Source organism: Ralstonia sp. R-29 (assembly GCF_049913345.1).
GTDB lineage: Bacteria > Pseudomonadota > Gammaproteobacteria > Burkholderiales > Burkholderiaceae > Ralstonia.
Genome location: NZ_CP184377.1, coordinates 3,408,043 through 3,520,098, shown reverse-complemented (window position 1 = coordinate 3,520,098; position 112,056 = coordinate 3,408,043). Strand labels below are relative to the sequence as shown.

Annotated in this window: 106 protein-coding genes and 2 riboswitches (2 of these 108 cut by a window edge); of the genes, 40 read left to right on the top strand and 66 right to left on the bottom strand. The window is 64.4% G+C overall.

Annotated features, from left to right (window positions below; translation table 11 throughout):
- From metF to ACN9M1_RS16565, 5 genes are all read right to left on the bottom strand, one after another.
- Positions 1-645: the 5' portion of a methylenetetrahydrofolate reductase [NAD(P)H] gene (metF, locus tag ACN9M1_RS16585; RefSeq protein ID WP_426396093.1), read on the bottom strand. 186 nt of this gene lie to the left of the window's left edge; 645 of the gene's 831 nt are visible here — the first part of the coding sequence; its start codon is at positions 643-645; its stop codon lies off the left edge, out of view.
- Positions 646-655: 10 nt separating this feature from the next.
- Positions 656-1,000 (bottom strand): phage holin family protein, encoded by a 345-nt coding sequence (locus ACN9M1_RS16580; protein ID WP_426396092.1) that lies wholly within the window; start codon positions 998-1,000, stop codon positions 656-658.
- Positions 1,001-1,054: 54 nt separating this feature from the next.
- Positions 1,055-2,479, bottom strand: a complete 1,425-nt coding sequence (gene ahcY / locus ACN9M1_RS16575) for an adenosylhomocysteinase (RefSeq protein WP_426396091.1) — start codon at positions 2,477-2,479, stop codon at positions 1,055-1,057.
- Positions 2,480-2,580: 101 nt separating this feature from the next.
- Positions 2,581-2,655, bottom strand: a riboswitch (S-adenosyl-L-homocysteine riboswitch).
- A 176-nt stretch (positions 2,656-2,831) separates the two neighbouring features.
- Positions 2,832-3,623: a hypothetical protein gene (locus ACN9M1_RS16570; RefSeq protein WP_426396089.1), complete on the bottom strand. Its 792-nt coding sequence runs from the start codon at positions 3,621-3,623 to the stop codon at positions 2,832-2,834.
- Between the two features lie 107 nt (positions 3,624-3,730).
- Positions 3,731-4,480, bottom strand: coding sequence for an AAA family ATPase (locus tag ACN9M1_RS16565; protein WP_426396087.1), 750 nt, complete (start codon positions 4,478-4,480; stop codon positions 3,731-3,733).
- Positions 4,481-4,657: 177 nt separating this feature from the next.
- Between ACN9M1_RS16565 and ACN9M1_RS16560 the strand changes: the two genes are divergently transcribed.
- The 5 genes from ACN9M1_RS16560 (at position 4,658) to ACN9M1_RS16540 (ending at position 10,082) form a co-directional block, all read left to right on the top strand.
- On the top strand, positions 4,658-6,115 hold the full coding sequence (locus ACN9M1_RS16560) for an alkaline phosphatase (RefSeq protein ID WP_426396085.1): 1,458 nt from the start codon (positions 4,658-4,660) through the stop codon (positions 6,113-6,115).
- A gap of 16 nt (positions 6,116-6,131) precedes the next feature.
- A complete protein-coding gene (locus ACN9M1_RS16555) occupies positions 6,132-7,526 on the top strand; it encodes an alkaline phosphatase (RefSeq protein ID WP_426396083.1) in 1,395 nt (464 codons plus the stop codon).
- Positions 7,527-7,607: 81 nt separating this feature from the next.
- Positions 7,608-8,315: a hypothetical protein gene (locus tag ACN9M1_RS16550; RefSeq protein WP_426396081.1), complete on the top strand. Its 708-nt coding sequence runs from the start codon at positions 7,608-7,610 to the stop codon at positions 8,313-8,315.
- Between the two features lie 480 nt (positions 8,316-8,795).
- Positions 8,796-9,707 (top strand): bifunctional hydroxymethylpyrimidine kinase/phosphomethylpyrimidine kinase, encoded by a 912-nt coding sequence (thiD, locus tag ACN9M1_RS16545; protein WP_426396079.1) that lies wholly within the window; start codon positions 8,796-8,798, stop codon positions 9,705-9,707.
- A 15-nt stretch (positions 9,708-9,722) separates the two neighbouring features.
- Positions 9,723-10,082, top strand: coding sequence for a hypothetical protein (locus tag ACN9M1_RS16540; RefSeq protein WP_426396077.1), 360 nt, complete (start codon positions 9,723-9,725; stop codon positions 10,080-10,082).
- Positions 10,083-10,148: 66 nt separating this feature from the next.
- Here the strand turns inward: ACN9M1_RS16540 and ACN9M1_RS16535 are convergent, their stop codons facing one another.
- The 6 genes from ACN9M1_RS16535 to thiC all read right to left on the bottom strand — a co-directional run bounded on the left by ACN9M1_RS16535 (position 10,149) and on the right by thiC (position 16,034).
- Positions 10,149-10,628, bottom strand: coding sequence for a VOC family protein (locus tag ACN9M1_RS16535; protein ID WP_426396075.1), 480 nt, complete (start codon positions 10,626-10,628; stop codon positions 10,149-10,151).
- A gap of 136 nt (positions 10,629-10,764) precedes the next feature.
- Positions 10,765-11,919, bottom strand: coding sequence for a thiamine phosphate synthase (locus ACN9M1_RS16530; RefSeq protein ID WP_426396073.1), 1,155 nt, complete (start codon positions 11,917-11,919; stop codon positions 10,765-10,767).
- A complete protein-coding gene (locus tag ACN9M1_RS16525; RefSeq protein WP_426396071.1) occupies positions 11,916-12,752 on the bottom strand; it encodes a thiazole synthase in 837 nt (278 codons plus the stop codon). Before ACN9M1_RS16525 ends, ACN9M1_RS16530 begins: the two co-directional genes overlap by 4 nt.
- Before the next feature lie 9 nt (positions 12,753-12,761).
- Positions 12,762-12,977, bottom strand: coding sequence for a sulfur carrier protein ThiS (gene thiS / locus ACN9M1_RS16520; RefSeq protein ID WP_426396069.1), 216 nt, complete (start codon positions 12,975-12,977; stop codon positions 12,762-12,764).
- Positions 12,974-14,125 (bottom strand): FAD-dependent oxidoreductase, encoded by a 1,152-nt coding sequence (locus ACN9M1_RS16515; protein WP_426396067.1) that lies wholly within the window; start codon positions 14,123-14,125, stop codon positions 12,974-12,976. The genes thiS and ACN9M1_RS16515 overlap by 4 nt, the downstream gene beginning before the upstream one ends.
- 13 nt (positions 14,126-14,138) lie before the next feature.
- Complete coding sequence (gene thiC, locus ACN9M1_RS16510; RefSeq protein WP_426396065.1) at positions 14,139-16,034, bottom strand: phosphomethylpyrimidine synthase ThiC; 1,896 nt, start codon at positions 16,032-16,034, stop codon at positions 14,139-14,141.
- 98 nt (positions 16,035-16,132) lie between these two features.
- Positions 16,133-16,234: riboswitch (TPP riboswitch) on the bottom strand.
- A gap of 218 nt (positions 16,235-16,452) precedes the next feature.
- Here thiC and ACN9M1_RS16505 point away from each other — a divergent pair.
- From ACN9M1_RS16505 to ACN9M1_RS16495, 3 genes are all read left to right on the top strand, one after another.
- Positions 16,453-17,637 (top strand): NAD(P)H-dependent flavin oxidoreductase, encoded by a 1,185-nt coding sequence (locus ACN9M1_RS16505; protein WP_426396063.1) that lies wholly within the window; start codon positions 16,453-16,455, stop codon positions 17,635-17,637.
- Between the two features lie 78 nt (positions 17,638-17,715).
- On the top strand, positions 17,716-19,377 hold the full coding sequence (locus ACN9M1_RS16500) for an acyl-CoA dehydrogenase family protein (RefSeq protein WP_426396062.1): 1,662 nt from the start codon (positions 17,716-17,718) through the stop codon (positions 19,375-19,377).
- Between the two features lie 331 nt (positions 19,378-19,708).
- A complete protein-coding gene (locus ACN9M1_RS16495; protein ID WP_426396061.1) occupies positions 19,709-20,605 on the top strand; it encodes an amino acid ABC transporter substrate-binding protein in 897 nt (298 codons plus the stop codon).
- Between the two features lie 289 nt (positions 20,606-20,894).
- Here ACN9M1_RS16495 and ACN9M1_RS16490 read toward each other — a convergent pair whose 3' ends face one another.
- Together ACN9M1_RS16490 and ACN9M1_RS16485 are read right to left on the bottom strand one after the other, a co-directional pair.
- Positions 20,895-22,646, bottom strand: a complete 1,752-nt coding sequence (locus ACN9M1_RS16490; protein WP_426396059.1) for a GMC family oxidoreductase — start codon at positions 22,644-22,646, stop codon at positions 20,895-20,897.
- Positions 22,647-22,837: 191 nt separating this feature from the next.
- On the bottom strand, positions 22,838-23,446 hold the full coding sequence (locus ACN9M1_RS16485; protein WP_426396057.1) for a LysE family translocator: 609 nt from the start codon (positions 23,444-23,446) through the stop codon (positions 22,838-22,840).
- A gap of 104 nt (positions 23,447-23,550) precedes the next feature.
- Here ACN9M1_RS16485 and ACN9M1_RS16480 point away from each other — a divergent pair, with 104 nt between their 5' ends.
- On the top strand, positions 23,551-24,435 hold the full coding sequence (locus ACN9M1_RS16480) for a LysR family transcriptional regulator (protein ID WP_426396055.1): 885 nt from the start codon (positions 23,551-23,553) through the stop codon (positions 24,433-24,435).
- A 10-nt stretch (positions 24,436-24,445) separates the two neighbouring features.
- Here ACN9M1_RS16480 and ACN9M1_RS16475 read toward each other — a convergent pair whose 3' ends face one another.
- The 4 genes from ACN9M1_RS16475 to ACN9M1_RS16460 all read right to left on the bottom strand — a co-directional run bounded on the left by ACN9M1_RS16475 (position 24,446) and on the right by ACN9M1_RS16460 (position 26,922).
- Positions 24,446-25,105 (bottom strand): VOC family protein, encoded by a 660-nt coding sequence (locus ACN9M1_RS16475; protein ID WP_426396053.1) that lies wholly within the window; start codon positions 25,103-25,105, stop codon positions 24,446-24,448.
- A 170-nt stretch (positions 25,106-25,275) separates the two neighbouring features.
- Complete coding sequence (locus ACN9M1_RS16470; RefSeq protein ID WP_027678733.1) at positions 25,276-25,497, bottom strand: hypothetical protein; 222 nt, start codon at positions 25,495-25,497, stop codon at positions 25,276-25,278.
- A gap of 110 nt (positions 25,498-25,607) precedes the next feature.
- A complete protein-coding gene (locus tag ACN9M1_RS16465; protein WP_426396051.1) occupies positions 25,608-26,048 on the bottom strand; it encodes an acyl-CoA thioesterase in 441 nt (146 codons plus the stop codon).
- Between the two features lie 67 nt (positions 26,049-26,115).
- Positions 26,116-26,922: an IclR family transcriptional regulator gene (locus ACN9M1_RS16460; protein WP_426396049.1), complete on the bottom strand. Its 807-nt coding sequence runs from the start codon at positions 26,920-26,922 to the stop codon at positions 26,116-26,118.
- Between the two features lie 195 nt (positions 26,923-27,117).
- Between ACN9M1_RS16460 and ACN9M1_RS16455 the strand changes: the two genes are divergently transcribed.
- Genes ACN9M1_RS16455 through ACN9M1_RS16440 form a run of 4 tightly spaced genes read left to right on the top strand, consistent with a single transcriptional unit; the run spans position 27,118 to position 30,633 of the window.
- The gene (locus tag ACN9M1_RS16455; protein WP_426396047.1) at positions 27,118-27,882 is read left to right on the top strand and encodes an ABC transporter substrate-binding protein; all 765 of its coding nucleotides are present in this window, start codon (positions 27,118-27,120) and stop codon (positions 27,880-27,882) included.
- A gap of 14 nt (positions 27,883-27,896) precedes the next feature.
- Positions 27,897-28,568 carry an ectoine/hydroxyectoine ABC transporter permease subunit EhuD gene (gene ehuD / locus ACN9M1_RS16450; RefSeq protein ID WP_426396045.1) on the top strand — a complete coding sequence of 224 codons (672 nt, stop codon included), beginning with the start codon at positions 27,897-27,899 and terminating at the stop codon, positions 28,566-28,568.
- A complete protein-coding gene (locus tag ACN9M1_RS16445; protein ID WP_426396043.1) occupies positions 28,565-29,326 on the top strand; it encodes an amino acid ABC transporter ATP-binding protein in 762 nt (253 codons plus the stop codon). Before ehuD ends, ACN9M1_RS16445 begins: the two co-directional genes overlap by 4 nt.
- Positions 29,323-30,633 carry an NAD(P)/FAD-dependent oxidoreductase gene (locus ACN9M1_RS16440; protein ID WP_426396041.1) on the top strand — a complete coding sequence of 437 codons (1,311 nt, stop codon included), beginning with the start codon at positions 29,323-29,325 and terminating at the stop codon, positions 30,631-30,633. The genes ACN9M1_RS16445 and ACN9M1_RS16440 overlap by 4 nt, the downstream gene beginning before the upstream one ends.
- A 69-nt stretch (positions 30,634-30,702) precedes the next feature.
- Here the strand turns inward: ACN9M1_RS16440 and ACN9M1_RS16435 are convergent, their stop codons facing one another.
- A complete protein-coding gene (locus ACN9M1_RS16435) occupies positions 30,703-30,975 on the bottom strand; it encodes a metal/formaldehyde-sensitive transcriptional repressor (RefSeq protein WP_426396040.1) in 273 nt (90 codons plus the stop codon).
- A gap of 105 nt (positions 30,976-31,080) precedes the next feature.
- Between ACN9M1_RS16435 and ACN9M1_RS16430 the strand changes: the two genes are divergently transcribed.
- Positions 31,081-32,199, top strand: coding sequence for a nickel/cobalt efflux protein RcnA (locus tag ACN9M1_RS16430; protein ID WP_426396038.1), 1,119 nt, complete (start codon positions 31,081-31,083; stop codon positions 32,197-32,199).
- A gap of 234 nt (positions 32,200-32,433) precedes the next feature.
- Positions 32,434-32,742, top strand: coding sequence for a hypothetical protein (locus ACN9M1_RS16425; RefSeq protein ID WP_426396036.1), 309 nt, complete (start codon positions 32,434-32,436; stop codon positions 32,740-32,742).
- A gap of 62 nt (positions 32,743-32,804) precedes the next feature.
- Here the strand turns inward: ACN9M1_RS16425 and ACN9M1_RS16420 are convergent, their stop codons facing one another.
- Positions 32,805-33,701: a LysR family transcriptional regulator gene (locus tag ACN9M1_RS16420; RefSeq protein WP_426396034.1), complete on the bottom strand. Its 897-nt coding sequence runs from the start codon at positions 33,699-33,701 to the stop codon at positions 32,805-32,807.
- 97 nt (positions 33,702-33,798) lie between these two features.
- On the opposite strand from ACN9M1_RS16420, the gene tam reads away from it, so the two are divergent.
- Positions 33,799-34,581 carry a trans-aconitate 2-methyltransferase gene (tam, locus tag ACN9M1_RS16415; protein WP_426396033.1) on the top strand — a complete coding sequence of 261 codons (783 nt, stop codon included), beginning with the start codon at positions 33,799-33,801 and terminating at the stop codon, positions 34,579-34,581.
- Between the two features lie 11 nt (positions 34,582-34,592).
- Here tam and argC read toward each other — a convergent pair whose 3' ends face one another.
- On the bottom strand, positions 34,593-35,528 hold the full coding sequence (argC, locus tag ACN9M1_RS16410; RefSeq protein ID WP_426396031.1) for an N-acetyl-gamma-glutamyl-phosphate reductase: 936 nt from the start codon (positions 35,526-35,528) through the stop codon (positions 34,593-34,595).
- Between the two features lie 105 nt (positions 35,529-35,633).
- On the opposite strand from argC, the gene ACN9M1_RS16405 reads away from it, so the two are divergent.
- Entirely contained in the window at positions 35,634-36,518 is an 885-nt protein-coding gene (locus ACN9M1_RS16405; RefSeq protein WP_426396029.1) for a LysR family transcriptional regulator, read from the top strand.
- A 15-nt stretch (positions 36,519-36,533) separates the two neighbouring features.
- Here the strand turns inward: ACN9M1_RS16405 and ACN9M1_RS16400 are convergent, their stop codons facing one another.
- Both ACN9M1_RS16400 and ACN9M1_RS16395 read right to left on the bottom strand, forming a co-directional pair.
- Positions 36,534-37,049 carry an RNA polymerase sigma factor gene (locus tag ACN9M1_RS16400; RefSeq protein WP_426396028.1) on the bottom strand — a complete coding sequence of 172 codons (516 nt, stop codon included), beginning with the start codon at positions 37,047-37,049 and terminating at the stop codon, positions 36,534-36,536.
- Positions 37,050-37,052: 3 nt separating this feature from the next.
- Entirely contained in the window at positions 37,053-37,283 is a 231-nt protein-coding gene (locus ACN9M1_RS16395) for a YgaP family membrane protein (protein WP_426396026.1), read from the bottom strand.
- 275 nt (positions 37,284-37,558) lie between these two features.
- On the opposite strand from ACN9M1_RS16395, the gene ACN9M1_RS16390 reads away from it, so the two are divergent.
- The gene (locus tag ACN9M1_RS16390; RefSeq protein ID WP_426396025.1) at positions 37,559-38,851 is read left to right on the top strand and encodes an MFS transporter; all 1,293 of its coding nucleotides are present in this window, start codon (positions 37,559-37,561) and stop codon (positions 38,849-38,851) included.
- A gap of 25 nt (positions 38,852-38,876) precedes the next feature.
- Here the strand turns inward: ACN9M1_RS16390 and ACN9M1_RS16385 are convergent, their stop codons facing one another.
- The 4 genes from ACN9M1_RS16385 to ACN9M1_RS16370 form a co-directional block, all read right to left on the bottom strand.
- Positions 38,877-39,305 (bottom strand): SRPBCC family protein, encoded by a 429-nt coding sequence (locus ACN9M1_RS16385; RefSeq protein ID WP_426396023.1) that lies wholly within the window; start codon positions 39,303-39,305, stop codon positions 38,877-38,879.
- A 49-nt stretch (positions 39,306-39,354) separates the two neighbouring features.
- Positions 39,355-39,792 carry a carboxymuconolactone decarboxylase family protein gene (locus tag ACN9M1_RS16380; RefSeq protein ID WP_426396021.1) on the bottom strand — a complete coding sequence of 146 codons (438 nt, stop codon included), beginning with the start codon at positions 39,790-39,792 and terminating at the stop codon, positions 39,355-39,357.
- 84 nt (positions 39,793-39,876) lie between these two features.
- A complete protein-coding gene (locus ACN9M1_RS16375) occupies positions 39,877-41,334 on the bottom strand; it encodes a PLP-dependent aminotransferase family protein (protein ID WP_426396019.1) in 1,458 nt (485 codons plus the stop codon).
- Positions 41,335-41,416: 82 nt separating this feature from the next.
- On the bottom strand, positions 41,417-42,622 hold the full coding sequence (locus ACN9M1_RS16370) for a globin domain-containing protein (RefSeq protein ID WP_426396018.1): 1,206 nt from the start codon (positions 42,620-42,622) through the stop codon (positions 41,417-41,419).
- A 229-nt stretch (positions 42,623-42,851) separates the two neighbouring features.
- Here ACN9M1_RS16370 and ACN9M1_RS16365 point away from each other — a divergent pair, with 229 nt between their 5' ends.
- The 4 genes from ACN9M1_RS16365 to ACN9M1_RS16350 all read left to right on the top strand — a co-directional run bounded on the left by ACN9M1_RS16365 (position 42,852) and on the right by ACN9M1_RS16350 (position 46,359).
- Positions 42,852-43,334 carry an RrF2 family transcriptional regulator gene (locus tag ACN9M1_RS16365; RefSeq protein WP_426396016.1) on the top strand — a complete coding sequence of 161 codons (483 nt, stop codon included), beginning with the start codon at positions 42,852-42,854 and terminating at the stop codon, positions 43,332-43,334.
- A gap of 122 nt (positions 43,335-43,456) precedes the next feature.
- On the top strand, positions 43,457-43,864 hold the full coding sequence (locus tag ACN9M1_RS16360) for a DUF2795 domain-containing protein (protein WP_426396014.1): 408 nt from the start codon (positions 43,457-43,459) through the stop codon (positions 43,862-43,864).
- Between the two features lie 29 nt (positions 43,865-43,893).
- Positions 43,894-44,436, top strand: a complete 543-nt coding sequence (locus tag ACN9M1_RS16355) for a DUF4142 domain-containing protein (RefSeq protein ID WP_426396012.1) — start codon at positions 43,894-43,896, stop codon at positions 44,434-44,436.
- A gap of 246 nt (positions 44,437-44,682) precedes the next feature.
- Positions 44,683-46,359, top strand: a complete 1,677-nt coding sequence (locus ACN9M1_RS16350) for an S-layer protein (RefSeq protein ID WP_426396010.1) — start codon at positions 44,683-44,685, stop codon at positions 46,357-46,359.
- A gap of 15 nt (positions 46,360-46,374) precedes the next feature.
- Here the strand turns inward: ACN9M1_RS16350 and ACN9M1_RS16345 are convergent, their stop codons facing one another.
- Together ACN9M1_RS16345 and ACN9M1_RS16340 are read right to left on the bottom strand one after the other, a co-directional pair.
- On the bottom strand, positions 46,375-47,832 hold the full coding sequence (locus ACN9M1_RS16345; RefSeq protein ID WP_426396008.1) for a sensor histidine kinase: 1,458 nt from the start codon (positions 47,830-47,832) through the stop codon (positions 46,375-46,377).
- Positions 47,810-48,490: a response regulator gene (locus ACN9M1_RS16340; RefSeq protein ID WP_426396006.1), complete on the bottom strand. Its 681-nt coding sequence runs from the start codon at positions 48,488-48,490 to the stop codon at positions 47,810-47,812. Before ACN9M1_RS16340 ends, ACN9M1_RS16345 begins: the two co-directional genes overlap by 23 nt.
- Positions 48,491-48,647: 157 nt before the next feature.
- Here ACN9M1_RS16340 and ACN9M1_RS16335 point away from each other — a divergent pair, with 157 nt between their 5' ends.
- Positions 48,648-49,709, top strand: a complete 1,062-nt coding sequence (locus ACN9M1_RS16335) for an ABC transporter substrate-binding protein (protein ID WP_426396004.1) — start codon at positions 48,648-48,650, stop codon at positions 49,707-49,709.
- Position 49,710: 1 nt separating this feature from the next.
- On the opposite strand, the gene ACN9M1_RS16330 is transcribed toward ACN9M1_RS16335, so the two are convergent.
- Positions 49,711-50,838 (bottom strand): porin, encoded by a 1,128-nt coding sequence (locus ACN9M1_RS16330; RefSeq protein ID WP_426396002.1) that lies wholly within the window; start codon positions 50,836-50,838, stop codon positions 49,711-49,713.
- A 294-nt stretch (positions 50,839-51,132) separates the two neighbouring features.
- Here ACN9M1_RS16330 and ACN9M1_RS16325 point away from each other — a divergent pair, with 294 nt between their 5' ends.
- Together ACN9M1_RS16325 and ACN9M1_RS16320 are read left to right on the top strand one after the other, a co-directional pair.
- On the top strand, positions 51,133-51,567 hold the full coding sequence (locus tag ACN9M1_RS16325) for a PaaI family thioesterase (RefSeq protein ID WP_426396000.1): 435 nt from the start codon (positions 51,133-51,135) through the stop codon (positions 51,565-51,567).
- A gap of 26 nt (positions 51,568-51,593) precedes the next feature.
- On the top strand, positions 51,594-52,184 hold the full coding sequence (locus ACN9M1_RS16320) for a hydrolase (RefSeq protein ID WP_426395998.1): 591 nt from the start codon (positions 51,594-51,596) through the stop codon (positions 52,182-52,184).
- Positions 52,185-52,195: 11 nt separating this feature from the next.
- On the opposite strand, the gene ACN9M1_RS16315 is transcribed toward ACN9M1_RS16320, so the two are convergent.
- Complete coding sequence (locus tag ACN9M1_RS16315; RefSeq protein ID WP_426395997.1) at positions 52,196-53,026, bottom strand: helix-turn-helix transcriptional regulator; 831 nt, start codon at positions 53,024-53,026, stop codon at positions 52,196-52,198.
- A 125-nt stretch (positions 53,027-53,151) separates the two neighbouring features.
- On the opposite strand from ACN9M1_RS16315, the gene ACN9M1_RS16310 reads away from it, so the two are divergent.
- Both ACN9M1_RS16310 and ACN9M1_RS16305 read left to right on the top strand, forming a co-directional pair.
- Entirely contained in the window at positions 53,152-54,630 is a 1,479-nt protein-coding gene (locus tag ACN9M1_RS16310) for an MFS transporter (protein ID WP_426395995.1), read from the top strand.
- Positions 54,631-54,771: 141 nt separating this feature from the next.
- A complete protein-coding gene (locus ACN9M1_RS16305; protein WP_426395993.1) occupies positions 54,772-55,566 on the top strand; it encodes an aquaporin in 795 nt (264 codons plus the stop codon).
- Between the two features lie 13 nt (positions 55,567-55,579).
- Here the strand turns inward: ACN9M1_RS16305 and ACN9M1_RS16300 are convergent, their stop codons facing one another.
- From ACN9M1_RS16300 to ACN9M1_RS16250, 11 genes are all read right to left on the bottom strand, one after another.
- Positions 55,580-56,227: a response regulator gene (locus ACN9M1_RS16300; RefSeq protein WP_426395991.1), complete on the bottom strand. Its 648-nt coding sequence runs from the start codon at positions 56,225-56,227 to the stop codon at positions 55,580-55,582.
- A gap of 11 nt (positions 56,228-56,238) precedes the next feature.
- Positions 56,239-56,415, bottom strand: coding sequence for a hypothetical protein (locus ACN9M1_RS16295; RefSeq protein WP_426395990.1), 177 nt, complete (start codon positions 56,413-56,415; stop codon positions 56,239-56,241).
- Positions 56,416-56,575: 160 nt separating this feature from the next.
- Complete coding sequence (locus ACN9M1_RS16290; RefSeq protein WP_426395988.1) at positions 56,576-57,790, bottom strand: EAL domain-containing response regulator; 1,215 nt, start codon at positions 57,788-57,790, stop codon at positions 56,576-56,578.
- A 939-nt stretch (positions 57,791-58,729) separates the two neighbouring features.
- Entirely contained in the window at positions 58,730-59,536 is an 807-nt protein-coding gene (locus ACN9M1_RS16285; RefSeq protein WP_426395986.1) for a MetQ/NlpA family ABC transporter substrate-binding protein, read from the bottom strand.
- A gap of 144 nt (positions 59,537-59,680) precedes the next feature.
- Positions 59,681-62,506, bottom strand: a complete 2,826-nt coding sequence (locus tag ACN9M1_RS16280) for a DUF4118 domain-containing protein (protein WP_426395985.1) — start codon at positions 62,504-62,506, stop codon at positions 59,681-59,683.
- 603 nt (positions 62,507-63,109) lie between these two features.
- Positions 63,110-63,727 (bottom strand): potassium-transporting ATPase subunit KdpC, encoded by a 618-nt coding sequence (gene kdpC, locus ACN9M1_RS16275; protein ID WP_426395983.1) that lies wholly within the window; start codon positions 63,725-63,727, stop codon positions 63,110-63,112.
- A gap of 15 nt (positions 63,728-63,742) precedes the next feature.
- Complete coding sequence (kdpB, locus tag ACN9M1_RS16270; RefSeq protein WP_426395981.1) at positions 63,743-65,947, bottom strand: potassium-transporting ATPase subunit KdpB; 2,205 nt, start codon at positions 65,945-65,947, stop codon at positions 63,743-63,745.
- Between the two features lie 34 nt (positions 65,948-65,981).
- On the bottom strand, positions 65,982-67,766 hold the full coding sequence (kdpA, locus tag ACN9M1_RS16265; protein WP_426395979.1) for a potassium-transporting ATPase subunit KdpA: 1,785 nt from the start codon (positions 67,764-67,766) through the stop codon (positions 65,982-65,984).
- Between the two features lie 19 nt (positions 67,767-67,785).
- Positions 67,786-67,875, bottom strand: coding sequence for a K(+)-transporting ATPase subunit F (gene kdpF, locus ACN9M1_RS16260; protein WP_004628487.1), 90 nt, complete (start codon positions 67,873-67,875; stop codon positions 67,786-67,788).
- On the bottom strand, positions 67,872-67,997 hold the full coding sequence (locus ACN9M1_RS16255; protein WP_004628489.1) for a hypothetical protein: 126 nt from the start codon (positions 67,995-67,997) through the stop codon (positions 67,872-67,874). Before ACN9M1_RS16255 ends, kdpF begins: the two co-directional genes overlap by 4 nt.
- 26 nt (positions 67,998-68,023) lie before the next feature.
- Positions 68,024-68,821, bottom strand: a complete 798-nt coding sequence (locus ACN9M1_RS16250; RefSeq protein ID WP_426395975.1) for a TorF family putative porin — start codon at positions 68,819-68,821, stop codon at positions 68,024-68,026.
- A gap of 357 nt (positions 68,822-69,178) precedes the next feature.
- On the opposite strand from ACN9M1_RS16250, the gene ACN9M1_RS16245 reads away from it, so the two are divergent.
- A complete protein-coding gene (locus ACN9M1_RS16245) occupies positions 69,179-70,189 on the top strand; it encodes a DUF3800 domain-containing protein (RefSeq protein WP_426395973.1) in 1,011 nt (336 codons plus the stop codon).
- A gap of 221 nt (positions 70,190-70,410) precedes the next feature.
- Here the strand turns inward: ACN9M1_RS16245 and ACN9M1_RS16240 are convergent, their stop codons facing one another.
- The 12 genes from ACN9M1_RS16240 to ACN9M1_RS16185 form a co-directional block, all read right to left on the bottom strand.
- Positions 70,411-70,716, bottom strand: a complete 306-nt coding sequence (locus tag ACN9M1_RS16240) for a DUF6966 domain-containing protein (RefSeq protein ID WP_426395971.1) — start codon at positions 70,714-70,716, stop codon at positions 70,411-70,413.
- 64 nt (positions 70,717-70,780) lie between these two features.
- Positions 70,781-71,227 carry a pyridoxamine 5'-phosphate oxidase family protein gene (locus ACN9M1_RS16235; protein WP_426395970.1) on the bottom strand — a complete coding sequence of 149 codons (447 nt, stop codon included), beginning with the start codon at positions 71,225-71,227 and terminating at the stop codon, positions 70,781-70,783.
- A 338-nt stretch (positions 71,228-71,565) separates the two neighbouring features.
- The gene (locus tag ACN9M1_RS16230; RefSeq protein WP_426395969.1) at positions 71,566-72,039 is read right to left on the bottom strand and encodes a hypothetical protein; all 474 of its coding nucleotides are present in this window, start codon (positions 72,037-72,039) and stop codon (positions 71,566-71,568) included.
- A gap of 404 nt (positions 72,040-72,443) precedes the next feature.
- The gene (locus ACN9M1_RS16225; RefSeq protein WP_426395967.1) at positions 72,444-73,271 is read right to left on the bottom strand and encodes a hypothetical protein; all 828 of its coding nucleotides are present in this window, start codon (positions 73,269-73,271) and stop codon (positions 72,444-72,446) included.
- 56 nt (positions 73,272-73,327) lie between these two features.
- On the bottom strand, positions 73,328-73,729 hold the full coding sequence (locus ACN9M1_RS16220; protein ID WP_426395966.1) for a hypothetical protein: 402 nt from the start codon (positions 73,727-73,729) through the stop codon (positions 73,328-73,330).
- A gap of 287 nt (positions 73,730-74,016) precedes the next feature.
- Positions 74,017-78,225: a hypothetical protein gene (locus ACN9M1_RS16215; protein ID WP_426395964.1), complete on the bottom strand. Its 4,209-nt coding sequence runs from the start codon at positions 78,223-78,225 to the stop codon at positions 74,017-74,019.
- Positions 78,226-79,147: 922 nt separating this feature from the next.
- Positions 79,148-79,930 carry a hypothetical protein gene (locus tag ACN9M1_RS16210; protein ID WP_426395962.1) on the bottom strand — a complete coding sequence of 261 codons (783 nt, stop codon included), beginning with the start codon at positions 79,928-79,930 and terminating at the stop codon, positions 79,148-79,150.
- Between the two features lie 355 nt (positions 79,931-80,285).
- Positions 80,286-80,549, bottom strand: a complete 264-nt coding sequence (locus ACN9M1_RS16205; protein WP_426395960.1) for a hypothetical protein — start codon at positions 80,547-80,549, stop codon at positions 80,286-80,288.
- Between the two features lie 160 nt (positions 80,550-80,709).
- Positions 80,710-81,447, bottom strand: a complete 738-nt coding sequence (locus ACN9M1_RS16200) for a hypothetical protein (protein WP_426395958.1) — start codon at positions 81,445-81,447, stop codon at positions 80,710-80,712.
- A complete protein-coding gene (locus tag ACN9M1_RS16195; RefSeq protein WP_426395956.1) occupies positions 81,444-81,968 on the bottom strand; it encodes a GNAT family N-acetyltransferase in 525 nt (174 codons plus the stop codon). The genes ACN9M1_RS16200 and ACN9M1_RS16195 overlap by 4 nt, the downstream gene beginning before the upstream one ends.
- Before the next feature lie 32 nt (positions 81,969-82,000).
- Complete coding sequence (locus ACN9M1_RS16190) at positions 82,001-82,909, bottom strand: alpha/beta fold hydrolase (RefSeq protein WP_426395954.1); 909 nt, start codon at positions 82,907-82,909, stop codon at positions 82,001-82,003.
- A 461-nt stretch (positions 82,910-83,370) separates the two neighbouring features.
- Entirely contained in the window at positions 83,371-83,835 is a 465-nt protein-coding gene (locus ACN9M1_RS16185) for a lysozyme inhibitor LprI family protein (protein ID WP_426395952.1), read from the bottom strand.
- Between the two features lie 199 nt (positions 83,836-84,034).
- Here ACN9M1_RS16185 and ACN9M1_RS16180 point away from each other — a divergent pair, with 199 nt between their 5' ends.
- Positions 84,035-84,853, top strand: coding sequence for a hypothetical protein (locus ACN9M1_RS16180; RefSeq protein WP_426395951.1), 819 nt, complete (start codon positions 84,035-84,037; stop codon positions 84,851-84,853).
- Between the two features lie 18 nt (positions 84,854-84,871).
- Here the strand turns inward: ACN9M1_RS16180 and ACN9M1_RS16175 are convergent, their stop codons facing one another.
- A complete protein-coding gene (locus ACN9M1_RS16175; protein ID WP_426395950.1) occupies positions 84,872-85,270 on the bottom strand; it encodes a nuclear transport factor 2 family protein in 399 nt (132 codons plus the stop codon).
- A 45-nt stretch (positions 85,271-85,315) separates the two neighbouring features.
- Between ACN9M1_RS16175 and ACN9M1_RS16170 the strand changes: the two genes are divergently transcribed.
- Positions 85,316-86,272 (top strand): LysR substrate-binding domain-containing protein, encoded by a 957-nt coding sequence (locus ACN9M1_RS16170; RefSeq protein ID WP_426395948.1) that lies wholly within the window; start codon positions 85,316-85,318, stop codon positions 86,270-86,272.
- Between the two features lie 159 nt (positions 86,273-86,431).
- Entirely contained in the window at positions 86,432-86,737 is a 306-nt protein-coding gene (locus ACN9M1_RS16165) for a panthothenate synthetase (protein WP_426395946.1), read from the top strand.
- A gap of 16 nt (positions 86,738-86,753) precedes the next feature.
- On the opposite strand, the gene ACN9M1_RS16160 is transcribed toward ACN9M1_RS16165, so the two are convergent.
- Positions 86,754-87,761 carry a dienelactone hydrolase family protein gene (locus ACN9M1_RS16160; protein WP_426398884.1) on the bottom strand — a complete coding sequence of 336 codons (1,008 nt, stop codon included), beginning with the start codon at positions 87,759-87,761 and terminating at the stop codon, positions 86,754-86,756.
- Positions 87,762-87,919: 158 nt separating this feature from the next.
- The gene (locus ACN9M1_RS16155; RefSeq protein WP_426395944.1) at positions 87,920-88,882 is read right to left on the bottom strand and encodes a mannuronate-specific alginate lyase; all 963 of its coding nucleotides are present in this window, start codon (positions 88,880-88,882) and stop codon (positions 87,920-87,922) included.
- A 502-nt stretch (positions 88,883-89,384) separates the two neighbouring features.
- Between ACN9M1_RS16155 and ACN9M1_RS16150 the strand changes: the two genes are divergently transcribed.
- Positions 89,385-92,672, top strand: coding sequence for an autotransporter outer membrane beta-barrel domain-containing protein (locus ACN9M1_RS16150; protein WP_426395942.1), 3,288 nt, complete (start codon positions 89,385-89,387; stop codon positions 92,670-92,672).
- Positions 92,673-92,825: 153 nt separating this feature from the next.
- Positions 92,826-93,797: a hypothetical protein gene (locus tag ACN9M1_RS16145; protein WP_426395941.1), complete on the top strand. Its 972-nt coding sequence runs from the start codon at positions 92,826-92,828 to the stop codon at positions 93,795-93,797.
- 18 nt (positions 93,798-93,815) lie between these two features.
- Here the strand turns inward: ACN9M1_RS16145 and ACN9M1_RS16140 are convergent, their stop codons facing one another.
- A complete protein-coding gene (locus ACN9M1_RS16140; protein ID WP_426395939.1) occupies positions 93,816-95,159 on the bottom strand; it encodes a nitrate/sulfonate/bicarbonate ABC transporter ATP-binding protein in 1,344 nt (447 codons plus the stop codon).
- 153 nt (positions 95,160-95,312) lie between these two features.
- Positions 95,313-97,088, bottom strand: a complete 1,776-nt coding sequence (locus ACN9M1_RS16135) for an ABC transporter permease (protein ID WP_426395938.1) — start codon at positions 97,086-97,088, stop codon at positions 95,313-95,315.
- A gap of 298 nt (positions 97,089-97,386) precedes the next feature.
- Between ACN9M1_RS16135 and ACN9M1_RS16130 the strand changes: the two genes are divergently transcribed.
- Positions 97,387-97,674 (top strand): acylphosphatase, encoded by a 288-nt coding sequence (locus ACN9M1_RS16130; protein WP_426395936.1) that lies wholly within the window; start codon positions 97,387-97,389, stop codon positions 97,672-97,674.
- A gap of 176 nt (positions 97,675-97,850) precedes the next feature.
- A complete protein-coding gene (locus tag ACN9M1_RS16125; protein WP_426398883.1) occupies positions 97,851-98,669 on the top strand; it encodes an AvrPphF family type III effector in 819 nt (272 codons plus the stop codon).
- 227 nt (positions 98,670-98,896) lie between these two features.
- Here ACN9M1_RS16125 and ppk2 read toward each other — a convergent pair whose 3' ends face one another.
- Positions 98,897-99,799 carry a polyphosphate kinase 2 gene (ppk2, locus tag ACN9M1_RS16120; protein ID WP_426395935.1) on the bottom strand — a complete coding sequence of 301 codons (903 nt, stop codon included), beginning with the start codon at positions 99,797-99,799 and terminating at the stop codon, positions 98,897-98,899.
- 217 nt (positions 99,800-100,016) lie between these two features.
- Between ppk2 and ACN9M1_RS16115 the strand changes: the two genes are divergently transcribed.
- On the top strand, positions 100,017-101,225 hold the full coding sequence (locus tag ACN9M1_RS16115; protein ID WP_426395933.1) for an AVRPPHE avirulence protein: 1,209 nt from the start codon (positions 100,017-100,019) through the stop codon (positions 101,223-101,225).
- Positions 101,226-101,252: 27 nt separating this feature from the next.
- Here the strand turns inward: ACN9M1_RS16115 and ACN9M1_RS16110 are convergent, their stop codons facing one another.
- The 5 genes from ACN9M1_RS16110 to minC form a co-directional block, all read right to left on the bottom strand.
- Positions 101,253-102,110, bottom strand: coding sequence for a 23S rRNA (adenine(2030)-N(6))-methyltransferase RlmJ (locus tag ACN9M1_RS16110; RefSeq protein WP_426395932.1), 858 nt, complete (start codon positions 102,108-102,110; stop codon positions 101,253-101,255).
- A 72-nt stretch (positions 102,111-102,182) separates the two neighbouring features.
- A complete protein-coding gene (locus tag ACN9M1_RS16105; protein WP_426395930.1) occupies positions 102,183-103,580 on the bottom strand; it encodes a CoA transferase in 1,398 nt (465 codons plus the stop codon).
- A 5-nt stretch (positions 103,581-103,585) separates the two neighbouring features.
- On the bottom strand, positions 103,586-103,840 hold the full coding sequence (gene minE, locus ACN9M1_RS16100) for a cell division topological specificity factor MinE (protein ID WP_039598220.1): 255 nt from the start codon (positions 103,838-103,840) through the stop codon (positions 103,586-103,588).
- Between the two features lie 14 nt (positions 103,841-103,854).
- Positions 103,855-104,673 carry a septum site-determining protein MinD gene (gene minD / locus ACN9M1_RS16095; protein WP_039598221.1) on the bottom strand — a complete coding sequence of 273 codons (819 nt, stop codon included), beginning with the start codon at positions 104,671-104,673 and terminating at the stop codon, positions 103,855-103,857.
- Between the two features lie 44 nt (positions 104,674-104,717).
- Complete coding sequence (gene minC, locus ACN9M1_RS16090; RefSeq protein ID WP_426395927.1) at positions 104,718-105,491, bottom strand: septum site-determining protein MinC; 774 nt, start codon at positions 105,489-105,491, stop codon at positions 104,718-104,720.
- A gap of 233 nt (positions 105,492-105,724) precedes the next feature.
- Here minC and plcR point away from each other — a divergent pair, with 233 nt between their 5' ends.
- The 4 genes from plcR to ACN9M1_RS16070 all read left to right on the top strand — a co-directional run bounded on the left by plcR (position 105,725) and on the right by ACN9M1_RS16070 (position 110,896).
- Entirely contained in the window at positions 105,725-106,360 is a 636-nt protein-coding gene (gene plcR / locus ACN9M1_RS16085; RefSeq protein ID WP_426395925.1) for a phospholipase C accessory protein PlcR, read from the top strand.
- A gap of 52 nt (positions 106,361-106,412) precedes the next feature.
- On the top strand, positions 106,413-107,765 hold the full coding sequence (locus ACN9M1_RS16080; RefSeq protein WP_426395923.1) for a pectin acetylesterase-family hydrolase: 1,353 nt from the start codon (positions 106,413-106,415) through the stop codon (positions 107,763-107,765).
- A gap of 232 nt (positions 107,766-107,997) precedes the next feature.
- Complete coding sequence (locus ACN9M1_RS16075; protein ID WP_426395921.1) at positions 107,998-110,079, top strand: bifunctional 2',3'-cyclic-nucleotide 2'-phosphodiesterase/3'-nucleotidase; 2,082 nt, start codon at positions 107,998-108,000, stop codon at positions 110,077-110,079.
- A gap of 13 nt (positions 110,080-110,092) precedes the next feature.
- A complete protein-coding gene (locus ACN9M1_RS16070; RefSeq protein ID WP_426395920.1) occupies positions 110,093-110,896 on the top strand; it encodes a tetratricopeptide repeat protein in 804 nt (267 codons plus the stop codon).
- A gap of 14 nt (positions 110,897-110,910) precedes the next feature.
- On the opposite strand, the gene ACN9M1_RS16065 is transcribed toward ACN9M1_RS16070, so the two are convergent.
- Positions 110,911-111,888 (bottom strand): 2-dehydropantoate 2-reductase, encoded by a 978-nt coding sequence (locus ACN9M1_RS16065; RefSeq protein ID WP_426395918.1) that lies wholly within the window; start codon positions 111,886-111,888, stop codon positions 110,911-110,913.
- 4 nt (positions 111,889-111,892) lie between these two features.
- A protein-coding gene (locus tag ACN9M1_RS16060) for a DUF2272 domain-containing protein (RefSeq protein WP_426395916.1) crosses the window boundary here: on the bottom strand, positions 111,893-112,056 show its 3' end. The gene runs 775 nt beyond the window's last position; 164 of the gene's 939 nt are visible here — the last part of the coding sequence; its start codon lies off the right edge, out of view; it ends in the stop codon at positions 111,893-111,895.

Genomic DNA, 112,056 nt, shown 5'->3' with positions numbered 1-112,056 from the left:
GATCTCGGCACCACACATCTCGGAAAAACGCATCAGTTGCGACGAATTCGTGATCGGCATGATGCCCGGCACGATGGGCACCTCCACGCCGAGCTTGCGCACGTCGTTCACGTACTGGAAGTACGCGTCGGCATTGAAGAAGTACTGCGTGATGGCGGAATCCGCACCGGCCTTCACCTTGCGGGCGAAGTTCTCCAGATCGTGCTTGGGCGAGCGCGACTGTGGGTGGTATTCCGGGTACGCGGCCACCTCGATGTGGAACGTGTCGCCGGTTTCCTGGCGGATGAACTCAACGAGTTCGTTGGCGAAGCGAAACTCACCGATCTCGCCCATGCCCGAGGGCATGTCGCCGCGCAGCGCCACGATGCGGCGGATGCCGTGCTCGCGATACGTGTTGAGGATGCCGCGGATGCTCTCGCGCGACGAGCCCACGCACGACAGGTGCGGCGCGGCCTCGATGCCTTCGCGCTGGATCTCCACCACGGCGTCGAGCGTGCCCTGTTGCGTGGTGCCGCCCGCGCCAAACGTCACGGAAATAAAGCGCGGCTTGAGCGGCGAGAGTTGCGCACGCGTGTTGCGCAGCTTCTCGGCGCCTTCCGCCGTCTTGGGCGGGAAGAATTCGAAACTGAATTGACGGTCTTGCATGACAGAAACCTTAAGCCTCGCGCAGCAGCAGGCTCGACAGCAGCCACGAGATCACGCTGTACAGGATGGAACCCAGCAGCGCCGCGCCAAAGCTGGCCACTTGAAAGCCCGACAGCAGGTTGCCGACGAACAGGAACAGCAGCGCGTTGATGATGAAGATGAACAGCCCGAGCGTGAGCAGCGTCACCGGCAGGGTGAGGATGACCAGGATCGGACGGATCAGCGTGTTGACGAGGCCCAGCACCAGCGCCGCGATCAGCGCGGAGCCAAAGCCGTTCACGTGGATGCCTTGGAGCAGATAGGCAACAAGGAGCAACGCCAGCGCGTTGATGACCCAGACAGCGAGCAGTCTCATGGGGAGTCCTCGAGTTGAGTGCCGGCGGCGGGGAATGCCGCCGGCAGTTACGGCTTAGTAACGGTAGTGATCAGCCTTGTACGGGCCGGTCTTGGCAACGCCGATGTACGCAGCCTGCTGATCGGTCAGCTCGGTCAATTGCGCATTCAGCTTCTTGAGTTGCAAGCGCGCGACCTTCTCGTCCAAGTGCTTGGGCAGCGTGTACACGCCCACCGGGTACTTGTTCGAGCCCTTCTGCGCTTCCGTCCACAGCTCGATCTGCGCGATGGTCTGGTTGGCGAACGAGCTGCTCATCACGTACGACGGGTGGCCCGTGGCGCAGCCCAGGTTCACCAGGCGGCCCTTGGCCAGGATGATGATCTTCTTGCCGTCGGGGAAGATCACGTGATCGACCTGCGGTTTGATCTCTTCCCACTGGTACTTCTCGACCGAGGCGATATCGATCTCGTTGTCGAAGTGGCCGATGTTGCAGACGATGGCCTGGTCCTTCATCTTGGCCATGTGGTCGTGCGTGATGACGTGGTAGTTGCCCGTGCAGGTGACGAAGATGTCGCCGTGCTCGGCGGCGTAGTCCATGGTGACCACGCGGTAGCCTTCCATCGCGGCTTGCAGCGCGCAGATCGGGTCGATTTCGGTCACCCACACTTGTGCCGACAGGGCACGCAGCGCTTGTGCCGAGCCCTTGCCCACGTCGCCGTAGCCGGCCACGATCGCCACCTTGCCGGCGATCATCACGTCGGTCGCACGCTTGATGCCGTCGACCAGCGATTCACGGCAGCCATACAGGTTGTCGAACTTGCTCTTGGTGACCGAGTCGTTCACGTTGATGGCCGGGAACCGCAGTTCGCCGCGCTGGGCCATCTGGTACAGGCGGTGCACGCCCGTGGTGGTTTCTTCCGTCACGCCCTTGATGGCGTCGAGATTGCGGCTATAGAAGGTTGCATCCTTCGCCAGCTTTTCCTTGATGGCCGCAAACAGGAAGGTTTCCTCTTCGCTGGTCGGCTTGGAAATGACGGAGGCATCTTTCTCAGCCTTGGCGCCCAGGTGCAGCAGGATCGTCGCGTCGCCGCCGTCGTCCAGGATCATGTTGGGCGTGCCGCCATCGGCCCATTCGAAGATGCGGTGGGTGAAGTCCCAGTATTCCTTGAGCGACTCGCCCTTGTACGCAAACACCGGCGTGCCCGACACGGCGATCGCGGCAGCAGCGTGATCCTGCGTCGAGAAGATGTTGCACGAGGCCCAGCGCACGTCCGCGCCGAGCGCCTTGAGCGTCTCGATCAGCACGGCGGTCTGGATGGTCATGTGCAGCGAGCCGGCAATGCGCGCGCCCTTGAGCGGCTGGCTGGCGGCAAACTCTTCGCGGATCGCCATCAGACCCGGCATTTCGGTCTCGGCGATGGCGATTTCCTTGCGGCCCCAGTCGGCCAGCTTGATGTCGGCGACGAGGTAGTCGTTCTTGAGATCGGTCACAGCGTTCATTGGATCACTCCGAAAAGATTGGGTGACCGCACGCGGGGAGAGGACTACGGGGCCGAGGCCTTGCCTCGTGTAGATGCGTTCTCGCCATCGTGTCAGCCACGATACTGCGAGCGCCGTTTGAACTTCCGAGCCTGGCGGCCAGACTGTGCTGGACCGTTGCAACGCTCCTCGGAATGGGCTGGATTGTAGCGGATTCATTCCCGCTGCGGCAGGTCAACGCGCGCTTGCCGTGTGATGCATGAGACCACCGATCAACGAAAACGAGGCCGGTCAAGGCTTTCACCCCAACCGGCCTCGTTTTCAGCGTCGCGATTTCGCCACCTCGGCCGTCAACGACGGCCCCGTGAGGCGATCAGCCTTTCCTGTACTCGGGTGGGCTGGCAAAGCGATGATCGTCGCCCGACTTGTCGTCGCCCGGGAATGCACTCGGGCCTTCTGCTGGCGACGGTTTGCGCTTCTTGTTCGGGTCGGTCAGCTCAAACACGGCGGTACCGATGACGCCAACATTGCTGGCCGCCCCGTTCTTGCTGTTGGCCGCGTAAGCGTCGTCCACCTCAGCAAAACGGAACGCGGCCACTTCCTTCCGGCTCTTGCGGAATCCTTCCACCTGCAGGGTTTCACCCGGCTTCAGAACATAGCCGTTGTTTCGGATGCTGCCTGCCCGGCCGTTCATGACATCCAGGCCATCGACCGTGGTGACGATTTCGTAGATGGTCTGCTTGGAGTAGTTCTGATACTGCAGCACATAGCGTTCACCCTTCTTCCCTTGAAGGTGGCCATTCGCGCCATCCAGGTAAATCGACCACGGCTCGTTTCCGTCACGAAGCACGGTCAATCCGATCCGGCCTTTGGCGAGCATGATTTCGCGGACGGCTCGGCCGTCTCCCCTTGCTTCGGAATAAGACAGCGTGTGCTGAATCACCGGCTCGCTGCTCACACGCCGGAGATCCACCGTTTGCAGCCGCGATTCAATCCCTTCGCCCCACTGCGTGCCGAGTTGCGCGGAATCCGCGTGCTTGTCCAGCGCCACGGGTTGTTGCGCGCATCCGGCCACAACCATCACGCCCAAGGCCGCCATGAGGCTGGCCCACATCCATCGCATTTTTGTGAGTTTCATTGCTTCGCGTTTAATTGCGGTGCTCAATAGCCGCCGGCACATTGGGTCGCCGGGCCTCGGCGGCATTATCCACGGCCAAAATCGGCACCACGTTACTGAATCAACACAAACGCCAATCACGGAACATTCGGGCCTCAGGGATCCAGCAGCATGTTCAACATCCGCTGCGGATTCGCCAAAAAATCCCGCGTCACCTGAAAGTGCTCGGTCTCCTCATAGGCGATACGCCGGAGGCCGTCCCCATCGCACTGATAAATCCACGCATCGGGATACGCCATCAGAATGGGCGAGTGCGTGGCGATGACGAACTGGCTCTCCGCCTTCACCAGATCGTGCAGACGCGTGAGCACCGCCAGTTGCCGCTGCGGCGAGAGCGCCGCCTCCGGTTCGTCGAGCAGGTACAGGCCATTGGGCCCAAACCGGTTCATCAGCAGCGCGAGGAACGATTCGCCATGCGATTGCGCATGAAGCGACTTGCCGCCGTACGAATCGATCACACGGCCGCCCATGCCAGGCTCGTCGTCCATCTGCTGGATGTTGGTGGCCACGTTGAAGAAGCTCTCCGCGCGCAGGAAGAACTCGGTGCGCGGTTTGCGAAAGCCCCGGGCGATGCGCAGATGGGCGTGCAGCTCCGAATGCGAGGCGTGCGTGCTGAAGCGGAAGTTGCGCGAGCCGCCCTCGGCGTTGAAGCCCATCGCCACGGCAATCGCCTCCATGAGCGTGGATTTGCCCGAACCGTTCTCACCTACGAGGAACGTGACCTTCGGATGCAGCTCCAGCGTATCGAGCGCGCGCACGGCGGGCAGGCTGAACGGATACGCGTCGAAGGTGGTGATGGTGTCGCGCCGCAGCGTGACGTGGCTGACGAACTGGCGGGTGAGCATGGTCGGCAGGGGTCAATGAGAGATGCCGCATCGTATCGCGCGTAGCCTGCAGCACACCGCACTGTCAATGCGCGGTCACACGCCAACCTTGCGATCGGGTTAGGAAGCGGCCCTCTCGCATCACAGACATGCAACACGCCGACACCACAGTGCCGGGCATCGTTCAGGGAGCCAACGATGCACAACCATAACCTTACGAAGTACGCCGCCGCCGCGGTAGCCGCGCTGGCCATGGCCGCCTGCGGCAGCGATGGCACATCCGCCACCGGCAACGCCACACCCGATGCCGGCACACCCAGCACCACCCCCACCAAGAACGTCGTGTTCTTTCTGGGTGATGGCATGGGCCTGACCACCATGACCGCCGCGCGCATCTACAAGGTGGGCGAAGACGGCGAGCTGACCATGGACACGCTGCCGGAAACCGGCTTCGTGCGCACCTATTCGAACAACGCGCAGGTGACCGATTCCGCGCCATCGATGTCGGCCTACATGACCGGCGTGAAGATGAACAACGAGGTCATCTCCATGTCGGCGGACACGATGGCCTATGACGCGGGCGGCAAGGATTACCTGTCGGGCGCCGACAGCACCTGCCCGAGCGGCAACGGCAAGCCCGCCACCACGCTGCTCGAACTGATGAAGGCCGCAGGCTACGGCACGGGCGTGGTCACCACCACGCGCATCACGCACGCCACGCCGGCCGCCACGTATTCGCACATCTGCCACCGCGACGGCGAGAACACCATCGCCGCGCAACTCACGCCGGCCGGCAAGGGCTTCAACGCCGCGCTGGGTGATGGCGTGGACGTGGTCTTCGGCGGCGGCCGCAAGCACTTCCAGCCGACCACCGCAGGCGGCGCGCGCACCGACGGCCGCGACCTGATTGCAGAACTGAAGGCCGGCGGCTACCGCTACGCCAGCAACAAGGCCGAGTTCGACACGCTGGCCGCCACCGACAGCAAGGTCGTGGGCCTGTTCACCAGCAGCCACATGTCGTACGACCTGGACCGCGACGCCACCAAGGAACCGAGCCTGGGCGAGATGACCAACAAGGCCATCGACGTGCTCGCCGCCAAGAAGAAGGGCTTCTTCCTCATGGTGGAAGGCGGCCGCATCGACCACGCGCTGCACGAGACCACCGCCCGCAAGGCGCTGCAGGACACGGTGGCATTCGACTCGGCCATCCGCGGCGCCATCGACAAGCTCAACACGATCGACCCGGGCCTGAAGAACACGCTGATCGTCGTGACCGCTGACCATGACCACACGCTGGTGCTCAACGGCTACGCCAAGCGCACCGGCCCGACCAGCGACGTCAACCCCGGCGTGCTGGGTCTGCTCAAGAGCTACGTGAATGGCAACAACGCCACCGACACGGCCGGCAACCCGTTCACCATCATCGGCTTCGGCACGGGTGAGAACCGCCCGGCCACGCGCGGTGCGCTGACGGATGCCGCCGTGTACGACAAGACCTATCACCAGGAAGCCGTAATCCCGGTCGCCCCGGGCGGCGAGACGCACGGCGGCACCGATGTCTTCATCGGCGCGCGCGGCCTGGGCGCCGAGCGCTTCACCGGCACGATGGACAACACCGAGGTCTTCGGCCTCATCAAGCAGGCCGTGGGTCTGTAAGAGGGAGAAGGCAACCATGACTATGCAATCGAATCGCATCCTCCGCGCCACGCTGCTGGCGCTGGCAGCCGGTGCCTGTGCCCAAGCACACGCCGCTGGTGAAGCCAAGAACGTGATCTTCTTCCTGGGCGACGGCATGGGCCCGACCACCGTCACCGCCACGCGCATCTACAAGGTGGGCGAGGCCGGCAAGCTGACGATGGAAACGCTCAAGCGCACGGCGCGCATCAAGACGTATTCCAACGATGCGCAGACCACCGACAGCGCCCCGTCGATGTCGGCCTACATGACCGGCGTGAAGATGAACAACGAAGTCATCTCCATGTCGCAGGACACCAAGGCGTTTGACGCGGCCAACAAGGGCTACGTGACCGGCTCGGACAGCACGTGCCCCGCCAACAACGGTACGCCGGCGACCACGCTGCTGGAGCTGGCCAAGGCTGCCGGCAAGTCGGTGGGCGCCGTCACCACCACGCGCCTGACGCACGCCACGCCGGCCGCCACGTACTCGCACATCTGCCACCGTGATGGCGAAAACCAGATCGCCGCACAAGGCACGCCGGGCAACGCGCTGTACAACGCCGCACTGAAGGATGGCGTGGACGTGTTGCTCGGCGGCGGCCGCCGTCACTACCTGCCGCAGGGCACCGCCGGCAGCAAGCGCACCGACACCACCGACCTGACCGCGCAGTTCCAGACCGCCGGCTACACCTACGTAACCACCGGCACGCAGTTGACGGCCATCAACCCGGCCACGACCAACAAGCTGCTCGGCCTGTTCAACCTCGACCACATGAACTACGAGCTGGACCGCAAGAAGAACAGCGTAGACGAGCCGAGCCTGGCCGACATGACCGAGAAGGCCATCCGCGTGTTGCAGAAGAACGGCAAGGGCTACTTCCTGATGGTCGAAGGCGGGCGTATCGACCACGCGCTGCACGGCACCAACGCCAAGCGCGCACTGGAAGACGCCGGTGCGTTTGACGAAGCCATCAAGCGCGCGCTGGGCACGGCCGACTTGTCGAACACGCTGATCGTCGTGACGGCCGACCACGACCACACCATGACGATCAACGGTTACCCGCGCAAGGGCAACCCGATTCTGGGCGTATCGAACGACATCAAGACCGGTCAGCCGCAACTGGCCGCCGACGGCCTGCCGTACACCACGCTGGTCTTCGGCAACGGCGGCACGCCGCGCAAGGCGACGCGTGACAACGTCGCCGCCGTCGACACCACGGCAGACGACTACCTGCAGGAAGTGGGCGTGCAGCTCGGCACGCCCGGCTCGGAAACGCACGGCGGCGGGGATGTGATGCTGTTCTCCTCTGGTCCGGGCAGCGCACCGCTGAAGGGCACGCTGGACAACACGAAAGTGTTCGGCGTGGTCAAGACGGCCATGGGCCTCTGATTCCGGCGTTTCCTTTCGCGCGCATGCCGAGGCAATCGGCATGCGCTTTTTTCGTTTTGGCTTTCCCGACTTCGACTTCGTATGACCCGATCTGCCCGCATCCTGTTTTCGCTCGCTTTCGCCGCGCTCGCTGTCACGACACAGGCCGCCGGCCCTGCTGCATCGAACACGCTGACCGCACTGCGCGTCGAACACCAAATGTCGTCGCTCGGCACCGACGGCATCCAGCGCGACGTCCGCTTTGCCGAGCGCGTCTATCGCCAGGGTGACCGCGTGTGGATTGCGCGCGAACTGCCACCTGAGTCCGCCCACGCCAAGGATGAGCACACGAGCGACGCCACCAACGCCCACGCCGGCCACAAACACGCGGATACCGACACCGCCCCGCGCTGGATCGAACGCGACGCCAAGGGCGCGCTGACCGTGCGCGTCGTCAGCGAATCGCAGCAGAAGAACTACGCCGTGGAGCCGGCCGAGTATTCCAACATCGGCTTCGACGGTTCGTGGGCGACGGCCTACCATCTGCTCGACCCGGCCGCGCTCAAGGGCATGCGCGCCGACGGCCCCGTGCGTAACGGCGTGCAGACCTACACCGCCAAGCAGGGCGAACGCACCGTCACGGTGGAGTGGGATGTCGCCGGCCAATACCCGCGCCGCGTGGAATCGCGCAACGCCAGCGGCAGCCAGCGCAAGCTGACGCGCGTGACGCCGCTGCCCGCACCGGCCGCCGCACCGTGGGCGCGTGCCCAGCGCTACGCTGCGGCGGATTACACCGACCTGATGGACTGAGACCGCCGAACGACAGAGACGGGATGCGGCGCACAGAACGTCGCGTCCCAGGTGCAAACCCGCAAGGGCGGCCCTCAGATGCTCACGGGTGACGGGTTACCCCTCACACTTGAGCCTCGGGCTGTCATCGATGACGGTTTACCCCTCACGGTTGCGCCTCAGACTGTCATCGATGGCGGTTTACCCCTCACGGTTGCGCCTCAGACTGTCATCGATGACGGTTTACCCCTCACGGTTGAGCCTCAGACTGTCATCGATGACGGTCTACCTCTCACGGTTGGGCCTCAGACCGCCATCGATGACGGTTTACCCCTCATCGTTGAGGCTCAGATTGTCATGCGTGACGGTTTACGCCTCACGGTTGCACCTTTGGCCAGCATCTGCGCAGCGTAAAGCTCAGAGGCTGACAGCCACCCCGCCGACATCCGTCCGGCCGCGATAGCGCTATAGTGCGAACACCCCCCACCGCTCGCACTCGCCATGACGATCACCGACCCGACCCTCGCTGCGTTTGCTGCCCCCGCCTCGCACGTACCGCGCGTGCTCACCATTGCCGGTTCGGACAGCGGCGGCGGGGCGGGCATCCAGGCCGACCTGAAGACATTTGCCGCGCTCGGCTGCTACGGCATGTCGGCTATCACGGCCATCACCGCGCAGAACACGCTGGGCGTGACGGCGGTGGAATCGCTCACGCCGGACATCGTGGCCGCGCAGATCGATGCCGTGACAGGCGACATCGGCGTGGATGCCGCCAAGACCGGCATGCTAGGCACGCCGCAGGTGGTGGAAGCCATCCTCTCGGCGCTAGACCGCCACCCGATCGCCAACCTCGTCGTCGATCCGGTCATGGTCAGCACCAGCGGCGCGGCGCTGGGCAGCGACGCCACCATGCAGGCGATGGCGAAATGGCTGTTCCCGCGCGCGTTGCTGGTCACGCCCAACCTGCCGGAGGCCAGCGCGCTGCTCGGCCGCGACATCCGCACGACGGACGACATGCTGCCCGCCGCGCGCGACTTGCTGGCACTCGGCCCGCGCGCGGTGCTCATCAAGGGTGGGCACCTGACGGACGCGGCTACCGCCAGTGAAGACGGCGTGCTGCAAGACGTGCTCGTCACCGCCGACGGCATCGAACGGGTCTACACCCACACGTACATCGACACGCCGCATACGCACGGCACTGGCTGCACGCTGTCAGCCGCCATCGCGGCGCACCTGGCACGCGGCGACGCGCTGGAAGCCGCCATCGAAGCATCGCTCGACTACCTGCTGCACGCCATCGGCGCCGGTCGCCACCTCGCACTCGGGCGCGGCGCCGGTCCGCTGAACCACGGCTTTGCACCGCGCCCGCTGGCCGCACCCCGTGCGCTGGAAGTGGACGTCGACGAGGATTAACGCCCAGGAGCCACCATGAAGCGCTTGCCGACCCTGCTGGTTCGCCGCCTTGCGGTGGCTGTGCTGTGCGCGCTGCTCGGCGCCTGCAATGGCTACGTCAGCATCGGCTCGCCCATCGGCAGCGTCTTTTCGATTGGGGGCACGTTGACAGGGCTGCCGGGCGGTCAGTCGATCGTGTTGCTCAACAACGGCCGCGACTCGCTCACGCTGGCGTCCAATGGCGCGTTTGTGTTTGGTGGGCTGGTGCCGTTCGACGGCAGCTATGTGGTGACGATCAGCACGCAGCCGGCGTCGGCCAACTGCGTGGTGGCCAATGGCAGCGGCACTGTCAACGGCGATGTGAACAACGTGCAGGTGACGTGCCAGCCGCGTTAGGCAGCCCACGCCCACAACAAAAAAGCGCGGACGTTGATCCGCGCTTTTTCGTTTCCGCTCACCAGCTCACGCCGATGCGCCGGCCTGCTCCTTGGTCCACTTCTCCATGCGCTTGGCCATCTCACCGGGCGCGACGTCTTCCACATGTGTGGACACGGTCCACACGTGGCCGAACGGGTCTTTGAGCGTGCCGGAGCGATCGCCGTAAAACTGGTCCACCACCGGGCGGACCTCCGTGCCGCCGGCCTTGAGCGCGTTGGCAAACACGGTATCGACGTTGGGCACGTAAATCATCAGCCCGACCGACGTACTCTGCAGCGTGTCGGGGCTGGCGCAAGCCATGTTCGGCACTTCGTCGGCCATCATGATGGGGGAATTGCCGATGCGGATTTCCGCGTGCGCGATGGTGCCGTTGGGGCCCGGCATGCGCATGATCTCGGTGGCGCCGAAGGCCTGCTTGTAGAAATCGATCGCCTTTGCGGCGCCTTTGATGCTCAGGTACGGGGTGACGCTGTGGTAACCCTCGGGAATGGGCTGGACCGCCATGTCTTGTCTCCTGCAGCGTGAATGGATTCGCCACCATGGCAGCAGCCACAGCGGCGCACGAACAGGATAGGTCAGCCGGAAGGCGCGCGCGTGTCGAAACCCGTAGGAGGTGCGGCGCGCCGCGCTCAGAACATCGTCAGGCGCGCACGTGCGTCGCAAACGTCGCTTGCAGCGCGTCGACGGCGGCGGGCACATCGTCCGCCTGGGTGATGGCGCGCACCACAGCCACGCAGCCCACGCCGGATTCCAGCACACGCGGCATTGCAGCGAGGTCGATCCCGCCGATGGCCACCAGCGGGGGGGCCGGCACGCGTGTGCGCATGGCCGCCGCATAGGCGAACAAGCGGCCGAGGCCTTGCGGCACCGTCGGCATGGTCTTGGTGGGCGTGGCAAACACGGCGCCCAGCGCGAGGTAGCTTGGGTTCAACGGGGCAACGCGCAGCATCTCGGCAAAGCCGTGCGTGCTGATGCCCAGGCGTAGACCTGCAGAACGGATCGCCACGAGGTCCGCATCGTCGATGTCTTCCTGGCCGAGGTGGATGCCGTAGATGCCGCTGTTGGGCACGCTCGCATGCACGTCCAGCGCAACTTGCCAGTGGTCGTTGATGAACAGGCGCGTCTCGCTGCCGCGCGCGGCAGCTTCTGCGCGACGGACCTGATCGACCACGGCTTGCGCGTCGTCCGACTTGAAGCGCAACTGCACGGTCGGCACCTTGAGCGCGACGAGGCGCTCAATCCATTCCGCATCCGGCACCACGGCGTAGATGCCGAGCTGCGTCGGGCACGGTGCGAAGGCGAGGTTTGCTCCGGCCGGGCAGGGCAACGCAGGTTCGAGTACACGGGGCAGGGCGTCGAAGCGCGTGGGCCACGCCAGCGCATCGGCGTTGCCTTCGGCGATCCACGCACGGGCCACGCACAGTGCATCGCGTGGTTCGAAGGCCAACGCGAGTGCTGCGCCGAAGATGGCGACGAAGCGTGCGTCGAGCGCATCGCCCCTCGCCGTAGAGGTGAAGCGGTACGTGCCAAGGCGGTCGTGCACGGTGTCGATGCGTTGATCGCCGTGCGTCTCGCTGAGTACGACAGCGGCACCCGCTGCGCGAGCGCGTTCGGCTTGTGCGGCGTCGGTGGTTAGCAGAACCGTTGCGGTGGTCGTCGCGTCTTCAGCGCGGTCGGTCACGCTCCAAGCGTGCGGGGCGCTGCCGAAGGCTTCGAGGTGGCGATCAACGATCTGTGCGGCAAGCGCAGCCGCTTCCGGCCACGCAGCGGAAAAACGCAGGGACGACAGGCTCATGCGCTTTTCTCGTCCGCGTGCCAGAACGGAAGCCCGACAACCGGCGTGCTGGCTTGCGCCACATCACGCTCAGGCATCGGGCCCGACAGACGTGCCAAGCGACCGGCCTGCGTGGCCATCGCAAACGCCTGCGCCATCGCCACCGGGTCGCCGGCTTGCGCGACGGCGGTGTTGAGGAGCACGGCGTCGTAGCCCCATTCCATCACTTGCGTGGCGTGCGAGGGCACACCCAGGCCCGCATCGACGATGAGCGGCACGTTCGGCAGGCGCTCGCGCAGCAGGCGCAGGCCGTATGGGTTGGTGGGGCCGCGACCGGTGCCGATGGGTGCGGCCCACGGCATCAGCGCCTGGCAGCCGACGTCGAGCAGGCGGCGGCACAGCACGAGGTCTTCGGTGCAGTAGGGCAGCACCTTGAAGCCGTCGCGGATCAGGCGTTCAGCGGCGGCAGGCAGCGCGAGCGTATCGGGCTGCAGCGTGTAATCGTCGCCGATGACTTCGAGCTTGATCCAGTCCGTCTCGAACACTTCGCGCGACATCTGCGCGAGGGTGTAGGCCTCGTCGGCGGAATAGCAGCCAGCGGTGTTCGGTAGCACGGGCACGCCGAGTTCGCGCAGCATCTTCCAGAAGCCGGCGCCGCCTTCGGGCGAGCCCGCACTCTGGCGGCGCAGCGCCACGGTCAGCATGGCCGGGTTGGACACGCGCACCGCGTCTTCCAGCGATTGCGGCGACGGATAGCGTGCGGTGCCGAGCAGCAGACGCGAGGCGAAGGTCTCGTCGTACAGGCGCAGTGGATCGGCTTGACCGGCGAGCGCGGAAAGATTCGTAGTGGTCATCAAGAACTCCTAGCCGCCCACGACAGGCTGCACGAGTGCAATGCGATCGCCTGCGTTGAGCGCGTGCTGAGCGTGGCGCGCCTTGGGCACGAAATCGCCGTTCACGGAGGCCGCAAACGGCGGCGTGATCTGCAGTTGCGGCGCGGCCGCACCAATGGCGTCGGCCAGCGTGCTGCCCGCAGGCAGCGCGAGCGACAGGTCGTTGAGGGTGACGTTCAGCGTCATGACAAAACAGGTTCGGGCGATGCGCTTGCAGCGAACAGCGCGGGCCATTCGCTGTCTTGCGCATCAATGGCACGGCCATCCAACAGATCACGTGCCACCGCCACCGCAGCTTGGGTGACGGCGGGCGCGATCATGTAGCCATGCCGGTACAGGCCATTCACCGACAGCGTGCCCAGTCCTGTTCCACCCTTGTCCCAGCGCAACGCCGGGCGATGGTCAGGCAGGGTCGGGCGGCACTGCGTGTTCAGTTCCAGCACGCGCGCCTCACCAAAGGCGGGGTGCACGGCGTAGGCGGCAGAGAGCAACTCCAGCGTGGAGCGCACGCTGGCGGGCGACATATCGTCGGATTCGATTTCCGTCGCGCCAATCACATAGACATTGCCCGGCTTGGGCGCGATATACAGCGGATAGCGCGGATGCAGCATGCGCACCGGCCGCGTGAGCGACACATCGGGCGCATGGATGCGCGCCACCTCGCCACGCAGACCGCGCAAGCGCGGCCATTGCGGCTGGGCACCGAGGCCACGGCAATCGAGCACGAGACGTGCGCCGAGGCCATAGGCCGCGAGTGCATCAGGGCTCGGATCAGTCACTTCCGTGTTCCAGCGCAGTTGCACGCCGAGTGCTTCCAGTTCCGTCGCCAGCGCATCGAGCAAGGTACGCGGATCGAGTTGACCTTCGCCCGCCAGATACAGCCCCTGCGTGAAGCGCTGCGCAAGCAGCGGCTCCAACGCAGCGATGCCTGCCGCGTCGACCGCGCGCAAATCTGCGGCGACACGCTCGGCCGGCGCGGCAGCACGCACGTGGTTGGCAAACAGCGATGCCTCACCACGGTCTGCCGCGTGCCACACGACCAGCGTGCCGGCTTCCTGGAAGAACACCGGCGTACGCAGCTTGGGCAGCCACGAGCGCCACAGCGCCAGGCTGGCCAACCCCAGATCGACGACAAAACGATCCGCCACGGCGGCCTCGGCCAGCGGCGCCAGCATGGCCGCAGCCACGTACGCAGCAGCACTGCTGCCATCGCGCGCGCCGCGCTCCACCACGGCAATGCGCGCAGCCGGCACACCCGCCTGCACGAGTTGCCAGGCGCACAGGCGGCCCGCGAGGCCGCCGCCGAGGATCGTTACGTCAAAAGGAGTTGGCATGTCGCCCAGTACATTAGCTGTAGATCTTGCTGCCCGTCTTGCGGAACTCGATCGACTTCTCTTCCATGCCCTGTGTTGCGGCGGTGGCGTTGGCGTCGAGCGTGGCCGCGTAGTCGCGCACTTCCTGCGTGATCTTCATCGAGCAGAACTTCGGGCCGCACATCGAGCAGAAGTGCGCGATCTTGGCGCCTTCGGCCGGCAGCGTTTCATCGTGGAAGGCACGTGCCTTTTCCGGATCGAGGCCGAGGTTGAACTGGTCTTCCCAGCGGAACTCGAAGCGTGCCTTGGACAGCGCGTTGTCACGCAGCTGCGCGCCCGGCCAGCCCTTGGCAAGGTCAGCCGCGTGGGCAGCAATCTTGTAGGTGATGATGCCTTCGCGCACGTCTTCCTTGTCCGGCAGACCCAGGTGTTCCTTGGGCGTGACGTAGCAGAGCATGGCCGTGCCGTACCAGCCGATGTTGGCCGCGCCGATGCCGCTGGTGATGTGGTCGTAGCCCGGAGCGATGTCCGTCACCAGCGGGCCCAGCGTGTAGAACGGGGCTTCGAAGCAGTGCTTGAGCTCTTCGTCCATGTTGGCCTGCACGCGCTGCAGCGGCACGTGACCCGGGCCTTCGATCATCACCTGCACGTCGTGCTCCCACGCCTTCTTGGTGAGCTCGCCCAGCGTGTGCAGCTCGCCGAACTGCGCGGCGTCGTTCGAGTCGGCAATGCAACCCGGGCGCAGACCATCACCCAGGCTGAACGACACGTCGTACGCCTTCATGATTTCGCAGATCTCGTCGAAGTGCGTGTACAGGAAGTTTTCCTTGTGATGCGCCAGGCACCACTTGGCCATGATCGAGCCACCGCGCGAGACGATGCCCGTGATGCGGTCGGCCGTGAGCGGCACGTAGCGCAGCAGCACGCCGGCGTGGATGGTGAAGTAGTCGACGCCTTGCTCGGCTTGTTCGATCAGCGTGTCGCGGAACATCTCCCACGTCAGGTCTTCGGCCACGCCGCCGGTCTTGTCCAGCGCCTGGTAGATCGGCACCGTGCCGATGGGCACCGGCGAGTTGCGCAGAATCCATTCGCGCGTTTCGTGGATGTGCTTGCCGGTGGACAAGTCCATGATCGTGTCGGCGCCCCAGCGGATCGCCCACACCATCTTTTCCACTTCTTCAGCCAGCGACGACGTCACCGCCGAGTTGCCGAGGTTGCCGTTGATCTTCACGCGGAAGTTGCGGCCGATGGCCATCGGCTCCAGTTCCGTGTGGTTGATGTTGGCGGGGATGATCGCGCGGCCGGCGGCGATTTCTGCGCGCACGAATTCAGGCGTGATGTCTTCGGGACGCTGCGGCAGGTTCGCGCCGTACGAGAAGCCCGGATGCTGCTTGAGCAGTTGACGGTACTCGGGCTTGTCTTGCAGTGCTTGCAGGTTCAGCGATTCACGCAGCGCGACGTATTCCATTTCCGGCGTGATGATGCCGCGGCGCGCGTAGTGCATCTGGCTCACGTTGGCGCCGGCCTTGGCGCGGCGCGGCTTGGAGATGTGCGAGAAGCGCAGGTGTGCGGTGGCCGGGTCGTTGGCACGCGTCTGGCCGTATTCGGACGACAGGCCGGAGAGGATTTCCGTATCGCCGCGTTCATCGATCCACTTGGCGCGCAGCGGGGCCAGGCCGGCCTTCAGGTCGATGTGCACGTCCGGGTCGGAGTACGGGCCCGAGGTGTCGTACACCGGCACCGGCGGGTTCAGCATCTCGCCCTTGTCGGTACGCGTGGCGGTCTGCTTGATGGTGCGCATCGGCACGCGGATGTCCGGGCGGCTGCCGGTGATGTAGGTCTTGCTGGAGGCCGGATAGGCGAACTTCTGGTCGAGCTCGGACTGCAGCGAGTCGAACGATGCGGCGGGGGCGTTTTTGGCTTGGGGCATGGTCTCGTCCTGGATTCTGTGGCCTGGTGGAGCAGGCAGTGGACGAAACCGGGAGAGGTGGCGGAACCCAAAGAACTGAGGGCGGGCTGCCAGAGACTACGCGGTGTTCTGAAACTTCCCACGCCGGTACGAACCGGATCGGGTGCGAAGGGACTCTCTCAGCCGCACGGCCCATCCGTACGGCACCCCTGTTTCATCCAACGAGGCTGAATTTAAGCACAGGGCTGCCAGCGTTGCCAGCAGGAATTCCCGCTAGGTGACGGTTGCCCCGTCATTTCAGTCCAAACCCCTGCGCAATGTGCATCGGGGCGCACGGACCCCGCTTGCCTTGATCTGGCGCAATCCGGCCCCGTTTCACCTATGCGACGCTCGAACCCATTTTCGATTGCATTGCGGCACAGCCGCTAGGGGAGTTGTCATGCTGGAGCGTCGTTTCACACTCGCGGGGCGCAGCCTCGTACCCATCGTGCAGGGCGGGATGGGCGTGGGTATTTCGGCGCACCGGCTGGCCGGCGCCGTGGCGCGCGAAGGTGGCGTGGGCACCATCGCCAGCATCGACTTGCGGCATCACCACGAAGACCTCGTGGCCGCCACGGAAAAATCGCGCGACAAAGACGCCATCAACGCCGCCAACCTCGTCGCGCTGGACCGGGAAATTCGCGCCGCGCGTGAAGGTAGCCAGGGCAACGGCCTGATCGCCGTGAACGTGATGAAGGCGGTGGAATCGCACCCCGCGCTGGTGCGGCAAGCATGCGAGAGCGGCGCCGATGCGATCGTCATGGGTGCCGGGTTGCCGCTCGATCTGCCCGAGATGACGGCGGCGTATCCGAAGGTGGCACTCATTCCAATTCTTTCCGACTCGCGCGGCGTGGGCGTGGTGCTCAAGCGGTGGATGAAGAAGGCGCGGCTGCCGGATGCGGTGGTGATCGAGCATCCGGCGCACGCGGGCGGGCACCTGGGCGCGGCGCGTATCGAAGACCTGCGCGACGAGCGGTTTTCGTTTGCACGCGTGCTGGATGAATGCCGTGAGCTGATCGAGAAGCTCGGACTGGCGGCAGAGCAGATTCCCATCATCCTGGCCGGCGGCATCGATTCACATGCCAAGGTGAAGCACTGGCTCGACAAGGGCGCTGCGGCTGTGCAGCTCGGCACCGCGTTTGCCGTGACCGAAGAGGGCGATGCACACGAGCGTTTCAAGCGCGTGCTGACCGGTGCGGAGCAGGGCGATATCGGCGAGTTCGTCAGCGTGGCGGGGTTGCCGGCACGGGCGGTGATGACGCCCTGGCTGTCGCGTTACCTATCGCGTGAGAGCGCACTGCAGGCCAAGGCCAAGGTGCGGGATTGCCTGCAAGGGTTCGATTGCCTGCAGACGTGCGGCCTGCGGGATGGCATCGGCAAAGTGGGGCAGTTCTGCATCGACCTGAAGCTCGCGCAGGCCCTGCGGGGGGATGTGGAGCGCGGGCTGTTCTTCCGTGGCGCCGGCAAGCTGCCGTTTGGGGAGGCGATCCGGCCGGTGCGGGAGTTGATGCACTACCTGCTGACGGGGGAGAGGCCGGCATTCACGGCGTCTGAAACGCACGCAGAAGCCACTGCCGCCGTATAGAAACCCGCCTCCAGCCGCGCAAACCCTCGGTGGTCTACCATGGGTTCACAACAAACGTGACACCCCAGGAGACCTCCAATGCCCACCGAGGCCACGCACCGCGTCTTCAACCAGGTTCCGGATCTGACCGGTTTCAACCCGTTCACGTCCGACACCACGCTGCAAGGCGCCCTCGAACGCCTGGGTGGCGGCTGGAACGCCAGCGCGCTGCAAGCCTTCGGTGACCAACTCGGCGCCCCCGAAACCCTGCGGTGGGCCGCTGAGGCCAACACGTACCACCCCGAACTCCACACCCACAGCCGCACCGGCGAGCGCATCGACGCCATCCGCTTCGACCCCGCCTGGCACGCACTGCTCGGGCTGATGCGCAGCCAGGGCCTGCAGGCGCTGCCGTTTGCCGAACCGCGCCCAGGCGCTTGGGCCGCCCGCACCGCCGGCTACTTCATGCAGGCGCAGATCGAATCCGGCTCGCTGTGCCCGGCGACGATGACCTTCGCCAGCGTCCCCGTGCTGCAGAAAGAGACCGCGTTGTTTGCCGACCTGGGGCCGCGGCTCTACGCTCGCGAACACGATGCACGCGATCTGCCGTGGCGGCAGAAGACTGCCATCCTCATCGGCATGGGTATGACGGAGAAGCAAGGCGGCTCGGACGTGCGCAGCAACACCACGGTGGCGATGCCCCTGCGTGGCGAGGGACGCGGTGCCACGTACGCCATCACCGGGCACAAGTGGTTCTTCTCGGCGCCGATGTGCGATGCGCACTTGGTCGTCGCGCGCATGGGCGCAGAAGACGGGCCACTGTCGTGCTTCTTCGTGCCGCGCTTTCGCGACGATGGCAGCAAGAACCCCATCCAGATCCAACGCCTGAAAGACAAGCTCGGCAACCGCTCCAACGCCAGCAGCGAGGTGGAGTTCCGCGGCGCGGAGGGCATCCTGATCGGCGAGGAGGGGCGCGGCATTCCGACCATCATCGAGATGGCGACGCACACGCGGCTCGATTGCGTGATCGGCAGCGCGGGCATCCTGCGCCACGCGCTGATGCAGGCGCTGCACCATGCGCGCCACCGCATGGCATTCGGGCGGCTGCTGGCCGATCAGCCACTCATGCGCAACGTGCTGGCCGATCTCGCGCTCGAATCGCAAGCCGCGACCTTGCTGATGATGGAACTCGGCGACGCCTTCGAGCGGGCCGACACGGATCCGCTAGCGGCCGCGTGGAAGCGCATCGTCACGCCGGCCGCCAAGTTCTGGGTCTGCAAGCGCGCCATCGAAGCCACCGGCGAGGCGATGGAAGTCTGGGGCGGCAACGGCTACGTGGAAGAAGGGCCGATGGCGCGCCTGTACCGCGAGGCGCCCGTCAATTCCATTTGGGAGGGCTCGGGCAACGTGATGTGCCTGGACGTGCTGCGCGCGATCGGCCGCACGCCGGACGATGCGCTGCGCCTGCTGCACGACATTGGCGAGCGTGCGCAGGGCCACCGGGCCGTGCGCGCGGAACTGGCTGCACTGCAGGCGATGCTGCATCAGCCAGGTGACATCCAGGAGACGTCCGCACGCCGCATCGCGCAAGGGTTAGCGCTCACTGCGCAGGCGGCGCTCATGCTCGCCCATGCCCACCCGGACGACGCCGAGCGCTTCATCGCCAGCCGTTTTCACCATCAGCATGGCCGCGTGTTCGGCACGCTGGATGGCAATGCGCAGGCGTTGGGCGCCATGCTGCAGCGCGCGTGGCCGGTGTAGGGCAGGGGCAACCGCCACGCCAAACCCCGCGGACGGCCCAGCGGCGGGCCCCGGCCCGATACGGTGGCGGACGGATTCCGCACGGTTTGTAGGCCTTCTCTGAATACGTTTGAGGGTATACCCGTAAATCGCGGATAATGCGCGCCCATGGCGGCGCGTGACATTGCTACAGGTCGGGCATCCCGGGGGGGATGACGGCGCGCCCAGCCAGCGCTGCGCAGCCGCGGACACTGTTCCGCAATCGGCTGCGCAGAGGGCCGCGTCGAGAGGGCACCCGACGCGGTCCGGTACCTACCAATAGAAGCCCAGTTCTCTTCTAGGATCGTCAACCATGCTGTTCCCTGCGCGCACGTGGCTGCTGGCCGCGCTTGCCGTTCCCGCCGCTGTTTCCGCTTCCCTTGCAACCGCCGCCTCGCCCACGCTCGATCGCATCCGCGACACCGGCACGGTGCGCCTGGCCTACCGGGAAGATTCAATTCCGTTCTCGTACCTGGACGGCAGCAAGCCGGTCGGCTACTCCATCGACATCTGCTCGCGGCTGGTCGATTCGATCAAGACTTCGCTCAAGCGGTCCGACCTGAAGGTGCAGTACGTACCGGTCACGGCCGTCACCCGTATGGACGTGGTCGCCTCGGGCAAGGCCGACCTGGAATGCGGCTCGACCAACAACTCGCCTGAGCGCCGCCAGAAGGTGGCTTTCACGGTGCCGCACTACATCACCAAGGGTCGCATGCTGGTGAGGGCCAGCTCGTCCATCCAGCAGTGGGAAGACCTGAACGGCAAGACCGTGGTGGCCACACGCGGCTCGACCAATGCGGACGTGGCTCGCAAGCTGAACGACACCGGCATGACCGTGAATGTGGTCGATGCCAACGACCTGCGCAGCGCCTTCGCCATGCTGGCGGATGGCCGCGCGAATGCGTTTGCCGGCGACGACATCCTGCTCGCCGGCATGCGCGCCACGAGCAAGAACCCGGCGGACTACCGCGTGGCGGGCAAGACGCAGCTGGTGTCGTCGTACGCGATCATGCTGAGTAAGCAGGACCCCGAGTTCAAGAAGCTGATCGATCAGTCGATAACGCGGCTGATTGTGGATGGCGAGGTGCCGAAGCTCTACAAGAAGTGGTTCCAGCAGCCGATTCCGCCCAATGGCGTGAATTTGGAAGTGCCGATGAGCTATTTGTTGCGGGATTCGTTTAATACGCCGACGGATAGTGCTGGCAACTAATGCTGCTGGGTCGGGATGGATGCTGGTGGTCCATCCCTGGTTTCATCCCCTGCCGGGGCTGACTCACTTTCTTTGTCTTGCCAAAGAAAGTAAGCAAAGAAAGGCGCGCCCGAGATGGCGACTGATCCCTTGAATTTATGTCGCAGGGAGGGAGAGGAGGCAAACTCGCTTCGCTCAGACAAGCCTCCTCTCTTCTTCCTCCCTGCAACAGAAATTCAAGGCGCCATCTAGGGCATCAACGGCCGAACCATTGGTGTGCGGGTGTTGGCGCCAAGGCGTCTCTTGTTGCTTAGTGCACCTCGGCCGGCGTCGGCTGCGCTGGGGCGCTTGTCACCTCATTCAGCGTCGTGCGCGCGCCTTGTCGAATCAGGTCTGCTGCGCGCTCGGCAATCATGATGATTGGGGCGTTGGTGTTGCCGCCGATCAGCGTCGGCATGACGGAGCCGTCGATCACGCGCAAGCCTGTGACGCCGCGCACGCGTAGTTCTGGGTCCACTACCGCCATTGCATCGTCCGCGCTGCCCATCTTGCAGGTGCCGACGGGGTGGTAGATGGTGTCTGCATGCTGGCGGATCAGCGCGCGCACGGCTTCGTCGTCGGAGCCGTCTCCACGGATGTTTCCTGAATACAGTTCACGCCCGCCCAGGTCGGCCAGCGGCCGCTGCGCGAAGATGCGCTTCACCGCGCGGAAGCCGGCGAGCATGCCGGTCATGTCGTCCGGGTCGGAGAGGAAACGCGGGTCGATCAGCGGTGCCTCGCGTGTGTCGGCGGAGGCGAGTCGCACTTCACCGCGGCTCTTCGGGCGTAGCACGCACACGTGGCACGAATAGCCGTGGCCGTAGTTGAACGTGCGGTTGTGGTTGTCTGCCATGGCGACTACGAAGTGCAGTTGCAGGTCGGGGTCGGCCAAGTCGGGGCGGCTCTTGATGAAGCCGCCGGCCTCGGCAAAGTTGGTGGCCAGCATGCCGCGCCGCTCACGCCGATAGCGGAGGATTTCGCCGAGCATGTGCACGCTGCCGCGCAGCGAATAGCCGATCAAATCCAGATTGAAGACTTTCTTGTGCAGGATGATGTCGAGGTGGTCCTGCAGGTTCTGGCCGACGCCGGGCAGGTCGTGCACAACGGGAATGCCGAGCGAGCGCAGATGCTGCGCCGGGCCCACACCCGAGGCCATCAGCAGTTGCGGTGAGCCGAACGCGCCGGATGACACGATGACCTCGCGGCGTACCTGCAGCGTCTCGGTGCGGCCGCCGCGATCAACCACCACGCCCGTCGCGCGCTTGCCCTCAAAGACGATGCGCAGCGCCTGCGTGTCGGGCAGCACGGTGAGCTGACGGCGGTTGCGGCAGAACGTGGCATCGGCCTTATCACCACCGTGCAGATACGCGCGTGCGGCGTTCCAGCGTTCGCCGTTGTATTGCGTGACTTGGTAGGGGCCGACGCCCTCCTGGTCGGGGCCGTTGAAATCGTTGTTGCGGCGGTAGCCTGCGGCCACGCCGGCATCGACAAAACGTTGTGCAATGGGGTTGCCCGGGGTACCGGCATGCAGGTCGCTCACGTGCAGGGGGCCGGTGCCGCCGTGCAGCGCGTCGTCATCGCGGCCCGCAAAACGCGTGTTGCCTTCGGAGCGTTTGAAGTAGGGCAGTACGTCGTTCCAGCCCCAGCCGGTGCAGCCGAGCGACGCCCAGTGGTTGTAGTCAGAGGGCGTGCCCCGGATATAGATCATCGCGTTGAGCGACGAGCTGCCGCCCAGCCCACGCCCGCGCGGTTGATAACCCTGGCGCCCGCCCAGCCCCGGCTGCGGCGCGGTCAGAAAGCCGTAGTTGCGCTTGTTCTTGAACGGCAGCGACGCCGCACACCCCGCCGGCACCCATACCGAGAGGTGATGGTCATGCGGCCCCGCTTCCAGCAGCGCGACGGTCACGTCCGGGTCTTCCGTCAGGCGTGCGGCCAGCGCACAACCGGCCGAGCCAGCGCCGACGATGACGTAGTCGAAGGTGAGCGCGGGGGTGCTCGCTGGGGTGCTCAATTCCGTGGCCATGGGTGTCTCCGGAGCGGTCTTGTATTGGGCGTGACCTTGCATCCTAGGCGCCATGGCCTGTTTCAAACGATGGGGGTAACCCGGCATTAGAGGCATCGTTCGATGTCATGCAGCAAAGTCGGCCAGCACCGGGCGGAGACCGTTACCCCAAGGCGCGATACGGATTGCCGCACCGCAACAGGCGAGCCGCTTCAGGCGCCCCACATGGGCACAATCGAGGCCGCCAGCAGCACCCCCAGCACGGCGTTCAGCACACGCCACTGGCGCGGCGTCTTCAGCAACTGCGCCAGCACGATGCCGGCCGCGCACCACAGCGACAGCGACGCCAGCGCCGCCAGCCCAAAGGTGGCGCCCAGCAGCGCCGCCAGTTGCAGCGGGCCGCTCGCCAGCATCGCAAAGGAGGCTGCCGCACCCAGCGCCATCGCCCAGCCTTTCGGGTTCAGCCAGAGAAGGCAAGCGCCGCCCAGCAGGGTGGTCGGCACCGCGGCGGTTGCGCTGAGGTTGGGCGGGCCGCTGCGCGCCACCTTCCACGCCAGCCACAGCAGATAGGCGGAGCCCACCGCTTTCATCACGAGCATCAGCCCCGGCGCGGCCATCAGCAGACCCGCCAGGCCAGCCGCAGCACCCGCCGCCAGCGACGCCAGCCCCACGGCAATTCCCACCATCAGCGGAATCGAGCGCCGAAAGCCGAACTGCGAACCCGAAGCCGTCGCCAGCGTGGTCGCCCCACCGGGTGACACCGTGGACACCACGGCAAACAACACCAACGGCGCAATGGAAGACAACGGCTCGACAGCCATGGCGGCACCCCGGGATCACATAAAGGAAAACCACTGTAGAGCGCCCGAAACCATTAGCAAATCGAAGGTTTTTGATGCCATGCATTAGCTTCTAGAATGCAGCGATGGCCAAAAACCTCGACATCACCCTCGTCCGTACCTTCGTTGCCGTGGCGGAAAACGCCAGCATGACGGTCGCGGCCAACGCGCTGCACCTCACGCAAGGCGCCATCAGCCAGCAGATCAAGCGGCTGGAAGACGCCTTCGAATGCCGCCTGTTCGAACGCGACGGCCGCCGGCTCGAACTCACCCACGCCGGCGAGCGCTTCCTCGGCCGCGCCAAACGCCTGCTCGCCCTCAACGACGAAATCTGGGCCGATATGGCTGCGCGCCCGCTGCAGGGCCCGGTGCGCCTGGGTGTGCCGTATGACCTGGTCGGCACCGTTTTCCCGCCTATCTTCAAAGCCTTTACCGAAGCGTGGCCATCGGTGGAGCTGACCATCGTCTGCGGCACGTCGCCCGAACTGGCGGAAGGTATTGCTCGCGGCGAACTCGACGTCGCCGTGGTCGAAGCCCCGGTGGATGAAGCCACGGGCGAATGCCTGTGCGTGGAGCGGCTGGTGTGGGTGGGGGCGCGCGGCGGCAACGTGCATGCGAAGCGCCCGCTGCCGCTGTCGATGGTGGACGAGAGCTGCGCCTTCCGCGCCCGCGTGCTCAAGGCGCTGGGCGAATATGGCATCGAATGGCGCACCGTGTTTGAGAGCGGCAACATCGAGGCGACCACCGCCACGGTGCGCACTGGCCTGACCGTCACCGCGTGGCTCACGCCGACAGTGCCAGCGGATCTGGACATTCTGGGGCCGGAAGCCGGGCTGCCGGAATTGCCGATGTTTGCGATTAGTCTGCTGTTGCCCGCGCAAGGGGCGAGTGCGGCGGCGCAGGCGTTGGGGCAGTGCGTGCGGGACGGGTTTTCTACGCGACAGCGTGTGGGAGAACGGCGCGCCGCCTGACCTGTTGCCGTTACAGGCCGCCGCCCTCGATCTGCACCGACCCATTCGGGGTATCGAGCACGAGCGTCAATGCCGGCCGCGCCGCATCGGCAAATTCCACATGGCGGTTCTCGGGGGCGGAAGCATCCCACCCCAGCCCATCAAACTTTGCTCGGATGGCAGCCATCTCCGGATGCGCGAGTTGGAACCGGTTCAGGCGGAGGCCGACATCCTGCATCTTGTCGGCGGGGCTCTGGCCTCCGGCCCAATCGATCATGGCGGGCCAGCACCCGCCTGCCTCCGCTGCACCGTCTTTGCGGTGGAAGAAATGCCATCGCAAGTCACCACGGGACACTTCAAGCAGTTCGTGTTGCGCCGACTGGATTGCAGTGTTGCGCGCCAGATCGGGAAGGCTGGCTACCCAGCCGAACAACCTCGGCGCATCTTCCAGCTTGCCTTCCTGCATCAGACGGTCCAGTGCAAACCAGCGGGTCCTGTTTGGCGGCGGGACATCGGGATCAATCGCGATGAACTCAAGGAAGACGCCCTGCGCGATCCGCGTCACCAGGTTGTGCGTCCCCATCAGAGGATGCTTGCCTCCTGCAGGCAACTCCACACCAAACAATTGCGAGGCATACGCCTTGGCCTGGTCGAGGGATTGCGCGGCGAAGGCGATGTGATCGATCTTCAAGAGGGCTCCCGTTGGTGTGCGTCTGAAACCTAGGAGCGGAGGATGCCACAGGGCACGTCAAGTGCTGTCTCGCAGATTGAATACGTGGCGTCGTTCTTTCTCCAGTCCCAAAAAACAAAAACCCCGCCAACCGGCGGGGTCCCCCAAATCCTTTCGAGCCTGCAAGCGCATCAAGCCTGCGGCGCGGCCCCATCTTCCGGAGCGGCCTCGGCGCCTTCGGCCTTGGCTTCGTCTTTCTTTTCCAGCATCTCTTCCAGTGCGCCCGCGCCCTTGAAACCGGCAACGGCGGCGACAGCCTTGGTCAGCAGGCCGGCATCCGGATCGACCTTCTCGGCGGCTTCAACGGCGGCGACGGCGCCGGCGATCTTGCCCACTTCATCCAACAGTCCCATGGTCACCTCCGCGTGATTGAACGGGAGAGCCATCTTCCCACCGGCAAGTGGTGGAAGTGCAAGCAAAGTTAAAAAAATTTCCGAGGGCGTTCGTTTGCGTACGCCGTGCATCACTCCGCTTCGGCGCCGGCCGGGGCGATGGTGAGGGCGGCGAGACGTTGGCGCGCGCTATCCGTAATGGGCACCGATTGGCGCGTGCTGACGTCGATCTGCACGATCACCGATTGCGAGGTGGCGGCGCAGCGGCCGTTCTGGAAGATGGCCTGTTCGAGCTTGACGGAGCTGCGCCCCACGTTCGCCACGCGCGTGCCGATCTGCACCGAGCCGGGCCACAGGATTTCGTTGCGGAAATCGAGCACGAGCTGCGCGATCACGAACTCGCAGCCGGGCGCGGCGAGTGGGTTGTCCGGCGTGAACAGCATCTCGACGCGGCCCGTTTCCAGGTACGTGGCGAAGACAGCGTTGTTGATATGGCCCTGGCGATCGGTGTCGCCGTAGCGGAGCTTGTCGGTGGACAGCAGCGGAAAGTCGTTGAGCGACGAGAGCGTCATGGCGATGTGGGGTGAGGCGAGGGTGTGGGCATTGTGCCGGGCTTTGCCGGCTGGCGCAGATGGCGCCTCACCCCAACGCCCGCACCGATGTGCTGATCGCCCGCGCACATTGCAGCAGCGCGGGGCCGAGCTTGGTTTCCATGTCTTCCGGCGTCCATCGCCCGGTGGGGGCGACCAAGTGAATCGCGCCCAACGCGCGCCCGTTACTGCTAACGATGGGCGCGGCGATGGTCATGTCGCCGAGGAACAGTTCTTCGCAGTTGACGGCGTAACCACGCTGGCGCGCCTGGCGCAGCGTTTCCATGATGTCGGCCACGTCGGTGCGCGTATGCATGGTGTGCGCCACACGCTGCGAGGCCTCTACGATGGCCTGTGCTTCGGGCATCGGCAGCGCGCTCAGGTAGGCACGGCCCGATGCCGTGCAGTACATCGGGATGCGGCTGCCGATGGGCATGTGCACCGGCACGAAATGCGCGCTCACAAAGCGGGCGACGTACACCATCTCGTTCTGGTCGGGTTCGGTCAGGCACGAGGTTTCGGTGGTCAGCTTGGTCAGCTCGGCCAGGAACGGGTTGGCCACGTCGATGAGCGTGTCGGCGGCCAGGTAGTTGAAGCCGATCTTCATCACCGCCGGGGTGAGTTGGTAGCGCCGCGTTTGCGGGTGCTTGCGCAGGTAGCCGAGCTGCTCGAGCGTGTAGACCATGCGTTGCGCCGAGCTTTTGTTGATGCCGGTGGCGGCGGCCACTTCGGCAATCGTCATCGTGCGGCGCTGCGCGTTAAAGGCGCCCAGCACGGCCAGCCCTTTCTCCAGCGACTGGTTGAAGAGCAGATCGGGCGCGTCTGCGGGTTCGGCGGTATCGGGGGCGACGGTCATGACGAGTGGCGTCCTGATGGCAAATCAACGCCCAAAGAATCGCATATCGATTCACACGCGTCGATTAGTGGTTTTCCATAGTTATCTATCGATGTGACACGTTCGAATATTGGCATACGCATTGCATAGGCGTGTCCGGACCTCGGGGAATTCACATTCGGGGTGCGTCTTCTTTTCGTTCCTTGGAGGCTTGCCATGTCTGTCGTCACCACTTTCCGTCGCGCCGCACTCGTCTTGTGCATGCTCGGCACCGCATCGTTCGCGTGGGCACAAGGTGGGGCGCCCACCTACAACGTAGGCGCTACCGCCACGGGCGTGCCGTTCACCTTTCTAGATGTGAAGACCAATTCCATCCAGGGGATGATGGTCGACACCGTTACCGCCGTCGGCAAGGCGGGCGGCTTCAACGTGAACGTGCAGCAGACGGTGTTCTCGGCGCTCATCCCGTCGCTCACGTCCAACAAGATCGACATCATCTCGGCGGCGATGCTCAAGACGCCGGCGCGCGCGCAGGTGGTGGACTTTTCCGACCCGGTGTACTCGTACGGCGAGGGCCTGATCGTCAAGGCCGACGACGCCAAAAACTACGCCACGCTCGATGACCTGAAAGGCGAGGTGGTGGGCGCGCAGGTGGGCACGGTGTTCCTCGACATGCTCAACAAGAAGGGCATCTTCAAGGAAGTGCGCAGCTACGACTCGGTGGCCGACATGACGCGCGATCTGGCGCTGGGCCGCATCAAGGCCGGCCTGGGCGATCAGCCGATCATCGCGTACCAGATCCGTCAGAAAACCTTTGAAGGCGTAAAGCTCGCGCCGAATTACAAACCCGCCAACGTGGGCGACGTGTGCCTGGTGGTGCGCAAGGGCGATACCGAAACGCTTACCCGCATCAACAAGGCCATCGCCAAGATCAAGGCCGACGGCACGCTGGATGCCATCGTGAAGAAGTGGGGCATCTGAGCGGGTGATGTGTCATGAGTGTTGCAACGTTCATTGAACACGCGCAGGACTTCCTGCCGATTCTGCTGAAAGGGGCGGTGGTCACGGTGGAAGTGACCGTGCTGTCGTTCCTGCTCAGCAGCGTGATCGGCCTGGGGCTGGCGCTGATGCGGTTGTCGCCCATCAAGGCCGTGTCGACGGCTGGGGCGACCATCGTCAACATCATTCGCGGGCTGCCGATCATCGTGCAGCTCTTCTACATCTACTTCGTGCTGCCGGACATCGGCATTCAGCTCACGGCGTTCCAGGCGGGCGTGATCGGGCTGGGCATTGCGTATTCCGCGTATCAGGCCGAGAACTTTCGCGCCGGTATCGAGGCCGTGGACCCCGGCCAGCGTGAAGCCGCCCAGGCCATGGGCATGCGCGGCGCGCTCATCATGCGGCGCGTGATCCTGCCGCAGGCGTTTCGCATTGCGCTGCCGCCGTACGGCAACACGTTGGTGATGATGCTCAAGGATTCATCGCTGGTGTCCACCATCACGGTGGCGGAGATGACGCGCGCGGGGCAACTCATTGCCTCGTCCACGTTCCAGAACATGACGGTCTACACGCTGGTGGCGCTGCTGTATCTGGTGATGAGCCTGCCGCTGGTGTACGGCCTGCGCCGGTTGGAACGCCGCATGGGCGCGGGGAGAGCAAAGCCATGATCGAGATCCGTGATCTGCAGAAGCACTTTGGTGACCACCACGTACTGCGCGGCGTAAGCCTGCACGTGGACAAGGGCGAAGTCGTCTGTCTGATCGGCCCGTCGGGCTCGGGCAAGTCGACCGTCCTGCGCTGCATCAACGGGCTGGAGTCATATGACGGCGGGGAGATCCGCGCCTTTGGCGAACGCGTCGACCAACACAGCAAGGCCATCCACACCCTGCGCAGCCGCATGGGCATGGTGTTCCAGCGCTTCAACCTGTTCCCGCACCGCAGCGTGCTGGAAAACGTGATGGAAGGCCCGGTCTACGTGAAGGGCGAACGCCCCGAAGCCGCGCGGGCCAAGGCGATGGCACTGCTGGAAAAAGTGGGGCTCGCTGCCAAGGCACAGGCTTACCCGGCGCAACTCTCAGGCGGCCAGCAGCAGCGCGTGGCGATTGCCCGCGCGCTGGCAATGGAGCCCGAGGCGATGCTGTTTGATGAGCCGACTTCCGCGCTCGACCCCGAACTCGTGGGCGATGTGCTGGAGGTGATGCGCGCACTCGCCCGCGAAGGCATGACGATGATCGTCGTCACACACGAGATGGGCTTTGCGCGTGAGGTGGCCGACCGCGTGTGCTTTCTGCACAGCGGCACCATCGTCGAAGAGGGGCCGGCTGCCCAGGTCTTGGGCGCACCGCGCCAGCCGCGCACGCAAGATTTTTTGCGCCGCGTGCTGCACAAGCCGGCAGATGCACCGGCCGGAGACTTGGTGCCATGACGCAACCGCAACTCGACATGGCCTTCGGCGCCGAGCTACTGCCGCCGTCGCTGTGGGCCGCCACCGCACCCGCCGCGCCGCCCACGCCGCCGTTAACGGAATCGATCACGACGGACGTGCTCGTCATCGGTGGCGGCTACACGGGGTTGTCGACCGCGCTGCATTTGGCCGAGCGCGGCACCAACGTCACCGTGCTCGAAGCGAACGATCCGGGCTGGGGTGCCTCGGGCCGCAACGGTGGGCAGGTCAACCCGACGCTCAAGCATGACCCGGATGAACTCGTCAGCCTGTTTGGCGCCGCGCGTGCCGAACCGTTGATCGATGCCGTCTCACGCTCGGCCGACCTGGTGTTCGATTTGATCGAGCGCCACCGCATCGATTGCCAGCCGGTGCGGGCGGGCTGGCTGCAGCTTTCGTATTCCGACAAGGCCGTGCCTGCATTGCATGCACGCGCACGCCAGTGGGAGAAGCGCGGCGTGCCGGTGGAAGTGCTGGATCGCGCGGCGGTCGCCAAGCGCGTCGGCACCGAGTCATTTGCAGGTGCATGGCTCGACGGCCGTGCCGGCGCCATCCAGCCGATGGCGTATGCACGCGGGTTGGTGCGTGCCGCACAACAAGCGGGCGCGGCTGTGCATGGCCACACCGCCGTCACCGCGTTGGAACGGCAGGGCGCGCAGTGGATTGCCACCACCAGCACCGGCGCCAGCGTGCGCGCACAACGCGTGGTGATCGGCACCAATGGGTACACGGGTGCGCTGTGGCCGGGGCTGGCACAGACCGTGCTCTCTGCCAACAGCTTCATCGTCGCCACCAAGCCGCTCAAGACGGCGGATGCGCAAGCAATCCTGGCACGCGGCGAGACGGCTTCCACCTCGCAACGGCTGCTGCTGTATTTCCGCAAAGACGCAGCCGGGCGCCTGCTCATGGGTGGGCGCGGCTTCTTTACCGAGCCGCGCAGTGCGCAGGATTTTGCACACCTCGAACGCTCACTGGAGTTGCTGTTTCCGCAGTTGGGGCCCTTGGAATATGAATACCGCTGGAGCGGCCGCATCGCCATCACGCGGGATTTCATGCCGCACATTCACGAGCCCGCGCCGGGCCTGACGATGGCGCTTGGCTGCAATGGGCGCGGCATCGCGCTGTGCACCAGCCTGGGCCAGCATATTGCTGCACGGCTTGCAGATACTGGCGAGGCGTTTCCGTATCCCGTGTCGCCCATCACGCCGATCCCGCTGCACAGCCTTCAGCGCTTCTACATTGCAGCGGGCGTGGCGTGGTACAGCCTGCTCGACAAGCTGGGCGGCTAACGAGCCACTATGGGCAGACTGATGTGGAATTTCCTGAAGGTATGACGGGAGATTCCGCCGACACCCGCCTTACTTCAAATACGACTTGATCACCTGCATCACGGCATCCAGGTCTTCCTGGCGCTGCGCTTCGGCCGATTCCTTGACCACGTGATCGGTCAGGTGGCCTTCGATCACGGCGGCCATCAGGCCGTTCACCGCACCGCGAATCGCAGCGATCTGCTGCAGCACAGCCGTGCAATCCCCCTCATCGGCGAGTTGTTTTTCCAGGGCGACCGTCTGCCCCTGAATGCGCCGTACACGCGCCAGGAGCTTGGCTTTGTCGCGGATGGTGTGGGCCATGGGTTCAGGTGGTTTGAGGATTGCAGAGTCGGCGGAGGGTAGCACGCCGATACTAGGGGGGAGTATACTGCGCCAACCCGGAAATCGCCACGGACAGGCCCACCCATGACCGCGTTCACCACCCTGTTGCAGCAAGGCAATGCCTGGCTGTTCGTCCCCAGCGCCATCCTGCTGGGCGCCCTGCACGGCCTCGAGCCCGGTCACTCCAAGACGATGATGGCGGCGTTCATTGTCGCCATCAGGGGCACGCTCGGGCAGGCCGTGCTGCTGGGGCTGTCGGCCACGGTGTCGCATACGGCGGTGGTGTGGGCGGTGGCCATGGCGGGGCTGTACTTCGGCCGCAACTGGAATGCGGAGACCACCGAGCCGTACTTCCAGGTGGCATCGGCCGTACTCATCGTGGCCGTGGCAGCCTGGATGATGTGGCGCACGTGGCGCAGCACGCGCGGGCATGACCACGATCACGATCACGCGCACGACCATGACGAAGCCAAGCACATCGACACCGGCCACGGCACGGTCCGGCTTGAGGTGTTTGAAGACGGCATGCCACCACGCTTCCGGCTCACGCGCGAAGGCACACGCGGCCACGCATGGACCGCCGACCAGGTGCAGGTGGTGATCGAGCGCCCCGACGGCAGCCGGCAGACGTTTGCGTTCGTGCAGCGCGATGGCTTTCTGGAATCTGAACAGACCATTCCCGAGCCGCATGCCTTCGTGGCGCGCCTGTCGCTTGGGCATGAACACCATCGGCATGACTACGATGTGGAATTCGCCGAGCACGATCACACGCATGCCGACCACGACCACAGTGGGCTGGACGTGTCGTCCGATGGTTATCAAGACGCCCATGAACGCGCGCACGCCAACGACATCCGCCGCCGCTTCGCCAACCGCGAGGTGACCACCGGGCAGATCATTGTGTTCGGGCTGACGGGTGGGTTGATTCCGTGCCCCGCATCGATCACCGTGCTGCTGCTGTGCCTGCAACTCAAGCAGGTGACATTGGGTGCCGCGCTGGTGCTGTGCTTCAGCATCGGCCTGGCGTTGACGCTGGTCGCGTCCGGCGCGTTGGCTGCGCTGAGCGTGAAGCATGTGTCTAAGCGCTGGAGCGGCTTTGGCGAATTCGCCAGCAAGGCGCCGTATCTGTCGGGCGCGTTGATTTCGCTGGTGGGGCTCTACGTAGGGTGGCAAGGCGTGCACGGGTTGATGCAACTGGTGTAACGGCGCAGCCGGCGCGGGCATCGCCACGCGCACATTTTCCTCGTGTTGCATCCACTGCCGCATGCGCTGCGTATCTGTGGGTACAGGCCGGCGCGGAATGGTTTTTCACCGATGCAGTGTCAGGTTTGCATGATCACCGCGACCAACCTGTGAGGTTGAGACGGCCAAGCGCCGTCAACGACCTGATGGCGTGCCATGTTGGATGGCACCCGTTCACCGCACCAGGAGTTCATCATGCACACCCGCCGTCTCTCGCTGGCATGGCTTGCCACGCTTTCCGCTTCTGCCGCGCTGTTCGCAGCGCTTCCAGCCTCGGCCACACAACCCAAGTTCGACACCTATACGCAAGGCGCCGTCGACAAGACGGATCCGTTCACGCAAGGCGCGGATCGCCCGGCCGACACCCGTGGCACGCTGTCGTGGAAGTACGATCGTTTTGACCCGTACGGGCAAGGGGCAGATCGCCAAACCAGCGCACATGACCTGCTTGCATGGCGTGGAGACACGCGCTATCCGAGCAGTGCGGAGGGGGCTCGCGGCTGACGGGTCATGCGCGAGGGGAGAGGGCCGGCACGTAGGCACGGACCGGCTTCCTCGCCACGGCATCAGTTCGCGAGCGTGGCGCCCTCGGCAATGCGGTCATACAAGGCGCGCGCCGCTGGCGACAACTGCGCCGCCTTGCGCGTCACCAACACCAGCGTGCGCGAGACCACCGGCTCCACCAGTTCAATCGTGCGGATCATCGGGTACGCATTCTTCTGGATGGCCAGCTTCGGCACCACGGCCGCCCCCAGCCCTTCGGCGACCAGCCCCAACGCGGTGGAACTGCGCTGCACTTCGTAGAACGAATGCAGCGTCACGCCGCTGTTTTTTAGCGCGCCGTCCAGCAGGCTGCGGTTGCCGCTCACCTCGCCGGCAAAGATGAGCGGATGCGGTTGCAATGCTGCCCATCGAATGCGCCGCCGCTTGGCGAGCGGGTGATCGTCGCGGCAGACCAGCACATATGGGTCGGTCGTCAACGGCACGCTCACGAGTTCCGGGTGCTGATCGCCCGCAATGCTGATACCGAATTCCGCCTCGCGCCGCAGCACTGCTTGCAGTACCGACGCGGATGCATGATCGAGAATCTTCACGCGATCATGCGGCCGATGTTCGGAGAATGCACGCAAGATACGCGGCAGGTATTGCACGCCCACCGTCGGCACACACGCAATGGTGATGTCGCCACGCTGGCTCAGGCCCGTCTCGCGGATCTCCGTCAACGCATCGGACAACTCGCCCAACAACCGCCGCGCCTGCGGCAGAAAACGCTGGCCGATTTCCGTCAGTTCCGTGCGGCGCGTGGTGCGCTCCACCAGCGCCACGCCCAGAAAGGCTTCCAGCTTGCGCAAGCGCTGCGTGATGGCGGTCTGTGTGACATGCAGCGCATCGGCGGCTTGTGTAAAGCTGCCGCACTCCGCAATCGCCACAAAAGCCTGCACGCCCAGCGTGTCGATTTTCATCAGTGTTTTGAATCAATCCGGAAATTGAATTCATTTTACTGATCGGTTGTCGCCCGACACAATCCAGCGTCAGGCAAACAACGACAAGGAGCACATCGTGACGACCCCACACGATTGGTACGCCAAGCAATACGTGCAATTTGAAGACGAACGCACACGGCCCATCCGCGATTTGCTGGCCGCCGTGCCGCCCACGCCCATCCACGTGGCCATCGACATTGGGTGCGGCCCCGGCAATTCCACCGAAGCCCTGATCGCACGCGCGCCTGCGGCAGCCGTGCGCGGCATCGACGCTTCCGCCGACATGATCCAGGCCGCACGCAAGCGCTTGCCGGAGGTGCGGTTCGACATCGTCGACATTGCAACGTGGGACGAGCCCGGCGCGTATGACCTGATCCTCGCCAATGCGGTGCTGCAATGGCTGCCGGCGCACGACACGCTGTTTCCGAAGCTCATCAGCAAGCTCACGCCCGGCGGCCACTTGGCAGTGCAGATGCCGGACAACCTGGACGAGCCCGCACACCGCCTGATGCGCGAAGTGGGCGCTTCAGGGCCGTGGGCAGACAAGCTCAAGGGTGTGGAACGGACCGAGCGGTTTAATGCGCATTACTACTACGGGCTGCTGGCCCCGCTGTGCGCGCGTGTGGATGTCTGGCGCACCACGTACCACCATCCGCTGCGCGGCGGCGCCGATGCGGTGGTCGAGTGGTTCAAGGGCAGTGCGCTGCGGCCCTTCCTCGCTGGGTTGGATGACGACGCCGAACGCAACGCCTTCCTCACGCGCTACCGCGATGCCGTGGCGCAGGGCTACCCCGCGCAGGATGACGGCACGGTGCTGCTGCCGTTCCCGCGCTTGTTCATCGTGGCCACGCGCAAGTGAAGAGAGCCGCGTCAGCGCGCCGCAAGCATCAGCCCGAGGTTCTGCACTGCGGCGCCCGACGCCCCTTTGCCGAGGTTGTCGAACACGGCACTCAGTAGGACTTGCCCGTGGTCATTGGCGAAGACGCTCAGGCGCATGTCGTTGGTGCCGTTGAGCGCTTGGGGGTCCAGATGCGACAGCGCCGATGCGGCAGCTAGCGGCATCACTTCGACGTGCTCGGCGTCCGCGTAATGGCGGGCCAGGCACGCGTGCAGCGTTACCGCATCGGCGCCGGGCGCCAACAGGCGTTGCTCCAGCGGCACCGTCAACACAATGCCCTGGCGATACGCGCCGTACGCGGGCACGAACATCGGGCGCTGCGTGAGGCCGGCGTGCTGCTGAATCTCCGGCGTGTGCTTGTGCGCCAAACCCAACCCATACACCTGAAACGGCAGCGCGTTGCTGGCATCGGGCCCCTCGTAGGCCTCCACCGACGCGCGGCCGCCGCCGGAATAGCCCGACACCGCATGAATGCTCACGGGGTAGTCCGTCGGCAGCAAACCGGCCTGCACCAGCGGACCCAACAAGCCGATCGCCCCAGTCGGGTAGCAGCCCGGATTGGTCACGCGCGATGCGGTGGCAACGCGCTGCGCCTGTTCGGCCGCCATCTCCGGAAACCCATACGTCCAACCCGGCGTGGTGCGATGCGCGGAGCTGGCATCGATCACGCGCACGCTCGGGTTGACGATGGAGGCCACCGCCTCGCGCGCCGCTGCATCGGGCAGGCACAAGATAGCGATATCGCAAGCGTTGATGGCCTCGGCACGGCGGTGCGGGTCTTTGCGGGCGTCTGCAGGCAGCGTCAGCAGTTGCAGCTCCTGCCGATCCACATGGCCGCGCAGGCGTTCGTGAATCTGCAAGCCGGTGGTGCCTTGGTCACCGTCGATAAAGATGAGGGGCTTGGACATGGCAGCGTCCTTGATGAATTCGAATGGGTAAGCCACCATCTTCGGCTCCCGCCTAGAATATGAAAAGTTGAATTTCCCAACGTTCACATTCAGCATTTCTGAACCATGCGACACATCAGCCTCGACCGTCTGCGCACCCTGGTGGAAGTGGCCGACCGCAGCTCCTTTGCCGAAGCGGCCCGCGCGCTGCATCTGGCGCCACCCACCGTCAGCCTGCACATTGCCGAGCTGGAAGACCGTGTGGGCGCGCCGCTGCTCTCGCGCAAGCGCGGGCAGGTGCAGCCCACCGCCATCGGGCAGGTGATGGTGGAACGCGCCCGCAAGCTGCTGGCCGATGCCGAACAGGCCCTGGACGACATCCAGCGCCAAGTGCAAGGCCTGGGTGGGCGCGTGCGGCTGGGGGCCTCCACCGGCGCGATCGCCCACTTGCTGCCGCAGGCACTGGAGGCGTTGCGACAAAACCATCCCGGCATCGACGTGCAGGTGGCTGTGCTGACCTCGCAAGAGACACTGGCTAAGCTGGCGGAGGGTGCGCTGGATGTCGGCCTGGTGGCATTGCCGCAATCGCAGGTGGCGGGGCTCAACATCAAGCCGTGGCGCCGCGATCCCGTCATGGCCTTTCTGCCCGCGCATTGGACAAGCCCCGCCCGCATCACACCTGCGTGGCTCGCAGCGCAGCCGTTGATCCTGAACGACACCACCACGCGGCTCTCGCGCCAGACCATGGAGTGGTTTGCCGCCGATGGCCAACACCCCGTGCCGCGCATCCAGCTCAACTACAACGACGCCATCAAGAGCCTGGTGGCCGCTGGTTACGGCGCCACGCTGTTGCCGCACGAAGCCTCCGCCGCACCGGCAGACACGCGCATCACCATGCGGCCGCTGCGGCCGGCCTTGTGGCGCGAACTCGGCGTCGCGCACCGTGCCGGGCACGTCGAGCGATCGACGCAGCACGTGTTGGACGCGCTGTGGGCACTGCGGGCGAAGTAACCCGGCCCACCACCTTCAGCCGAGCAGGTACTCACGCGTGAGCTGCCGTGCCCGGTGCAGGCGGCTCTTCACCGCCGCGCGGGTCTCGCGCAGTTGGTCAGCAATCTCGCCGATCGTCATCTCGTTCAGGTCGCGCAGCACGATGATCTCTCGATAGTGCGCGGGCAAGGATTCCAGCGCGGCGGCGATGTCGTGACGCAGGTCGTCGACGGGTTGGCGTGCAAGCCAGGCCTCCACCTTGTCGTCATCCCAGGGGTCGGTGGAAAGCGCCTTGCGCGCCATGCGGTGGCACTCGCGGCGCACTACGGCAAATAGCCAGCTGGAGAACGCCGCCGCCGCGCGCAGCGAGCCCACCTTGCGTGACAGCACCAGCAGGCTTTCCTGCACAGCGTCATCCACGTCGGAGATCAGGCAGTTGCGCTGCGCATAGCGGCGAATATCGGGCTGGCAGACGGCCAGCAGGCGCTCGATGGCCGATACGTCACCCGCGCGGGCGGCATCGAGCAGGGGCTGGTGACGGACCAGATCCATAGCTCAGTTCCGCGGGGGTTGTTGCAGCTTGCGGCCGACCAGCGCACATGCCGGGCAGAAGCCGACCACACCCGTCAGGCCAAACCCGGCACCGGCCGCGGCCAGCAGCCAGTTCCACGGCGCGGTGGCCAAGGCCAGCCCGCCGGCAATCACGGCCAAGGCCAGCACGATGCGCACGGCGCGCTCCCAGTTCGGCACGTTTTTCACATACAGCGCAGTTTTCAGAAACGACATGATGTTCTCCAAAAGAGGGCAGACGAAGGTGAGGGATGTCCTCGCCCCCTAAGAGGCGCCGGCACGCCAAACGGATTCGCATCCGCGAAAAAATTTCGATGCCCGGCGCAAACAAGCGCACGATGACCTGCCTTGCAGGCTGGTTATGCGTATTCGAGTTTGACTTCTTGTGCCGCGGCAACTATCGTAAGATATGTTTTCAGACACAACACGGTGTGCCGCGCAGCCGCCCCGGCAGTCTGCGCACGCCTTCTCCCCGGTCTCTTCGCACCCTCATGCCCCTACTTGAACCCACCCGCGAGCGCCGCCTGCTCTGGCTGCTGGCGCTCACGCAGTTCACCGTCATCATGGATTTCATGGTGATGATGCCGCTTGGCCCCCAGATCATGCACACGTTTGGCATTGGTCCGGCGGCCTTTGCCACGGCGGTGTCGGTGTATTCGCTGTGCTCCGGCGCCTCGGGCCTACTGGCCGCCACCTACACCGACCGCTTCGACCGGCGCCGCTTGCTGCTGGCCGTCTATGGCCTCTTCACGCTGGCCAACCTAGCCTGCGCGCTGTCCAACAGCTACGCCATGCTGCTATTTGCGCGGGCGTTTGCGGGCGTCACGGGCGGCGTGCTCGGCTCGATCATCATGGCGGTGCTGTCGGATGTGATTCCGCCCGCGCGGCGCGGTGCGGCGACCGGTGTGGTGATGTCGTCGTTTGCGCTGGCGGCCATGGCCGGCGTGCCAGTGGGCGTGGCGCTGGGTGCGCACCTCGGCTGGACGGCGCCGTTCTTCCTGCTGACGGCATTGACCGTGCTGATCTGGCTGGGCGCACGCCAGACGGTGCCGCCGTTGACCGCCCACCTGACCGGTACCCGCCAGACGCCGCGCGAGATTCTCACGGGCCTGTGGCAGTTGCTGACCCACCCGCGCCATCTGCGCGCCTTCCTGCTGACCTTCGTGATGATGGGTTCGCACATGCTGGTGATTCCGTTCATCTCGCCGGTGCTGGTGGCCAACCACGGCGTGGCGCCGCAAGACTTGGCGTGGCTGTATGTGGCGGGCGGGGCGGCCTCCTTCTTCAGCTCGCGTGCGGTGGGCAAGCTGGCGGATCGCTACGGCCGCCGCCGCGTGTTCGTGGTGGCCGCGCTGCTGGCGTTCATCCCCGTGCTGGTGATGACGCATCTGCCCGACTGGCCGTTCATCGGCATGCTGCTGTTCTTCCCGTGCTTCATGGTGGTGCTGTCCAGCCGCATGGTGCCGATGCAAGCGCTGATGACCACTGTGCCCAACCCACAGGTGCGCGGCGCGTTTCTGTCGGCCAACAGTGCCGTCATGTCAGTGGGAACGGGCGTGGGCGCGTGGGTGGGCGGTTTGCTCCTCAGCAACGGCGCCGGCGGCCACATTGAAGGCTACGGGGTCAACGGCTGGCTGGCCGTGGCGGCGGGGCTGTTCTCCGTGTTCTGGGTGAGCCAGGTGAAGGGGTCTGACGAACGCGGTGATCCGTCGCTCGCCACGCCCGACGCTCCGCAGTCGGTGCCGCACGCCGTGCCGCAAGCGGCGCAGCGCGATCAGGCATAACGCGCGGTCTAACGCGCACGCACGCCTATTCCGCTTCAAGCACCGTCTTGAGTTTCACCAGGTCACGCTGTACCCACTCGGCGTCGGCGTCGAATTGCGCGTCGTCCATGTTGGGCTGCTGAAACAGCGTGAGCGAGACGGTAGTGCCCGCGCCGTTGCGCACCACGCGCAGCGGCACGTAGACCACACTGCCATCGGGCAGGCGCACCCAGTGGTCGGCAATGCCAAAGGTGTTGGGTGGGCTGAAGCGGATGAACACGGCGCCTTCGTCGCTGCCGGGTGCGCTGGCAATCCACTCATCGGGCGCGGAGCCCGAACCCTGCGTGCCCGGCGTCAGCCCGTCCGACAACCCCGTCGCCCAGATCGGAAAGTTCAGCGGCTCCGCCAGGAAGGCGGCCACGTCGTCAAAGTGACGTTCCACATTGATACTGAGAGTGCGGACGTTGTGCAGCATGAGGCCTCCGTGTGTGGCACGCGCCGGTGCTGCGGAGTATAGGTGGCCGTTATCCCGGCAGCTTGCGGAAGCTGATCGCCAGCCGGTTCCACGTGTTGATGGTGCACACCAGCAGGGTCAGGTCGACCAGCTCTGCATCAGAGAACTGCGCGCGCACCGCGTGCCATACGTTATCCGGCACGCGGGTTTCGCCGACCAGCGTGACGGCTTCCGTCCACGCCAGCGCGGCGCGTTCGCGGTCGGTAAAGAACGGCGTTTCGTGCCAGACGGAGACGGTGGCCAGGCGCCGGTTGTCTTCGCCGGCCTTGCGCGCATCGGCGGTGTGCAGGTCGATGCAGTAGGCGCAGCCGTTGATTTGCGACGCGCGCAGGCGCGCGAGTTCGGTCAGCGGTTTTTCGAGCGTGCTTTTGCTCAGCGCCTTTTCAAGGCCGAGGACGGCCTGCATGGCAGCGGGATTGCTCTTGTTGTAATCGAGACGGGGTTCCACGGGCGGCTCCAACGGTTTGGGGTGACGGATGCCCCCAGCGTAGGCCCTCTAGTGGCTCCGGAACAGCGCCAATCCCCGCAACTTTTAGGTAGCCACATTGCCGAGTGCTTCGGCCAGCCGCGTGAGGCCGGCGTCGATCTCTGCCGCATTCACGTGGCCGTAGCCGAGCAGCAGGCCCGGCTGCGGCGGCCGCGCCACATACATGCGGCCCGTGCCGTAGAGGCCCACGCCAACGCGCTGCGCCGCCTGCACGACCGTCGCCTCCGACAACGGCGCACGCAACTGCGCTGCCATGTGGATCCCCGCCGCCGACGGCAGTGGCGCCATCCACGCGCCAAGCGGCCCACGCAGATGCTGCAGCAGTGCATTGCGGCGCGCGGCGTATTCCTTGTGCATGCGACGCAGGTACTTGGCGAAATCGCCATCGAGCATGAACTTGGCCAGCGCCGCTTGCATGAGCGATTCGCTATGCCAATCCGCCACCTGTTTGGCGCGCCGCAACGGCAACGCCAGCGAGGCCGGCGGCACCACGTAACCGATGCGCAGCTCTGGGAAGATCGTCTTGGAGAACGTGCCCACGTAGGCGACATAGCCGGCGGTGTCCAGGCTCTTGAGCGATTCCATCGGGCGGCCATCGAAGCGGAATTCGCTGTCGTAATCGTCTTCGACGATCAGCGCATCGTGGCGCCGGGCCCAGTCGAGCAGTTGCGCGCGGCGCGCGAGGCTCATCGGCATGCCCAGCGGAAACTGGTGCGAAGGCGTTACGTAGACCAGCTTGGCATGCGGCGGCAGCGCATCGACGATCAGGCCTTCGGCATCCACCGGCACCGGCACCACATTGGCGCCGAGTGCCTGCAGAGCGATGCGCACGGGCGGGTAGCCCGGGTCTTCCACAGCCACCGTCTCACCCGGACGCACGACCACGCGCGCGAGCAGGTCGATGGCCTGCTGCGCCCCCTGCGTGACCACGATATCGGCCCACCCACACACCACCGCACGGCTGAACGCCAGATAACGCGCGATGGCCAGCCGCAACGACTGATCGCCCGCCGGGTCGTGATAACCGCCGCGCCCGCGTGCCTGCTGCCGCAGCGCATGGGCCACGCAGCGGCGCCAGGCATCGAACGGGAACAGGCGCTTCTCCGTCACGCCACCGACAAAGTCGTAGTCCACATGCGCTCGCGGCTGCGGCAACACGTCGGGCAGGTCGTTCCACGGGGTGGGGAATGCGTGCGCAGGCGGTGTGGGCGCAGTGAGTTGCTCTGCGGGTGAGATTGCAGGCGTCCGCCCACACAGCCCTTCAGCAGCCTGCGCCACGAAGGTGCCCGAGCCAGCGCGCGACTGCAGATAACCCTCGGCGATCAGGCGTTCAAACACATCAAGCGTGGTCTTGCGCGACACGCCAATCTGCAGGGCCAGATCGCGCGTGGAAGGCAGCCGCTCTCCCGGCACGAGGCGGCCTTCGAGGATGGCAGTGCGGAGTTGTCGGTAGAGCTGGCCGGCAAGATCGTGCCGGCCGTGGATCGTCAGGTGGACATCCATCGTGGGCGCAGGAAGCGGTGGGGCTGCGCCATTCTACGGAAGCCGTGGATGCGGCGGGGCAGGGCAGTCTCCGGTGTACGGTTTAGAGGATGTCGTCCAGCAGATCGGGGCCGAACACCTCGCGGTGGATACGTTCGGCCGGCACGCCGTTGGCAAGCAGCGCCGCACGCTGCGCCTGCATGAACGGCAGCGGGCCGCAGAGGTAGAAGTCCGCATCGGCGGTGTCATCGGCCACAAACGCGTCGACCGACATGCGGCCCGGCTGTGCAGGGCGGGCCGCAAACTCCGCGTCCTCACCTGACTCCAGGAACACATGCGCCTCGAAATCCGGCAGCACTTGTGCGGCGCGTGCCAGGTCATCGGCATGGGCGACGTGCGCGGCGGCGCGATCCGCATGGCTGAACACGATCCTGCGCGCGCTGCTCTCCTGCGCCAGGGCATTGAGCGTCGCGATCATCGGCGTGATGCCGACGCCGGCCGACATCAGCACGATCGGGTTGTCGGTGGCCAGTTGCGGCACGAAGTCGCCATACGGCTGGCTGACCAGCAGCACCGCGCCTTCGCGTGCGTTGGCATGCAGCCAGTTCGACACGGTGCCGGCAGGGCGGTCCGCGTCTCCGCCGTCGCGCTTGACGGAGATGCGCCACGTGCGGCCGTTGGGGGCATCCGATAGGCTGTATTGACGTTGCTGCAACACCCCCGGCGACAGCTCCACCTGCACCGAGATGTACTGCCCCGGCAGGAAGTCAGCCAGCGGTGCCTCCCCCACGGCTTCGAGCGTGAACGAGACCACGTCTTCGGCTTGCTGACGGCGCTCCACAATGCGCACCGGCTGGCGGTGGTCGGGGCCGCTGCCCGCGTTTTGGTACAGGCGCGCTTCAGCGGCAATCAGTTCAGCCGCGAGCAGCCAATAGGCTTCGTCCCACGCGGCAATCAGCTCAGGTGTGGCGGCATCGCCCAGCACGTCGCCAATCGCGCCGAGCAGGTGGCGCGCGACGATCGGGTAGTGACTCGGCTTGATGCCCACGGCCGCATGCTTGTGCACGATGCGGTTGACCACCGGCCCCAGCGCGGCGTTGTTGCCGTAGTTGGCGGCATACGCAAACACGGCCGAGGCGAGCGACTGCTGCTGCGATCCATTGGCCTGGTTGCCCATGTTGAACACGTTGGTCAGCTCAGGGTGGGCGGCGAACATGTTGCGGTAGAAGGTCTGCGTGATCGTCAGACCGTGCTCGCGCAGCACCGGAACGCTGGCATCAATGAAAGGCTTGGACCGCTCGGACAGCATGGTGAACTCCAAATATGCGTGATGAATGCAACAAATAAGACGGGGGCGCCGTCACGCTTTGTTGTGTTGCATTGCCCGGCAATGAGGCAATCGCTTGCAACGGAGTCTATTAAACATGCATTTGCGAAGCAACAAATTGACCTGCGGCAAACCAGCGCATCTCCCCCGCAACTTCCCGATAAGATGTAGATCTCTTGAATGTTTTTCTTGCGGCACCACCGTTCTCGCCATGCGACTGACCGACTACACCGACTACGCCCTGCGCACGCTCATCTACGTGGCCGTGCACCCGGACGAACTGGTCACCATCCAGCGCATTGCGGACGCGTTCGACATCCCGAAGAACCACCTCATCAAGATCGTGCAGCAGCTCGGGCAGGACGGCTTTTTGCACACGGTGCGCGGGCGGGCAGGGGGCATCACGCTCGGCCGCCCCGCCATCGAGATCAACCTGGGCGACGTAGTGCGCGCCACCGAGCCCGACTTCCGCCTGGTCGAGTGCTTCCACGGTGAAGACAACCACTGCGTCATCACCCGTGTGTGCGGATTGCGCGGCGTGCTGCGCGCCGCGCTGCAGGCGTACTTCGAGGTGCTAGACGCCTACACGCTGCAGGATCTGGTGGACAAGCCCAACGCCGTCAACCGCGCACTGGGCGAGACCACTGCGCTGCCCATGCCGCGCGTGCGTGCCAAGCCGGCGTCGCGCGCGTAGCGTCACCGTCTCTCGCATCTCTGCCCTTTCATTGCACTTCGCAGGCATGTTCGCTGCTGCGAACACGTTGTGGGCCGTGCCAATTCCGGGCGCGGTCCGTTCAACCGACCTGCGGAGGTGTCATGAAATCGACTCACGACAAGCGCGCCAGCAGTGCGCACAAACACGCCCCATCCCAATCGACGTCGCATAGCCACGCCACGGGTGGCGGCAAGCCCGATAGTCCATCCAAGACGAAGCAACACAGCGGACGCACCGAGCATGGCGGGCACGGTTCGACCGAACGCTCAGGTGCCAAGTCGCATGAGCGCGGCACGCACAGCGGCGGGCAAGAGCATGCGACGCATTCGCCCATCGGCATCCAGAAGGCCTTGAAGGGCGCGTCGTATCCGGCCAAGAAGCAGGACCTGCTCGATACCGCGCAAGCCAATGGTGCCGACGACAGCACCCTGCAGACCCTGCGCGATCTGCCGGACAACGAGTACGACACGCCGGCCGCGGTGTCCAAGGCCGTCGGCAAGGAAATGTGATGGCCGCCCAGCACTGGAGGACGATTCCCATGCAACACCAACGATCCAATCATCGTTTCGGCATGCGCCGCGTCGCCGCACTGTGCCTGGCTGGCGGACTGGGCTTTTTTGGCGCGTTGAGTGCCGCCACCGCCGCTGCGGACAAAGCCGACACCACGTACGTCACCAAGGCCGCCGCCGCGGGCATGATGGAAGTCGAGGCCAGCCAGGTGGCCATCACGCGTGCGAGCAACCCCGACGTGCGCGCCTTCGCACAGCGCATGGTGAAGGACCACACGGCCGTCGGCGACGAACTGAAAACGCTCGCGGGCCAGAAGGGCATCACCGTGCCCGACAGCCTGCCCGCCGATGAGCGCGCCAAGGTCGACAAGCTCAATACACTGGAAGGCGCGAAGTTCGACAAGACCTACGCCGATGAGGTGGGCGTGAAGGCGCACAAGGAGGCCGTCTCGCTGTTCGACCAGGCCTCGAAGCACGCCAAGGACCCCGACATCAAGGCGTTCTTTACACACAACCTGCCAGCGCTGCGCGAGCATCTGCAGATGGCGCAACAGCTCAAGTCGGCCAAGTAACTCAGCACCTTCCATGATTCGGCCCCGATATGGGGCCGTTTCACTGCGCGCGGTCGGGCAACCCGAACGGTTCGGCGCGCGCGCCATCGTTTCGCCTCTTGTTTCGCCTTCCCTGTCGCAGATTCACTAGATCGTCATCGTCGGGCGCCAAGATGCGGGCGCAAACGTTTATCTACGCAAGAACCGTCCACACGCATGGGCGGTCGGCGAGCGTTTGCTCGACCCACCATCTGATAGGAAACCACCATGCTTTCAACCAAGAAGACGCTGCTCGCGATGGCAGTGCCGGCCTGCTTGACACTCGGCCTGTACGCCTGCGGTGGCGGCAGCGACGCGCCCGCCACCACCACGACGAGCACCGACACCACGCCGGCCCCCACCACACCGAATACGCCCACCCCGCCCACCAAGCCGCAAGGCATGTGGACCACCGGCGACCTCCACGTGCACACGGCGGAATCCGCCGATGCCGTCACGCCACTGGCGACGGTGCTCGACCACGCTTTCAACCTCAACAGCCTGGACTGGATGGCGGTGTCGAACCACCTGCGTCCCTCGCCGCGCGATGCGACCGGCGCCACGCTCCCGGGCGGCTCGATTGCGGCATCGGCCGGCATCATGCAATACGAGATGCCCGCCATCGCCAGCGCACAGGCCGCCGGCAAATACACGGGCAAGCTGATCTTCTCGGCCGCCGAGTGGGACATGCCCACGCACGACCACCTGAACGTCGGCATCTTCGATGGCACCGACACGCTGCAGACCTCGGGCAAGGGCCTGAACAAGTTCGAGTACTTCTTCACGCAGCAGTCCGCCTCGCTGTTCGACCCGAACGACGTGACCGCCTGGCAGCAGGAAGGCCCGCGCGCTGGCACCACGCATGCGGATGTGGTCAACGCGTTCAAGTGGCTCAAGACGAACTACCCGAGCACCAGCTACGGGCTGATCAACCACCCGTCGCGTAACCCGGGCAAGTACACGGTGGCGGATTTCCGCGAGTTCAACGACACCGCGCCCGACATCATGTTCGGCATCGAAGGCATGGTCGGCAACCAGATGGAGCCCGACCGCGGCGGCTACACCAGCGCCTACATCGACGCCAACCTCAAGAACCGCACCTACGGCGGCGTCGACTATGTGGTCGCGCAAGTGGGCGGGGTGTGGGATGCGCTGCTGGGTGAAGGCCGCCGCATCTGGAACTTTGCCGATTCCGATCACCATTTCGAAGTCGACGCCACGCAGCAGTTCAGCAGCGGCTACTACCCCGGCGAATACGCCAAGACCTACATCTGGCTGCCGGGCACCCCGGGTGCCACCTCCAACCTGAAAACGCTGCTGGGCGCCATGCGCTCGGGCAAATCGTTCGCCGTGTTTGGGGACCTGATCAACGCGCTGGACTTCCACGCCGACACCGCCGCCGCCACGGCCGACATGGGCGGCACGCTCACCGCAAAGGCGGGCGACAAGGTGACGATCACCATCCGCTTCAAGAGCCCCGATCACAACAACTACGAGTTCCCGCTGGGCAGCGGCCTGAAGGCCAACATGCGCCCGGTGGTCGATCACGTGGATCTGATTGCGGGCGATGTGACGGCCAAGGCCGCGCCGGGCACGCCGGAATACGCGAAGGCCACCAACGACTCCACCAAGGTCGTCGCCACCTTCACCAAGACCGACTGGAAAGTCGATGCGGATGGCTACAACAGCATCACGTTCACCACCACGGCCAGCAAGAACCAGTACTTCCGACTGCGCGGCACCAACCTCGGCATGAACGTGTCGGGCGAGACCAGCAACGGCAACCCGCTGCCCGATCAGAAAACGGTGGTGACGGAAAACGTGGCGCGCTTCAACGCCATCAATGACCGCAACTACAACGACCTGTGGTTCTACTCGAACCCGGTGTTTGTGTCGGTGCAGTAACGCAACAGCGCTGGCTCATGCGGCGGCCGGCGCGTCCGTCCGCCGCAACCACACCGTCACGGCGAGGCCCTCGCCGCCGGGCCCCGGCGCCAGCGCAATCTGCCCGCCCATGCGATCGACGATCTGCCGCACGATCGCCAGGCCCAGGCCGCTGCCCTGCGTGTGGGCCGCCAGGCGTGTGAACCGCTCAAACACGCGCGCATAGGCCTCGGGCGGAATGCCGGGGCCGTTGTCAGTCACCGTCAGCATGGCCCAGCCGTAGTCGGCCGACACCTGCACCGTCACGCGGCCGCCTTCGTGCGTGTAGCGCACGGCGTTGTCGACCAGGTTGAACAGCAGCGCAGCAACCAGCGTGCGGTTGCCCGATGTCCACACCGCCCGTTCGGCCGGCTCCATGCCCAGATCAATCTGGCGGCCATCGGCCAGCAGCGCGAGGTCTTCGAGCACGGTGCGGGCCACTTGCACAAGGTCCACCGCCTCGCTCGTGGCAGGTGACGCCTCCGCCTGCGAGAGCAGCAGCAGATCGTTGATCAGGTCGGCCAGATTGCGCGTGCTGGTGCGCGCCGCTTGCAGGACTTCATGCAGCGCGGCGTCCGCGTTGGTTTGCGCGGCCACCTGCATCTGCGTGTTGAGGATCGCCAACGGCGTGCGCATCTGGTGCGCAGCATCGGCAATGAAGCGCTTCTGCGTGAGCGCGTTGTCGGCAATGCGCTGCAGGTACTGGTTGAACGCACCGGCAATCGGCTGCAGCTCGCGCTGCAGGCCGGTGGGGTCCAGTGGCGCGAGGTCCGTCGGCTCGCGTGCCGACACGTTGCCGGCCAGCCGCAAGATCGGCCGCAACTCCAGCGTCAGGCCGATGAGGATCATCGCCAGCGCCAGCCCCACCAGTGAGAGCTGCCGCACGGTGGCGGGCCACCACAGCTGGCGGATCATCGCGTCGCGGCCGTTCATGGTTTGCGCGACGCGGGTGACGACGCGTTCGGTGCGGCCGGCGTCGTACATCGTGCGCACTACGGCGGCCACGTGCACGGGCTGGCCTTCCATGGTGTCGGTGTAGGTACCGGCGTCGGGCTTGCCGGTGGCGTCAAACGCGGGGCGCGTACCAAAGTCGAGCCGCCCGGCCAGCAGGCGGCCATGCTCGGTGCTCACCTGGTACGCCACCTGATCGCGCACGGGTGTCTCCGGCGCGGCAAACACGGCCAGCGCGGCGGGCGGCACGGACACCCGCAGGCGACCTTCGTCCCACTCCACCTGGCCGTTGATCATCTGTGCGGCGGTATCCAGCGCGTGAAAGTGCACGAGATCGGCGTTGTGGCGCGCGGCCGCCAGATCAAGCCAGCCATCTGCCGCCACGTAGACGACCAGCGGCAGCGCCAGCCACAGCACCAGCCGCGCACGCAAGCTGCGCGCACGCGTGGGCGCTAGCGCCCGTACGGCCTGCCCCGGCGGGTCAGGATTGGGCAGCGGAGGCATCGCGCAGCAAGTAACCGAGGCCGCGCAGCGTGACGATGGTGGCCGAAGAATGCTCCAGCTTCTTGCGCAGGCGGTGGATGTAGATTTCGATCGCCTCGGGGCTGGCTTCATCATCCAGCCCGAACACGCCATTGACGAGCGCCGGCTTGGACACCGTCCGCCCCAGCTTCTGCATGAGGATTTCCAGCACGGCGTGCTCGCGCGCCGGCAATACCAACGGTTGGCCGGCCAACGTGAAGGTACGGCCGCCGGTGTGATAGGTCAGGTCCCCACACTGCAGCTCGACAGACTGATCAGGCGTGCTGCGCCGCATCAACACCTGGATGCGCGCAATCAGCTCACGGATCTCGAACGGCTTGACGAGATAGTCGTCGGCACCCGCACCTAGGCAGGCGACCTTGTCGTCGATCCCGCCGCTGGCCGTGAGAATAAGCACCGGCACCGGATTGCGCCGCGCGCGCAAACGTTGCAGTACACCTTGCCCTGACAGCGTCGGCAATTGCAGGTCCAGCAGCACTACGTCGTAGTGTTGCGTGAGCAACAACGTATCTGCGGATTCCCCATCGGTGGCATGATCCACCGTGAAGTGCGCGCGGCGCAGTGCTTCCGACAGCCAGTGCGCGAGGGGGGCGTTGTCTTCGATCAGGAGCAGCTTCATACGAGGGCCACGCCGGGCGGGCCAGTCACCCAATGAAAGCGATTTGCGGGTTGCCGCCTCCTAGAATGGGGGCGGCTGCCTACGCGCGCCGGATGCATCACTGCGTGCATCCGGACGACGCGATACCGATATCTACAAAAGAGCCGGAGACAACTCAATGGGTGTTTTTACCTGCAGGGGCGCGCGCGCACGCGGCCCCCGGGGCTGGATCACAGCGTTGCCGAAGTGGGTTGCCGCGGCCTGCCTAGCAGTGGCAACCTCGCACGCCCTCGCACAAGACCCGACGCGCTTGACCCTCATGGTCAGCGGCACGGCCAAGATGATCTACCTGCCAGCCACGCTGGCACAGCGCCTGGGGTATTTCCGCGACGAGGGGCTCGACGTGGAGCTGCTCTCGCAACCCGCCGGCGTGGATGCCGAGAGCGAACTGCTCACCGGCTTCGCACAGGGTGTGGTCGGCTTTTACGACCACACGATCGACCTGCAGGCCAAGGGCAAGGAGGTGCGCGCCATCGTGGTGTTCAGCCAGGTACCCGGCGAGGCGGAGGTGGTTTCCACGCGCGTGGCCGCCACGGTGCAGAGCCTGCCGGATCTGCGCGGGCGCACGCTGGGCGTGACGGGGCTGGGGTCGTCCACCAGTTTTCTGACGCGTTACCTGATGGCGCAGCAGGGTCTGTCGGCGGCGGACTACACCATGCTGCCGGTCGGCGCGGAACAGAGCTTTGTCAGTGCACTGCGCAGCGGCCGCATCGACGCCGGCATGACCACCGACCCGACAGCCTCGCGCCTGGTGCGCAATGGTGAGGCCCGCATCCTGCTCGATCTGCGCACCCTGGAGAGCACGCGCGCCGCGCTCGGTGGCCCGTACCCGGCGGCGTGCCTGTACCTGCAGACCGAATGGCTGGAGGCCCATCCGGATGTGGCCGCCAAACTGGCCCGCGCCTTCGTGCGGACCTTGCGCTACCTGCACACACACTCGGCGGACGCGATCGCTGCACACATGCCGGCGGAATTCCGGCGCGATCATCCCGAGCTGTACGTCAAAACGCTTGCCGCCGCGTTGCCCACCTTCAGCACCGACGGACGCATGCCGGACGACGGCCCACCCACCGTCCTGCGCGTCCTCGCCGCCAGCAATGCCAACGCGCGCGACAAGCACATCGACCTCTCGCGCACCTATACCAACGAGTTTGTCGATCAGGCGCGCGAGCAACGCTAGCTTAGAAACGCGTGCGCATGCCGAGGCCGAACTCCGTCTGGCTGTTGTGGCCGTTGGTGCTGCCCACGATGTACTGATCCTTCAGCTTCATGTAGTCGGCGGCCACGTAAAACTCGGTGCGCTTGGACACGTGGTAGAACACCGAGCCGTACAGCGTGTTCTTGCGGCCGCTGCCGGATGCCGTGGCGTTCGCCACGTTGGAGTAGGCGTTGAGCGTGCTGCCGTCGGCACCAAAGGCTGCGTTGCCGGCCTTCATGATCTGGTAGCCGATTTCGTAGTCGAAGGCGCCTTGCGGAGCGATCTTCAGCGACACGGTGTAGGCATCGTCCTTGCGGTTGCCCAGCGCGGCCGGTTGTTCGCCGGTGTAGTGGAAGTAGCCAGCATTCACGCGGAACATGCCGAAGATCACGTTGCCGCCCACCGAGTACGAGCGGTCCATGAAGCCGTTGACCTTGGCTTGTTGCGCGAAGCCTGCCAGGTGGAAGTTGTCGCCGTTGTAGCCCAGCGCGAGCGACTCGGTGGTGCCTTGCGTGAACTGGCCCGGCACTTCGCCAAACTGATAGGCCAGGCCGGTGAAGAAGCGGCCATCCCACAGCTTCTTCCACACCACGCCGTTGTTCAGGCGCGTGCCCGTGGCGCTGCCTGCGTAGAAAATCAGTTGCTTGAAGTTGTTGACGTTGGTGTAGCCGCCTTCGTCCAGCGTCACCTTCTCGCTGGTGTACGGGTCGCCGTAGATGCCCGACACATCGCGCGCAATCGCGTTCTGGCGGCCGAAGGTCAGCTTACCGAGCGATTCGCTCGACAGACCCACCCACGCATCGCGGTTGAACAACACCCCCGGGGTGTCCATGTTGCCGGTGGGCGTCTCAAATTCCGATTCCAGCTTGAAGATGGCCGACGTGCCGCCGCCCAGGTCTTCCTTGCCGGTCAGGCCCCAGCGGCTGCCCGAGAACCAGGGCACCTGGAAGCCGGTCAGGCGCGAGCCCGCAGCATTGGCGTTGCTGACGGTGCTGATGGTGGTGTCGATCAGGCCGTAGAGCGTCACGTTCGACGACTGGGCGTGGGCGCCGGTGGCCAGGGTGGCCGCGGCAGCTGCAGTTGCCGCGAGGGCAAACTTGATGCGGGACATTGAAGTCTCCTTCCTTGTGGGTAATGGTGTCCGGTCGTGATGCCGGCTTGGGTAACGCGCCAGAGCGGTGGGTCAGACCGCTCGATGCAATCGCTGGGCGAGCGTAGAAGGGGGCACCTTTCTGGAGCCTTTCGCGTCGGCGTACGCGCAACGAGGGTTGACCCGCATTGGCGGCGCTATTGGGGGCGTTATTGAGGGGCGTTATTGCGCGGCCCGTTGCAACGCATTGCAGTCGCAGAAACCCGGCGCGCGGTAGAGTGTCGCGTCGTCCAACCCCACACCATCCGCCCCACCATGCACCCATCCCAAATGACCGGTCTGCAATTGCTGCAGGCCATGTCGCGCGGTGAGCTGCCACGCGCGTCCATCAGCGAAACCATCCCGATGACGATGGAAGCCATCGACACGGGCGCTGTGCGCTTTATCGCCACGGCAGACAAGCGCCACCTCAATCCGCTGGGCGGCGTGCACGGCGGCTTTGCGGCCACCGTGCTCGATTCCGTCACGGGCTGCGCGGTGCATTCCACGCTCGAAGCGGGCGCGGGCTATGGCACGGTCGACCTGAACGTGAAGATGGTGAAACCGGTGCCAGTGGATATACCGCTGGTGGCCGAAGGCCGCGTGCTGCACGTCTCGCGCACGATCGGCGTGTCGGAGGGGACGCTCAAAACGCAGGACGGCACCTTGCTGGCCCATGCCACGGCAACGTGTGTCATCCGTCGTCCGTAAGCTCGTCGCGTTTATAGGAGTCTTTGATGTCTGAACCGCTGCAAACCCTGTCCGCCAAAACCACTGCCTTGGTACTGATTGACCTGCAACGCGGCATCCTGCCGTTTGCGCAGGGGCCGTATTCGGCGGAGCAGGTCTTGGGCACATCGGCCAAGCTGGCGAAACGTTTTCGTGCATTGGGCGCACCCGTGGTGCTGGTGCGCGTGGGCTGGGCACAGGACTACGCCGACGCACCGCGCCAGCCGGTCGATCGTCCCGCACCGATGCCGGCCGGCGGCCTGCCGCCGCAATGGTGGGAGCAGCCCGCCGAGCTGGAAGTCGCACCCGCCGACATCCAGATCACCAAGCGCCAATGGGGCGCGTTCTACGGCACGGAACTGGACTTGCAATTGCGCCGACGCGGCATCACCACCATCGTGCTGGGCGGTATCTCGACGCACGTGGGTGTGGAATCCACCGCGCGCGCCGCATGGGAACACGGCTACGCGCTGGTGCTGGCCGAGGATGCGATGAGCTCGAACGATGCAGCGCTGCACCGCTCATCGGTCGAGAACGTCTTCCCGCGCCTGGGCCGCGTGCGCGACACGGAGACGATCCTCGCCGCGCTGACGGCCTAAGCCCTGACCACTTACGTGCCGTCCATCGGCACGTACATCACCAAGCGCAGCCGCGGGTCTTCCATCACCGGCAGACCGATGTAGTCGTAGCGGACGATCTTGCCGCCGGGCGTGCGGATCAGCTTGTGCTCGGCGCGCGCGGCGCGCACCTCGTGTTGGCGCCACCAGGTGTCGAACTCGCGGCTCTCGGTGCGCAGCCGGTCGACCAGCGCGACGAGGACGCGGTCGTCCGCATGGGGGTCGTACACCGCGCGAAACTTCGCCAGCATGCGGCGCGCCTCGCTCTCCCACTCGACAAAGCGCTCGCGCGCGTTGGCATACAGGAACATGTAGACCAGCGCGTTGCGGTCTTCCGGCGGCATCGTGCCGAAATCCATGAAGAGCTGCGAAGCGGCATCGTTCCAGCACAGCAGGTCGGTGCGGTAGCTGCGCACGTGCGCAGGCAGGGCCATGCCGGCGACGGCGCGGCGCAACACGTCGGGCACCGCGTCAGCGGCGGACTGCCCCGGCACCGCCGGGAAAACCGCTTCTGCACGCGCCAGACCCCGCATATGGGCACGCTCATCCGATGACAGCTTCAACGCCCGGCCGATCGCCTCGATGGTCGCCACCGAAGGCCGCACGTCGCGCCCCTGCTCGATGCGCACATACCAGTCGATGCTGATGTTGGCGAGCTGCGCGACTTCCTCCCGGCGCAGGCCGGCCGTGCGGCGGCGCCCGCTGCCCTCGGGCAGGCCGACATCCTGCGGGCGCAACTGGCCGCGGCGGCTGCGCAGGAATTCGCCCAGCTCGTTACGGGGCGCGGCGGGGAGGGGGGCCAGGTCTGCAGTGAAATCGTCCATGGGTGCATTACACACAACGGCGCGCAAGGGTGGGAGGGACAACTCAATCCTAGGTTAATCCTAGCTCTGCATCGAATCGGCTCGGGTACCTACGCTGCGTTCACCTCTCTCTTCCGGAGCCGATCGTGACCCACGTTTCCTCGACCTCAACCCCATCTGAACCGCGCCGCTGGCTCGCCTTTGGTGTGATGGTGACGGCGCAATTCATGTTCATCGTGGATGCGTTCATCGCCAATGTGGCGATCCCGAGCATCCGCGCGACTCTGCACGCAACGCCCGCGCAACTAGAGGCCGTGCTGGCGGTGTACCAGCTCGGCTATGCCATTTTGCTGATCACCGGTGGCCGCCTGGGCGATCTGTTCGGGCGGCGGCGCGTGTTCCTGCTCGGGCTGGTGGCCTTTACCGCCACATCGGCCGGCTGCGGGCTGGCGGGCAGTGCGGCGGCGCTCATCGCCTGGCGATTTGCGCAAGGGCTGTCCGCCGCGATGCTGGTGCCGCAGGTGCTGGCGAGCGTGCAGGCGCTCTTCGCCGGCACCGAGCGCGACCGCGCGCTGTCAATCTTCGGGCTAGTAATGGGCACCGGCGGCGCGGCCGGGCTGCTGGTGGGCGGCGCACTCACCAGCGCAGACATTGCCGGGCTGGGCTGGCGCTCGGCCTTCCTGATCAACGTGCCGGTGGGGCTAACGGCAGCGCTGCTCGGCTGGCGCTGGATTCCACGCCCGACGCCCAACGCTGCGAAAGTCCACCTCGACACGGTCGGCGTGACCTGGATGGCCATCAGCGTGGCGGCCGTGCTCGTGCCGTTGCTGTTCGGTCGAGAGCTGCATTGGCCGGTGTGGAGTCTCGCGCTGCTGACCGTGGGCCTGCTCGGCATGGCGACGTTCCAGCAGCTTGAAGCGCGCGTTGACCGCGCAGGCGGTACGCCATTGCTGCCGCCCGCCTTGCTGCAGCATCGTGCCTTCATGACGGGCCTGACCGCGTCGGCGCTGCATTACATCGGGATGATGGCGTTCTTCCTGGTACTGACGCTGTATCTGCAGAACGGACGGCATCTCTCGGCGCTGCACATGGGGGTAGTGATCCTGCCGCTGGCGGTTGCGTTCCTTGTCACCTCGCGCCTCGCCAATGCGCTGGTGCGGCGGTTTGGCGTACGTGCGCTGCTGGGCGGTCTTGGGCTGATGGCGCTCGGGCTGATGGCGCTGCTGTCGGGCTTCGGCGCACCTTTCGGCACAAGCTGGGTGCACCCCGCCACCCCCGACATGACGCGCATCGGCATTGCCGTCACGCTGTACGGCGCGGGGCAGGGGCTGGTCGTCGTTCCGTTGATTGGCCTGGTGCTGACCGGCGTGGCGCGCACGCAGGCTGGAGCCGCTGCGGGGCTGCTGATCACGGCGCAGCAATTGGCGGGCGCGCTGGGCGTGGCATGCATCGGCGGGCTGTATTTCATGTTCGCCGGGGACGGCAGCGCCGCTGGCATGGCGCACGGCACGATGGCCGGGTGCCTGGCCATGCTGGCCGCGCTGGGTGCCGCAGCTGTGGGATTTGCGCGGCTGGGCGCGCAGCAGCGGCACATGGTGGCAACCGGCGCCGTGAGTGCCGCCTGAACGCCGGGCCCGTCATTCCATACCGCGGCGCTCGACACAAGCGCGCCGCAGTGCATTGATCGGCCAGCACAGAGATTCCACACTCGCCCGCGTGATGCGCTTGGCATCGATCTCTGTCTGCTGTCTGCTCTCTGCTTGCGCATGGCCCCTGTCTCCCCGCTTCGCCCCTCAACGTCACTAGCCGCCGATGCACCGTCCACCGTCCCGCTTGCACGCCGCCTCGTCGCGGAAGGGCTGGGGACAGCATTGCTGATTGCGGTGGTGATCGGCACCGGTGTCCACGCCAGCCGTCTCTCCGGCAGCGATGCCACGTGGACACTGCTGGCGCAATCGCTCGCGGGCAGCGCGGGGTTGTTTGCGCTACTGACGATGTTCGGCCCGGTGTCCGGCGCGCATCTGAACCCGGCGGTCACGCTGTCGGCGGTACTGCGAGGCAGCCTGTGCGGGCGCGAAGCGTTGGCCTATCTGATGGCACAAGCCGTGGGGGCCGCGCTCGGTGTGGCTGCTGCCCATGCCATGTACGGCATGCCGGTGTGGGCGGCAGGTACGCATGCCGCCACGGGGTCCGCGCTATGGTGGAGCGAAGCGCTGGCCACGTTCGGGCTGATCGGTGTGGGGATGGCGTGCGGGCGGCATGCACCCAAGCAACTGCCGCTGGCCGTGGCCGCCTACATCGCGGCGGGGTATTGGTTCACCGCTTCGTCGTCGGTGGCCAATCCGGCGTTGGCCCTGGCCTGTGCATTGACCGATGGCCCCTCGGGCATTCACCCGGCGGATGTGCCGGGCTATGTGCTCGCGCAATTGGCGGGCACCTTGCTGGCAACGCCGCTGTTTCATTGGCTGATAGGCACGGAGGCGTCGCAACCGTCGAACACCTCGCATGCCGCCTCGACCGGACCCACATTGCGCATGCCCATTAGCCGCCGCGCCGGCTAAGGCAAATGCCCGATCAGCGGAGAAAGGTCAGCCCGCTGGTACGCGCGTAGTGGAACAGCTCTGTCTCGCGGACGAGACCGAGCTTGCGCAGCGCCGTCGTCTTCTGCGTGCTGACGGTCTTGATGCTGGAGCCGAGCTGCTGCGCGATGTCCGACACCGCCATGCCGCTCGCGTAGAGGCGCACCACCTCACGCTCGCGCGCGCTCAGGGCCTGGATAGCCTCACGCTCGTTGATATGAAAGCCAGCCTCTTCAAGAATGCGCGGGCTGAAGTACTGCACCCCGCGCGAGGCCGCTGAGATGGCGTGGCCAACATGGGCCAGGTCATCGCCCTTGCTCACGATGCCCAGCACGCCGATCTGCCGCATGGTGCGCAGCAGCGCCGGATTGTTGACCATGGTGCAGACCACGATCGGGCGTTTCGGATACCGCTTACGCAAGCGCACCAGCAATTGCATGCTGTCGTAGGCAGGCTCGCCGTTCAGGTTGTAGTCGGTGACGATGACATCGCAGTCGACATGCTTGAGCACCTGCATCAATTCGCGGCCATCCTGCGCCTGCGCGACGATGCGCTGCTGCGGAAACTGCGCAATGGCGGACGTCAATCCCATCAGGATCACCGGATGGTCGTCAGCCACCACGATCGACAAGACAGCTGGCATGCCGCGCGCCCTCACGTGAGCGCAGCCTGTGGGTGGCCTTGTGCAAGGCGCCGCCCGTCGTTGACGCGTGCGCGACGCTCGTTCGGGGAGGCGAAGACGAAATGATCGATCTGCGAAAGCAACGTCGCCTGGGACGCCGCATCCAGCTTGGCGAGCATCAACAGAATGGGATAGATCGGGGCCGACATGGGAGGGGGAAGGACCAACAGAAAGTTGGCCCGTACCATACGCACCCAACGTCACCTCGGGCATCAGACGTTTCTTAGTTTCGACGTCTCGTAACCTTTCGGGGCAGAAGCTATTTCAATCAGTGCTGCGGGAAACTAAACGGGTCCGCAGCATTGCTTGCTAGGCGGCGGCCTGCACGTGCGCCAAGAACGCCGTTGTGGACAGCGGCGCCGCCCACAGGTAGCCCTGTCCCGTCGCACAGCCGAGTGTGCGCAGGGTCTGGCGCTGCGCGTCGGTCTCCACGCCTTCGGCAATGCACTCGAGATGCAGCGTGCGCGCCAGTTCGATCATGGTGCGGCAGATCACGCCGCGCTGGCTGGTCTGATCTACCGCCGCCGTAAACGAGCGGTCGATCTTGAGGATGTTGAAGGGCAGGTCCGCCAGCAGCTTGAGCGTGGCGATGCCCACGCCGAAGTCGTCGATGGCCAGCGGATGGCCCAGCAGACGCAGGCGGTTGAGCACGATGGCGAGCTGCGTGGCATCGGGCACCGGTGAATCTTCCGTCAGCTCGATGGCGATGGCGGTGGGCGAGATGCGCGCCTCGCGCACGGTGGCTTCGATGCGCTCAATGGTGCCGGCCCGGCTGAGCGTCGCGGCCGAAGCATTCACGCCAATCGCCACCGGATGCGCATGCGCAGCCAAGGCATGCTGCACGCGCACGCAATGTTCCAGCACATGGAAGAACAGACCATCGGCCAGCCCCAGGGCCTCGAGGCGCGGCACGAACGCCCCCGGCGATACGCGCCCGTGCACCGGATGCATCCACCGGCACAGCGCCTCGGCGCCAACGATCTGGTTGCTGGCGAGATCATGCTGCGGCTGCAAGACGACCTCGATCTGCTCCGGCGTATCGCGGATCAACGCAGCGAGTTCGTCATCGGAAAAATGCGGCAGGCTGGCTTGGCCGGCGGGCACCGATTCGCGCGCATGCGCGGCGGCTTCCTCCAGCAGCGGCAGCACGTGCGCGGGGCGCAGCGGCTTGTGAATGCCATGGACGCGCGCCAGGCCGATCGCGTCAGCCAGGCTCACGTGCGATTCGACAATCGGCGCATCCATCGCGCTGACCCACGCCCACACGGGTGCCTGTCTCGGAAAGACCTGGCCAGCGCGCAGCCGCATCTGCTCCATCAGTTCGGGGCCGTTCATGCCGGGCATGTCGATGTCGCACAGCACGAGGTCGACATGGCAGAGCTGGAGCAGGTAGAGCGCCTCGCGGCCATCGCAGGCGGTCAGGATCTGCTGGACACCCAGCGTGTGGAGCAGTTGCCGGGCAGCGGCCCGTTGCACGGGGTGGTCGTCCACCACCAGCACGGCGAGTTGCGCGAAGCCTTCCATCGGCCAGTCCTTATTCTTGTTGGTATGGGGCGGAGCGCATCCCGTTTGCGTTTCGTGACATCCGCCATGAGCCGACATTGAAACACCGTGCGCGGGCGTTGTCAGGGTGTCTGGCAGCGCGCCGAACGCAACGCCAGAAAAAACAAAGCCCGCGCAGCTTTTCAACTGCGCGGGCCTTGAGATTTCCCCCAACCTTTTGAGCTTTCCGGCGCCGGTGTCGACGGCGTCGGGATGTCAGAAATCGTGCCCGAAAAAAATGAAGCCCGCAACAGGGGCGGGCTCAAAAGGGGGGGAGTGCTCTCTAAAGAGAGAGCAAGGTGAAGTTTAGTGAAGGTTCGTTTGTCGGACTGTCCGGGCTTCGCCGAATCGCTTGTAGGACAAAGGCTGACGCAGATCCGCGATGTTAGCGGCATAAAGCATGGGGTTGCGCACACATCCGCCACCTAGGCGTGATCCAAACGACGCTTTGAATGTTGTCCATCACCCAGCGCGGGTGTGATGGAAAAACCACCCTAAACGCATGCTTGAAAAAAATGCACGTTGCGATCCGGCAACGTGGCGATCTGTCAGAGCAGAGGAAATCAGCGTAGCCGGAATCGGCTAGAAGGCAAGGCTGCGCAATCGAGATGCAATCGGGCGCGCCAAAGAAAAAAGCCCGAGCACCAGGTGCTCGGGCCACAATCCACCAAGGAGGGTGGAGGAGACAGTTCCCACTATAGCGAATCGTTTGCTGCGATGCAATAAGGTAGAACTACTTAATGTAACGAGAGGCTACAAGCGTTGCCAGGGCGCCACGCTCGCGAAAACGATTGCAAGGGCAACGGGATGACGCAACGCAACAAAACAACGCGGCGCGCCCGGAAGCTCATCACTCCCTTGGCGCGCCGCGCGCAGTTTCCGAAGATCTGACGAAAGTATCCGCTTACTTTTTAGGCAGCATTAAAACGCCGGCAGGATCGCGCCCTTGAACTGCGTGTCGATGAACTTGCGCACCTCTTCCGACTGGTAGGCGTGCACCAGCGTCTTCACCCACGGCTGGTTCTTGTCTTTCTCGCGGACGGCAATCAGGTTCGCGTACGGGCCCTGGCGGTCTTCCAGCGCAATCGCGTCCTTGGTGGGCGACAGGTTGTTCTTGACCGCGTAGTCCGTATTGATGGAAGCGGCGTCCAGATCATCCAGCGAGCGCGGCAACTGGGCCGAATCCAGCTCGATCAGCTTGATCTTCTTGGGGTTCTCGACCACGTCGCGCGGGGTGGCGTTGTTGCCGTTGGTGCCGGCGCCCGCCTTGAGCTTGATCACGCCGGCCTTCTGCAACAGGAGCAGCGCGCGGTTGCCGTTGGACGGGTCATTCTGGATGCCGACCTTGGCGCCTTCCTTGAGCTGCGCCAGCGACTTGATCTTCTTCGAGTAGAAGCCCATCGGCGCCACGTAGGTCAGGCCCACATTGACGATCTTGTAGTGGCGTGCCTGGATCTGGCTGTCGAGGAAGGGCTGGTGCTGGAAGCCGTTGGCGTCCAGATCACCCGAATCGAGCGCGGGGTTGGGCTGGGCGTAGTCGTTGAACTCGATGACCTCGAGGTCCAGGCCGTCCTTCTTGGCGACCTTCTGCACGACTTCCCAGATTTGCGCGTCGGGGCCGCTCATGGTGCCGAGCTTGATCTGTTTGGTGTCGGCGTTGGCTGCGGTCGCAACGGCAAGGGCGATGGCCGGTACGGCAAGGCGGGCCAGGCGGGAGAACAAAGACATGGAGAAACCTCGTGGATTTGTCGTGGATGCGTGAACGAATTCCGCCCGCGGGTAGCGGGCGGTGTGACGCAATCCTGTCATACGAGGTACTCGTAACAGAACGACTTTTTCGGCATGTCCATATGCCCCGCAACGGTGCGGGGGTTAAGCCGCGAGCGCGCCATCTTCCACACGCGGCGGCTCTGCGGCGGGCAGGGCGACGACGAAGCACGCCCCACCATCAATGGGCGCCTCCACCCAAATGCGGCCCCGATGCGCGTCGACGATGGCCTCGCACACGGCCAGGCCCAGGCCGACGCCTGTGGTCGCCGATTCCTGCTCGCCCCGCGTGAACTTCTCGAAGATCGTCCGCACCGCGCCGGGCGGCACGCCGGGGCCATGGTCGCGGACCCGTAGGTGCAGTTCGTTGCCTCCAGTTTCATCCGGGACGATCTCGCCGGAGATGCGGACCTCGGTGCCAGCCGGCGCGAACTTGCCGGCGTTCTCCAGCAGGTTCGACAGCACACGCTCCATGAGTGGCCCATCGCAGCGGATGAGCGGCAGGGCGGCGAGATCATCCACCACCACGCGGTGCTCAGGCAGCGGAATGGCCTGCAGCGCCGCGCCGACGAGTTCCTCCATCGACTGCCACTCCAGCCGAAGTTTGACGTCCTGGTTCTGCAGGCGCGCCATGTCGAGCAGGTTGGTGACCATCGTGCGCATGCGCTGCGCCTGCTGGCCGATGGCAGCGGCGGCTTCGGCTTGCAGCGCGGGCAATGGCGGTTGCGTGCGCAGCAGCGTCTCGGCCATCCCCACGAGCCCGGTGAGCGGCGTGCGCAAATCGTGCGACACGGCGGCCAGCAACGAATTGCGCAGCCGCTCCGATTCAATGCGCACCAGCGCGTCGCGGGCGACTTCCACGTAATGCACGCGCTCGATGGCGATGGCGATGAGCGTGGCGCAGGCGTCGATCTGGCGGCGATTGTCGGGCTGGGTGAGCACGTGGAAGGTTTCGGGCTCCACGGCCAGCACGCCGCGAATGGCCATCGGCGCCTTCAGCGGCAGGTACAGCACCGAGCCCGAGGGCAGCGTGTGCGTGCCGGTGCCGGCGGGCTGGCCGTGCTGATAGGTCCAATCGGCCAGCACGCGGTCGAGGTTCGGCATCCCCGAGGGTGCGGAATTGGACACACTCGCGGCGCCTTCAGGCTTGGCGATCTGCGGCGCGCCGAGCCGGCCATCGAGCCCCACAAAGAAGAACGCGCAGCGCCCGCCAAACGTGGCGTTGACGAAGCGCCCGCCAATGCTGACGATCTGGTCCAGCGTGAGCGCGGCCGACAACTCGCGCGCCGCCTCGTACAGTGCCCGCGCGGCGGCCTCGCGCTGCACGGCCACTTCGGCCTGTTCACGCAGGCCCGCGGTGAGCTGCCCGACCAGCATGCCCACCGCCAGCATCACCGCGAAGGTCAGCAGGTACTGCACGTCGCTCACGGCAAAGGAGAACCGCGGCGGCACGAAGAAGAAATCGAACAGCGCCACCGACAGCACCGATGCCAGCGCCGCCGGCCCGCGCCCGTGGCGCATCGCCACCGCCACCACCGCCGCCAAGAACACCATGACGATGTTGGCGAGATCAAAGACCGGGCGCACCAAGCTGGACAGGGCAGTCGCAATGCCAGCGTACGCGCATGCGGCCACGTAGCCGGGCTTGAGCCAGTTGGTGTCGTCTGCGGCACGTTGCGCGTCGCTGCGCATGTCGGCGCGGCCAATCTCAACAGCCTTCGGCGTGAGCTGGATATGCGCCGGGTCCGCCGCCGCACGAATCACGTCGACTTCCGGGCACTGTCGCGCCAGCGCTTCCGCAAAATCGCCGCTCGGCAAACGGCGCTCCAGCCCGATCGCCAAACGCAGCGCCACCACAATCGCCCGCGCTGAACGCCAGCGCCTTTCCGGCGGCCGCCCGATCACCGCCTTGGTGATGTTGTGGCGACGGATGTAGCCGGTGATGGCCTCGACCGCGTTAGTGCCGGCCAGCGTTTCCACCCGCGCGCCGGCGTCTTCGGCCAGCTTGAGTAGCGCATGCAAGCGCTCGGTGCGCGCATCGGCAGCGCGCAGATGCGGCATCACCACGGCCACGGCGTGCCAGTCGCACTCAAGCTGCGCAGACAAACGCGCGGCACTGCGGATCACCTGTTCGCTATCGCCCTGCGGGTCCAGGCACGCGACGATGGTCTCGCGCGTGCGCCAGACGTTTTCGATGCGGCGTGCGCGGCGGTAGGCCTGCACGTCGTCATCCACGCGATCTGCCGTGCGGCGCAGGGCGAGTTCGCGCAGGGCGATGAGGTTGCCCTTGCGGAAGAAATTGCGCGCCGCGTGCTGGGCCTGCTCGGGCATATAGACCTTGCCCTCGGCCAGGCGGCGCAGCAGTTCGTCGGCGGGCAGGTCGACGAGGATGACTTCATTCGCGCTGTCGAACACGGCGTCGGGCACGGTTTCCCATACGCGGATGCCGGTGATGCTGCCCACCGCCTCGTTCAGGCTGTCGAGGTGCTGGACGTTGACGGTGGTCCAGACGTCGATGCCGGCGGCGAGGAGGTCTTCGATGTCTTGCCAGCGCTTGGGGTGGCGTGAGCCTGCAACGTTGGAGTGTGCAAGCTCGTCGACGAGGATCAGGGCTGGCCTGCGCGCCAGCGCGGCATCGAGGTCGAATTCGGGGAGGCTGCGGCCTTTGTATTCGATCTGGCGGGTGGGGAGGTGTTCCAGGTCTGCGACCAGGGCGGCGGTTTCGGCGCGGCCGTGGGTTTCGACCAGGCCGATGACGGCGTCAATGCCGGCTGCGCGGGCCGCCTTTGCTGCGGAGAGCATGGCGAACGTCTTCCCCACACCTGCGGATGCGCCGAAGTAGATGCGGAGCTTGCCGCGTGAGGCGTGCTCTTCACCGGATTGGAGTTCGGCTAGGAGCGTGTCTGGGTCGGGGCGCTGGTCGGCTGGCATGGGTTGTATTTTGGTTGTTTTTGTTCTTGTGGTGCATCTCCTTTTCACCCCCTGCCGGGGGCGACTCACTTTCTTTGTCTTGCCAAAGAAAGTAAGCAAAGAAAGGCGCGCCCGAGATGGCGAAAGACTCCTTGAATTTATGTCGCAGGGAGGGAAAGGGGAAAACTCGCTGCGCTCAGACAGTTCCCCTTTCTTTTTCCTCCCTGCAACAGAAATTCAAGGCGCCATCTAGGGCAAGGGTAAAGCACCCAATCTCTTGCCAGCGTGCCACTTCGTCTTACTCCCGTTCCCCAGGCTTTGCGGTCTACAACCACTCGCCTCGGCGCTCACACCAGCGCGCCGTCGGTTTGGCCTTTGACTTTCCTGCCCTTGATGGCGCCTTGGATTTTTGTTGCGAGGAGGATAAAGAGGGGAGGCTGTTTGAGCGTAGCGAGTTTGCCTCCTCTCCCTCCTCGCGACAAAAATCCAAGGAGGGGGTCGCCATCTCGGGCGCGCCTTTCTTTTGCTTACTTTTCTTTGGCAAGACAAAGAAAAGTGAGTCGGTCCCGGCAGGGAACGATAGGGGGATGGACCACCAGCAAAAAGAACCGGTGGTCCACACAGTCACTTCAAGTCATCCAGTGCCAAATTCAGCTCCAGCACATTCACCGTAGCCTCCCCAAACAGCCCCAGAATGGGCCCCTTGGTGTTCTCAGCCACGAGCTTCTTCACCAAGTCAGGCGACATGTGCCGAGCCCGCGCCACGCGCTCCACCTGATACGCCGCAGCCGCCGGACTGATCTGCGGGTCCAACCCACTCGCAGATGCCGTCACCAGATCCGCCGGAATCGACGCCGTATTCGTCGGGTCCGCTTCCTTGAGCGCCGCAATCCGCGCCTTGGCCGCCTCCGTCAACGCCGGGTTACTCGGTCCCAAGTTCGAGCCACCAGACGCCGCGGCGTTATATGGATTCGGCGCAGTCGCAGAAATCCGCCCCCAGAAATACTGCGGCGTATCAAAGTTCTGCCCGATCAGCGACGAGCCAACCGGCTTACCATTGCGCTCAATGACCGAGCCCCCGGCCTGCGCCGGAAACAGCGTCTTACCGATGCCCGTCACCACCACCGGATACAGCACCCCGGTAATCAGCGACAGGCCAACGAAGACCACCAGCGCTGCGCGCAGCAGACCACCTTGTTGCGGCACATCAGCCTGCACGGATTGAGTTGTTGTGGTTGCCATGAATGCACTCCTTCCTTACACCCAGCCCATTGCGGCCAGGAACATGTCGATGATCTTGATGCCCGGGAAGGGCAGCAGCAGGCCGCCCAGGCCGTAGATCAAGAGATTGCGGCGCAGCAGCGTGGCAGCACCCAGCGCGCGGTACTTCACGCCCTTGAGCGCCAGCGGAATCAGAAACACGATGATCAGCGCGTTGAAGATCACCGCGCTCATCACGGCCGATGCGGGCGTTGCCAGATGCATGACGTTCAGCGCTGCGAGTTGCGGATACGTCGTCGCAAACGCGGCCGGGATGATGGCGAAGTACTTCGCCACGTCATTGGCGATCGAGAACGTGGTCAGCGAGCCGCGCGTCATCAGCATCTGCTTGCCGATCTCGACAATCTGGATCAGCTTGGTCGGGCTGGAATCCAGGTCGACCATGTTGCCGGCCTCTTTGGCGGCCTGTGTGCCGCTGTTCATGGCGACGGCCACATCAGCCTGCGCGAGGGCAGGGGCATCGTTGGTGCCGTCACCGGTCATGGCGACGAGGCGGCCCTGTGCCTGCTGCTCACGGATCAGCGCGAGCTTGGTCTCGGGCGTGGCCTCGGCGATGAAGTCGTCGACACCCGCTTCTGCTGCGATGGACGCGGCGGTCAGGCGGTTGTCGCCGGTGATCATCACCGTCTTGATGCCCATCTGGCGCAGCTCGGCAAAGCGCTCGCGGATGCCGGCCTTGACGATGTCCTTCAGCTCTACGACGCCAAGCACGCGGTCGTTGTCGGACACCACGAGCGGCGTACCGCCCTGGCGCGCAACGTCATCCACCGCCGTCGATACGGCTTCCGGAAACTTGCCGGCCAGCAGCGTGACGTGCGTGCGGATGGCGTCTGCTGCGCCCTTGCGGATCTGGCGAGCCTCGCCGTTTTGTCCGACGTTGATGCCGCTCATGCGCGTTTGCGCAGAGAAGGCGACGTACACGGGTTGCGTCTTCGCCAGCGCGGCTTCATCGATGGACGCTTCGCCCAGGTTGCGTGCGAGCGTGACGATGCTGCGGCCTTCCGGCGTTTCATCGGCCAGCGAGGAGAGCCATGCCGCTTCGGCCAACGCCTTGGCTGTCACGCCCGGCGCGGGGATGAAGCGCGACGCCTGACGGTTGCCGTGCGTGATCGTGCCGGTCTTGTCGAGCAGCAGCACATCCACGTCACCGGCGGCTTCCACCGCGCGGCCGGACGTGGCGATCACGTTGGCTTGCATCATACGGCTCATGCCCGCCACGCCAATCGCCGAGAGCAGGCCACCGATGGTGGTCGGGATCAAGCACACCAGCAGCGCGACGAGCACGGTAATCGTGATCGGCGAACCAGCCTTCATGGCTTCCACCGAGAACAACGAGTACGGCAGCAGCGTGACGGTGGCCAGCATCAGGATGATGGTCAGGCTCACCAGCAGAATCGTCAGCGCGAGTTCGTTGGGGGTCTTCTGGCGCTTGGCGCCTTCCACCATCGAGATCATCCGATCGAGAAAGCTCTCGCCCGGGTTGGCGGTGATGCGCACGACGATCCAGTCCGACAGCACGCGCGTGCCGCCCGTGACGGACGAGAAATCGCCACCCGATTCGCGGATGACCGGCGCGGATTCGCCCGTGATGGCGCTTTCGTCCACCGAGGCGACGCCTTCGATGACTTCGCCGTCGCCGGGGACCATGTCGCCGGCTTCGATGAGGACGATGTCGCCACGGCGCAGTGCGGTGGCGGCGCGGGGCTCCACGCGATCACGGCGACGCGCATCGGCCAGCACCTTCGCTTGCACCGTCGTCTTGATGCCGCGCAGCGATGCGGCCTGCTGCTTGCTGCGGCCTTCGGCCAGTGCTTCCGCAAAGTTGGCGAACAGCACGGTGAACCACAGCCACACCGACACGGCGAGGATGAAGCCCGCCGGGGCTTCGGCCTGGCCGCGCAGCGCCATGATCCACAGGATGGTGGTGAGGATGCTGCCGACATACACGACAAACATCACCGGGTTCTTGGCCTGCGCAGCAGGCGAGAGTTTGCGGAAGCTATCGACAATGGCCGGCTTGACCAGCGCCGACGAGAACATCGACAGCTTGCGCACCTCCTTGGCGGAGAGCGTGTGTGACGTGCTGCGGGCCTGCGGTTGTTCAACCGCACCGCCGCTCGACTCAAGCTTGTGTTTGACCGTGCGCACAGCCGGTTCGGATTCTGGGTAACGGATCGCCATAAGGCACCTGTTGAGATGGAGTTGGCAGCGCGCGTTAGCGTGCGAGGTGTTCTGCGAGGTGTTCTGCAATCGGGCCGAGCGCCAGCGCCGGGATGTAGGTGAGCGCACCCACCAGCAGCACCGAGCCGATCAGCAGCACGACAAACAGCGGACCATGCGTGGGCAGCGTGCCGACCGTCACAGGCAAGCGCTTCTTGGCAGCAAAGGTGCCCGCCATGGCCAGCACCGGCACGATGATCCAGAAGCGACCCAGCCACATGGCGATGCCCAGCGCGACGTTGTAGAACGGCGTGTTGACAGACAGCCCCGCAAACGCGCTGCCGTTGTTGTTGGCGGCCGAAGAGAACGCGTACAGCACTTCAGAGAAGCCGTGCGTGCCAGGGTTGAAGATGCCCGCCTTGCCCTGCGTCACCACCACGGCGATGGCCGTGCCGACCAGCACCAGCAACGGCGTGACGAGGATCGCGATGGACGTCATCTTCATCTCGAACACCTCGATCTTCTTGCCGAGGTATTCCGGCGTGCGGCCGATCATCAAGCCCGCGATGAACACGGCCAGGATGGCGTACACCAGCATGCCGTACAGGCCCGAGCCCACACCGCCAAACACGACTTCGCCCAGTTGCATCAGGAACATCGGCACGAAGCCGCCCAGCGCGGTGAGCGAGTCATGCATGGCGTTGACCGCCCCGCACGATGCCGCCGTGGTGATGGTGGCAAACAGCGACGACGCCACGATGCCGAAGCGCGTTTCCTTGCCTTCCATGTTGCCGATGGTTTGATCGACGCCGAGGTTGGCAAGCATCGGGTTGGCATGCAGCTCGGCCCACGCCAGGAACGTCGCCAGCGCCACAAACAACACCGTCATGGCCGCCAGCACCGCCCAGCCTTGGCGCCCATCCCCCACCATGCCGCCAAACGTGAAGCACAGCGCCGCCGGGATGATGAAGATCGCCAGCATCTGCACGAAGTTGGTCAGCGCGTTGGGGTTCTCGTACGGGTGCGCCGAGTTGGCATTGAAGAAGCCGCCGCCGTTGGTGCCGATCATCTTGATCGCCTCTTGCGACGCGACCGGGCCCATCGGCAGGGTCTGCGTTTGCGTGGTGGCTTTCTCGGTGACGGGGTTGCCTTGGGCATCCTTGATCGGCTGGCCGCTGGCGTCCATCTTCGGGTTGTCGTACGTGGTGGCGGTGACGGTGGTCACCTCCTTGTACGCATCGAAGTTCTGGATCACGCCCTGGCTCACGAAGAACACCGACACGACGATCGACAGCGGCAGCAGCACGTACACCGTGGCACGCGTGAAGTCGACCCAAAAGTTGCCGATGGTCTTGGCCGAGTGGCGCGCGAAACCGCGGATGAGCGCAATCACCACCGCAATGCCCGTCGCGGCAGACAGGAAGTTCTGCACTGCCAGGCCGAGCATCTGTGTGAGATAGCTCATCGTGCTTTCGCCCGAGTAGCCCTGCCAGTTGGTGTTGGTCACAAAGCTGACCGCCGTGTTGAACGACGAATCCGGCGTGACCGCACCAAAGCTCTGCGGGTTGAGCGGCAGCCACTGCTGCGCGCGTTGCAGTGCATACACCGCCAGCGCGCCCAGCACGTTGACGACGATGACGGCAGCGGCATAGCGCTTCCAGCCCATCTCTGCCTGCGGGTTGACGCCTGCCACGCGATAGAACAGCCGCTCGATGGGGCCGAGCCAGTGTGCGCGCGAAGGTTTGTCACCAAACACGCCGGTCATATACGCGCCCAGCGGTTTGGCCAGAACCAGCAGCACGACCAGATAGATCGCCAGCTGGAGGAGGAACGCATTCATGGTGTGCCTCGCGTTGTTGTTAGAAGCGTTCGGGCCACAGCAGGGCCACGAACAAATAGACGAGCAGGACCACCGTGATGGCCCCGGACAGCACGTAGAGCCAGGTCATTGCTGTTTCTCCATCGCATGCGTGGTGGGTTGGTCTTTCGTGGCGAGCCTGCCGGAGAGGGCGAGTAGCCCGCCCACTGCCAGAGCCAGCACCGCGAGGCCGGCGAGATAAACGAGGTCCATGAACGCTCCCCTTGTCGGTCAGATGGTTAAAACGTTTTGGTGACCGCGAGCAGGGCCGTGGCCTTGCCCATGTAGTTGCCGCGCGTGTTGGTATAGAACGCGCGCGATGCATTCGTATCGATGTAGGCCAGCGATGCGGCCCAGCCGTTGCCGAAGTCCTTCGTCACGCCGACCTTCCAGTCGGCATACGAGGCGCGCACGGCCTGGTGCGGCACTTGTTGGTAGCCGGCATGCAGGTTCAGCGTCAGGCCCCAGAAGCCGGTGTCGAAGTTGCCCGACAGATCAAAGTACTGGCTGTGGTGCGAATCGGGCGTGCCGAACAGGTTCGAGAATGCGTGCGAATACTTGAACGTGACCGGGCCATAGCCGATCTGTGCATAACCTTCGGTGGTATGCGGACGGGTGTAGTCGCTCGGGTAGCTGCCGGGGTACCAGTACTGCAGCACGCCCACATCGATGGGCACGTCCTTCATCAACTCGGTCTTGTAGCCGCCGTAGAAATCCATCTCGATGGGGGCCGACACGTTGGGGTTGGAATCCCCCAGCCAACTGATCGACGAGTTCCAGTTGCCGATGTAGAAGCCGTTCGGCAATGCGTAGTCAACGCCGCCTTGAATGGCGGGCTTGTTGTTGGTCTGCATGAGACCGCGATAGCGGTACTGGCTGGCGAGCGTGACGTTGGCCGTCAGCGGGCTCGCGGGGGCAGCGGCGGGCGCCGGAGCGGCGTCAGTGGATTGCGCAAATGCGGCCGCGCTGGACAGTGCTGCGGCACAGAAGACAACGCCACCGATGACGGTGGCGTGCAAAGAAACCTTGGCTTGCATGGACCTTTCCCTTGTTGTTTTGGGTGCCGTCCGGCTCGGCGCGTGTGCGCGCAACAGGGCCGGAAGCGGCTTGCAGGCGGGCTCCCGTCACAGGGCCTGCGTGCAGTGCAACATTAGGGAAAGGGGGGTAAAAACGGGGTAAAGGTTGGGGGGAGGGGTGTAAACGGGGTGTAAAAATGAAGGCCATCGGTGTGATGAATGCCTATTCACTGGGGCCCCACCAGGTTGCCAGCGTGACAGCCTATTTCGACGTTGGATCCGATGAGGCAAGGGCCACGACAAGTTGCCGTAGCGTGCAAGAATGCAATCGAGTCGTGCCCAAACCCAATACTTATCTCTTCCTAGGCTACGTGACACATGTACATCTTCGTTGACGAATCAGGAACGTTCGCGCTTACCGAGAAAGAGAATGCCTGGTGTGCGATCGCGGCCTTTGTTCTGCCTGAGTCGAAGCGGCGTCCGTTGGATGCGCTCGTTTCAGACTTACGCTTCAAGTACGGAGCGGGCCGTGAGGTCAAGCTTGGTGGTATTCCAGAAGATAGCTTCGTTAAGTTTCTAGTCGCCTTGGAAAAACTTGGTGGCATAGCTTTCGCGCTAGCTGTCGATGTTAGCTTGCATCGTCGTGATGAAATGCTTTGCCATCAGCAGATTCAAGTCGACAAGATCAGGCAGAACATCGAAAAAATGAAGTATGAGGAAGGTCGGAGAATGATCTCGGACCTTGCAGACGAAGTCAGCTCGCTACCGCCGCAGCTCTACACGCAACTCGCTCTGCAAATTGAACTTGTACACACAGTTCTGAAGAACGCACCGCTCTACTATGTGCAACGGCAACCAGCTGCGTTGGCGCACTTTCGGTGGCGCGTAGATCAGAAAGATCAAATACCCAACCGATATGAAAAGGCATTTAAAAAAATCCTGCCCGCACTTTTACAGACGAAGTCTTTACAAGACCCAATGATATTTCTTGAAGGCGAGGACTACCGTTACTTCAAGCGATTCGAATACGAACCCGGTACCGCGCCGAACTATCTCAAGGAAACTTACGGGTTGGACGTTGACCCAAGCAAGGGTAGCGTGAACGTTGGCCGGGTAATCAACGAAGACTTCAGCTATGTGGACTCACAGAAATTCTCCGGCGTCCAGGTTGCAGACATGATCGCCTCGGGTATTCGCCGCGTGCTTCGATCAAATTTCGACTCGCCAGAGAAAGTTGCTTTGGCACTGGGCATGAATATGCTTCAAGCCCCCAAGGGAGAAACAACTGTTCGATTGCTCTCGCTAGATCAAGCCGGGCTAGTTGATGAGAGGGCAGCCACGTTTATTCGACTCATGGGAAGACAAGCTCGACGAATGTTGGTGAGGTAGCTGGGCCCTACACACTCCATCGGTCGTTTGTAGACCGAATCGGCAGGAAGGTGCTGCGCGATATGATCAGCGAGAGCCTTCTTCTTCCGCATCAATCCCATCCCAAACCGTCAACGCCCTATACGCCCCCTCCGCATATTCCAAACACGTCCCCAGATACTCCGCCTGCCGCACCTCATCCATCGCGCGGAAATGCTCGAAGCCACCCGCGTGCAGCCCGATCAAAACGCCGCCGATCGGCACATCTTTGCGAGGTCGTAGATTTCGCTTCGGAGCCTGTCGAAGCGCTGGTTATCGTTGGAACCCATCTTCACGCCAGCGCCATTGGTCCATGGCAGAACAACGTCGTTCAGGCTGCCCATACCGCCATACGCATAGAGCAGGTGTTCGATGCCGTAGCAGTCAAGGGAGCGAATTCGCTCCGCGTCCTTAGCCAACCAATCCGCCCAATGAATCTGCTCGTAAGAGCGAAGTAGCGCTTCCGCTTCATCGAGCAAATTGGCGAGGGTTTCTATATTCGAAGACATTCACACCCCTGTACTTGAGCACTCCCACGGAGAATCGTCGGTCTCGCTGCCGCGATGCCGGTTATCAGAGCGGCGCGGGTTCGCCGTCGGTGGGAAACGTTTGATGTGCTTGCCAGCCGTCGTCCTTTCGAGTCAGTCGAACTGAATTGAGGCCCAGAGGTGCTGGGGCGACCCCTCGCTTGAGCGACCACAGTTCAATCCAGACAGGTGCGCAGGTCACAGTGACCGCATGGGGGTCGTCCGGCCCATCGGGGAACCACCTGCGCAGTGATTCTTTCCAGATGCGTTGCTTCAGTGCGGTCTCCCCAGAGACTGTCGGGGCAGTTCCGATGGTGACGTATCCCGCGTCGGCCATGCTGAGGAAGGACAGGCTGATCGTCTTCCCTTGGCGAATCTCCGACGCTTTGCGCGTTCTCGAATCGGTCATGAACCGAATAGAGAGGTCTTGCTCGATCTCCAAGATCTCGACGACTCTGGAGTTGATCTGACCGGAAGCGTCGATCGAAGACACAAAACAGAAGCTGCAATTGCTAACGATTTCGTGTGCGTGCTGAAGGAGCTGACTAGCATTCATGATTGAATCGCCCCGGCGTTCGAGGAGGCTGGTTGGTTTGAGTTGAGACCGTTGCGGTGGTCTCGCTGGCAAGTTGCCGCCAGCAGTTTGCCCCCGCTTCTGCCGGCGGGATATACCCGATGGGCCAACCCGTCGGATGTGATTAAACCAATGCGCCCATTGCAGGGTGCCCTGAAATCGGGATGGATCGGAGGCGGTAGCGCGACAACGAAGCGCGAACATTCATCGCCTCTCCATACGGTGATGCCGATGTTGGCGATCTCCGCGATCCCGCGTCACACCGGCTCAGCCTCATCCTCCTTCCGCTTCGCGCCCCGACTAAACCGCACCGCCAGCGCTTTCCTGGCCGCATCCAACCCTTCCCCCTGGCCGGCGACTTTGAGAAAGGCGTACCCCTCCATCGCGCCGCTCATCACATCGCTGCCCAGGGCGAGCTGTGAGTCCGACATACGCTCGAAGATGCGCGCCACACGCACGAGGCGGCTGCGGAGCTGATCGAAGCCAGCCAGATCGCGGCGCAGTTCGGCCAGATCAAAGTTGCCGGGCAACACGTTGGGGTTGTTGACCAGCACCTCCACGGCCTTGCGGGCGAACGCTTCGGACTTGTCGCCCATCTTCACCAGTGCCCGGCGTTGCTCGGGCGATAGGTCGATCAGGCTGGCAAGTCGGTCTTCGAGGGTTTTAAGCGCGCCATCCACGGCGGCCAGATCGGCGGGGGTGAGCTGAAACGAGATCAAGTTCTGTGGCATCGGATGTCTCACGGATCGGTTGGCAAGGCCCTGCACGGAGGGCACGACGGCGGGAGATTCGCCGCTGCCACGCAGGCGCGCAATAGCAGAAGGCCGTTCTGGGCGAAGAATCCGAAAAGTCCTATGCCGAGTTCTGAGCTCGGCGTGTGGAGCTTTTTTCTCGGCGGCCCGAGTTCCCAGCTCGGCGCGCGGAGTTATTTTCTCGGCGGTCCGAGTTCTGAGCTCGGCGTGTGGAGAAATTTTCTCGGCAGTCCGAGTTCCGAGCTCGACGCGTGAAGCTTTTTTCTCGGCGGTCCGAGTTCTGAGCTCGGCGCGTGGAGTTATTTTCTCGGCAGCCCAAGTTCCGAGCTCGGCACGCGGAGCTTTTTTCTCGACGGCTCGAGCTCTGCGCTCGACGCGCGGAGTTATTTTCTCGGCGGCTCGAGTTCGGAGCTCGGCACGCGGAGCCCTTTTCTCAGCAATCCGTGGCAGAGGCCTAGGTTGTCGAGCTGGCCAATCATGTCATCAAGCAGCCTGCGGTCTTCTGCGTCGTTGAGTTTCGCGCGATCCGCTTCGAGCCTCTGTCGAAGCTCTTCTTTGTAGAACGGTTGGAATGCCCGTTTGAGGGTCGGCAGCGTGTCGGCCATGGCCTTGAGCACCAGCGATCTGCCTGCTGCAGAAAAGCCGTGTTCCGCGGTGAGCATGACTTCGGCATCCCCCAATGTTGATGAGTAAGCGGTTTGCATGGTCTTCATGTTGGCGACTCGGGTTGCGTACTTCTCATCTTTCGGGACGGTGGATATCAATTCGTCCACCAGGTCCAGGCCCGCGACGGCGACGCGAAGCCGGTAGGCCACGATCGCGGCGGTTTCAAGCTGCGTCTTCCCAGCGCTGTCGCGAGGCGAATCCAGGTACAGCGTCATCAGCGTATTGATGCCGATGGAAAGGGCGAGGTAGTCCCCATAACGCGTCTCCAGCGGCACCGAGGGATTGCGGTAGAAGTCCAAGTTTTCCACGGCCGTCATACGGTTGAGCACCGCGGCCCCATTGCTATCCGAGAAACGGGGTAGGGGCGAAGCACCCGACTCCAAGACATTCACGGCTTGGGTGTAGTCGGCACCTGTCCAGGCGCGCGATGGCGCGGGGATTCCGGCTTTGACGTACGGCGAGGGGGTGTCAGTCTTGCCGGTCTGGGCGATTGCCGGCTGGGCGACGCTGAGCGCGAGGGCTGCGAGGAGGGTGGTGAGGCGCATTGGGTGAGGGGTGTTGATGCGGGGTCAGTTGTGCTGGTTATCGCACAACATTTCCCTTAAGTGGAGAGCAGGCTCGCGACGACCTGCTCCGCTGCTTGGCGTGCAGCGTCCGCAACCTCCTTCGGTAACGGCCATTCGGTGCACGGCACGGTTTGTTCATCAGCGTATGTCTGCGTCGCCAGCATCACCGAAGACGTCGCTTGCACGACATCAATGCAGTGCCCCGACGCAATATCAAGGCTCGCTTTTGCCCGTGCCATTTCGTTCAACACGTGGATCGCATCTTCAAAGCCGGTGGTTGGCCTCACCGCCAACGAAGCGGCCAGCGCGAGCCCGTAGGCCCCAATCTGTCTTCGGGTTTCAGGGCGCGGATAGCGTGGGATGAGGTCTTGAATATCGGCCAGCGAAGCACATGCGATGGTCTCGCCAGGCACTTGAATATGGACTGTGTGTGTCATGTAAAGGGTGTCGTGACTGACCGGATGCACTCACGGCAGGATACACATGCAATCCCATTTTTCTCGGCAGCCCGAGCTCAGAGTTCAGAGCTCGGCGCCCGGCGCGCTCACGGCCGATTGAACAAAAGCCGCTGCGGCCAACGACAGGTGGCGGTTGCGCCAATCGCTGGCTAGCGGCTCGCCGTCTACATCGGGGATGAAGCTGCTGGATCGCGCCTCACCGTAGACGCGCGAGTCGAGGAGGTTGTGCGCCGTGCCCCCAATCTCCCCGCTTCACGTCTTCGAGATCATCCGCCGCGGCGCGCAGTCGGTTTCCGCTCTGGCTTGGGGGCGGGGGACGTGTTCCGGCCCGGATCGGCCTGCAGAGGGGGCGTGCTCGGTTGTGGCTTGCGCTTACGTTGCCCGAACAGCTTGCTGGAGAGGCCGCCGGACTTTTTCGGCGCAGGCGCAATGCCGGCCTTCACATCCATTTGCTGCTTCAAGCGCTCCAGATGCGCGCGCGTGTCGGCGGGCTGCGAATCGGGCCGCGATTCGGGCTGTGACTCGGGCTGTGATTCTGACCGCGAGCGCGGCGGCGACATGGCCAACATGTCGGCAAGCGACGGAGACCGCTGCGCGTCGCGCGATGGTGCCGACGCCTGTTCGTGGCCTGACGCCTCGGGCTCCGATTCGATTTCGGGTCGTGCGCCTTGCACGCTCTGGTACAGCGGGATGTCCGATGAACCCTCGCGCCGCAGCGGACGAGGCGATGGCGGCACGGTGGCAGGACCCTCGCCCTGGGTCGGTTGCTGCGGCGCGTTCTGTTCCGCTGTCAGCTCGGCTTCGTACGCCTTGAGCAGCTTGGCGTCGATGGTGTCGAACACGATCTGGCGTTCGACCTTCAACCCGGTGTTCTGCGTCAGGCGCAGCCCCGCGTTGACGTTGAAACCATCGGCCTCGCTGTATTTTTCATAAGCACGCAAGCCGATCGGCATCCAGGAGTGGGGGGCATTGATGGTCTTGGTGTAAGACGCCGCCAGCTGCTCGTGCAGCTTGGTCTCGCTTTGCGGCGTCACCTGCGAAAGCTGCTGCAGATGGTTGAGCGTTTTCGCAGCGTCGGTTGTGAGGGCCCGCCGCACAAAAAAGGCGTTGTACGGCGTGTCGAGGAGGCGGGCCGTATCCAGATTGTCGTTGACGGCCTTGAGCCCCTTCGCCAGCCCGCCATCGGGATCGTTCCTGTGCGGATAGGCGAAGAATCTCGCCCACTCCTGCTTGGTGGCCTCCACATACCGGGCGTAGTCGTGGAAGCTGTCGAATTCGAAATCGGCCACCGACTTTGTCGGCAGCACGTTGTCCCGATCGATTGCGAGGCGCAGCTTCACGTTCGTGCCGCGCTCTTTGACCACCGCCCCCCCACCGAACAGATCGGCCGACGTGTTGCCGATCGTGCCGGTCACAGCCGAGGTGGTGAGCCCAAGGTTGAGCTTGTGCCGGCTCAGCTTTTGCTCGCGCAGGTTGGCAATCCGGTAAGTGCCGGTGGCGTCGAGCTGCTTGAAGGTCGACAGCCATTGCTTCTCGAACGAGTAGCCCAGGCTCGTGCCGAGGGCACCGGTTTCTTGCTGGCTTTTGCGGTGCTGGCTGGGGTTGAGCAGCTTGGTGACGGAAGCACCGATCCCCACCGACATCTCGCTGCGGTGGGCGCGTGTCTTCTGGTTGATCCAGCTGATCGACAGATCGTGCTCGGCGTAGAACTCGCTGGCGAAGGCGCGGAACAGCGCATCGGCGTCGGGCATGCCCTCGGGCGAGCGGCGCCGGGCATCCGCCGCCGAAAACATGAAGTCGGTCACGCGCGAGAACAACGCGCGGACTTCCGCATCTTTTGCCGCCGTCCGGCGCGGGATTCGGACCATGAGGCCCGTGGCGTCCGTGCGCTCGTGCTCGTACGGATTCACATCCACGTTGGCGCCGGTGCGGCAGCATTTGAATAGTTTCGCGCCAAAGAAGCAGCCCGCGCCGATGCGCCCACGGTGCCGCTTTTCCGTGCCGATGAACAGCTCGGCGGCATGCACGGGGTACGACATAGAGACGGCCGCTTCACGCCCCTTCTCATAACGCAGATCGACACGGGCATTGCCGGCCACCGGCACGCCCATCAGCCGTTTCTTGGCGTTGACGAGTGCCTTGGTGATGCCCTTGGTGCTGAACCCGCCGGTGGTGCCGCGGCTGAAACGGACCGTGTTGCCACCCGGAATTGTCTTCAGGTAATCCACCACCATGGCGCGCACGCTCTCCTGCGATCGGTCGGCCGGGGCCAGCGGCGGCGCCGTGGCAATTTTCCGGGCGGCTTCCATGGCTTGTTGGAACGGCTCGGGCTGCTCGACATTGAGGAAGTTGGCAAGCGCATGCACGTCTTCAAAGCCAAGGCGGACATTGCCAAGATGCTGCCGGACGTTGGCAACCGCCTGTTCCAGTGCCTCGGGGGTGCCCGATGTCACCTTGTTTGCCGCGGCTTCCGTGAACTTGCGAATGCGCTGTTCGACCGCTTCCGGCAATGCGGCAGGCGAGAATTCGCGGCCTAGCACCAGTTGATGCCCCTGGCGCGCGGCGCTGTGTTCGGGCATCCAGTCGTCAAGCGCGACCCGCAGGGCGATCCACTGGCAATGGGTGTCGGTCAACGCATCCGGTCGATGAGGTGCCCCGTCTTCGGAGGCAGCCTCTGTCGGCGGGGGGCTACCGTAAAGGCGCTCCATTTCGGCGGCGACGGCCTGCACCACGTCGCTGACCGCCGGTTTCGCGAGCTCGGCCATCAGCGCCTTCTGCTCGTTCGCCAAGACGGCGCGATCGCCCTGCGCCATCCCCATGCGCGCAGCGGAGAGCGGCGATTTGTGGTGGCTTGGCAATGTCGCGGGCCGGTCATCTTCCATCCGATCGACCCAGGCAAGCGACTTGAACATGCGCGCCTTGAACTGGCTCAGGTCGGAACCCGGTGCGTCGTCGGTGAAGCCGTTGCGCCATGCGACCAGATCACTCTTGTCGGCGGCGCTCAGGGTTGCCGGTCCTGCGCCGTGGATGAGCTTGGCGCTTGCGTCGGACACGCGCTGGGCGAAGTTCACCGCGCTCGACACGGCTTCGTGCGGGGCGAGCCGCGCGGCAATCAGCGCCTCGGGCGTCGGCTTGGCCTTCAGCGCCGTGGCAATGGCGGCGCCGGCCTGCAGATGCATGCGCAGGGTGCCCTGATCGGCGGCGCCCAGGCTGTGGTTGCCGGTGGCGGCGAGCATTGCCTCGAAATTGCCGGTTGCTGCGGCGTGCTGCAACGCGCCCCACGCAACGGCCCGCCCCGATTCGGCATGCTTGAGCTGCTGGTCGTGTGTGTGCAGGTGCGTCGGCGTGGACACAACCGCAATCATTGCCTCCTGCGCGTCGCGGATCGTCTCAGCGATCTGCGCAGAAACCACCACCGGCCCCTTTTGCCCGTGCGCAGGCTGTTGCGGGCCGATTTCATCGGCCACCGCTTCGAGCGCGGCCAGGCACGTTGCGGCGGCCTCGGCGTTGTGCGCATCGAACTGCCCGAGGCTGTCGCGCACCCCCGGCCAATTGGCGAGCGCCTGCGGCGCATGTTGTGCGGCCCCACGCATGGTGATGGGGAAATCTCGCACCGTCTGGATGAATGCCTGCAGGGCCTTGACGTCGATGACATGGGACGGCGCCGACGAAGACGCACCCGCCGCATCGGCCGCACTCGAATCGGCAGCAGTGGTGCACCGGTTTGCCATCAAGGCCTTGCGCGTCTGCTCCAGCGCGCCGCGCAGGGCAAGGATATGGGTGTCGCGCGATGTCTCGGAATGCGTTTTCGCGTTACCGATTTCGGCACCCAGGTCCGCATGCTTCAGATACGAAAAGATGTCGCCATTGAGCGTTGTGGCGTTGCCTGGGTCGAGACGTTCCTTGGCAGACACGAGCGCCAGCGAGACCGCCATGGCGACGGCAGGCGAATGCGCGGCAGCCATCTCCTGGACCCCCGCCACGAACGCCTCGGGTTCGCTGCTGACCTTCGCGGCCAGCGCTTGCCCTTGCGGCGACGCCCAGTAGGCAATGACGTCATCAACGTGTTGCAGCGCCTGCGCCGGTTGCGAGCTGCCGCCGTGGAGACCGGCGCTGGCATTGGCGATCGCCGAAATCTGCGTGCGCAGCCCTGTCATTGCATGATTGAGCGCCTGCGCCGTTCTACGTGCCGAACTCGAAGGACTGCCGGTCTGGGGCGCGTCGCCGCGCGCGGCCGCAATCCGCTGCGCAACTTGCGTGACCTGGGCGAAATCACGCAACGTGGTCGGTTTGCCGGCCCGCGAATGTGCGCTGAATGGGGTGTTCCAGTCGAGTCGGCTGGCGCCGTCCTTGGTCAGGCCACTGAAGGTGCTCTTGACCTGGGCACGCAACGCCTTGCCGACCCGCTTCGCTATGCCGACGTGGGGTTGAGGTGCGTTTGGCAGTGCAGGGGGTGCCGGGGGGGCTTTCTTCAAACCGTCAAGTTCGCCGCGCTGGCGGGACGCCTGTCTGGCAGGCGTGGACGGCGTAGCGGTCTCACCTGTACTCGCCTGTGGCGACGAAGGATGCGTGACGGAAGCACCGGGCGAGATGCAGGGCAGTTTGAGCGGCATGGGGTGGCAGGACACATTGAACCAAGTTGACACCCATCGCAGTCTGGTTGCCCCGGCGGGGGATTGCTCTTTGCCAAACGAAGATGCGATTGCAAAGGCGAAGACGCCCAAGAGCGGGGACGTATGTCATCACGGATGCCAGCGGCATCTGTCCGATCTCTTCTGAATGATCGCTGGCGACCTTCCTAGTCGGTATCCGCACCATAAACGAGGCGGCCATCCGCTCTTGCAGAAAAAACACGACTGGAGGCCCTTTCGAATAGGTGCCACTGCTCATCTGACGAATCGTCACCGTACGGCCACGTTTTAAGCGCTCCGCCCAGGTCGAACGAGAACACCCAGGATCCAGGCGCCGTGCCCGGCACGACAGACAGCAACTTCTGGCCATCGAGGCTTTGCGTTGAAAACGCAATCTGGTCGTCTGGTGATTCGCTGTGGGCGAGATCTCTGCCACTTTGAGCAATCGACCAATGGCAGCAGTAGATCCACAAGCGCCACTCTCCGGTCACCATCACCAGCCTCTGGCTCAGCCGCTCACGGACGCGTTCAGAGACATTGCCCAGAGGGGGCCGTGGCTCTCTGATCCGAAGCGAAGGCTCCCCAAACTCGAAGGTAAGAAAGCTCCCATGCCCCTTCTTCACCAACCACGCGGGTCGCCCATAGACCGCGGACCAAATTTGCTCAAACTGTGTGGAATCCATTTGTTAGTCTTAAATCTGCGTCTGCAGGCGGTACTTGTTTTACGCATGACGCCGCCACAGTGCACTCGTCTTTGCGCCGCCACTTAACGCCCTTGCGCCGAGTACTGGAACGGTTGCAGCTCATAAATAGCCTGATCAGGTCGCACGCTAGATTCAAGCTCGGCTAGGTAGCGCCGAACCCTGCTCAAAGGATGGTCAGGAAACTGGGCATCGAACCTCTGATCATCCGCCTGGTTGCGCATGAATTCAGCACGGTAGACTGGGTCGTACGGGTCCTGCGCCCAACCGATCAATTCGCCTGTTGCTTTATCAATGTTCGGCGGCCCCATCAGAATCATGGCGGCGGCTTCCCGTATGCCTGTAGTACCTCGCTCCATACTCTCCACCTTGATGACGTATGAGCGATCCGCAAAGGGCAGGGTATAGGAACCGATAAAGGCAAAACCGCGTATTTGCTCTATCCGCGCCTTGAGCAGGGTACGCACTGCGCTCAATGAGGCCAGTTGTGCCACGTCTGCCTCGATCAAGGCGAGACCGTGTACCTCAGCCATACGGCGATAGAACACCCGCAGCGCGTCAGCGTCATCAATAGGCGCTTGAATGTCAGGCACGGCCATGAAGTAATTGACCGTGAGCGTGTCCCCCGCCTCGTTGCGGAAAATCGCGATGCGCTCATCTTCCTGCTGCAATATCCATTGCACCGGAAGTTCGAACTGCTGGCTCAGCTGGGGAGCGACGGCGATTTTTTGGACCGGTGCCGCTGAAGGCTCCCGCGGTTTCAGGCCTAGCATCACGCTTATCAGCGCTCGGAATGTCATGCGCTCACTCTTCTTGTTCTGGTTTAAAAAAGCGGACCTCGAATACATCCCTGGTTTCCCTCACCACGATCTTGCGCCCACAGTTTCCGCATGTAAGAAGTAGGTCGGACTGACGAACAAGATCAGAGATGAAATCATCGACACTCTTGCTTTCATGAGCTTCATCGAGGAATTCTTCTGTCGCGAGCAAAGATATGCCCGTTCCGCAGAATAGGTTCTTATGAACAAGCTGGTCGCACTTGCATCGAATCCAAGACCCCATGTTCCGCTTCTCCTGACGTGTACGTGTCGATTTCAAAATGGAGCGCATACGTAGCGCTCCCCCGTAGCCAGCCATTTTCGTAGATGGCCAGGGCTGCCATATCAACAGGTCAACGTGCTCTGGGAAAAACCCAACAAAGCCTTACGCCTTCGACACGGGTTTCAACTCCCACATCGGCAGGTAATTCATGATCGGCCGCTCAAACGTGCCGCCCTTGTCGATAAACGGCTTGCCCGAATCCAGCATCGGCTGGAACGTGTTCAGTTGCTTGGCCGCGTCCAGGTCGGTCCACAGGCTCACGTTCGATAGCGACGAGGTGGACTCGTCTTCGCCCACATAGAAGGCGATCAATCCGCGCATCGCCTCGATGCCGGGCCGAAGCACCGGTTCGAGGTCGTTCATCATCTGCCGCATCTCGGCAAACTTGTCCGGCGGGCACCGGAGAATCGAGACTCTGACGACTGGCTGCATTGGAAGGTCCTCTTGTTGACGTGCGTTGAAAGACAAATCAAAGCGGCTGTGCTTGGAACGTTGGCGTGCCCTGCTTGGAAAGCAGAGGGAGAACCTATGAGCACCACGCTCGAAGTCCCAACGCATCGAGAATATTTCGCTCGTACGTTGGCCAAGCTTGCGCTGAATTTTCGATAGCGAGTTTGGCACCAGGCAGTTGCCAAAAAAGCTGGTCGGTCAGTGCACGGTAGTCGCGATACAGGGCAATGAGCCCGTCCAATCCACGCAAGTTTCTGCTCACACAGTAGGGCGCGGCGAGCTTCCAGTTCACCTGATATTCGACCCATTCCTGGCCACGCTCTGCGCAAACGGTGCGAATGGCACGATCAACATCTTCCTGCCAGAGATACAGAACAAAGGGGTTGAGCGGCGTAATGACCTTCGCCAATGCCTGCACATAGCTGGCGATCAGCTCGCTCTCTGCCTCCATCAACAGCAGGTGTGTGAGGTCGCCATGAAACAGTTGGCCGTCCATCACCGGAATGCAGCGCTTGGCCTGCACGTCCTGCACAAAGGTGCTCCATTTCGCCAAGGCACGCCCTGCAAGATGCTCTGGCGTCGCATCGCGCCACGGTTCGAACCAGTGTTCAAGTTCATCCGTCGCCCGGACCGGATGCGGCTCTGTTCGCTCGTGGATTGCGAGCGCCTGCTGCCCTGCGTCGTGCAAGCGCTGTGCGATCAGCCGCATCGTTGTCGACTTACCCGAGCCCATGATGCCCTCGACAATGACGAGCCCATAGGGGCACTCAGCCTTCCTGGAGTCGGTCGACATAGAGACGATGTGGTGGGTCAAAGCAAGGTCTCCGCCTGCCGAACAAACCGCGCCATGGAGACATCGGCGATATACGACCCGTCCGGCAACCGTATGCGGCGCTCAAACCGGCCTTCTTCTACGAATCCAAAGCGTTGGTACAAGGCAATCGCGCGAGTGTTGGTGGCCCGGACGCGAAGCTCCACCTTTTCGACATGCGGCTGGCTTTCCGCCCAGTCCATGAGTGCGGTCATGAGCGTCGTGCCGATGCCGCGCCCCAGGTGCCCGGGATGCACGACGATCGTGAGGCTGACGACATGAGCGAGCGCCATGAGTGTCATCGGCTCCAGAAGCGCGTGCCCTACCGGCACGCCGCCGCTTTCTGCAATGAGATAGACCCCGTCTTGCTCGAGCAGCTCGATCTTTCGTTCGAAGGCATCGACTTGCAGCTCGTCGGGCCGTGATATCAGTCGCCCCGGAATGCGTGCGGTGGCTTGTTCGGCGGCGCAGAGCGTTGCGGCGTCACCTTTCACTGCTCTGCGGATGGTGGCTGGTTTTGTCATGTCGGCGTGGAGGGATGGACTGATACCCAGCGCTACTGCGCAAGAAATTTAACAACAGCGCCCACCGTAGCCTGCGTCTGCTCCTCCATCAACCAATGCCCCGCATCGGGAATCACCAGTTCCTGCACGTTGCTGGCCGCATTTCGCATGACGATGGCTTCGTTCTCGCCGAAGGACTTGGCGCCGCCGATGGCCAGCACCGGCATGGGCAGCTTGGTCGCGATGGATTTCTGGTTGTCCTCCGCGTCTTGCGGAATCGACAGGAACTGCGCAAACGCCGAGTGCATGGCGCCCGGCTTGGCGTAGAGGCGGGCGTAGTGGACGCGCGTGGCCTCGTCGATCTTGGCAGGGTTGCCGGCAAACTCATTCCAGAACCGGTCGAGGTAGATGCGCTCGCGGCCTTTGACGAGCCGCTCGGCATCGGGGCCGCCGAACGAGAAGTGCCACAGCTTGGGCGAGCGGACGATCTGTTCCCACGGCGGCACGCCCGGCACGGGGGCGTCCATCACGACCTGGCGTGTCGTCTTGTCCGGGTAGCGCGCGGCATACGCGAACGCGACCATGGTGCCGATGTCGTGGCCGACCACGTCGGCCTGGTCGATGTTCAGCTTCGTTAGTACAGCGCGGATGTCGGCAGTCTGGGTGCGCTTGTCATAGCCGCCTTCCGGGTGCGATGACAAACCCATGCCGCGCAGATCCGGCACCACCACGGTGTGGGTGCGTGCCAGCTCAGCGGCCAACGGCGCCCACATGTCGCCCGTGTCGCCAAAGCCGTGCAGCAACACCACGGCAGGCCCGCTGCCGCCCACGCGCACATACAGAGTCGCGCCGTCGGTCTGGATGTTCTGATGGCGGAAACCCGGCGGATACGGTTTCACCTGGGCTTGCGCAAATGGCGTCATGGCCAGCAGGAGCGCAACGGCGGCAATGAGGTTTCGCATGGCGTGTTCTCGGTGGGGGCGGAGGGGTCGGCCGGGGCCGATGGGACGCGGCCCGCTGACTTTGGTCGGGCCGTATGACAGGGCGCTGCACGGACTCGTCAAGCGTAGTACGCGCCACGCGGGGTGCAAGGATGAAGGCGAGGGGTGCCGGCAGTCGAGATACATCCGGCCCGCCCGGCGGCTCGCCCCATCGCGGGTTGATCGGTCGGCTTCCTTACGTACAGACAGCTGTGGATAAGCCCTGTGGATAGGTGCAAAAAACGCTTTTGCATCAAGGGATTGCAGAACGAACAACCTCTCGGGCAGGGTGCGCGGTTAAGCGGATGAGGCGGAGGGATTGCGGCGCTCCTGTTCGAGCGCTGTAGACAAGCCTCCCTGCAGAGCCAGGGCGTTTTCCACAGGAGTTATTCACAGGGCGGGTGGGGTTATCCACATCGGGGGCGATTGGGAGCCCGGTCCAACTAGTGCGGGTAATACTCCAGCTCGGCAATGCGCGCGCGGATGGCTTCGACGTTCAGCCCTTCAATGTCGGGGCTCGCCATGGAGCCACGATCGGCGCGCCAGGGTGCGTTGTCGGCGGCCTTCTGGGCGTTTCGATAGGCCAGCCAGGCACGTTGGGCGTTGTGGATGGCCTCGCGGGATGCCGGGTCGGACTTGCTCAGTACGGCCTGATAGAGCGTGTTCATCTGCCGGTCGTAGGCCTGGTAAGCGGTGTGTGTGCACTCGGTCATGCCGGCCGTCGTCTCGCCGCGCGGTGTCTTCAAGCATTGCTCAAGCGCGATGTCGATGGGGTCGGCAGCCCAGGCCGCCGAGGGCAGCAGCCCGGCCGCGAGTGAGAGTGCTAGCGCGCGTACGATTTGGCGCACATCCTGGGCGGCGGCAGCGCGTGGTTGGCGGGAGGGGTGGTTGGGCATTGGCAGGGCCATGGCTTACCTCAGGGTGGTCGCAGCGGGGGTGCTTGCCATGGTAGGAAAAGTCTTCCCGTGCCGCACCGGCGCTCGGGTACGACAGTGATCATGTGTGGATAAAGCGCACCGCGCGGCTTGGTTACCGAGCACAATGCCGCACCAAAGTGCACGACAAGCCGATACCCAACTACCCCGCCCTGAAACCTCATCCAACACCATGAAGCACAACCACCTCACCAAACTGCTGTGCATTGCCGGCTTGCTGCTGGCCGCCCAAACCACCCACGCCGCCGAAGATGCATGTACCACGCAAGTGGAAAGCGCGATCAAGCGGGCGTACCCATCGGCAAAGCGAACGGGCGACGATTACAAGATCAATGGCGCGCGCATCCAGTTGTCAGAGGCGGCCAGCCCGCACGCGGTCGTGTGCCGCACGTGGCCCGCGCATCCGGAACTCACGCTCATGGCCGTGCCGCTGATACAGAAGGAAGACGAGGGGACCAACGAAGGCGACCTGGAACTGTTCGTGCTCGACAGCAGCAACGCCACCACCATCCGCCAACGGCTGCGCCTACCGGGCCGCATGTCGGACGATGCGGTGCGCATCACGTCCGTCTCGTTCGATACCGCGCGCTATCAGGTGGCGCCAGGCCAGACCGCATTCGGCCTTCGCATCACGAAGGAACACAACTCGCGTGCCATCCCGTTCGGCGAGACCGGCTTGTGGCTTTACACGTTCGATGGCAATCAGTTGAAGCCGGTTTTGAACGGCATCGTCGTCGATCAATATCAGGGCGAATGGGATAGTGACTGTGCGGGCACGTCCAAACAAACTCACCGCACGCTTGCGACAACATCGACTGCACGCAATAGCTACGTCGACATCACAGTATCGGAATCAATAATTTCCACAACCGGCACGCTAGCTAAGAACGGTGAGTGCGGTACACAGGAGACCAAACGGCGCTCAACACACCGGCTGATGTATGACGGCAAACAGTACGTAGTGCCCAAGGCGTTGGCGCCGCTGGAGTGAGCGGCGCAGCGTGCGTCGCTATGCGTACTTGTCGCCCACCGCGCTGCGGATTGGATACGTGTCATAGACGATCACCATCCGTTCAATGCGGCCCGCCGCGTCAAACTCGAACACGTCAACGCATTCAAAACGGGCGGACGAGCCGTCTTTGAATCCCCAGTCGTAGATGAAGTAACCGGTGGCACGCGGGGCGCCCAACGCGCTGGTGCAAATGTCGATGGGTGTGATCTTGCTGGTGCCCGATGCTTCGCTCACTTTTGCGAAGAACGGGGCTGGCGTCATCCACCCTAGGAATGGCGAGAAGATCTGTGCGTCGGGGGTGAACAGTGCGCAGATTTCGACCACGTCGCCGCGTTCGAGGGCCTGCAGATAAGCCTGGATTTGCCGCGTGTATAGTGCTTGCGCCGATGCGTCCATGAGAGTTCTCCATGCGTGGGATACCGGCACGATAGCGATGCAGCCATGACCACACCATCGAATTCTTCGCAAGCAGGGTATGCGGCCGATGCATATACGCTGGCGGAGTTGACGCGCCCGCTGCCCTCGCTCACGGCGTACCAGGCGTTTGTGACGGCGGCGCAGCTGGGCAGCGTCAGCAAAGCGGCGGACCACCTGTGCCGCACGCAGGGCGCGGTCAGTCGTCAGATCCAGCAGTTGGAGGCGCACTATCGGTGCGCGCTGTTTGTGCGCCATGCATCGGGGTTGACGCTCACGGCGGAAGGGCAGGCGCTGCTTCCCGTGGTGGTGGATGCGCTCACGCGGTTGGTGCAGCAGGCAGACGCGCTGGCGGGAACGAAGTCGGTCCTCACGCTCCGGTTGCCGTCCACCTTTGCCGTGCGGTGGCTGCTCCCCCACCTGCCGGAGATTCATGACGCGCTGAACGGCACGGAATTGCGCATTTCGACCTCAGCCGACGACACGCCGGAGTTTGGCGCGCCCGACATCGACGCCATGGTGGTGCGCGGGGTGGGGCAGTGGCCTGGGCTGGAATCTGTGCCGCTCTTTGCAGAAACGCTGACGCCGATGTGCGCGCCCACCATCGCTGCATCGCTCCAGTCGGTGGCTGACCTTGCACAGGCCACGTTGCTGCATCCGGGAGCTGGCCATCATGAATGGCGATGCTGGCTGAACAGCGTGGGATCCGCACAGCTCAATGCCACCGCGGGACTCGTGTTCGATACGCTCGAACTCACGCTCACCGCTGCAGCGCAGGGGCACGGGGTCGCCGTTGGTGATCCGCGTATGGCCATGAGCCGGTTGCAGGACGGCTCGCTCGTTGCCCCGTTCCGGCATTGGGCGCTTAGTGGCCTGGGCTACTTTCTCGTCTATCCGCCGCAGCGTGCAGGTCAACCCAAGATTCGCGCGCTGGCCGACGTGCTGGTCAAGCTGGCGCAAGCGGAGCCGCTGGCGTTCGGCTGAGGCCCATCTGTAGCGGGCGACATGCCGGAAAAGGCGGGCCCCTCATCCCCGCGCATCCGCCATCTCGCCTAGCCGGAAGCCGATTTCGCAAACGCATCGCGCGTCCTATACCTACGGTGTCCGGCGGTGCATCCGTCCGGCCCACCTCAGGAGAACGCCATGCGCATGCTCGTCAACGTACGGATTCCGCACGAACCCTTCAACACCTATGTGCGCGACGGCTCCATCGCCGAGCTGATCCCGCGCGTGATGGCCGAGACCAAGCCCGAAGCTGTCTACTTCACCGAGCAGAACGGCCACCGCGGCGCGGTGCTGATCGTCAACGTGGAATCAGCCTCGCACATTCCCGCGCTGGCCGAGCCGTGGTTCCTGCTGTTCAACGCGGACTGCGAATTCCGCATCGTGATGAGCCCGGAAGATCTGCAGAAGGCGGGGTTGGGGGAGATTGGGGGGAAGTGGAAGTAGCGCAGGCCAACGCAGCCTACAACCCCAACGCCTTCGTCAAAAACGCTTTCACATCCGCTTCCGCGCGTTGGGCCTGCCCCAGATTGGCGCCGGTGGATACGCCCCGGGTCACGCAGCGCGTGTATTCGGCCTGCATGGCCTGAAGGCTGGCGTACTTCTCGCCGGTTTGCAGGTGGTAGTACGCATCGTGTTGCACGTCGAGCATGGTCTGCGGGCAGTCACGCACCGTGGTCGCACCGGGGGCGTACTTGAAGTAGGCGCGCGTGTTGTCGAAGTCGTGGTACGCGCCGGGGTAGACGTGCGTCTCGACGGGCTGGCCATCGCGGCGCATGGTCTCCGCCGCGTTGAGGCACAACTGCGCCGGCGTGTAGTCGTCTTTCTCGCCCAGTGCGAGCATCAGCGGGGCGCCCGTCAGCGGGGGCGGCGGCACCTCCCACCAGAGTTGCGCGCAGCTCGGATAGAAGCCGATGAGTGCGGCAAACCGCGTGTCGTCATCGATGACGCCTTTGCGGAACGCATCGAGCGTCATGTCCAGCGCCACGCCGCCACCGCGCGAGAAGCCGATCTGCCCAATGCGCTTCGGGTCGATGCGCGGGTCGGTGCTCAACAGCTTCAGCGCGAACAGGGCATCCGCATCGTTGGCGGCGGGGCTGAGCTGCGCCTGGTTATCCATCGTGTTGGTAATACCGCGTGGGCCAAACGAATCCACCACGAAGGCGGCAACGCCCCTCTGGTTGAACACGCGCACCCAGCGTTCGACATCTTTGGGCTGCGGCCCCGCCGAGCCGTGCGAAATGACCATGGCCGGCACGCGGCCCTGCACGTTCTCGGGCAGATACAGCGTTCCCCAGATGGGCGTGGGCGTCTTGTCGTACTTGCGGTGCACCAGTTCCCATTTGCTCTTGGGAGTGACGCTGTTGAAGTGGACGCGGCCGGTCGGTGTTGACGAGAGATCACTGACGATTGCTTGCCCGTCCCGCCCAAGCGCGGGCAGCGCCACCGCCAGAACCAGCATGCCAACCATCCAAGCCACCATCGGCATCCAAAGCCATGCCGGCATGCGCCAAAAATCTTTCCTGTCTCGGGAAAGGAAACGGCTTCTCGATTGTTCTTTCATCGGCTTCGAATGGGCCATCGCTGGAATCCTGGATGGGTAGCGATTCTCACACAGCGCACCGCCCATCAGTGCTCCGGCAAAGTCGCGCCCCAAGCCTGCGTCACGTTACCGCCAAGTCGCCACTCGGAAAACGGCCGGCGCGGTGCGATCAAGGCGGGCAGGCGCGCATCGCGCGTGTGAGCGTAGTAGGGCTCCATCCAGCAGAGCTCGTCCTGAAACGTCCACGGAAACAGGTCTTGCTTGATGGGCGTGATCTTTTTGAAGCTCTCAGGGTCGTTGACGGCGTCGATCACCAGATTGGCCAGTCGACCAATGGCGTGACCATTCTCCTGATACAGGTCGATATTGCGGCGCCTGACGAGTTCTGCGGCAAACACCAGCGGAATGAGCGCGAACGTGTGGTAGTGCAGTGCGCGGTTGCCGCGCTTCACTTCGCGCTCAAGCGCACCGTCCGGGCCGATGTCACGGATGCCTTCACGCACGCGCAACAAGCCCGAGTTGATCAGGTCGCCGTTGTTGATGGCCGTACCGATGGCGATCAGGTTGAGGCCGGCCCAGTACACCAGGTTGTTGTGGAGATGGTTGATCGCTTCAGCATTGCGCGTGGCGATGGCGATGCGCTCGAGCCAGGGTGCGATGGCGTCAATCTGCGCCTGGTGCCGCTGGCGAATGTCGGCCGGCATGCGCAAGAGCACCATGGCGAAGTCCGTGCCGGCCCATGACCGCTCATAGTGACCCTGGTAACCGGAAATCTTGCCCATCAATGCATCGGCCTCGGCCCATGCCTGAAGCTGATTGAGCGCGCAGGTCCAATCGCCCTTGTCCGCCGCCGCGTTGAGGTGCGCGATGAAGTTGCGCATTGGTTTGACGTCACGCGCGTAGCCGGCCGCATCGTCATAAAAGCCCGGCGGGTCAATGGTGGACACCGGCGCGGGGATGTCGCAGGCCTGGGCCGCATGGAGGCCACCCAAGCCAGCGCCGACGGCAAGCAGCACGGCAGACAGTGTTCGACGGCAAGCACGACGCATGTGGACCTCCGGGCGGGGGCAACAGAAGGCTGCTGGCTAGGGCGCGATGGTGGCGTGCGCTCATGCAAAACGCGGTGGGTTTAAGCGGCGTTGACGGCGTTACAAATGCGGGCGAGATCGCGGCTCGCTATTTCCTTTTTTAAGAAATCAAAACAAAACCCGATGTAAGGAATACACGCATTCTCAAATCTCGGTGAGATTTACATTCTTTTTAAATCAGATGTCGATCCCTTTCCTAGAATCACGCCGTTCGCACCGATTTGCATGCCTCGGCATCCAGCGGCGCGGGCTGGGCGGATGCTCGCATTGACGGGTCAATCCGGCTTGTTCTTTGCCAACCCATTGGCGCAATTCGATCAAGCCGTTGCGAGCCATTCGCTCACCGGGGAAGTTGAACTCACACCATTGAAAAGAAAAAGGGGGAGTTCGCGCCATTCGCGCTACGTCCATCCGGGAGGATGGACGTAGCGGTTTCTATCGCGGTGCGCGCGAACGAATACGTATGTCTACGCTATTGTTCCAGCGCCGCCGTGGGCGGCTTCAGTTTGTCTCCATTGCTCTGGTTGCTTCGCCTCTGGCTTTGTTCGGGGCGCTTGCGCATGCAGATTGCACCACCACCGGGCAGACCACGATCTGCGATACGGCGGCACCCAACCCAGCCACATCCACCGTCGGCACCGGCAACGTGGCGGCGGAAGACAACCGCGTGGTGACGGTGCAGAACGGCAGCACACTGGCCGTGGGCGACACCAGCGCCATTGCCGTGCGCGACAACGCCAACATTACGGTGCAGACGGGCGGTACGGTCAGCGCCAACGCGGTGTCGACCCCCGGCTTTTACGGTACGGGCGGCAACGCGATCGACTTCCGCAACAACAGCACGCTCACGGTAGAGCAAGGCGCCCAGGTGCTGGCCAACGGCACGCAGCTCAGCGGCGAGGCGGTCAACCCGGAAGGCACGGGCAACACCATCATCAACAACGGCCTGATCAAATCGGCGCATGGCGCGGCGATCTGGTTCCAGAACGTTTCGGGCGGCAACACGGTCGTCAACAACGCCACGGGCATCATCCAGACCGACGTGGCCAACGGCAACGTGCTGGGCGCCTCGGGCAATGGGTCGGTGGATTTCACCAACCGCGGCCAGGTGATCGGCAACCTGATCTTTGCCGGTGGCAATGATTCTCTGCATCTCTTCACGGGGTCTTCCGTGACGGGCAGCATCAACGGCGGAGGCGGTGCCAACGTCATCACGCTGAACGGCACTGGCGGCGCGACGCTGGGCACCATCACGAACTTCCAGACCCTGCAGAAGCAGGACAGCGGCACGTGGACACTCTCCAAAACCCTGGCGAGCATGGGCGTGACCAACGCCGAGGTGCAGCAGGGCACGTTGATCCTGCAGGGCAACAACGGCACGTACACCGGCACGATGCTCGTAGATGCCGCCGGCACGCTGCAAGGCGACGCGCTGAGCATGACGAAGGCCGTGACAGACAACGGCCTGGTGCGCTTCCAGCAGGATGTGAATGGCAGCTATGCCGGCCAGATCGTCGGTGCAGGTGCGCTGGAAAAAACCGGCACCGGCACGCTCACGCTGGGCGCCGGCAATACGTACACCGGCGGCACGACCATCACGCAGGGCACGCTGGCCATCGGCGCAGACAGCGCCTTGGGCGGCACGTCGGGTGCGCTCACCTTCAACGGTGGCACGCTGCAACTGACGGGCAATGTGGATGTGGCGGCCACGCGCGCCATCAACATCACAGCGGCCAACGGCACCATCGATACGCAAGGCTTTACGTCCACCGTCAACCAGGGCGTAACGGGCGCAGGCGGGCTTACCAAGGCGGGCAGCGGCACGCTGGTGCTAATGGCTGACAACACGTACCAGGGTGGCACCACCATCTCTGCCGGCACGCTGCAGTTGGGCAACGGCGGTACGTCGGGCAGCGTCGCCGGCAACGTCGCCGACAACGGCACGCTGGTGTTCAACCGATCGGACGTGTTCACCTTTGGCGGCACGGTGTCCGGTACGGGCGGCATCACGCAGGCGGGCACGGGCACGACCGTGCTGACCGCCAACAACGCAATCCAGGGCAATACCCTGATCGCTAGCGGGGCACTGGCCATCGGCGACGCGGCGCATGCCGGCGCAACGCTCGGCGTGTCGGGCTCCAGCACGCCGCAGAGCCTGCGCACGATGGCAGCCGGTAGCGGCACCAATGTCCAGATTGCGGCCAACGCCACACTCGGTGGCTACGGCACCGTGAACGGCGCCGTCACCAACAACGGTACGGTGGCAGTGGCCGATGCGCTGGCCGCATTCGCCAACACGGGCAGCGGCAGCCTGACGATCAACGGTTCCCTCACCAATGCAGGCACGGTGCAGATTGGCGGTGCAGGCGTGGGCAACAAGCTGGTGGTCAACGGCAACTACGTCGGCAATGGCGGCGTGCTGGCCATCAACACCAAGCTGGGCGCCGACAACTCGCCGACGGACAAGCTCGTCATCTCGGGCGGTACGGCCAGCGGCAATACGTCGGTGCGTGTGACCAACGCGGGCGGTGCCGGCGCGCGTACCACCGGCGATGGCATTGAAGTCGTGAGCGCCGTCAATGGCGCGACCACGCAGGCCAACGCCTTCGCACTCGCCAACCGCGTCGTTGCCGGCCCGTATGAGTACACGCTGCAACGCGGCGGCTCGGCCAGCGCCGACAGCTGGTATCTGCGGACCTTGCAGACGTCGACCCAGGGCACCAACGGCGGCACGCCCGACGCGAACAACGCAGGCACCACGCAGCCAGCGCTGCGCCCGGAAGTGTCGCTCTACACCGCCATTCCGCAACTGACGCTGCTGTACGGTCGAGCACTACTCGACACGCTGCACGAGCGCGTGGGCGAAGAGAGCAACCAGGCTGCAGCACCCGCAGGTGCATCGCCCGTGCTGCGCACCGGCTGGGCTCGCGTGATCGCGCAGAAGGGCAGCCGCATGTCGGATGGCAACGGTGTCTACGGCAGCCAGGGCCCGGCGTTCAGCTACGACTTTGGTGGCGTGCAGGTTGGCGCGGATGTGTACCAACGCCAGCGTGACGATGGCAGCCATGACCACGCCGGCGGCTACTTCGCCACCGGCCGCATCGCCGCAGACGTCACGCACGCCGATGGCGCAGACGCCGGCCGCGACAGCGTCAACGCCAACACCGTCGGCCTGTACTGGACGCACTTCGGCCCGTCGGGTTGGTATCTGGATGGCGTGGTGCAGGGCACCCGCTACGACGCCGATGCCTCGCCGCATGGTGTGAACGGCCTGAAGACGCATGCACTCGGCTATGCAGCATCGCTGGAAGCCGGCTACCCGGTCGCGCTGTCCGACCAATGGCGTGTCGAACCGCAAGCGCAGCTCGTGTATCAGCGTTCCGCGTTTGCCGATGCAAACGATGGCGCCGCCGAAGTGCGTTTCAACTCGGTGAACTCGACGCTGGGCCGCCTGGGTGTGCGCGTGAGCAAGCGCTGGGGCGAGTCGCCGGACCGTCAGCACACCGCGTGGGTGCGGGCGAACGTGTGGCATGAGTTCCGCGGCCAGACGGGCACGCAGATGTCGTCACCGGACGGTGGCTTCGTGCCGTTCACCGCAGAGCTGCCGCGTACGACGCTGGAACTCACGGGCGGGCTGACCGCGCAGGTGGCCAAGAACGGTGTGTTCTATGCAAGCGTGGGGTACCAGGTCAGCGCGGATCGTCGCTTGCATGGCGTGAACGGCAAGGCTGGGGTGCGCTGGGGGTGGTGATGGGGCGTCGCTGGTCCAACGTTTGAACGAAAAAGAGCCGCTTGATGCGGCTCTTTGTGTATTCCGCAGGCAGATTGTCGCAGGCTGTCGATTCGCTGGAACTTGCCGATGTGCCTGAGGCTCGCTTCTCTATACCGTTGCGGAGAGAACACCATGCGCCACCTCGTTGCCTGCGGAAAACGTCATCTCGCCATGCTGATCCTGTCGCTCGTCTGCGCCAGTGCGGCCGCCAGTGGGCGAGCACCCCGCCACTTCCTCTACACCGGCTCAGATGAACTCACGCAGATCGCGCCCTTGCTTGAACGGCCCGATATCGAAGGCGTACAGATCGTCTACAGCTGGAAGCAGTTGGAGCCTGCGCAGGGCCAGTACGACTTCTCCGCCATCGAACGCGATCTTGCGTATCTGGCGCAGCGGCACAAGACGCTGTTCGTGCAGGTGCAGGACCGCTTCTTCCTGCCGACGGCACGCCATATCCCCGCGTACTTGCTGAGCGACCCTGCCTACGCGGGTGGCCTGGTGCGCCAGTCCGACGACTCAGAGGTGAATCCGGGTGGCAGCGGGTGGGTAGCGCAGCAATGGAACCCAGCGCTGCGCGAGCGGTTCCAGGCGCTATTGACGGCGCTCGCCAAGCAGTTCGACGGACGCATCATGGGCATCAACCTGCCCGAAACCGCCATCGACATCGATCGCAAACACGACAAGACAGGCTTCAGCTGCGATGGATACTTCAATGCCACGCTGGCCAACATGCGTTTTGCGCGGCAGCAGTTTCAGCGCTCGGCGGTGGTGCAGTACGTCAACTTCTGGCCTTGCGAGTGGGACAACGACCACCGGTACATGTCTCGCGTGTTTGCCGCGGCTGCGCAAGGCGGCATCGGCCTGGGCGGCCCCGACATCGTGCCGTGGAAGCAGGCGCAGATGAAGAACGCCTACCCGTTCTTCCACCGGTACAAGGGCAAGCTGCCGCTGGTGGCAATGGCGGTGCAGGAGCCCACGCTGCGCTACGTCAACAGCAAGACCGGCAAGCCGTTCACCCGCGATGCGTTCGTGGCCTTCGCCAGGGATTACCTTGGCGTGGACGTGATCTTCTGGTCGGTGGATTCGCCGTGGCTCAAGCGCTAGGGCGGGGCGGCGGCATCCTCAGGCTGCGGTGTCGCCGCCTTCTGCCTCACGCTCCTCGCGCTCCTCACGGGGCAGCGTCAGCATGCCTGTGTTGTACACGTACTCATACACCTCGCCGTAGCGGCCCCACTCAATGCCGATCTTGAGCACGCGTTCGGCTTCTTCGGGCTTCAGATACGCCTCGAGCTCGCGCAGCACGTGTTCTTCACGGATCTCGCCGTCCTCATTGGCTTCGAGTTCTGCGCGGATATGCGAGGCCAGGGCCACGCGCTCCAGCAGCTTCTGACCGAACAGCACCTTGCGCTCGGGGGGCTCGGTTTCCATGTAGGTCTTGCCGAATGGGGTGACGATGATGTCGCCGCGCTCGATGGTGGCCAGTTGCAGCAGGGCCAGCGCTTCACAGGCGGGCAGCAGGTCGTCGTCGGTCACGCCGGCTTCTTCGGCCAGGTGCGGCAAGTCGGCACGGCCATTGAACGGCGCTTCGACCAGCAGGTCGAGAATGGCCTCCATCTGGCCGATCTCGGCGTCGGGCAGGCGGTAGGCAAGCTGCTCGGCGGCAGGCTCCACGCCCACGTGCACGCCCACGCGCTCCGGCGAGGTCATCAGCCCGTACACCTCGTCGATGAGGTTGCGCACGGCAGCCGAATCCCGATTGCGCGGCCGCGGGAAGGGCACGCGCACCTCGGCGCGGATACGCCCCGGGTCGCTGGAGAGGATGACGATGCGGTCGGCCATCATCACCGCCTCTTCAATGTTGTGCGAGACGATGAGGATGCTCTTGATGTTGGTGCGGCGGTCTTCCCACAGGTCGAGCATTTCGTCGCGCAGGTTCTCGCCGGTCAGCACGTCGAGCGCGGAAAACGCTTCGTCCATCAGCAGCAGGTCGGGCTCGGTGACGAGCGCGCGCGCAATGCCCACGCGCTGGCGCATGCCGCCCGACAGTTCGCGCGGCAGGGCGCTGTTGAAGCCCGACAGGCCGATCAGGTCGATGGCCTGCTCGGCGCGTTCTTCGCGCTCGGCCTTGGGCACGCCTTGCGCTTCCAAACCCAGCTCGACGTTCTGCTGCACCGTCAGCCACGGGAACAGCGCGAACGACTGGAACACCATCGCAATGCCCTGCACCGGGCCGGTGTACTCGCGGCCGCGAAACAGCACCTGGCCGCGGTCAGCGCGCACGAGGCCGGCCATGATGCGCAGCAAGGTCGATTTGCCCGACCCCGATTTGCCCAGCATGGCGACGATCTCGCCCTGGCGCAGGTTGAGGTCCACGCCTTCGAGCACGGCGCGGTCGGTATGGTCTGCGGTGCGGAAGATTTTCGAGACGCCGCGCAACTCGATGACAGATTCGCCAGTGGTAGCCATGTTGATGCTCTCTGCTAAATAAGGTCGTCTTAGAACGTGCTCAAGATCCGTAGCGAGCGCTCCGAGGTTGGCCCGAGAAGCGCAGCCGTACATGAGTACGGCGAGCATCGCAGGGTCAAGATCGGGGCGCGCAGTAGGATCATGAGCACGTTCTTACAGGCGGGTGCGCTCTTGGGCTATGTCATACAGCCGGTTCCACAGCAGCCGGTTGAAGCCGACCACGAACAGGCTCATCACCACAATGCCCAGCGCGATGCGCGGGAAATCACCCTTCGATGTCATCTCGGCGATGTAGCTGCCCAGGCCCGTGGCCACCAGCGTGCGGTCGCCCCACGTCACATATTCCGAGACGATGCTGGCGTTCCACGAACCGCCGGCGGCCGTCACCAGACCCGTCAGCAGGTTGGGGAACACGGCCGGGATCAGGAAGCGCTTCCACATCAACCAGCCGCGCAGGCCGAAGTTGCGCGCGGCCAGCTTCAGCTCGGTCGGGATGCCCGTCGCGCCAGCAATCACGTTGAACAGGATGTACCACTGCGTGCCGAAAATCATCAGCGGGCTCAACCAGATCTCGGGGTTGAGCGCAAAGCGCGCGATGAGCATCACTGCCAACGGGAACATCAGGTTGGCCGGGAACGCGGCCAGGAACTGCGCCACCGGCTGGGCGATGCGCGCCACATTCGGGTTCAGGCCGATGCGAATGCCAATCGGCACCCACACCAGTGCAGCCAGGGCAATCAGCAGGATCACGCGCGTCATGGTCAGGAAACCGAGCCACAACACGTGGCCCACTTCAGCCCAGCCCACCTCGGAGCGCACGAACTGCAGCACGTGTGCCATCGCCGCCAGCGCGGCCAAGATGATGAGGACGTCGGCCACGCGGTGCGACCACGGGAAGCGCGGGAGGAACCCGCTGCCGCCGGCAGCCGTGGGGCGCGTGCGCTCGGCCCCCCAGGCCAGCGTGCGCTCGGCCAGCGCGGCGCCGCGCTCGAGCAACGCCTTGACCCACTCGGAGCGGCGCAGCAGGTCGAGCAGCCACGATTGCGGCTCGCGCTCGGACGACATCGCATCGAAGCGGAAGCGGTCTGCCCAGGCAATCAGCGGGCGGAACAGCAGCTGGTCATACAGCAGGATGCCGATCAGCATGGCGAGGATCGCCCAGCCGATGGCCGGCAGGTTCTGCTGCTGGATCGCCAGCGAGATGTAGGAGCCGATGCCCGGCAGCTTGATGTCGTGGCCCGACACCGAGATGGCTTCCGAGGCCACCACGAAGAACCAGCCGCCCGACATCGACATCATCATGTTCCACAGCAGGCCCGGCATGGCGAAGGGCACTTCCAGGCGCCAGAAGCGCTGCCACTTCGACAGGCGGAACACCGTAGCCGCCTCTTCCAGGTCGGTCGGGATGGTGCGAAACGATTGGTAGAGCGAGAACGCCATGTTCCACGCCTGCGACGTGAAGATGGCGAAGATGGCCGCGCATTCCACGCCCACCAGGTTGCCCGGGAACAGCGCGATGAAGCCCGTGACGGTAATCGACAGGAAGCCCAGCACCGGAATCGATTGCAGGATGTCCAGCGCCGGCACCATCACCTTCTCGGCCGTGCGGTTCTTCGATGCAATGGCCGCAAACGCAAACGAGAAGGCCAGCGATGCGCCCAGCGCCAGCAGCATGCGGATGCTGGTACGCAGCAGGTAGTAGGGCAGTTGCGCCACGTCCAGGCTCACGTCGAGCTGCGTTTCGCCCGGCGTGTACGGCACGTTCATCTGCTTGGCGGCATAGGCCACCAGCACGATGGCGGCCAGGATGATCGGCAGCAGCGCCAGGTCGAACCGGTTGGGCGGCGCGGTCAGCAGGTTGCTGAAGTTGACGCTCAGGTTGGTACCAAAGCGGCCCCGGAAGGTGGTTTCGTTGTCGTTCTGCTGCATTCTGGATACCGGGACGGAAGACCGAGCCCAAAGGCGCGGGACGGAAATCGCGAATAACAAGTCGCGCGGGTCTGGCGTGGCGCGGTACGTGGCGTCGTTGGCTGGGCAGCCGCGCTTTTTGCAAACGCTGCTTGGCACCCGGCGGCAAGCCGCCTAGTTTACCTTGCGTAACATCCAATGCCGCCGCACTGTGACAAGTCTGACAACGTCACATTCCAGAAATGTGACAGAGATACGACAAAGCCGGGTTGTCACGTTTTGCCCAACACATCGGCTGCCATTCGAGTTGGAGGCCACCATGTCCACCATTGCGCAAGTGATCGTGACCGTACAGGGCCGGGTGCAGGGCGTGGGCTACCGCGCGGCCTGTGTCGACCGTGCCCGCCTGCTCGGCCTGCGCGGCTGGGTGCGCAACCGGCGCGATGGCGCGGTCGAAGCCTATCTGGCCGGGCCGGAAGTCAACGTGCTGCGCATGCGTGAATGGATGTGGGAGGGGCCGGACACCGCGCAGGTCGCACACCTCGTGGTCGCGCCGGGCGAGCAAGAGGCCGTGCCGCCGAGCTTTGAGATCCGGGCGACCGTATAGACCTCCGCGGCAGTCAGCCCCCCCTGCGCAGGCAATGCGTTGCTACCCGCTGAGGGCCACTTTCTGACGAATTTTTCGCAACACTTCGTTTGGCGCGATGTATCGTCATCTGGGCGCCTGCACGCCGCGCGCCGCGTTTCTACCATCCCCAGTCGTTCAACCAATCGACGATCGACATGGGCTGCTTCGTTTCCAAAGCTGCTGCACCAAACCATTCCGCTAACTATTCGGCTTCTCAGTCCGACGCGCCGCCTACGCCGCAGCACGCTGCAAGTACCAGCCGGCCACGCGGAAGAACGGACGGGTTGCAGCCGTTGGCGCCACGGCAAAACGCATCTGCGGCAAGCCCGGTATCTACGCGTCGTCGCGCTGCACTGCCCGCGAGGCCTACCGCTTCAGCAGGGCAGACCGTAAGGGTCGGGGGCCGCCGTCACACGTCGATTGACGCGATTGATACGCCGGTAAAAGAAGCCCTGCTCAATGCCTATGACCCCGTACGGGCGCTTGGCCTGACACCGGAATCCCGCTTCTACCGCCTGACCGAGGCGAGCCGCGTGAAAGGCGGCCGCATCTCCGGCAATCCGAATTCCATCGCGCGCATCCTGCACCACCAAGCGGTTGAGGCGAACCCTCGATACCGGCCTGACGCCGAGCAAGAGAGCTACCTGTACGACACGCCGCACATCATCCAACCCTATCAGCCCGTCAAAGCCGGGGCCAAGGATCTGCCGCATCCGACCCTCAACGTGATGTGGGGGCCCGTAGCTCCGCACGGCGCGCTGCAATATGGGGTCGGGATGAAAGACCCCGTGCTGGTTGAAATGCGGTTGGGAGACCTGCACACTGCCCACGGCGGGCAAGCGTTCTTCGACGGCACGCTGTCCGAAGACGCAAGATCGATCCCGCTGATCGTCACGCTGCCCAAGGGGCAGACCGTGCCGGTTCGGATTGTCGACCCCGAGTCGCTCGCCGCGCCCTCCTCAGACGAAGATTGAGCACCCGTGCCGGCCTTGAGCTTCGGCCGATGGTTGTCATTTCTGGCAATCAACGAACTCACTTTCGACGCGAAACCGTCACCAAGCGCGCAAGACGGATTCCCAGAATCGAGCACTCAGGGCTGGCGTGGAATACGGTGCGCAGCCTGCTGCTGGCGTGGGTGCTGTCGCTGCCGGCGTCGAGCATGTTGAGGGGCCGCCACGCAGACGGCCCCGCTCAGGCGCGCTCAATACAGGTTCGGCACGATCATCTCGGCTGGCACCGGGCTGCGGATGTACTCCGCATGGTGCACGCGCTCCGGCAGCACGACGGTCGGGTGCGGTACGGCGTGGTACGGCACCTGGTTGAGCAGGTGATGGATGCAATTCAAGCGCGCACGCTTCTTGTCATCGGCCAGCACCACCCACCACGGAGACTCCGGAATGTGCGAGCGCTCCAGCATGACTTCCTTGGCGCGCGTGTAATCCTCCCAGCGGCGGCGGCTTTCCAGGTCCATCGGGCTGAGTTTCCACTGCTTGAGCGGATCGTCGATGCGGCTCTGGAATCGCACTTCCTGCTCTTCGTCCGTCACCGAGAACCAGTACTTGACGATCTGGATGCCCGAGCGCACCAGCATCTTCTCGAACTCGGGTACCGAGCGGAAGAATTCTTCGTACTCCTCGTCGGTGCAGAAACCCATGACGCGTTCCACACCGGCGCGGTTGTACCAGCTGCGATCGAACAGCACGATCTCGCCGGCGGCCGGCAGGTGTGCCACGTAGCGCTGGAAATACCACTGCGTGCGTTCGCGGCTGGTGGGCGCGGGCAGAGCGGCCACGCGGCATGCGCGCGGGTTCAGCCGCTGCGTGATGCGCTTGATGGCGCCCCCTTTGCCGGCAGCATCGCGCCCTTCAAAGATGACGACGAGCCGGTGGCCCGTTTCGATCACCCAGTCCTGCAGCTTGACGAGTTCGCCCTGCAGGCGAAACAGCTCGCGGAAGTACATCCGCCGCGTGTCGCGCGCCTCCTGGGTCACGCCGGCCTCGCCATCGAGCAAGCGATCGTCGATCTCCATCTCCAGCTCCTCATCCAGCGTATCGAGGAGATCTTCGTGCAGGCGTGCCTGCCGCGCTGCGTCGCGTTCGCTCATGGTGTGTTGCTCCTGCCGATCCTGATGATGGGGCGCTGCGCACGGGTGGCGCAAACATAGTCTATGCCCGACTAGGTAGCACGAGCGTGTGGCAGGGGAGTGACATGGCGTCACTTCGCCGCTTGCATCACAACTTCGCGCGGCAGCCTTCATTGCCCACGGAAGGCGCCCTAAGCTGCTTCCGCCCCTGCGTGCCAGGCAATCATTGGAGCCGCCCATGCCATCCCCGCTGCGATCGATACTCGGCTGCTTCCGCCCGACGCGGCCCGCAGAAGAATCCACCCCGTCCACTTCAACGGACCATGCTGCTGACACAGCGGAAGCACGCGCACCTCGCCGTGTTTCCGTGTCGTTGCAAGGCCTGGCGACTTTTCAGGGCCAACGTATTCGCGAGCGGCAGGTCGAGATCAGCGCCTTGGCACCCGACACGCGCAAGGCACTGTCCGACGGCGAATGCCAACTGGGCGGCTATGTGCAGGGCCGCCAGATCGTCGGCCGGCCGGTGGAAGGCACCCAACTCGATCGGCTCAAGCGTGCGAACGAGACCGTCATGGAAACCCGCCAGGCATTGGCCTATGGGCGCGGCAATGTCGTCGTCGATATCAATGACAGCAACGGACAGAGCGCGATCCGCGCGCAGGCAGGCCGCTTCGTAAAGCGGCAGCTTCCACCCGACTACCCTAAGGGCTTGCGCATCGCGGCGGGCGCCATGGCAGCGCAGGCCGGCAATTGCGGCGAGCACGCCAACGTGGCCGCCTTCCTGCACGCGGCCAAACTGGGCCGCGGCGAATACGCCTACGCGGTGGGTAGCACAACGACGGACCACCGCTGGGCGCAATGGCACAGCAGCAACGCGCGTGACCCGGAGCACGACATCGTCATGGACCCTTGGGGCAAGGGCCCGGCCATCTTCGCCGTGGACGGTGCGTTTGCCGGTGGCGAATACGACGTCGGGATCGAGCGCCAGTACAACCGGAGGACCGGCGCCGAGGCCCACGCGCAGATGGCCGAGTTGCAGCATGATCAGCACGAACAGATGCAAACGAATCTGCACGCGGCAATGGAACATTGGGGGCGTAATTTCTCGCGCGCAAACACTGGGGTCTACGCGGCCACGCCGGTCATCTCCACCCGCTTTGCGCAGCACGTTCAACAGCAGATGTCCGAACCGCCGGACGCCACCAAGTTGGCACCGAAGCGGCGTGGCGCTCCAGCGCGGCAGGCGGCCGAACGGATACGTGCCGGTGAACGCCTGATGGCGCCGTTACGCCAGCAGATTCACGCCACGCAAACGGCGCGGAACCTGGGCGCCAGTGGCGTGCGTGAGGTCACGCAAGCGGCCAAACGCATCACCCAGGTTGTAGAGAATTTGGAGAAGTACCCGCTGGCGTCGCACCCCGCGCAGAACGCGCCGGACGATCTCTAGAGACACGGCTTAGCTAAGACGACGGCCTCAGCTCGACTCGCCTTCCAGCATGAACTTGGCGCCGTCGTCCTGGCCGAGCAAGCGCACCAGCGTGGGCATGGCTTCCTGCAGTTGCGCCTTCAGCGTCCACGGCGGGTTGACGATGAACATACCGCTACCGTGCAGGCCCAGGCCGCCTTCCACCGGGTGCTTGACGGTGAGGGTGACGTGCAGCCAGTCCGTGAGCCGCAACTGCTTCAGGCGTGCGGGAAACTGCGCGGCTTCGCGCCGCTGCACCAGCGGATACCAAATCGCATACATGCCGGTGGCAAAACGCTGCAGGCTGTCTTGCAGCGCCTGCACGGTGCGCGCGTAGTCGTGCTTGTCTTCGAACGACGGGTCGATCAGCACCAGCGCGCGGCGCGGCGGCGGCGGCAGGATCGCCTTGATGCCGGCAAAGCCATCGCCGTCATACAGCATGACCTTGCGACCCGCACCGCGGAAGTTGTTCGACAGCACCTTGATCTCGCTGCTGTGCAGCTCGAACAGGCGCAGGCGATCGGCGTCGCGCAGCATCTGCCACGCCAGCCACGGCGATCCGGGGTAGTGCTTGAGTTCGCCGTTCGGGTTCAGCTCGCGCACTTGGTCGAGGTATGCATCGAGTAATGGCGGCAGCGTTTCACCGGCTGCGGCTGCGCGCCACAGGGGGCCGATGCCGGTCTCGAACTCCGACTTCTTCTGCGACCACTCGTGGTCCAGCGCATAGAGGCCGGCGCCCGCGTGCGTGTCGATGTACCAGAACGGCTTGTCCTTCTGCGTCAGGTAGTCGAGCAACTGCACCACGATGGCGTGTTTGAGGACATCGGCGTGGTTGCCGGCGTGGAAGGCGTGGCGGTAGCTGAGCATCGGCGGACCATGTGCGCCCGAAGCATCACGCGCGGGCAGAGAAAACGGTAGGCGCGCATCCTACCACTGCGGCTACCACCGCGCGGGGTGGGTCCCCAGTGGCACGGTGGGCAGCGTCCAGTGCGGCGGCGTCTCGGAAAGCTGGCCCGCGTGGCGCAGCGCGGTCAGCGCGCCAAAGCCAGAAGGCGTAGTTTCCAGAGTCGCGCCGATGTCTTCGTAACGTGGGTCGGGCGCATCGAAACCGTGTTCAAGACGCCCAAGGCTGCGCAGCCAATGCGCCGTCTGCGCGAGCGACACACGCACGTGCCAGCTGCCGCCTTCGACCATGCGGCGGCTGAGGGCCGACATCGCGCCGGCGGCCATCAGGTAACCCGCACCATGGTCGAGCGCCTGTGCGGGCAGCGGGTGCGGTTTATCTGTGCCCGCCGCGTCGGCTTCGGCCCAGTTGAAACCGCTGGCAGTCTGCACGAGCGAATCGAAGCCGCGCCGATTGGCCCACGGCCCTTCATAGCCGTATGCGCACAGGCTTACGTAGACGATGCCAGGGCGCAGCGCCGCAACCTGCTCGGGGCTGAACTGCAGCGCAGCCAGACCGCCGGGCCGATAGCCCTGTACGAAGATGTCGGTGTCGCGCAGCAGGGCACGCAACTGCTCGGCATCGGCAGCATCGCGCAGATCCAGTTGCGCCGAGCGCTTGCCGCGCCCGGTGTCGATCACCAGCGGCGGAATGGCTGGCAGATGCGGCGCGGTAACGAGCAACACTTCCGCGCCATGCGCAGCCAGCGTACGGCCGCAGACCGGTCCGGCGATCACGCGTGTGAGATCCAGCACGCGCACACCCGATAGCGGTCGGCCATCGGCATGCGCGGGCAAGGGCAGTGCGGGCGCATCGCCAATGCGTTCGATCGTCATCAAGGGCTGGCTGGCCACGGCCATGCCTTGCGGGTGGCGATCCCACTCGTCGAACGTGCGCGCGGCGGTGACCACCATGCCGGCCTGCGCGGCAGCGTCTTCAAAGGCTTCCGCCTTCCACTGATTCAGCGCGGCGGCCACGGACTCGCGGTCATACGCGCAGCCGAGCAGTTTGAGCACACCGTCGCGGTGATGCGGGAAGTTGGTATGCAGGCGCACCCAGCGGCCATCGCCGCAGCGGTAGAGCCCGGCGATCTTGTCCCATGGTTCGGGAGGCAGTTGGCCATCAACACGGAAATAGCGCTCGGAGCGGAATTCCAGCGCGGCGTGGTGCATGTCGACCGACACCGTCTGCTGGCGCCCCGTGCGCAGCGTATCGACGTGCGCGGCGGCCAGGGCGGCGGCGGCAATGGTGCTCTGCGCGAGCGTGCCCACCGCAAACGACGACGGCAGCGCAGGCTCCATCCCCGTGAATGTGACGCGCGAAAGCGCATCGGCGGGCTGGCCAAGTGCCGCCCAGACATGCGCAAGTGCATCTGTGGGCGGCAGGGTGGGCATGGTGATCAGGCCTGCGGGATCTCGATCTTCACTTCGAGCACTTCCAGGTTGTCCTGGCGCTCGAGGTTGACCTTGATGTCGTCGTTGCCGATCTTCACGTACTTCGAGATCACGGCGACCAGCTCACGCTGCAGCGCGGGCAGGTAGTCGGCAGGCGCACCGGTGGCGGTGCGTTCATGGGCGAGGATGATCTGCAGGCGTTCCTTGGCGACGCTGGCAGTCTTCTTCTTCTCGCCCAGCAGGAAAGACAGAATCGACATGGGTGTGCGTCTCCTTATTTTCCGCCGCCGAACAGGCGTTGCAGGAAGCCCGGCTTGTTGTATTCGACGTAGCGCAGTTCCTTTTCCTTGCCCAGGAAGCGGTCGATCACGTCGTGGTAGGCGTTGGCCACATCGGAGCCTTCCAGGTGGATGGCGGGCAGGCCTTGGTTGGACGCTTGCAGCACAGCTTCCGATTCCGGAATCACGCCGATCAGCTTGATGCGCAGGATTTCCTGGATGTCAGAGAGCGACAGCATCTCGCCTTCGGACACACGCTTCGGGTTGTAGCGCGTGAGCAGCAGGTGTTCCTTGATCGGCTCCTTGCTTTGCTCGGCACGGCGCGACTTGGACGACAGGATGCCCAGGATGCGGTCCGAGTCGCGCACGGAAGACACTTCCGGGTTCGTCACGACGATGGCCTCGTCGGCAAAGTACATCGCCATCAGCGCGCCCGATTCAATACCGGCGGGCGAATCGCAGACGATGTATTCGAAGCCCATTTCCTTCAGGCCTTCGATCACCTTCTCGACGCCGTCACGCGTGAGTGCATCCTTGTCGCGCGTTTGCGAGGCGGGGAGGATGAACAGGTTCTCGCACTTCTTATCCTTGATGAGGGCCTGGTTCAGGTTGGCCTCACCATGGATCACGTTGATCAGGTCATACACCACGCGGCGCTCACAACCCATGATGAGGTCGAGGTTACGCAGGCCGACGTCGAAGTCGATGACGGCGGTCTTGTGACCGCGCAGCGCAAGGCCGGCGGAAAACGCCGCACTGGTGGTCGTCTTGCCGACTCCGCCCTTGCCGGAGGTGACTACGATGATCTTGGTCATGGCTCGTATATCGAAAAGTTAAATCGCTCGGCGCACAGGGTGCGTTACTTCATCCGCAACGGTTCGAAAACCAGCGTGTTGTCCGCGAGCCGGACCTGCGCAGGCTTGCTGGCGTAGGCATCGGGCCACGGGGTTTCGCCGGTGCGGTAGATGCCGGCGATGGAAATCAGTTGGGGCTCCAGGCACGTGCAGAAGATGCGCGCATCCAGATTGCCCTTCACACCCGCCAGCGCACGGCCGCGCAGCGAGGCATAGACGTAGATGTTGCCCTCGGCGATCACCTCGGCGCCGTCGCTCACGATGTCGAGCACCACCAGGTCGCCGCGCGCATAGATACGCTGGCCGGAACGCAGGGGGCGATCGACAATCATCGTGCCGGGCTGCATGGCCACAGCATCAGCGGGAGGAACGGCAGAGGCAGGGGCTTCTGCGGCTTGGGCGTGTTCGGGCGCATCCTGTGCGTCCTTGCCCTCTTTCTCACCACGCGGGCGGCGGCCCTGGCTCCCATGGCTATCCAGCAGCGGCAGGCCAAACGCCTGGGCCCACTCGGCTTGCTCGGGGCTGGCCACCACGCCGATCGCGCGGGCGCGCAGCGCGGTCAGGGTCTCCACCAAACGGTCGATGGGCAGGCGCTCATCCTCGGCGAGGCGGCGAACGTCGATGGCGATCACGTCGTTGGAGAAGAACTCCGGCGTGTCGGCAAAGCGTCGCGTGAGTTCGGCAGCCAGCGCGTCCATGTCGGCGGTGCGCGGCGACAGCAGCAGGGCATCGACGGTGCCGCTGCGGATCTCGAACAACGGCGCTTTCTTCTGAGACATAGAACGGCTACGCGGAAAAATGGGCTCATTCTAACGTTGTTGACGAAACGCCTTGGATTTTTTGGCCCAGCCAATCGACTGGCCGATGGAGATGCGCTTCAGGCGCGCATCTTGCGGCGCAGACGGCGATGCATGCGCCCTGCGCGAGGCGGTCCGCATGCGATTCAACACTGCCCTGCACCGCGTGCAGATCAGCATACGGCCGCAGGACATCGGGCAAGGGCGGAGACGTCATGAAAACGGCTTGGTGGATCGTGGCAGGCGCGGCACTGGTTGCCGGCATTGGCGTGTATACGGCGAAGGCCGACCGAGCCGTGCCCGAAGTGGTTGCGCGGACACCATCGGCAACCGCCTCGCATCGGCCCACAGGATTGCCAAGCGATACGGCCCAGCCGCAGCCAGGCGTGACGAGCGACAGCCGCGCTGATCCCACCGCCGCAGCCTATGAGCGCTTTCGCACCGAACTGACCAGCTACACCGCTGCGCGCAGCACGTTACCCACCACCGAGCGGGTACGCCGCGCCCGCGCGCTGCTGCAAGCGCTACCCGCACGCTTGCACGATGACCAGATCCTGCCTGCGGAAGCCTTGGTCCTCACCGCCGTGCTGGCACAAGACGCCAGCGCCAACACCGCGACACGCGAAGCCCTTGTCGCCGGTATACGCGCGCAGGTCGAGCAATACGCGGCGCAGCGTGTCGGGCCCTCTCCAGCAGACGACCCACGCCACACGCGCTATGCGCAGGAAAGCGCGCGGATTGCCACGGAAGTCGAACAGCGTGTGCCGGCACCGCAGCGCCAAGCGGTGTTGAGCACGCGCCTGCAGCAGTTACGCGCACAGCTGTACGACGGTGCACCGGCCGAGCCTTGAAGCGCCCGACCGTTTGCGTTCCTCATTCGTTCAAGCAGACACGGAGACGATCATGCGATGGCACATGAATCTGCGGGTGGCACTCTTGTGGACGGTGGCCATGCTGGTCAGCAGCGTGGCAACAGCGGCGGCGTACCGATGGGAAGAAATCACGCTGCCGGTGGCGTCGGGCGCAACGTGCGGCAACGGCACGCCCTATCGGTTCTACGTCAACCGTGCACCTGCGCCCAACGACCGCAACCTGCTCATCGCCTACGAATTCGGCGGCGCTTGTACGGATTACGGCAGCTGCACGGGCGAGGGCGGTGCCATCAGCGCGAAGAACCCGGACGGCATCCCCGCAGGCTATCTGTGGTCGATTCCGTCGCAGGGGTGGGTCAACCAGATCGCCTCGCCGGTCATGAGCGCCATCACGGGCAACATTCCGTGGCTGGCCGGCTCCAGCGACGGCAAGCTGCCACCCACCGCCAACTGGACCAAGGTCTTCCTGCCGTATTGCACGGGCGACGTCCACGCCGGCAGTGCGATCCGCAGCTACGTTTCAGCCGACGGTGCGCACACATTGCTGCAGCACTTCGCGGGGCTGGCCAATACGCGTGCTGCATTGGCCTGGATGAACAGCAACGGACTGGGCAAGCCCGACAGAATGCTTGCGTGGGGCCTGAGCGCCGGCGGCTACGGCGCCATGGCCAACTACGCCTTCCTGCGCAGTGCGCTGCAGCCCCAGCAGAGCGCACTACTGGATGACGGCGGTCCGTTGTTCCCGGTGAACCTGGACGGCGATGGCAGCGACAGCTACGCCTACCGCATGTATTCCGTCGCCTTCCGGGACTGGGGCATGCTGGAGTCCGACGGCTTGCTGGACCGCCTGCGGCGCGATACGCCTGTCGGCGGCTCGAACGCCAATCTGCGTGCGCTCGGACAGCTGTACGGCGCACTGGCACATGCGTTCCCACAGGACCGATTCGGCCTGTCCGACACGTTGCATGACGCCACCATTGCGCGCTTCAGTTACGCCGGCCGTTACCCCGAGGTGGATGCGCTACCGACCACGCAACGCGATGCGGCGCGCATGGCCATGTTCGAGCACGACAATCAGGCGCTCATCACAGCTCTGCGCGGACGGGCCCCCAACCTGGGCTATTTCTTCCCGTGGGATCACTACGGCATCGCCAGCAACCACACGGCAACCGCGGTGACGTTCCTCGGCACGGAAATCGACAACACGGGCATCAATGTGGGGGCGTTCGTGACCGACCTGGTATCGGGTGACGATCCGGCGCAACGCCCAGTCATGCAGATGGCGGCGACGCAGCCACCACCACCGTCGCTGGCGGCGGCCATTGCTGAGCAGATCCAGTCCATCGTTCAGATCGTCCGCGAGTTTGTCGGCGCGAGTTCATAGCGACTGAAGCGATGCCCTGCTCGCGCAACTGTCATCCGACCGTCACAGCGTCGTCACGCACGCTTTTGATACTTCTCGGCTTCTGAGCCCCCCGGCCCAGTCGGCAGTTCCCTCGCGTTGCGCAAACGGTTACCCGCGTGTTCACACACATGCACGCGTACACGCGCCTCGGTAGTTCGTTGTCTGCAGTCCCGCAGTTCGCATACCAAAAAAGATCTTCAGGGAGAAGTCCATGCGAGTCCGACCGTTGTGCTCGGCGGCGTTGCCGCTTGCTGTGTTTTTGTCGATGTCACTGGCTGCCTGCGGCGGCGGTGACGATTCCACCACCACCGGCAGCACCGGCTCGACGGGCGACACCACGCCGGCCGCGGCCGCACCCACCGGCACCAAGGCCACGCTGGCCGTGCTGGAAACGACCGATCTGCACACCAACGTGCTGTCGTACGACTACTTCAAGCTCGCGGCCGACAACTCGCTCGGTTTCGAGCGCGTGGCGACGCTCATCAACCAGGCGCGCACGCAGTTCCCGAACACGCTGCTGCTGGACAACGGCGACACCATCCAGGGCACCGCGCTGTCGGATTACCAGGCGATGGTGAGCCCCATCCCTTGCAATCAGACGCTGGCAATTTACAAGGTGATGAACGCGGCCAAGTACGACGGCGGTGGCATCGGCAACCACGAGTTCAACTACGGCCTGCCTTACCTGTCGCAAGTCACGGGCAACACGTTCAACGTGACGGGCATGCCCGATCCGTCTGCGCAAACCAAATGCGCGGGCCCGAACTTCCCACAGGTGCTGGCCAACGTGATGAGCGCGAAGACGAATGCGCCGCTGTTCCAGCCGTACACCATCATCACCAAGACGGTGACAGCCACGGCGCCGGACGGCAGCACCGTCAGCGCGCCGGTCAAGGTCGGCATCATCAGCTTTACGCCGCCGACCATCACGAGCTGGGACAAGCGCTGGCTCGACGGCAAGGTCTACACGGTTGGCATCAAGGAAACGGCCGCCAAGTACATCCCCGAGATGCGCGCGAAGGGGGCTGACCTGATCGTTGCCATTTCGCACGGCGGGCTGGATAACTCGACGTACTCGCCGACGATGGAAAACGGCAGCTGGTGGCTCTCCACCGTGCCGGGCATCGATGCGATGTTGATCGGCCACTCGCACCAGCTCTTCCCGGATGCGAAGAGCACCGTGAGCCAGTTCAACCTGCCGGGCGTGGATAAGGTAGCCGGCACCGTGAATGGCGTGCCGACCGTGATGGCCAACTACTGGGGCAAGCACCTCGGCGTGATCAAGTTGGGGCTCACGTTCAACGGCACGAACTGGGCTGTCGACAAGACGCAAACGACGGTGGAAGCGCGTTCGATCCAGAACGCCGACAAGACCTACGTGGCCGCCGACCCGACCGTCTCCGCCGCCATCGCCACCGAACACCAGGCCACGATCAACTACGTGAAGACGCCGGTGGGCAGCACCGACTTCAACATGAGCACGTACTTCGCTGATGTGGGTGACCCGGGTGCGATCGAGATCGTCAACCAGGCGCAGGCGGATTACGTGTCGGCGTACATCCAGGCGAACCTGCCGCAATACGCGTCACTGCCGGTGCTGTCGGTCAGCGCGCCGTTCAAGAGCGGCTTTGGTGGTGGCACGGACTTCACCGATGTAGCTGCAGGCCCGCTGGCCATCAACAACGCGGCGGACCTGTACCTGTATCCGAACACCGTGTATGCCGTGAAGGTGGCAGGCTCCGACATCAAGAACTGGCTGGAAACCGCGGCCAAGCGCTTCAACACCATCGACCCGACCAGCGCGACGGTGCAGAAGCTGGTGAGCACGTTCCCGGGCTACAACTTCGACATGTTCACGTCGCCGGACCTGACGTATGAAATCGACGTCACGCAACCGGTCGGCAGCCGCATCAAGAACCTGCAATACAAGGGCGCGGCGATTGACCCGGCAGGCCAGTTCATCGTGGCCACCAACAACTACCGTGCGAGCGGTGGTGGCAACTTCCCGGGGCTGGATGGCAGCAAGACGATCTATGCGTCGCCCGATGCCAACCGCGATGTGCTGATCGCGTACATCAAGAAGATCGGCAGCGTGCAGCGCGCGACCAACGGCTCGCAACGCAGCTGGCGCTTCACGAAACTAGCGAGCTCGGTGGCCCAGGTGCAGTTCACGTCCGCGCCCAACAAGCTGGCCAGCGCCACGGCAGCCGGCATCACCAACGTCACGCAAGTGGCTGCGGATGACGGTTCGGGCAAGGGCGTGGCGGTGTACCAGATCGATCTGACGCAGTAAGCCGGAGTCAGCTATGCCATCTCTTCGTTCCGCATGGGCCGGTGCGCCGACCTTTGAATCGCCGCGCCAATCGGTGCCGATGCTCACGGTAGCCGCCGCGCTGGCGATCGCCGTGACAGTCGGCGGGTGGCTGTCGCACGCACGTCAGGCACCGACAGTGGATGCCACACAGTTGGAGTCCTGGCGCGCGATGGTCGTGCAGGCGATGGAACCGGAAGCGCTGCAGCAGTTGCGTCAACTCGCACGCAGCGGCTCGGTGTCGGCACAGTCTGCGTTGGGTGAAGCCCTGCTCAGCGCGCACGATGGCTCACTGCGCAACGAGGGGATGCGTTGGTTGGAGACCGCTGCGCCGAGCGATGCACATGCGCAGTTGTCGCTCGGCAAGGCGTTGCTGCTCGGTACTGGCGGTGTGGCTCGCGACTATCCGCGTGCGCTGCATCTGCTGCGTCTGTCGGCTGACAAGGGCGATGCAGCGGCCGCGTACTATCTCGGTCTGATGTATCGCAGCGGCTACGGCACGGCCATCGACACAGCACAGGCTGCGCATTGGTTCGATCGCGCAGCGCGTCACGAGATTCCGGCGGCAATGTTCATGCTGGCCAATGCGTACCGTGACGGCGATGGTGTGCCACGCGATGAAGCCCGCGCGCTGGCGTTGTACCAGGATGCTGCCGAGCACGAATTGCCCGAAGCCGTGCAAGCCCTGGCGATGGCGTATCAGAACGGCGAACTCGGCCTCAAGCGTGACGATGCCGCGTATCACCAGCAGTGGATTGAGACGGCGCATGCGCTGAAGCACCCTGCGCTCGCGCCATAACGACGAGGCTTTTTTCAATACAGCCCTCGGGTCTGGGCGTGCAAACGCACCAGGCCCAGCAGGGCATCGATCTGTGGTGTCGGCACACCGACGTGCTGACCAATCTCGCGCACGGATGCCACGAGCGCGTCGATCTCCAGCGGCCCACGTCCGGCCTCTGCATCCTGCAGCATTGATGTCTTGAACGCACCAAGCTGGCGTGTCACTGCACAGCGCTCTTCGCCGCTCTGGTCGATCGGGCAACCGATGCGCGCGCCAATCGCTTTCGCTTCTTCCATGATGGCGAGGCAAAACGCCGCCACCTGCGGATCATCGAGGATGCGATCGCACGTTGCACCCGTGAGTACGGACACCGGGTTCATCGTCATGTTGCCCCACAGCTTGAACCAGATGTCGCGCTGAATGGCTTCGCTGCGTTCGATCTGCAAACCCGCACGTTCGAAGAGGGCGCTGACCGCATCCAAGCGCGGTGATGCACCACCTGCCGGCTCACCCAGGATCAGCCGCTTGCCGAACCCATGACGCACGTGTCCCGGTGCCGACGTTGAGCACGTCAGATGCACCACGCAACCGAGCACGTTGCGCGTTGGAATCGACTGCGCAATATGGCCGTAAGGATCGACGGATTGCAAACGCAACCCTTCTAGCGGCCCAGGCCGATCGAAGAACCACCACGGCACGCCGTTCATCGCCACCACCACGCAGGTCTCGGGGCCGACGAGCGGGGCGATGCTTTGCGCGACGCTTTCCATAGCCGGCGCCTTGACGGCCACGATCACCACATCCTGCACCCCGAGCGCATACGCATCATCGCTCGCGTGCACCGGTACGGATTGCGTGACGCCATCTTCGGTCAGCCGCAGGCCGTCTGTCTGCAACGCTTGCAGCGTAGCGCCACGCGCCAGCACGTTGATCGACGAATGGCTTTGCGCCAGCTTCGCGCCAAGGTAACCGCCGACCGCGCCGGCGCCAACGATGCAGAGTCGTGTCATCACACTAAGGCAGTTGATTGCGTAGGACCACCAGCCACTGCATGACCGAGTTGGTGTACGGGTCGATCTGGTTGGCGTCATTCAGCTCGATAAGACTCATCGAGGCAGATTGCTGCACGTTACCGCCGATGGCCTTGGCTTCATGGCGCACGGTATCGACTTCGACCA

What these genes read in the sequence shown, in the direction of transcription:
- ACN9M1_RS16195 (WP_426395956.1), bottom strand. Translation starts at nt 81,968, where the DNA reads ATGACAAAACCAGCCACCATCCGCAGAGCAGTGAAAGGTGACGCCGCA.
- ACN9M1_RS16365 (WP_426396016.1), top strand. Translation starts at nt 42,852, where the DNA reads ATGCGACTGACCGACTACACCGACTACGCCCTGCGCACGCTCATCTAC.
- ACN9M1_RS16175 (WP_426395950.1), bottom strand. Translation starts at nt 85,270, where the DNA reads ATGGACGCATCGGCGCAAGCACTATACACGCGGCAAATCCAGGCTTAT.
- ACN9M1_RS16565 (WP_426396087.1), bottom strand. Translation starts at nt 4,480, where the DNA reads ATGCTCACCCGCCAGTTCGTCAGCCACGTCACGCTGCGGCGCGACACC.
- kdpB (WP_426395981.1), bottom strand. Translation starts at nt 65,947, where the DNA reads ATGGCGATCCGTTACCCAGAATCCGAACCGGCTGTGCGCACGGTCAAA.
- ACN9M1_RS16345 (WP_426396008.1), bottom strand. Translation starts at nt 47,832, where the DNA reads ATGCCTCCGCTGCCCAATCCTGACCCGCCGGGGCAGGCCGTACGGGCG.
- ACN9M1_RS16300 (WP_426395991.1), bottom strand. Translation starts at nt 56,227, where the DNA reads ATGCCAGCTGTCTTGTCGATCGTGGTGGCTGACGACCATCCGGTGATC.
- ACN9M1_RS16555 (WP_426396083.1), top strand. Translation starts at nt 6,132, where the DNA reads ATGACTATGCAATCGAATCGCATCCTCCGCGCCACGCTGCTGGCGCTG.
- ACN9M1_RS16230 (WP_426395969.1), bottom strand. Translation starts at nt 72,039, where the DNA reads ATGCCACAGAACTTGATCTCGTTTCAGCTCACCCCCGCCGATCTGGCC.
- thiC (WP_426396065.1), bottom strand. Translation starts at nt 16,034, where the DNA reads ATGCCCCAAGCCAAAAACGCCCCCGCCGCATCGTTCGACTCGCTGCAG.
- ACN9M1_RS16170 (WP_426395948.1), top strand. Translation starts at nt 85,316, where the DNA reads ATGACCACACCATCGAATTCTTCGCAAGCAGGGTATGCGGCCGATGCA.
- ACN9M1_RS16070 (WP_426395920.1), top strand. Translation starts at nt 110,093, where the DNA reads ATGCCATCTCTTCGTTCCGCATGGGCCGGTGCGCCGACCTTTGAATCG.
- ACN9M1_RS16160 (WP_426398884.1), bottom strand. Translation starts at nt 87,761, where the DNA reads ATGGTTGGCATGCTGGTTCTGGCGGTGGCGCTGCCCGCGCTTGGGCGG.
- ACN9M1_RS16255 (WP_004628489.1), bottom strand. Translation starts at nt 67,997, where the DNA reads ATGGACCTCGTTTATCTCGCCGGCCTCGCGGTGCTGGCTCTGGCAGTG.
- ACN9M1_RS16445 (WP_426396043.1), top strand. Translation starts at nt 28,565, where the DNA reads ATGATCGAGATCCGTGATCTGCAGAAGCACTTTGGTGACCACCACGTA.
- ACN9M1_RS16440 (WP_426396041.1), top strand. Translation starts at nt 29,323, where the DNA reads ATGACGCAACCGCAACTCGACATGGCCTTCGGCGCCGAGCTACTGCCG.
- argC (WP_426396031.1), bottom strand. Translation starts at nt 35,528, where the DNA reads ATGTCCAAGCCCCTCATCTTTATCGACGGTGACCAAGGCACCACCGGC.
- ahcY (WP_426396091.1), bottom strand. Translation starts at nt 2,479, where the DNA reads ATGAACGCTGTGACCGATCTCAAGAACGACTACCTCGTCGCCGACATC.
- kdpC (WP_426395983.1), bottom strand. Translation starts at nt 63,727, where the DNA reads ATGGCAACCACAACAACTCAATCCGTGCAGGCTGATGTGCCGCAACAA.
- ACN9M1_RS16240 (WP_426395971.1), bottom strand. Translation starts at nt 70,716, where the DNA reads ATGTCTTCGAATATAGAAACCCTCGCCAATTTGCTCGATGAAGCGGAA.
- ACN9M1_RS16335 (WP_426396004.1), top strand. Translation starts at nt 48,648, where the DNA reads ATGGGTGTTTTTACCTGCAGGGGCGCGCGCGCACGCGGCCCCCGGGGC.
- ACN9M1_RS16105 (WP_426395930.1), bottom strand. Translation starts at nt 103,580, where the DNA reads ATGCCCACCCTGCCGCCCACAGATGCACTTGCGCATGTCTGGGCGGCA.
- ACN9M1_RS16165 (WP_426395946.1), top strand. Translation starts at nt 86,432, where the DNA reads ATGCGCATGCTCGTCAACGTACGGATTCCGCACGAACCCTTCAACACC.
- ACN9M1_RS16470 (WP_027678733.1), bottom strand. Translation starts at nt 25,497, where the DNA reads ATGGGACTGTTGGATGAAGTGGGCAAGATCGCCGGCGCCGTCGCCGCC.
- ACN9M1_RS16305 (WP_426395993.1), top strand. Translation starts at nt 54,772, where the DNA reads ATGGCCCCTGTCTCCCCGCTTCGCCCCTCAACGTCACTAGCCGCCGAT.
- ACN9M1_RS16285 (WP_426395986.1), bottom strand. Translation starts at nt 59,536, where the DNA reads ATGTCTTTGTTCTCCCGCCTGGCCCGCCTTGCCGTACCGGCCATCGCC.
- ACN9M1_RS16480 (WP_426396055.1), top strand. Translation starts at nt 23,551, where the DNA reads ATGGCCAAAAACCTCGACATCACCCTCGTCCGTACCTTCGTTGCCGTG.
- kdpA (WP_426395979.1), bottom strand. Translation starts at nt 67,766, where the DNA reads ATGAATGCGTTCCTCCTCCAGCTGGCGATCTATCTGGTCGTGCTGCTG.
- ppk2 (WP_426395935.1), bottom strand. Translation starts at nt 99,799, where the DNA reads ATGAGCGAACGCGACGCAGCGCGGCAGGCACGCCTGCACGAAGATCTC.
- minD (WP_039598221.1), bottom strand. Translation starts at nt 104,673, where the DNA reads ATGACCAAGATCATCGTAGTCACCTCCGGCAAGGGCGGAGTCGGCAAG.
- ACN9M1_RS16535 (WP_426396075.1), bottom strand. Translation starts at nt 10,628, where the DNA reads ATGGCGGTCCAGCCCATTCCCGAGGGTTACCACAGCGTCACCCCGTAC.
- ACN9M1_RS16355 (WP_426396012.1), top strand. Translation starts at nt 43,894, where the DNA reads ATGCAACACCAACGATCCAATCATCGTTTCGGCATGCGCCGCGTCGCC.
- ACN9M1_RS16430 (WP_426396038.1), top strand. Translation starts at nt 31,081, where the DNA reads ATGACCGCGTTCACCACCCTGTTGCAGCAAGGCAATGCCTGGCTGTTC.
- ACN9M1_RS16370 (WP_426396018.1), bottom strand. Translation starts at nt 42,622, where the DNA reads ATGCTGTCCGAGCGGTCCAAGCCTTTCATTGATGCCAGCGTTCCGGTG.
- ACN9M1_RS16220 (WP_426395966.1), bottom strand. Translation starts at nt 73,729, where the DNA reads ATGACACACACAGTCCATATTCAAGTGCCTGGCGAGACCATCGCATGT.
- ACN9M1_RS16075 (WP_426395921.1), top strand. Translation starts at nt 107,998, where the DNA reads ATGCGAGTCCGACCGTTGTGCTCGGCGGCGTTGCCGCTTGCTGTGTTT.
- ACN9M1_RS16290 (WP_426395988.1), bottom strand. Translation starts at nt 57,790, where the DNA reads ATGGAAGGCTTCGCGCAACTCGCCGTGCTGGTGGTGGACGACCACCCC.
- ACN9M1_RS16325 (WP_426396000.1), top strand. Translation starts at nt 51,133, where the DNA reads ATGCACCCATCCCAAATGACCGGTCTGCAATTGCTGCAGGCCATGTCG.
- ACN9M1_RS16560 (WP_426396085.1), top strand. Translation starts at nt 4,658, where the DNA reads ATGCACAACCATAACCTTACGAAGTACGCCGCCGCCGCGGTAGCCGCG.
- ACN9M1_RS16500 (WP_426396062.1), top strand. Translation starts at nt 17,716, where the DNA reads ATGCCCACCGAGGCCACGCACCGCGTCTTCAACCAGGTTCCGGATCTG.
- ACN9M1_RS16295 (WP_426395990.1), bottom strand. Translation starts at nt 56,415, where the DNA reads ATGTCGGCCCCGATCTATCCCATTCTGTTGATGCTCGCCAAGCTGGAT.
- ACN9M1_RS16460 (WP_426396049.1), bottom strand. Translation starts at nt 26,922, where the DNA reads ATGACCGTCGCCCCCGATACCGCCGAACCCGCAGACGCGCCCGATCTG.
- ACN9M1_RS16455 (WP_426396047.1), top strand. Translation starts at nt 27,118, where the DNA reads ATGTCTGTCGTCACCACTTTCCGTCGCGCCGCACTCGTCTTGTGCATG.
- ACN9M1_RS16330 (WP_426396002.1), bottom strand. Translation starts at nt 50,838, where the DNA reads ATGTCCCGCATCAAGTTTGCCCTCGCGGCAACTGCAGCTGCCGCGGCC.
- ehuD (WP_426396045.1), top strand. Translation starts at nt 27,897, where the DNA reads ATGAGTGTTGCAACGTTCATTGAACACGCGCAGGACTTCCTGCCGATT.
- ACN9M1_RS16420 (WP_426396034.1), bottom strand. Translation starts at nt 33,701, where the DNA reads ATGAAAATCGACACGCTGGGCGTGCAGGCTTTTGTGGCGATTGCGGAG.
- thiD (WP_426396079.1), top strand. Translation starts at nt 8,796, where the DNA reads ATGACGATCACCGACCCGACCCTCGCTGCGTTTGCTGCCCCCGCCTCG.
- kdpF (WP_004628487.1), bottom strand. Translation starts at nt 67,875, where the DNA reads ATGACCTGGCTCTACGTGCTGTCCGGGGCCATCACGGTGGTCCTGCTC.
- ACN9M1_RS16390 (WP_426396025.1), top strand. Translation starts at nt 37,559, where the DNA reads ATGCCCCTACTTGAACCCACCCGCGAGCGCCGCCTGCTCTGGCTGCTG.
- ACN9M1_RS16550 (WP_426396081.1), top strand. Translation starts at nt 7,608, where the DNA reads ATGACCCGATCTGCCCGCATCCTGTTTTCGCTCGCTTTCGCCGCGCTC.
- ACN9M1_RS16425 (WP_426396036.1), top strand. Translation starts at nt 32,434, where the DNA reads ATGCACACCCGCCGTCTCTCGCTGGCATGGCTTGCCACGCTTTCCGCT.
- ACN9M1_RS16360 (WP_426396014.1), top strand. Translation starts at nt 43,457, where the DNA reads ATGAAATCGACTCACGACAAGCGCGCCAGCAGTGCGCACAAACACGCC.
- ACN9M1_RS16140 (WP_426395939.1), bottom strand. Translation starts at nt 95,159, where the DNA reads ATGGCTACCACTGGCGAATCTGTCATCGAGTTGCGCGGCGTCTCGAAA.
- ACN9M1_RS16080 (WP_426395923.1), top strand. Translation starts at nt 106,413, where the DNA reads ATGCGATGGCACATGAATCTGCGGGTGGCACTCTTGTGGACGGTGGCC.
- ACN9M1_RS16280 (WP_426395985.1), bottom strand. Translation starts at nt 62,506, where the DNA reads ATGCCAGCCGACCAGCGCCCCGACCCAGACACGCTCCTAGCCGAACTC.
- ACN9M1_RS16490 (WP_426396059.1), bottom strand. Translation starts at nt 22,646, where the DNA reads ATGGCCACGGAATTGAGCACCCCAGCGAGCACCCCCGCGCTCACCTTC.
- ACN9M1_RS16375 (WP_426396019.1), bottom strand. Translation starts at nt 41,334, where the DNA reads ATGGATGTCCACCTGACGATCCACGGCCGGCACGATCTTGCCGGCCAG.
- ACN9M1_RS16400 (WP_426396028.1), bottom strand. Translation starts at nt 37,049, where the DNA reads ATGGATCTGGTCCGTCACCAGCCCCTGCTCGATGCCGCCCGCGCGGGT.
- ACN9M1_RS16350 (WP_426396010.1), top strand. Translation starts at nt 44,683, where the DNA reads ATGCTTTCAACCAAGAAGACGCTGCTCGCGATGGCAGTGCCGGCCTGC.
- ACN9M1_RS16135 (WP_426395938.1), bottom strand. Translation starts at nt 97,088, where the DNA reads ATGCAGCAGAACGACAACGAAACCACCTTCCGGGGCCGCTTTGGTACC.
- ACN9M1_RS16580 (WP_426396092.1), bottom strand. Translation starts at nt 1,000, where the DNA reads ATGAGACTGCTCGCTGTCTGGGTCATCAACGCGCTGGCGTTGCTCCTT.
- ACN9M1_RS16155 (WP_426395944.1), bottom strand. Translation starts at nt 88,882, where the DNA reads ATGCGTCGTGCTTGCCGTCGAACACTGTCTGCCGTGCTGCTTGCCGTC.
- ACN9M1_RS16150 (WP_426395942.1), top strand. Translation starts at nt 89,385, where the DNA reads ATGTCTACGCTATTGTTCCAGCGCCGCCGTGGGCGGCTTCAGTTTGTC.
- ACN9M1_RS16340 (WP_426396006.1), bottom strand. Translation starts at nt 48,490, where the DNA reads ATGAAGCTGCTCCTGATCGAAGACAACGCCCCCCTCGCGCACTGGCTG.
- ACN9M1_RS16245 (WP_426395973.1), top strand. Translation starts at nt 69,179, where the DNA reads ATGTACATCTTCGTTGACGAATCAGGAACGTTCGCGCTTACCGAGAAA.
- ACN9M1_RS16180 (WP_426395951.1), top strand. Translation starts at nt 84,035, where the DNA reads ATGAAGCACAACCACCTCACCAAACTGCTGTGCATTGCCGGCTTGCTG.
- ACN9M1_RS16525 (WP_426396071.1), bottom strand. Translation starts at nt 12,752, where the DNA reads ATGACCACTACGAATCTTTCCGCGCTCGCCGGTCAAGCCGATCCACTG.
- ACN9M1_RS16250 (WP_426395975.1), bottom strand. Translation starts at nt 68,821, where the DNA reads ATGCAAGCCAAGGTTTCTTTGCACGCCACCGTCATCGGTGGCGTTGTC.
- ACN9M1_RS16485 (WP_426396057.1), bottom strand. Translation starts at nt 23,446, where the DNA reads ATGGCTGTCGAGCCGTTGTCTTCCATTGCGCCGTTGGTGTTGTTTGCC.
- thiS (WP_426396069.1), bottom strand. Translation starts at nt 12,977, where the DNA reads ATGACGCTGAACGTCACCCTCAACGACCTGTCGCTCGCGCTGCCTGCG.
- ACN9M1_RS16320 (WP_426395998.1), top strand. Translation starts at nt 51,594, where the DNA reads ATGTCTGAACCGCTGCAAACCCTGTCCGCCAAAACCACTGCCTTGGTA.
- ACN9M1_RS16125 (WP_426398883.1), top strand. Translation starts at nt 97,851, where the DNA reads ATGGGCTGCTTCGTTTCCAAAGCTGCTGCACCAAACCATTCCGCTAAC.
- ACN9M1_RS16205 (WP_426395960.1), bottom strand. Translation starts at nt 80,549, where the DNA reads ATGATGAACGACCTCGAACCGGTGCTTCGGCCCGGCATCGAGGCGATG.
- ACN9M1_RS16315 (WP_426395997.1), bottom strand. Translation starts at nt 53,026, where the DNA reads ATGGACGATTTCACTGCAGACCTGGCCCCCCTCCCCGCCGCGCCCCGT.
- ACN9M1_RS16465 (WP_426396051.1), bottom strand. Translation starts at nt 26,048, where the DNA reads ATGACGCTCTCGTCGCTCAACGACTTTCCGCTGCTGTCCACCGACAAG.
- ACN9M1_RS16405 (WP_426396029.1), top strand. Translation starts at nt 35,634, where the DNA reads ATGCGACACATCAGCCTCGACCGTCTGCGCACCCTGGTGGAAGTGGCC.
- ACN9M1_RS16110 (WP_426395932.1), bottom strand. Translation starts at nt 102,110, where the DNA reads ATGCTCAGCTACCGCCACGCCTTCCACGCCGGCAACCACGCCGATGTC.
- ACN9M1_RS16225 (WP_426395967.1), bottom strand. Translation starts at nt 73,271, where the DNA reads ATGCGCCTCACCACCCTCCTCGCAGCCCTCGCGCTCAGCGTCGCCCAG.
- ACN9M1_RS16185 (WP_426395952.1), bottom strand. Translation starts at nt 83,835, where the DNA reads ATGGCCCTGCCAATGCCCAACCACCCCTCCCGCCAACCACGCGCTGCC.
- ACN9M1_RS16505 (WP_426396063.1), top strand. Translation starts at nt 16,453, where the DNA reads ATGCTGGAGCGTCGTTTCACACTCGCGGGGCGCAGCCTCGTACCCATC.
- ACN9M1_RS16385 (WP_426396023.1), bottom strand. Translation starts at nt 39,305, where the DNA reads ATGCTGCACAACGTCCGCACTCTCAGTATCAATGTGGAACGTCACTTT.
- ACN9M1_RS16115 (WP_426395933.1), top strand. Translation starts at nt 100,017, where the DNA reads ATGCCATCCCCGCTGCGATCGATACTCGGCTGCTTCCGCCCGACGCGG.
- ACN9M1_RS16130 (WP_426395936.1), top strand. Translation starts at nt 97,387, where the DNA reads ATGTCCACCATTGCGCAAGTGATCGTGACCGTACAGGGCCGGGTGCAG.
- ACN9M1_RS16190 (WP_426395954.1), bottom strand. Translation starts at nt 82,909, where the DNA reads ATGCGAAACCTCATTGCCGCCGTTGCGCTCCTGCTGGCCATGACGCCA.
- ACN9M1_RS16540 (WP_426396077.1), top strand. Translation starts at nt 9,723, where the DNA reads ATGAAGCGCTTGCCGACCCTGCTGGTTCGCCGCCTTGCGGTGGCTGTG.
- minE (WP_039598220.1), bottom strand. Translation starts at nt 103,840, where the DNA reads ATGTCGATTCTGTCTTTCCTGCTGGGCGAGAAGAAGAAGACTGCCAGC.
- minC (WP_426395927.1), bottom strand. Translation starts at nt 105,491, where the DNA reads ATGTCTCAGAAGAAAGCGCCGTTGTTCGAGATCCGCAGCGGCACCGTC.
- ACN9M1_RS16145 (WP_426395941.1), top strand. Translation starts at nt 92,826, where the DNA reads ATGCGCCACCTCGTTGCCTGCGGAAAACGTCATCTCGCCATGCTGATC.
- ACN9M1_RS16210 (WP_426395962.1), bottom strand. Translation starts at nt 79,930, where the DNA reads ATGTATTCGAGGTCCGCTTTTTTAAACCAGAACAAGAAGAGTGAGCGC.
- ACN9M1_RS16435 (WP_426396040.1), bottom strand. Translation starts at nt 30,975, where the DNA reads ATGGCCCACACCATCCGCGACAAAGCCAAGCTCCTGGCGCGTGTACGG.
- ACN9M1_RS16495 (WP_426396061.1), top strand. Translation starts at nt 19,709, where the DNA reads ATGCTGTTCCCTGCGCGCACGTGGCTGCTGGCCGCGCTTGCCGTTCCC.
- ACN9M1_RS16530 (WP_426396073.1), bottom strand. Translation starts at nt 11,919, where the DNA reads ATGAGCCTGTCGTCCCTGCGTTTTTCCGCTGCGTGGCCGGAAGCGGCT.
- plcR (WP_426395925.1), top strand. Translation starts at nt 105,725, where the DNA reads ATGAAAACGGCTTGGTGGATCGTGGCAGGCGCGGCACTGGTTGCCGGC.
- ACN9M1_RS16515 (WP_426396067.1), bottom strand. Translation starts at nt 14,125, where the DNA reads ATGCCAACTCCTTTTGACGTAACGATCCTCGGCGGCGGCCTCGCGGGC.
- ACN9M1_RS16065 (WP_426395918.1), bottom strand. Translation starts at nt 111,888, where the DNA reads ATGACACGACTCTGCATCGTTGGCGCCGGCGCGGTCGGCGGTTACCTT.
- ACN9M1_RS16395 (WP_426396026.1), bottom strand. Translation starts at nt 37,283, where the DNA reads ATGTCGTTTCTGAAAACTGCGCTGTATGTGAAAAACGTGCCGAACTGG.